This is a genomic window from Streptomyces sp. V2I9 (genome assembly GCF_030817475.1).
Taxonomy (GTDB): domain Bacteria; phylum Actinomycetota; class Actinomycetes; order Streptomycetales; family Streptomycetaceae; genus Streptomyces.
The window spans coordinates 2,944,998-3,055,711 of record NZ_JAUSZJ010000002.1 but is presented as its reverse complement, the minus strand read 5'-3'; the positions used below and the strand labels follow the sequence as shown (position 1 = coordinate 3,055,711).

Below are 110,714 nucleotides of genomic sequence, written 5' to 3'. Positions count from 1 at the left end.
TCGAATCCGTGTGCCGCCGTGTCCGGCCGGGGTGACGTCCGGGATTTCCGCGTCACCCCGTACCCGCGTCACCCCGTACCGGGGCATCCGGGGCTGAGATCAGGTGCGGAGCAGGCGGGCGATGGCCTTCGTGGCCTCCTCGACCTTCGCGTCGATCTCGTCGCCGCCCTTGACGGCCGCGTCCGCGACGCAGTGGCGCAGGTGCTCCTCCAGCAGTTGCAGGGCGAAGGACTGGAGCGCCTTCGTGGAGGCCGACACCTGGGTGAGTATGTCGATGCAGTAGACGTCCTCGTCGACCATGCGCTGGAGGCCGCGGATCTGGCCCTCGATGCGGCGGAGCCGTTTGAGGTGTTCGTCCTTCTGGTGGTGGTAGCCGTGGATGCCGCGGTCGTGGTCGGTGACGATGTCCACCGATGCCGTCGCCCCCGCGTCCGGGGCTGTCGCGCCCGCCGCTTCCGCCCCCGTGGTCCCGGTCGTGGTCATCTGCGTCCTCCCGTTGTCCTCATACGCCCTCTTATACCCCTGGCGGGTATATCGTAACGAATCCCGTGGAAACGTGACGGGGGCCCGTGCTGATCGCGGTGGTCGATGGGCGACACTGAACAACGCCGGTTAGCCGTGGCCGGATGATGCGCCTAGCATCAGCCTGACCGAATCCAAAGCACCCCGAGGACCCCACGTGCGCTTTCGTCTGACCCCCAGGGAGACGAGCTTCTACGACATGTTCTCCGCATCAGCGGACAACATTGTCACGGGCTCGAAGCTCCTGATGGAACTGCTCGGGGCGGATTCTGCCTCCCGAGTCGAGATCGCGGAGCGTATGCGGGCAGCGGAGCACGCGGGGGACGATGCCACCCACGCGATCTTCCACCAGCTGAACTCCTCCTTCATCACGCCGTTCGACCGCGAGGACATCTACAACCTGGCGTCCTCGCTCGACGACATCATGGACTTCATGGAGGAGGCCGTCGACCTGGTCGTCCTCTACCAGGTCCAGGAGCTCCCCAAGGGCGTCGAGCAGCAGATCGAGGTGCTGGCGCGGGCGGCGGAGCTGACCGCCGAGGCCATGCCCGGGCTGCGGACCATGGACAACCTCACGGAGTACTGGATCGAGGTCAACCGTCTGGAGAACCAGGCCGACCAGATCCACCGCAAGCTGCTGGCCCACCTCTTCAACGGCAAGTACGACGCCATGGAGGTGCTCAAGCTGAAGCAGATCGTGGATGTGCTGGAAGAGGCGGCCGACGCGTTCGAGCACGTCGCCAACACCGTGGAGACCATCGCGGTCAAGGAGTCCTGAACCTCGTGGACACCTTTGCGCTGATCGTGACCATCGGTGTCGCGCTCGGCTTCACGTATACGAACGGCTTCCACGACTCGGCGAACGCCATCGCCACCTCGGTCTCCACCCGGGCGCTGACCCCGCGTGCGGCTCTGGCGATGGCGGCGGTGATGAACCTCGCCGGCGCCTTCCTGGGCCAGGGGGTCGCCAAGACCGTCAGCGAGGGCCTCATCGCCACGCCCGTCGGGCAGAAGGGGATGGGCATCCTGTTCGCGGCGCTGGTCGGCGCGATCATCTGGAACCTCGTCACCTGGTACTACGGCCTCCCCTCCTCGTCCTCGCACGCCCTGTTCGGCGGCATGGTCGGGGCGGCGCTGGCCGGCGGGACGGACGTCATCTGGTCCGGTGTGGTCGAGAAGATCGTCATCCCGATGTTCCTCTCCCCGATCATCGGCCTGGTCGTCGGCTATCTGGTGATGGTCGGCATCATGTGGATGTTCCGGAAGGCCAACCCGCACAAGGCCAAGCGCGGCTTCCGGATCGCGCAGACGGTCTCGGCGGCGGGCATGGCGCTCGGCCACGGCCTCCAGGACGCGCAGAAGACGATGGGCATCGTCGTGATGGCCCTGGTCATCGCCGACGTCGAGGGCCCGAACGACGAGATCCCGGTCTGGGTCAAGATCGCCTGCGCCGTGATGCTCTCCCTGGGCACGTACGCGGGCGGCTGGCGGATCATGCGGACCCTCGGCCGCAAGATCATCGAGCTGGACCCGCCGCAGGGCTTCGCGGCCGAGACGACCGGCGCGTCGATCATGTTCGGTTCGGCGTTCCTGTTCCACGCCCCGATCTCCACGACGCACGTCATCACCTCCGCGATCATGGGCGTCGGCGCGACCAAGCGGGTGAACGCCGTGCGCTGGGGCGTCGCCAAGAACATCATCCTGGGCTGGTTCATCACCATGCCCGCCGCGGCCCTGGTCGCCGCGCTGAGCTACGGGGCGGTCCTGCTGCTCTTCGGCTGAGCGGTGGCGTCCGGCTGCTGACACGTGTGGGTCCGCCCCCGTTCTCGTACGAGAACGGGGGCGGACCCTTTCGCCTTGTGGTGGCACCGCCATGCAGCACCGCAAGGCCGTATCGGGGGCGGGGAGCCGGGGCCCGGCCAGGTGGCCGGGCCGGGGCGGCTCAGCCGAAGCGGCCGGAGATGTAGTCCTCCGTGGCCTGGACCGAGGGGTTGGAGAAGATCCGCTCGGTCTCGTCTATCTCGATGAGCCGGCCGGGCTTGCCGACCGCCGCGAGGTTGAAGAACGCGGTGCGGTCCGAGACGCGGGCCGCCTGCTGCATGTTGTGCGTCACGATGACGATCGTGAAGCGCTCCTTCAGCTCGCCGATCAGGTCCTCGATGGCGAGGGTCGAGATCGGGTCGAGCGCGGAGCACGGCTCGTCCATCAGCAGGACGTCCGGCTCGACCGCGATGGCGCGGGCGATGCACAGGCGCTGCTGCTGGCCGCCGGAGAGGCCGGAGCCGGGCTTGTTGAGGCGGTCCTTGACCTCGTTCCAGAGGTTCGCGCCGCGCAGGGACTTCTCGACGACGTCGGTCAGCTCGCTCTTGCGGTAGCTGCCGTTCAGCCGCAGGCCCGCCGCCACGTTGTCGAAGATCGACATGGTGGGGAAGGGGTTCGGGCGCTGGAAGACCATGCCGACCGTGCGGCGCACGGTGACCGGGTCGACGTTGGAGGCGTAGAGGTTCTCGTCGTCCAGCAGCACCTTGCCCTCGACGCGGCCGCCGGGGGTGACCTCGTGCATCCGGTTCAGGGTGCGCAGGAAGGTGGACTTGCCGCAGCCGGACGGGCCGATGAAGGCGGTCACGGAGCGGGGCTCCACGGTCATCGAGATGTCCTCGATCGCCTTGTGGCTGCCGTAGTAGGCGGTGAGGCCGCTGATGTCGATGCGCTTGGCCATGGGAATCACTGCTTCTTTCGGGAGGTCGCTGTGGCCGCGTCAGCGACCGGTCTTCGGGGCCTTCCAGCGGGCGATGCCGCGGGCCACCAGATTCAGGATCATGACGAAGGCGATCAGCACCAGGGCGGCTGCCCAGGCGCGGTCGTAGGACGCGGCCTCGCCGATCTTGTACTGCTCGTAGATGTAGAACGGCAGCGAGGACTGGGCGCCTTCGAAGGGGTTCGTGTTGATCAGCTGGCTGCCGAAGACCAGGAGGATGATCGGCGCGGTCTCACCGGCGATGCGGGCGATGGCGAGCATGACGCCCGTGGTGATGCCGCCGATCGCGGTGGGCAGGACCACCTTCAGGATGGTGCGCCACTTCGGGATGCCGAGGGCGAGGGACGCCTCGCGCAGCTCGTTCGGGACGAGCTTGAGCATCTCCTCGGTGGAGCGGACCACGACGGGGATCATCAGGATGGTCAGGGCGAGGGCGCCCATCAGGCCGGACGGCTCCAGGTCGGCGATCAGCATGATCGACAGGATGAAGAGACCGGCGACGATGGACGGGATGCCCGTCATCACGTCGACGAAGAAGGTGACGGCCTTGGCCAGCGAGCCCTTGCCGTACTCGACGAGGTAGACGGCGGTCAGCAGGCCGAGCGGGGCGGAGATCACCGTGGCGATGCCGACCTGCTCCAGGGTGCCGATCAGCGCGTGGTAGACGCCGCCGCTGGCCTCGGAGCCGAGCACACCGGCCATCGAGTGGGTGAGGAAGTAGCCGTCCAGGCGCTCGGCGCCGCGGACGATCGTCGTCCAGAGCAGCGAGGCGAGCGGGACGACGGCGGCCAGGAAGCAGACCCACATCACGCTGGTGGCGAGACGGTCCTTGGCCTGGCGCTGGTTCTCGACGACCGTCGTGGCGACGTAGGAGATGACCAGGAAGAACAGGGCCGAGATCAGGCCCCACTGGATGCGGCTCTCCCAGCCGGCGGCCAGCGAGAGGCCGACGCCGAGCGCGACCGAGACGACGGCGAAGCCGAGCGGCGCGAGGCGGGGGAGCGAGCGGCTGCCGAGGCTGCTCTTCTTCGGGGAGGGCGGTGCGGGCTGCGGGCGTTCCATGACGCCGGTGGGTGCGTGGCTCATGCGTTGGCCCCCGAGTACTCCTTGCGGCGGGCGATGATGAGCCGGGCCGCGCCGTTGACCAGCAGGGTGAGGACGAAGAGGACGAGACCGGAGGCGATCAGGGCGTCCCGCCCGAACGCGTCGGCCTCGCCGAACTTCGCCGCGATGTTCTGGGCGAACGTTCCGCCGCCCGGGTTGAGCACGTGCAGCGAGATGAGGAAGCTCGGGGAGAGCACCGTGGCGACGGCCATCGTCTCGCCGAGCGCGCGGCCGAGGCCCAGCATCGAGGCGGAGATGATGCCGGAGCGGCCGAACGGCAGCACGGAGAGGCGGATGACCTCCCAGCGGGTGGCGCCGAGCGCGAGCGCGGCCTCCTCGTTCATCTTCGGGACCTGGAGGAAGACCTCGCGGCTGACGCTGGTCACGATCGGCAGGATCATGATCGCCAGCAGGATGCCGACGGTGAAGAGGGAGCGGGCGACGCCGACCTCGGTCTTGTCGAAGACGTACGTCCAGCCCATGTACTGGTCGAGCCAGAGGTTCAGGCCCTCCAGGTACGGCACCAGGACCAGGGCGCCCCAGATGCCGTAGACGATGCTCGGCACGGCGGCCAGCAGGTCGACCACGTACGCGATGGGGGCGGCCAGCTTGCGCGGCGCGTAGTGCGAGATGAACAGGGCGATGCCGACAGCGATCGGAACCGCGATGAGCATCGCGATGATCGAGCTGACGACCGTGCCGAAGAGCAGGACCGCGATGCCGAAGACCGGCGGGTCGCCGGCCGGGTTCCAGTCGAAGGTGGTGAGGAAGTTGCCCTCGTTCTTCGAGATGGCGATGACGGAGCGGTACGTGAGGAACACGGCGATCGACGCCATGATCACGAGCAGCAGGATGCCCGAGCCGCGGGAGAGGCCCAGGAAGACTTTGTCGCCCATGCGCCCGGTGGTCCGGGGGCTGGGGCGGTCGACCGGCGGCGCCGGTGGCGTGTCTATCGGTGTGGTGGAAGCCATGGTCTTTCCGGTCTGTGTGGGGGAGCCGGGGCTCCCCTGGCGGCGGTGCACCGGATGGAGAGTGGGGCGGGTGGGTCGGGGTGGCGGGCCGGTCCGGAGGGGTGCGCCGGGCCGGCCTGCCGGTGACGGTCCGCGCCGGCGGTGACGGGGTGCGTCGGTGGCGGCGGTTCGCGTCGGTGGTCCGCGTCGGTGACGCGGGGCCGGGGGCGGCCGGACCGGGGAGCCCGGTCCGGCCGCCCCGCGGTGCTACGAGAGGGAGCCGATGGTCTCGCGGACCTTGGCGTTGATCTCGGCCGGGATCGGCGCGTAGCCGGCGTCGGTCAGGATCTTCTGGCCGTCGTCGGAGGCGGTGTAGGAGAGGAAGGACTTGACCGTGTCGAGCGTCTCGGGCTTGTTGCCGCTGTCGCAGACGACCTCGTACGTCACCAGGACGAGCGGGTAGGCGCCCTCGGCCTTGGTGGTGTAGTCGAGGTCGAGCGCCAGGTCCTTGCCGGTGCCCTTGATCTTGGCGGCGGCGATGGCCTTGGAGGCGTTCTCCGAGGTGGCCTGGACCGGGGCGGCGCCACCGGTGTTGATGTCCACGGTCGGGATGGACTGGGACTTGGCGTAGGAGAGCTCGAAGTAGCCGATCGCGCCGTCGACCTGCTTCACCTGGGCGGCGACGCCGGAGGAGCCGGACGCGGCCTGGCCACCGGGGGCCGGCCACTTCTTCTCGGCCTCGTACTTCCAGTCCTTCGGGGCGGCGGCACCCAGGTACTTGCCGAGGTTCTGCGTGGTGCCGGAGTCCTCGGAGCGGTGGAAGGCCTGGATGGCCTTGTCCGGGAGGTCGACGCCCTTGTTCAGCGCGGCGATCGCCGGGTCGTTCCACTTCTTGATCTTCGTGTCGAAGATCTTGGCGAGGGTCGGGGCGTCCAGCGTGAGCTTGTCGACGCCCTCCAGCTTGAAGCCGATCGCGATCGGGCCGCCGACCATCGGGAGGTTGATGCCCTGGCCGGTCTTGCACATCTTCTTGGAGTCGGCGACCTCTTCGGGCTTCAGCGCCGAGTCGGAGCCGGCGAAGCCGACGGTGCCCTGGTTGAAGGCGACGATGCCCTCGCCGGAGGAGGAGGAGTTGTAGTTGATCTCCACACCGGAACAGGCGGCCATGTAGTTCTTGACCCAGAGGTCCATGGCGTTCTTCTGAGCGCTGGAGCCGGAGGCGCGCAGCTGGCCCTTGGCCTTGCCGCAGTCCACGTTCGACGCGGCGGTCGTCTTCTCGCCGGTGCCGGCCGCGCCGCCGTTGCTGTTGTCGTCCGAACCGCACGCCGTGAGGACCAGGGCGCCGGAGACGGCGAGGGCACCGAGCGCGGTGGCACGAAGCCGGTTCTTGCGCTGAAGCTTCACTTTCGGGTGTTCCTTCCAGGAGCCGCCGTGGTCGTCTCGTTCTACGACGGCGTGCGATGAGGAGGGGTGCCGTGGCTTGTCGCCGCGCACCGTGTACGTCCGAAATTAGGCAGAACAGGTGAAGCCGCCGACGGGGGAGAGTGAACGGCAGGTGAACCGTGTCGGGCAGGCGGGTGCGGGGCCGACCCGATGCCGGAGATCAGGACCCGGACAGGACGTCCAGGAGCGCGGTGAGCTGCTGGACGTCGCGGGGCTGGGTGAGCCGTACGCGGGCGGCCTCGGGGGTCAGCCACAGGACGCGGTCCACCTCGTCGTTGGCGGTGAACGAGCCGCCCGTCGCCTCGGCCGCCCAGTAGGCGACCTCCTTGGGCCGTCCCTCCACCGGGTAGCGGGAGGTCGGCAGCGGTGCGCCCGGCGTGCAGTGGTGGCCGGTCTCCTCCAGCACTTCCCGTACGGCGGCGTCCCGCGCGTTCTCGCCGCGTTTCAGCTTGCCCTTCGGGAAGGACCAGTCGTCGTACCGGGGGCGGTGGACCAGGCAGACCTCCACCCCGTCCCCGTCCGGTGCGTGCCGCCACAGGACGCAGCCCGCCGCCAGCACGGTGCCGGTCTTCGCGGTGCGCGCCCCCGGGGCGTGGCGCGCCCGGTCGCCGCTCATGGGGCCGTCAGGGCCGTGGCGTACGGCCAGGTCTGCCGGAACGCCGCGCGCGCGGACTCCACCTCGTGGCGCTGGTCGGCGTGGAGCACGCCCAGCGCGTACGCCGTGGCCGGGGCGATCCTGGGGGTGCGGGCGGCCGCGGCCGCCGCCGCGGCCGCTTCCACGGCGTCCCGGTGCAGGTCGAGGGCGTGGCCGGGTGCGGTCAGGTCCGGGTCGGCCGCGCCGAGGACCACCTCGTGGGCGTACCGGTGCAGCCGCAGCAGCAGGCGGGCCTGGTGCCAGGCGGCGTCCTGCGCCTCGTTGTACGGCTCCGTGTCGTCGGGCGGGAGGGCGGCCACGGCGGTGAGCAGGCGTTGCTCGGCGTGTTCGGCGGGCTCCAGGAGGGACGCGGCGGGGGCCCGGCCCGTGGGACCGGGGGCGGGCGGGACCTCGGAGGCCAGGAGTGCGACGGCGTCGGCGATGGCGTGGAAGCGGGAGGAGCCGAGCGCCTGGAGGGCCGCGGAGTGGGACCGGGTCCGGGCGAGGGTGAGGCGGCGCTCCAGCAGGGCCGCGGCCCGTGCGGTCCCGACCCCGAGGGCGGCGCGGCCCTGGGCGTCGGCGGTGGCGCCCTCCCCGGCGGCGCGGACGCTCCGGGCGGCGGGGAGGGTCGGGCCCGAGAGCCGGTGCAGGGCGTCGACGAGCCGGGTCAGCCGGTTCGCGTAGGCGTGTTCGCGGGCCAGGACGCCGGTGAGCCAGGCCAGCTCGGCGCGGAGGTGGTCGGCCCAGTGCGGGTCGAGCGCGGCCCGGAAGGTGTGCAGGGTGCCGCCGATCCGGCGGGCCGCGCGGCGCAGTGCGCGGGCGGCTTCGGCGGCGTCGTGGCCGCCGGCGTCCGCCGGGGCGCTGTGCTCGTGGTGCAGGCGCAGGCTGCGCAGGAAGTCGGCGGCCTGCCCCCGGAGGTAGGGCGCGAGGGCCCCTTCCGCGGTCGGCTCCCCGGCGGGGCGGGCCCCGACGAGACCGGAGGCGGCGGGTCCGGTTCCGGAAGGTCCCGGCCCGGTGGGGGCGGTCGGGCCCCCGGCCCCCGTGGCGTCGGGCAGGCGCTCCGGCCCCGTGGCCTCGGCGGGCGGCGAGGCCGGGCCGGGGCCGGGGGCCGCGTCCGGCGCGGGCCGGGTCGTCGTCTGCTGGTCAGGGCGTCGCACGCCTGCGCCTCCGGGCGTCGATGAGCATTTCCTGGACGTGCCGCAGCGGCTGCCCGTCCGCGTCCGTGGCGTGGCGGGTCCACTCCCCGTCGGGGCCCAGGTGCCAGGAGGCGGTGGTGTCGGCCATACCGGTCTCCAGGAGTCGGCTGAGCGCGGCGCGGTGGGCGGGGTCGGTGACCCGGACCAGGGCTTCGATCCGGCGGTCGAGGTTGCGGTGCATCATGTCGGCGCTGCCGAACCACACCTCGGGCTCGCCGCCGTTGCCGAAGGAGAAGATGCGGGAGTGTTCGAGGAAGCGGCCGAGTATGGAGCGGACCCGGATGTTCTCGGAGAGCCCGGTGACACCGGGGCGGATCGCGCAGATCCCGCGCACCCAGATGTCGACGGGGACGCCCGCCCGGGCCGCTCGGTAGCAGGCGTCGATGATCGCTTCGTCCACCATCGAGTTGACCTTGAACCGCACGTAGGCGGGGCGGCCGGCGCGGTGGTGGGCTATCTCCTTGTTGATCCGGGCGATCAGCCCGTCGCGCAGCGACTTCGGGGCGACCAGGAGACGGCGGTAGGTCTCGCGCCGGGAGTAGCCGGAGAGCCGGTTGAACAGGTCGGAGAGGTCCGCCCCGACCTGCGGGTCCGCGGTGAGCAGGCCGAGGTCCTCGTACAGCCGGGCCGTCTTGGGGTGGTAGTTGCCCGTGCCGACGTGGGAGTAGCGGCGCAGTGTGTCGCCCTCCTGGCGGACGACCAGGGAGAGCTTGCAGTGCGTCTTCAGTCCGACGAGGCCGTAGACGACGTGGCAGCCCGCCTCCTCCAGCTTGCGGGCCCACTTGATGTTGGCCTGCTCGTCGAAGCGCGCCTTGATCTCGACGAGGACGAGCACCTGTTTGCCGGACTCGGCGGCGTCGATCAGGGCGTCCACTATCGGGGAGTCGCCGGAGGTGCGGTACAGGGTCTGCTTGATGGCCAGCACGTCCGGGTCGCCCGCCGCCTGTTCCAGGAACGCCTGGACGGAGGTGGAGAACGAGTCGTACGGGTGGTGGAGCAGGACGTCCCGTTCGCGCAGGGCGGCGAAGATGTCGGGTGCGGAGGCGGACTCCACCTCGGCCAGGTCGCGGTGGGTGCCCGCGATGAACTTCGGGTACTTCAGTTCCGGCCGGTCCAGCGCGGCGATGGCGAACAGCCCGGTCAGGTCGAGCGGGCCGGGCAGCGGGTAGACCTCCGCGTCGGACACCTTCAGCTCGCGGACCAGCAGGTCGAGGACGTACGGGTCGATGGACTCCTCGACCTCCAGCCGGACCGGCGGGCCGAACCGGCGGCGCATGAGCTCCTTCTCCAGCGCCTGGAGCAGGTTCTCCGCGTCGTCCTCCTCGACCTCCAGGTCCTCGTTCCTGGTGACCCGGAACATGTGGTGCGCCAGCACCTCCATCCCCGGGAACAGCTCCTCCAGGTGGGCCGCGATGACGTCCTCGATGGGGACGTACCGCTGCGGCGAGGCCTCCAGGAAGCGGGTCAGCAGCGGCGGGACCTTGACCCGCGCGAAGTGGCGGTGGCCGCTGACCGGGTTGCGGACGACGACGGCGAGGTTGAGCGAGAGCCCGGAGATGTACGGGAAGGGGTGCGCGGGGTCCACGGCCAGCGGGGTCAGGACCGGGAAGACGCGCTGCCGGAAGAAGGTGAACAGGCGGGCCTGCTCCTTCTCGGTCAGGTCGGGCCAGCGGATCAGCTGGATGCCCTCGTCGGACAGGTCCGGGGCGATGTCCTGCTGGTAGCAGGCGGCGTGCCGGGCCATGAGCTCGCGCGAGCGGGTCCAGATGAGGTCCAGGACCTCGCGGGGCTGGAGGCCGGAGGCGGAGCGGGTGGCGACGCCGGTGGCGATGCGGCGCTTGAGGCCGGCCACCCGGACCATGAAGAACTCGTCCAGATTGGAGGCGAAGATGGCGAGGAAGTTGGCCCGCTCCAGGATGGGCGTGGCCGGGTCCTCGGCCAGCTCCAGGACCCGTTCGTTGAAGGCGAGCCAGCTGCGTTCGCGGTCCAGGAAGCGGCCCTGGGGCAGCTCGTCGCCGTCCCGGTCGGGCTCGTACGCGTCGGCGCCGGCGTCCAGATCGGGATCGAGGTCGGCGGCGGTGGAGAAGCCGACCCCGTGGGAGGCGGGGGTGACGTGCGGCCGGTGCGCGGCGAGCGAGCCGACGGACGGCTGGGCGGCGGGCTGGACCGGGACCTCGGAGCTGGGCTGCTGGCTCATGGACCTATTCTTCCGCGCGGAGGGCTCCTCAGGCGCGTCGGAGCCCGGAAAGATCGCGGAAGGCCCGGAAAACCCCGGGTCACGGCCGGGGGAACCGGAAGAGGCGTGACCCCTGGCTTTCCCGTTGCGGCGGGGGGCGGGCACAGCTGGCTGCATCCCGTGAGGGTCGCAAGGGCGTCTGAATGGCCGGTAACGGCGACATGACGTCCAGGAAGCGGTGTGCCTGCGGGTGGGCCTCGCGGTCACGCTGCGTGTTCGCCCTGGTGGGGGCGGATCGGGGCCCCGTGTACGCGTTCATCGTCCGGGCCCATCCCTCGGGGGCCCGGACGACGGTTCGTGACGGGGCCGTCCGCTCAGCCGTGCAGGCGGCGCAGGACCCGGAAGGCGGCGAACACGGCGAGGGCGGCGAGGGCGAGCAGGATGCCGGTCTCGGCGAGCTGGAGGGGCCAGTAGTGGGAGGCGGGGTGGACCTCGGCGAAGTGGTCGACGGCGCCACGGTCGCGCATGCAGGTTCCGATGTCCCGCAGCGGGTCGGCGGCGTAGCAGTCCTCCCAGTACAGTTTCCGGCCCGATTCCGTCAGCCGGCCCATGTCGATGGCCCAGTCGCCGGGGTTGAACTTCACATGGCCGGGGCTCTGCCGGAAGACGGTCGGCCACAGTTCGTAACGCCTCTTGCCCAGGCCGAGCGCCACCGTCCCGAGGACGAAGGCGGTGAGTGCCATGGACAGCACGGTGCGGCGGACGAGGAGCCCGGACAGCGCGCCCACCGCCACGGCCAGGAGCGCGAAGCCGAGGACGGCGGGCCCGGTGCCGGGGAAGATGCCGGGGCCGTACCACCCGGTGAGGTGCGAATAGGGGTATCCGCGGAGCGCCCACAGCCCCCAGCGGTAGGCGATGACCAGGACCATCAGGCCGGTGACCGTCAGGGCGGCGGGCACGGCCAGCCGGGTGGCGAGCCAGCGGGCGGGGGAGACCGACTGCGTCCAGGCCAGGCGGAAGGTTCCGCTCTCCAGTTCGCGGGCGATCAGCGGGCCCGCGACGAAGACGCCGACGAGCCCGGCCAGGAGGAGCAGCACGGTGCCGCCGTCGGACAGGAAGACCTCGGTGGACGTACGGGCGTAGGTGGGCTGGTAGACGGGGCCGCCGCACGGGGTCGTGTCGCCGTCGGGGCACAGCTCCTTCGCGGAGGCCATCCAGGCGCGGAGCGCGACGACGATGCCGATGCCGAGGACGAGCAGGGCGGCCCCCGCCCGGAGGGCCTTGCTGTGGATCCGCAGCAGGACGCGGGCGGACCCGCGCAGGGAGGCCGGGGCGGGGGTGGCGCCGGGCTTCGAAGGTGTCAGCGTGCTCATGCGGACGCCACCTCCTCGCGGACCCCGCCGGCCTCGGCGCACGCGCTCGGGGTGAGCAGGGGCGGGGCCTGCGGGGAGCGGAGGTGGGCGAGCAGCAGCTCCTCCAGGGACGGCTGGGTGACGGTCCACGCGGTGGTGTCCACGGGGCCCTCCTTCCGGACGAGCGCGGTGAGCTGACGGCCCGTCGTGCGGGATTCGACGACGGTGTGCGGGGAAAGGTCCTGGGCCCGGCCGGTGAGCAGGGCGTGGGCGGAGACGATGTCCTCGGCCTCGCCGCCGAGCCGGATGTGTCCGCCGTCGACGAACAGCAGGTAGTCGCAGGCGCCCTCCAGCTCCGTGAGGATGTGCGAGGACATCACGATGGTGGTGCCGTGCTCGGCGGTCTCCGCCATCAGGACGCCCATCAGCTCGTGCCGGGCGAGCGGGTCGAGGTCGGCCATCGGCTCGTCCAGAAGCATCAGTTCGGGCCGCTTACCGAGTGCGAGGGCCAGCGCGAGCCGGGTGCGCTGCCCGCCGGAGAGGGTGCGGACGCGGGCCTTCGGCGACAGCGGTGCGGCGATCCGGTCGGCGGTGGCGCGGTCCCAGCGGCCGGGGTTCAACTCGGCCCCGGCCCACAGCGTGTCCGCGACGGTGAGCTGCGGGTACAGGGGCTTGGCCTGGGCGACGTACGCGATCCGGTCGCGGACGTCGCCGGGGGCGGTGGAGCCGAGGACGGTGAGCGTCCCGCCGGTGGGGCGGTCCAGGCCGGCCGCCAGGTTCAGCAGGGTGGACTTGCCCGCCCCGTTGGGCCCGACGAGGGCGCAGACCCGTCCTGCGGGCAGCCGGAACGAGCAGTCGTGCAGGGCACGGTGGCCGCCGCCTCCGCGCCCGTAGGTCCGTGCGAGGCCGTGTGCCTCGATCGCGGTGCCGGTCATCGTTCCTGGTCCCCCTTGTACGTGCTGTCCAGTACGGCCGTGAAGAGCGCGCTGACGTCGTCCTTCTCCAGCCCGGCCGCCCGTGCCCGGTGGGCCCAGTCGGCGAGTTCGGTGCGCAGCGGCGCGTCGGCGGCGGATGCCTCGGCCGCACCGCCCAGCGTCCGGCGGACGAAGGTGCCGAGCCCGCGCCGGGCCTCGACGAGGCCCTCGCGTTCCAGCTCCCGGTAGGCCTTGAGGACCGTGTTCGGGTTGATCGCGGTGGCTTCCACGACCTCGCGGGCGGTCGGCAGCCGGTCGCCCGGCTCCAGCACGCCCAGGCGCAGGGCCTGCTTCGTCTGCTGGACGATCTGGAGGTAGGTGGCGACCCCGCTGCGCCGGTCGATGCGGAACTCGACAGCTGCGGACTCGGCTGTCATGCGCTGCACCACCCTTTCACTAATTGAGTAGTGAAAGGGTGGTGTAAAAGAGGGGCGGCGTCAAGTGACGCCGCCCCGGAGGGGGTTCGGAGAGCGGGCGGCCGCGCCGACGGGGCGGCCGTCCGGGTGGGGGGTTACGCGGTCGGTGCGGCCGGGGTGCGGCCCGCGCGCAACTCCTCGTTGATGCGCTGTGCCTCTTCCAGCTGGTCCTCGAGGATGACGATGCGGCAGGCGTCCTCGATCTTCGTGCCCTGGTCGACCAGTTCGCGGGCGCGGGCGGCGATGCGCAGCTGGTAGCGGGAGTAACGGCGGTGGCCTCCGTCGGAGCGCAGCGGGGTGATCAGGCGGTTCTCGCCGAGCGCGCGGAGGAAGGCGGGGGAGGCGCCGAGCATCTCGGCGGCCCGGCCCATGGTGTAGGCGGGATAGTCGTCATCGTCGAACTTGTCGGTGGGGCGGGTACTGCGAGGGGGCATAACACCTCTTCTTCCGGGGACACGTCGGGGGGCCCGAGCGCCGTGCGGCGCTCGGGCCCCGAGCTTTCAACACCATCTGCCGGCCGGCCTGGCCGGCCTTCTTGTTCCGCCGACCCGCCCGGAGGGGCGGGGAAGCGGGGATCGCGGATGCGTGACCGGGGACCACCTTCCGTTCCGGGGTCTGCGGTACCCGAGCGGACGACTTCCTCGCTCAGGCGATCCTGATGGCGTCTGCTCCTTATCTCTCTCGTGCTGCGGTTCTTGCTGTCACTGCGGTACTGCTCTCCTGCGGTACTGCGTGCGGCCCCTGGGGCCGCCCGGCCCGGCAGCCAGGGGGAGAACCCATCGGTTCCGGCTCTCCCGCTCCACTGCCGTTCCGCTCCTGCTCTGACCTGCGTGCGCGGCAGTTCGTGTCTGCCGCGCCTTCTTTCCTTCGGCTACGAGGAAAACCCTAGACCCACCGAGTAGGGAATGTCTACTCCCGCCACGACAGTTTTTCTTCGTCGCCGGTTCTTCCTCTTCTGTGGTGGCGAAGCGACGGAAGCTGTCCCGTCCCTGATGGGCTCAGGACTCCGTGCGGTACATCAGGTCCACCTCGTGCGTGGTGAAGCCCATCCGCTCGTACACCGTCACGGCCGCCGTGTTGTCCGCGTCGACGTAGAGCATCGCGGTGGGCAGCCCCTCGGACGCCAGGTGGTGCAGTCCGATCGAGGTCAGCGCCTTGCCGAGGCCGCCGCCCTGGGCGTCGGGCGCCACCCCGACCACGTACACCTCGCCGAGCCCCTCCGGTGCGTGCACCTTCGTCCAGTGGAAGCCGACGAGCGCCCCGTCCCGTTCGGCCAGGAAGAAGCCCTTCGGGTCGAACCAGGGCTCCGCCTTCCGGTCGTCCAGGTCCTGCTGCGTGAGGGAGCCCTGTTCGGGGTGGTGGGCGAAGGCGGCGCGGTTCACGGCGAGCCAGGCGGCGTCGTCCCGGCCCGGCTCGAAGGTCCGCACGGTGACGCCCTCGGGCAGCACCGGATCGGGCAGGCCGAGCGGGACCAGGGTGCGGCGGAGCTGGCGCAGTTCACGGAAGAGGGAGAGGCCGAGGACCTGGGCCAGGTGGCGGGCGCCCGAGCTGCCGCCGTGCGCCCAGACCCGCAGCCGCTTGCCGGTCGCGGAGAGGAGCGCCGCGCCGAGTGCCCGGCCGTGCCCGCTGCCGCGCCGGTCGGGATGGACGACCAGCTCGGCGGCCGGGGCCTCCACGGGGTCGGTGTCCTCCAGTTGGGCGTACCCGGCGAGCGCCCCCTCGACGGTGAGGAGGAAGTGCCGTACGCCCTCGCGGCGTCCGCCCCGGATGCGGAGTCTGCCCTGCTCGGAGACCGCCTGCCGGCCGTCGTACCGGGCGGCGCCGGCGAGCAGGGCGAGGACGGCGTCGGCCTGCGCGGAGTCCAGTGCGTCGAGGGTCCGGATCTCCCGTCCGGGAGCGGGAAGGGATGCGTCAGTCGTCATGCGTCCGAGCGTACGGCGAGGGGGGCCGGGGCCGGGGCCCGGCCGAGCGGGCCCCACGCACCGGGATCGCGGGCCGGGCCCACGCGCCCCCCCGGCCGGGCCCACGCGTCCCGCACCGGGGGCGCGTACCGGGCCCCCTCGCCCCCCGGCCGGGCCCACGCGCCGGACCCCGGGGCCGGGCGCGCCGACGAGATGGCCGGTTCGATGCGTCCGTTTGGCCGGATGGCAACCAGGTCGTAACCCCGAACACCTGTTGCGCTACGCGCGTTGACTCTAGGCTGCGGCACGCAGGATTCCCGAAGTGCGCCGCCATACGTGATAACTGGTGACATAAGCGGCATCGACGGCACCTGTGACACCTCGACCACTGACACACAAGGGGACCGATGCCAGCGACTCCGCAGAAGAACCGCGTGACACGGCGGGCGCTCGCCGCCGCGGCCGGGCTGGCCACCATGGGCGCGCTCGTCGCCGCCATGCCGGCCGACGCCCGGGACCGCGGCCACGGCCATGGACACGGGCACCAGCCCCGTACCGTCGATGTGCAGTTGCTGTCGTTCAACGACCTCCACGGCAACCTGGAGCCGCCGGCCGGTTCGGCGGGCAACGTCTCCGAGAAGCAGCCCGACGGCACGGTGAAGGCGATCCCGGCCGGTGGCGTCGAGTACCTGGCGACCTCGCTGCGCACCGCGCGCAAGGGCAACCCGTACTCCGTCACGGCGGCCGGCGGCGACATGGTCGGCGCGAGCCCGCTGCTGTCGGGCCTCTTCCACGACGAGCCGACGATCGAGGCGCTGAACGGCCTCGACCTGGACGTCTCGGCCGTCGGCAACCACGAGTTCGACGAGGGCGCGACCGAGCTGGCCCGCCTCCAGAACGGCGGCTGCCACCCGGTCGAGGGCTGCTACGAGAAGGGCGAGGAGTTCGACGGCGCGGACTTCCCCTACCTCGCGGCCAACGTGACCGAGGAGAAGACCGGCAAGCCGCTGCTGAAGCCGTACACGGTCTGGAAGAAGAACGGCGTCAAGATCGGCTTCATCGGTGTGACGCTGGAGGGCACCCCGGACATCGTCACCGCCAACGGCGTCAAGGGCCTGAAGTTCCACGACGAGGTCGAGACGATCAACAAGTACGCCCGCGAACTGGACCGCAAGGGCGTCAAGTCCATCGTCGCGCTGATCCACGAAGGCGGGGCCCCGGCCTCCACCTCGTACAACTACGACTGCGACAGCCCCGGCGCGGGCGACGGCATCTCCGGCCCGATCGTCGACATCGCCAAGGGCATCACGCCGAAGGTGGACGCCCTGGTCACGGGTCACACCCACCAGGCGTACGTCTGCACCGTCCCGGACCCCTCCGGCCAGCCGCGCATGGTCACCTCGGCCTCGTCGTTCGGCAAGCTGTACACGGACACCACGCTGACCTACGACCGCCGCACCAAGGACATCGTCCGTACGTCGGTGAAGTCCGCGAACCACATCGTGACCCGCGACCAGCCCAAGGCCGCCGACATGACGCGCCTGATCGACCGCTGGAACAAGCTCGCCGCCCCGATCGCGAACAAGCCGCAGGGCTGGATCAGTGCCGACATCAACGGCCGCGGTTCCACCGCCCTGGAGAAGCCGCTCGGCAACGTCATCGCGGACGCCCAGCTCGAAGGGCTCGCCCCGGCCGACAAGGGCGGCGCGGAAGTCGCGTTCATGAACCCGGGCGGGATCCGCGCGGACCTGGTGCACAAGGCGTCCGGCAGTGAGGGCGACGGGGTCGTCACCTACGGCGAGGCGTTCACCGTGCAGCCGTTCACCAACATGATGAACGTCGTCGACCTGACCGGCGCCCAGCTGGTCGCCGCCCTCCAGCAGCAGGTCAGCGGCTCCAACGAGGCCAGCCCGAAGATCCTCCAGATCTCCGAGGGCCTCACCTACACCCTCGACCTGACGAAGACCGGAGCGGCCCGCGTCGTCACCGACACCATCAAGCTGAACGGCGAGGCGATCGACCCGGCGCGCAGCTACCGCGTCGCCATGAACGAGTTCCTCGCGGGCGGCGGCGACGGCTTCCCGGCCCTCGGCCAGGGCACGAACAAGCTGGTCGGCGCGTCCGACCTGGACCTGTTCAACGCCTACCTGGCGGCCCACTCCACGGCCACCGCCCCGCTGGCCCCGCCGGCGACGGACCGGATCACGATCGTCAAGTAACTCATCGGCGGTACAGGGGCGGTGGGCCTGCGGGCCTGCCGCCCCTTTGCGCTGTGTGGGGGGCGAGCCCGTCCCGGAGCGCCTGCTGCGGCGTTCCCGGCCGGGCGGGTTCCGGGCGTGGCCGGGTTCACCGTGCCCGGCGCGTGCGCCTGCGGTTTCTCCCGCACTGGCGGCAACCGTCCCGTTCCCACGCCGGGACGGTACGCGGAACTCGGCCCTCGGTACGTCGCCGGGTGCGGTGGAGGGAGCAGGCGCGGGTTCTGACGCGCCACCGGCGGCGCGGGGGAACGTAGGCGGGGCAGAGGCAGCGGCTGGGGCTGTCCTCGTCCTTGCCTGAGCATCTTCCGGTACGGTCCCGGTGAAGTTCCGGGCGGTGGCGGCATTCGCGGTTGCGGCAGTAGTCGGCAGGTCCGCCGACGAAGGCCAGCAGGAGGATGAACAGCGCGGCCGGGACAGCCGCCCACCTCGTCATCAGGACGACAGCCTCCGGAACGTTCCCCTGCACGTGCGTGCCTCCTGTTCCCCCCGCACCCTCGGGAGGGCACCTCGCCAACGGTCTGCCCGTCGGCAGGAGTGCCCAACCCACGATGCCGCCGGGGCGGCCCCGTGCCCTCCGCCGCCGATGCGGACCGCACCTCCGACTCGGGTCACCGGACGGCGTTCCGGCGGATCAGGCGGCGGCGGTCTGCGCGAACTCCATGGCGTGGGCGTGGTGTTCGCGGCAGTCGCGGCAGTGGCCGGGGGTGGGTGAGCGGAAGGCGCGGTCGCAGCCGTCGCAGGTCTGGAAGGGGGTGACGGTGACGCGCGGCCGGGTGGGGGCGGTGAGGTCGTGGGCGTGGGGGAGTGGCGGGGGCAGATGGGCGGTGAGGCGGTGTCCGAGGAGTTTGGCGGGGTGGCGGAGCGGCTGCGGCAGGTCGGTGGTGAGGGTGCGGCGAATCGTGTCGGGGTGGGCGTCGCGTTCCAGCCAGGCGGCGACGCCGGGGGCCAGGTGACGGATGGCGTCCTCGGAGAGCGTCAGATCCGGTGCGTCGCGCCGTAGGTCGCTGAGGAGTGCGGTGGCGGCGCGGTCGAGCTCCGGGGTGTGATCGCGGGGCTGGGGGAGCGGAGGGGGCGGGGGCTTGCGCGCGGTGGGGTGGGGGACCAGCGGCACGAAGGGGGCCGGTACGGCCGGTACGAAGGGGGCCGAGGCGCGTGGGGGTGGCGCGATCGGCGCGGGGGCGAGCGGTGCGGGGGCGACCGGCGGGGGCGGTACCCGAGGGGGCGGTACGGCAAGGGCTGGGCGTAATGCCGGTGCGGGCGGTCCGGGCGCGGGGGACGGGGCCTGTGCGACTACCGGTGCGGGTGCGGTTACGGGGGCGATGGCTGGCGGCGGTGCCGGGGCCGGGGCCGCGTCCTGAGGGATCGGGGCCGGGGCCGACGGCGGCACCGGTGCGGATGCCGGGGCCGCGGGGTGCTGGACGGGGGCTGCGGGGCGGGGAGGGAGCGTCAGCGCTGTCGGCTGGTTGCAGAAGACCGTGCGGGTGATGATCCGGCCGTCGGGCAACCGGTCGCGGACGCGTCGCAGGTAGCCGACGGCTTCCAGCTCGCGCAGCGCGGCCGCGATGCGCTTCTCGCCTTCGCGGCAGTGGGCGGCGAGGGCCTTGATGCTGACTTCCGTCCCCTGGGGCAGGGACTGGATGCGGACGGCGATCCCGATGGCGGTGAGGCTGAGTTCGGGGTGCTGGGCGAGGTGGTTGCCGACGACGGTGAAGCGGGCGGTGTGCGGGATGACGATGTGGAGGACGCCGGAGGCGGGGAGAGGGCCCGGAATCTCTGCGAGGGCGCGCCTGAGCGCAGTATTCTGCTGGGTATCCATCGGGAAGCTCCTGACTTCCTTGGTGGCCAGGCCCTCGGTTGGGATTGCACTCCCGGTCGGGGGCCGACGTATGTGCGGTTGTGGTCTGGCGTGAGCATATGCCGGACAACCGGCCCCAAAGCGAGCTGAGTTAGGAAAACTCACCCATGTGGGTGACCGCGCCCGTGGACGCCCCCGGATGCCCCCGGGGGTGCGTCAGGTGGTCACCGGGAGGGTGGGGTCGGGTGGGGTTTTTTCTCTTGGTTCTTTGAGTAGTTGATGTCGTGCCACACCGGGTCGCGGTGGGGAACGACCCGGTGGCGGCGTGTCGGCGCGCCTCGGAGCCGTACCGGGTCCTCCTCCCGCGCGACCCGGCGTGACCTGCGCGTACGGCAGAAAGGGGGAGGTCTCTCCGCCTGAGGCTGTGGCAGGGTCCGCGCATGTCCGTCAGCGTTGCCTACCCCGTCTTCCGGACACCCGACCTCGATCTGGCACTGCGGGTGGCGCGCCGGATGGTGGCCTTCGGCGTCCGGCCCCGCTCCGGGGCCGACAGCCTGGCTGACGACGGGCAGACCTTCCGTTGACCGTCTCGGTGCTCGACCAGCCTCCAGGGAGCATCGAGGATCACTTCGCCGCGGTGGCAGGCCCCTGTCCCGCTGAGATCGCCGGCCCTCCCTGTCGTAGCCGGGGGCCGGAGCGCGTAGCCCGGTCAGCAGTTCCGCGGCAGGGGGCGGGGCGGCCCGGCTGACAGGGCCACCCCTCGCGGTTGCCTACTCGTTGAACCCCGCGGAGTGAACGCACGAACTGGAGGCGGTGTCCCACGGGTTGGTCGGGTACCTTCCGGCGCAGAAGGTCATGACGTAATGACCGCCGTTGCCGATGTCGTGCACCGCGCTGCCGCAGCCGCTGTCACCGCCGTCCGACAGGTTCAAGACCCGCTTGTAACCCCCGGTGGTGACGAACGAGTCGTACCAGAGGGTGCCGTACACGCCGGTCCCCTCCGCCCTGGTGTCGCAGACCCGGAAGGTGTCTCCCTCGTCGATGTGCTTCATGTAGCCGTAGCCGTTCGAGATGGTCCTGTCCGCCGCGGAAGCGGGCGTGGCCATCACCCCGACCAGGGCCACGGCGCTCACGCCGGCCACGGCTACGCGGCTCAGTACAGACATAGATCCTCCTCGTCCTCCGGAGGGCCGCTCTTTGCGGCCCGGAGCGGTACCGGAGCAACGGGAGTAGACGCTTTCAGGCCAGAACCGGTCCGGCCAGCACATTGGCCCGTCTGTGAGCGGCGTCACTCCCGTGGGTGGCGCACGCAGGGAGGAGGGCGGCTCGCGTGGTGATTTCCGTGAGCTCTGGGGAGCGAAGCGGAGCAGGGCCAGGCCCGGATTCCGGGCCTGGCCCTGCCTCAGGGACCTCTCGTGTGGGACGCGTTGGGGACCGGGGCGGAGGCCGCGATCGGCTGAGGGGGCGGGGCCGCGACCGGCCCCGCCCCCTCACCGTTCACCGCATCACCGTCAGGCGTCCGGACCGGACTTCCGGCGGCGGACGACGAACACCGCCGCCGCGCCGAGCAGCACGGCCGCGCCGCCCGCGAGCGCGATGGAGGTGGTGGCGGAGGCCGAGCCCGTGGCGGCGAGGGTGCCGGTCGCCGCCGGGGTGCCCGATGTCGAACCCTGGGGCTTGGTACCGGTGTTGCCGGTACCGGGCTTCGTGGTGCTCGACGGCTTGGCGTCCTCCGTCTTGCCGGGCTTGCTGCCGGCGGCCTTGACGTCGAACTCGTACATGTCCACGCCGGGCGTGCCGCCGCAGGAGCCGTCCTCGTTGTAGAAGTCGGCGGCGATGAACGCGACGCCGTTCCCCGCCGGGGTGGCCTTGTCGAGGGTGAGGCGCAGCTTCACATCGGCGTGCGTGCCCGGCTTCAACGCCCCGAGGCCGTCGATGTAGTTGTCCTCGTCCGCGTTCTTCCACGTCGGGGAGGACTTCGTGGACCACTGGAGGCGGAAGAACCTACCGGTCTCCTTGACGCCGCCCTTGTCGGTCGCGTGGACCCCGGCGTACGCGATGACCTCGTCCATGTGCTGGTCGGAGCCGTTCTTCACACGGAGGGAGAAGTCCGTGGTCGTTCCGGCGACGAGCTTGGTCGGCAGGCCGGTCACCTCGGCGGTGAGCTCGTCCACGAGCTCGCACGCCTCGCCGTCCTCCTCCGCCTCCTTGATGGCCGCTGCCAGCGCGGCTTCGGCCGCGATCTTCGCGGCGAGCGCGTCGTCCGCCGCCTTGTCGATCACGCTGTAGGCGCGGACCGCCGCGACCCGTGCGTCGTCGACCGCCGTCACGGCCTCCGCCGCCTCGGTGTCGGCGGCGGCCTTGGCGGTGGCGGCCGTGGCCGCGTTCGCCTCGGCCTGGGTGACGGCGGTCTCGGCGGCGGCCCTCTGCTCCTCGGTGGCATCCTCGGGCAGGGCTGCGAGGGCGGCCTTCGCGTCGGTCACGGCCTGGTCGGCGGCGGTCTTCGCGGCGGCGGCGTCCTTGGCGGCCTGCTTGGCGGCAGCCTCGGCCACGGCGAGGGGGTGGGTGCTGCCGAGCTCGTCGAGCGTCTTCCTCAGCTGGATGATGGCGTCGGCCTTCGCCAGGGCGGCCTTCTCGTACGCCTTCTTCGCCTCGGCGGCGTCCGCCTCCAGCTCCTTGATGGTCGGTTTGTTCTTCTTCTCCTGCGTCTGCGCCGCCGGCTTGGCGTCGGCGTACGCGGGGGAGACGGAGAGCAGCACGGCAGGGGTGGTCACGGCGAGCGCGACGGCGGTGGCGAGTGCGCGGCGGATCTTCACATGGTTCCTTGGGTCGGCTCCGAAGGAGGCGGAGCGGAGGTGCGTCGTCCCGGCGGTGCGGCCTCCGGGCGGTACGTCGTGGTCCGCGGTCCGTACGGTGCGGTGGCCGGTCCGGTACGCGGGTACGGAGCGGGCGGCTGCCACGGCGGAACGGATCACGCGGGCTGCCTGTGCTGATCGTATGGTGACCTGGTGACGGTGCCGGGTGAATATTCCGGACCCGGAGCCGCGGCGGCGTCGCGCGGCGCGGACAGACGACGCCAAAGCGCGCAGTTGCCCTCGTTTTCCGTGTTTTCGCTGTGACGAAGACCATGTGGGGCGCTTCCCGCCGTGGTCCGTCCGGCGTGCCGACCGGATGGCGGAGGTGCGTCGATGGCCGTCGCAGTCACGGCGTCGCGCCGGGCCGCCCCAGCGTGAACCAGACGAGCGTGCGCCCCGGGTGTTGCGGACCGCCGCCGTCCGTCCCCCAGGCCAGCGCCAGATTCTCGACGAGAGCGAGCCCCCGCCCGTGTTCCTCCTCCGGGCTCGCCCGCCGGGGGCCGAGCGCGCCGGTGAGCGTGCCCGTGAGTGGACCGCCTTCATCCGTGACGGTGAAAGTGACCTGTCCCCGATTGACGGCCGCTTCGACCCGGATCAGGGGCGTACGGGTGTGGCGGTGCGCGTTGGTGACCAGCTCGGTCACGCAGATCCGGGCGTCGTCGACCAGCCCGGTGTGTCGGCAGACCATCAGGAGCGAGGCGACGAAGTCCCGTGCGAGGCGCGGTGCCCCGGCGGTGTTCGGCAGGATGAGCCGGTAGACCTCTACGCCGATCGGGTGGTGAGGTACGGGAGTTGGGCTTGCAGCGGTCATGGCGGTCTCCCCAGGTGGTCCGGTTCGGTGAACGGATGCGCTGCGCCCGGCCCGTGGCGATGGCTGCTTCACCGCCTGCGTCAACGCATGGCGGCACGACCGCACTTCGGGGTTCCAGGGTGGAGCGCTGTGCTGTGGGGATGACCCTAGCCAGGAGTCTCACTTGTGTGACGCATTCGGAAAATTAAGAGACCGAATGGATTACCGTGGCCGTGCCAGCCAGACTGTGAGCCGACCAGAGGAGATCGTCGATGCCACCGAGGAAGGCGCCCACGGCACGGCAGTGCCGGGTGGGTGCCGAGCTGCGCAAGATGCGGCAGAGCGCGGGGCTCGCCCTCGCCGAGGCCGCCGCCCTGCTCAGTACGGACCGCACGGCCATCAGCAATACGGAATCCGGACGCTTCGGGGTGAGCGGGGAGCGGGTGCGCGCATGGGCGGGCGGCTACGCGTGCCCCGACGAGGCGTACGTGGAGGCGCTCGCGGCGATGGCCGAGGAGCGGGGGCGTGGCTGGTGGGAGGACTACCGCAACGACCTGACCAGTGGCGCGCTGGATCTGGCTGAACTGGAGCATCACGCGGTGGCCATCAGGGCCGTGCAGATCATGCATATGCCGGGACTTCTCCAGACCGAGGACTACGCGCGCGCGGTACTCGCGGAGACCGTTCCGCCTCCGGCGCCGGCCCGGCAGAGGCGCCATCTGTCCCTCCGGCTCAAGCGTCGGGACGTCCTCGACCGGCAGAACCCGCCCACCTGCACGTTCCTCGTCCACGAGGCGGCGCTGCGGATGACGTACGGCGACTCCGCCATCGCGCGTGGCCAGTTGGAGCACGTGCTGCGCGAGTCGGAACGCGACAACGTCACCGTTCGGGTGGTGCCCTTCGCCGCCGGCGGCTTTCCGGACGCCGGAAGCTCGACGCAGTATGTCTACGGACCCGTTCCGCAGTTGGATACCGTTCTGACGGACACGGCCACCGGGTCTGCGTTCCTGGACGCCGAGACGCGTCTGGCGAACTATCGAGCCGCGATGGATCGGATCGAGGGGCTGTCTCTTGATCCGCGAGAGTCAAGAGACTTCATTCGTGAAGTCGTACAACAAGTGTGAGGCGTGAAGTACGTGGAAATTCAGTGGCGCAAGTCGTCCAAGTCGTCGAACGCCGAGGGTAGCGCCTGTCTGGAGCTGGCCGAGCACGGTGGCGAGATCCTGCTGCGTGAGAGCGACAACCCCGACGTGGTCGTCCACACGACGCGGGCCAAGCTCCGGGCGTTCCTGGGCGGGGCGAAGGAGGGCGAGTTCGACGACTTCGCCTGAGTCTTCGTGACCCAGGAGCAAGTGGCCCCCATCGGCGCAGATGGGGGCCGCACTGTTTGTATCACTTGTTTATCCGGCCAGATTCACTCGTTAGACGTCAAACACTTGATACCTGCTCGCATCACGCGCTAGCTTCCTGGCATGCCGCCGCACCTGCGCGCGGCCAACTCCCCTTTCGACTGCGCCCGTTGGGGGAGTCGCGAGCCAGGAACGCCCCTGCCCGCAGCTCGTCACGCCAGCGGCGGGCAGGGGTGTTCCTGGTGCCACGTCAGGAGGCTGCGCCATGTGCGACCCCGATCCCGACCCGACGCGCCCCGAAGGTTCCGCCCTGTACGCGTACTGGTGCGAGCGGTCCACGTACCCCTTGTTACGCAGCGGGGCCCCCGACACCTTCGAGCGGCATTCCGTGGCCACCGCGACCCAGGCCGTCCGGTGGTTCCAGACCGATGCGCGTGCCGTCGCGGGGGCCATGGCTCCCGACGCGCGCCGCGAGGCTCTGGAAAGGATCGACGGGGGCGGTCGGGTCCGGTCGATCGCCGCCCTGCACCGGGGGCGCATCTGCGGGTTCTCGCTCGGGCACGGGGGCCGGTGGACGGAGTGGACGATGCGTCCCTACCTCGCGTTCGCCGTACCGGCCCGGCATCTGCTTCCCGTTCTGCCTCCGGGGTGCTGCTTCTGCGAGGCCCCGCGCCGGTGACCCGGCGTACACCACATGTCGCGGCCCGCAGCGTGGTGTGCGCACACCACGCTGCGGGCCGCTTCCGTTCCGTGCGGCTACATCACCGCTTCGCGGCCAGGGAGCCGCAGTTGGTGCCGTTCTTGCCGGCCACCTCGCCGGAGATCTCCCCGCGCCACGTCACGCACAGGCCGCGCGCGTCGAGGTAGACCGGGCCCGCGTACGTGGTGAAGTACCCCGTGTCCGTGACCGTCGTGGTGGGTGAGGCGAAGCCGAGCGAGGCCGTCATGTGCACGGCCTTGCCGGGCGTGGTGCGGACGGTCACCACACAGTTCTTGCCGGTGGCGGAGTTGTAGGTGAGGAATACGGTGCCCTTGGTGCCGATCTGGGCGGAGTTCACCACGGAGTAGCCGCTGCCGCAGGCTCCGTTGTACTGCGCGGCGGCGGCCTTGCTCGCCGTACCGGCCCGGTGGGCGGTCGGCTCCGCCGCGACGGCGGCCGGTGCGAGGGCGACCGCGGCGCAGGCGGTGGCGGTGACGGCGGCTCCGATGGCCGATGCACGTCGGATGTCGGTCATGTCGTTCCCCGGTTTCTCGTTTCGGTCACGGCGCGACGCCTGGTCGGGCGCGCGGCTCCCCACCCACCGGAGTGGTGTGAGTCACACCTTGTCGGACAGGTCGGGACGCGGAGGAGTTGTACCGTCCGCGCCCTGTTACACATTCATGACACAGACGGACAAGATCGACTTTTACGGGCCCTCGCGCGGAAGCCGGACACTCCGCCGCTCTCCGCGAGGTGGGGCAGGGGCGCGGGGCATCGCCCGAACGCCGTTCACGCACGGGCTCGTTAATGTAGGCGTATGGCTGATCATCAGAGCGGTACGGCCGAGTCGGTCACCGAGGTCTGGCTTGCCCTGACCGACTGGCTCGCCGTGCATGCCCCCGTTTCCCACGCCTCCCTCCTGCCGCCTGCCGCGGAGGAGGAGCTGGCCACCGTCGACGCCCAGCTGAAGCGGCGGCTCGGCTACGGACTGCCCGCCGAGGCGGCCGCACTGTGGCGGCTGTGCGGCGGTGTGCGGCACCAGGTCGTCGAGGCGGACGAGGAGGGAGAAGTCGGGTCCGGGGCGTTCCTGCCCGGCGGGGTGCTCTTCTCCCCCTCCGAGGCGCTGGGCCTGCGCCTCCCCGCGGACGGCGGGCACGACGGCTGGGGCGGCGCGCGGGTGGTCCCGTGGCTGACGCGGGACGAAGCGGGGCCCTTGCAGGGCCACTATGCCGGTGACGACGGCGTCGGACGATGGAACCTCGTGGACGAGCCGGTGTCGGAGCCCGCGTACGCGTCGGTCACCGCCTATCTCGAAGCCGTCCACCGCACCCTGACCGAGGGCCCGGCCGACCTGATGGGTTCCGATGTGCCCGGCGTCGTATGGGGCTGCCTGGTCTGGGACGACCCCGAGAATCCGGGTATGGACGAGGCGTTCGAGCACTGGACGCCGGTGCGCTGAGCAAGAGGCCCCCCGCCCCGCGGGTGCGGGGCGGGGGGCCTGGGTGTCACATGCCGGTCAGGGCTTCGTCATCGCGCAGACGAGCGTCGCCTTCGTCGGGTCGCACGCCTTGAACCAGCTGTTGCCGGGGTCCACGGTGTAGCGGTCCTGATCGAGGATCCGGAACTTCTTCAGGAAGCCCTCGTAGAAGAGTTCCGCCTTCATCGAACCGGAGTTGACCTTCAGGGACATCGAGGAACGCCCGCACTTCTCGTCAAACGTCGGGGCGTCGTAGCGGGTGTCGTCGAGCAGGTGCTCACTGCCGTCGTCCACCTTGGCCGCCACGGTCTGGATGCACTCGGCACCGCCGTTCTTGCCCGCCGTGTTCACTCCGCCGTTCGCCACGGGGACACCGGGCGACTGGTAGGTGGCGGAGAACGGGAACTCGTCGCACGAGATGGTCTCCGGTGCGCCGTCGAGCTCCGGGTGCAGGAACGTCCACGAGTGCTTGGCGAACCGCTTCTGCGGAACCCAGCCGTCCGACCGGGCGCCGGAGTACTTCGGGCACATCACCTTGTCGCGGTTGTTGTCCCGCTCGTAGCCCGACTCGTTGCGCGGCTTGGCCGGCAGGTACTGCAACGGGTCGGCGAGCGACCTGCCGGTCCCCTGGGACTTGGACTTGTTCTGGATCAGCCACACGTGCGCGGCGGCGGAGGGGTACTTCGCCGTGTTGAAGGTGTACTTGGGGTAGTACTGCGGCATCACGCAACCGCTGTTGGCGCCGTTCGCCGACACCTTGTCACAGCGGACGGTGACGGTGGGGGACCACGCGGGACCGCCGTCCACCCATTCGCCGCGCTTGCCGTTCAGCCCCAGGGGAGGCGTGACCTCGGTCTCCGGGTTGAACACGAAGCCCACGGGCATCGACTTCGACAGGTCGACATCGCGCGTGCCGGAGGCGTTCTGGACCGTGCCGTTCCACGTGTGGGAGGCGGTGCCGGTCGCCATGTGGCCGTCGCGGGGCTGGTTGCCGTCCATGCCCCCGTCCCAGGACAGGTCGTTGTAGAAGTCGAAGTTCTGCTGCCGGCCGTCGTCGTCACCGCAGCCGTCGCTGTCACACAGCGAATCGATCATGCCGACGGGGTTGCCGTCACCGAAGAGCACCGCCCGGTCCTCGGCGGGGAAGTCGTTCGAGATCGGGTTCAGCTCGATCCACGTCTTGATGCCGCTGCCCTGGGCGTCGACCTTGACCTGGTACGCGACCTCGAAGTGCGCGTTGTACCGCACCGGCAGCGTGCCGTCGGTGAACTTGGCCTCGGCCCGGTAGAACAGGTCGAAGAAGAGGCAGGCCTCGGTGCGGCTCATCAGCGACTTCTGGGCGTCGCCGAACAGGGACGGCTGGCACCAGGGGTCCGTGATGATCGGGTCCGGGTAGGAGCCGGCGCGCGTCATCCGGGCGCGCGCGGACTTGCGGGTGCCCTCCAGGGACTGCTCCTTCTTCGGAGTCAGCGTCACATCGGCGCCGCCGCTCTTGAAGGTGCGGGTGCCGGACAGCGGCTTGAAGCCGGGGATGCCGGCCTCCTGCGGGCTGTTGGGCTGGTTCGGGTCGGGCGCGTCCTTGTCGAGCGGCGGGATCGCGATGTCGATCTTCTGCGCGCGGTTGTAGTCGCGCGTCCCGGACGTGAACCCGTAGTCCTTGATCGGACCGGCATTGCCGGCCCGGTCGACGGTCTGCGTCTGCACGGCGTGGTTGCCGTCGGCGGTCGGCGTCACCGTGTACGTGGCGTCGGGAGCGAGCGCCCTGAACGCGCCGGTGGTGGTACGGACCGTCTGCCAGCCGAAGTCCGCGGCGTCGTCCTCGTACGGGTCGACCCGGAACCGCACTTCGGCGGCGTCAGGGGCGCCCGTGATGACATCGAAACCGCCCGCGACACCCGAGGGGCCGCCCCAGTTCTCCGGGTAGGTCGACGACACGATGGACTGCGGTTCGCCCGGCGCGGTGGTGTCCACGACGAACTGGGTCCACGGCGACCAGTTCAGGTTGTAGTGGGTGCCGTCGTAGGCGTTGGTGCGGAACTTGTACGTCCTGCCGTCCTTCAGCTGCCCGGCCGGGACGGTGACGGAGGCCGGCTTCCCGGAGTCCACGAAGTCGGAGACGATCAGGCCCTCACCGGCCGGGGTCGTGATCGGGGTGTTGGTGGCGGCGTCGTAGACCTGGAAGGAGCCGTTGACCTTGTCGCCGTCCGCGTCGGTGAAGGTGTCCCGCAGGATCGGGGTGGTGGTGTTGACCGCCCACACCCCGGCGTACGACCTGAACGGGGCGCCGGCCTGCCGGTTCGTCCCGTCCGAGGGCCGGTAGTTGTAGGTGACGGACAGCTTGGGCTGGTTGGCCGCGTTGTTGGCGGAGTTGACCCGCTTCCACGCCATGGTGTCGTCGGTCGCGGCGCGCAGGCCCATGTGGCCGCGGGTGACCTTCGCGGACGCCCAGGACTGGACGAGGGTGTCGACGTCGGCGTTGATCCAGCCGTCGGGCTGGGTCGCGGCGCAGTCCGTGTTGCCCCGCGTCTGGGTGGAGGAGTGGTACTCCTGCTTCCAGGTGGGCTGGGAGGACCAGCGCGACGCGGTGGAGGGGGCCGAGGTGTCCCAGACCGTCCACTTCTGCGCGCTGCAATCGGTGTTGCCCGAGTGGAAGTTCCACAGCGCCAGGTTGGTGTCGAGGATCAGCGCGTCCTGGATCGGCGTGGTGTTCCAGGTGATGAAGGAGCGAGCGGTACGGGGGGTGCCGTCGGCGTTCTTCGTGCCCGGATTGCCGAAGTCGAGCTCGGTGTCGGTGGACCAGTCGACGGTCTCGCCCTGCTGCACGTACGTGTCGAAGGTGTTCGACAGCGCCGAGGTGGACGGATCGACGGTGACCGGGTACTTCGTGTCCGGGTCGGCGAGGAAGCCGGCGTCCGGGGTGACGACCAGGTCGATCTCGCCCGGACCCTTCTCGACGACCTTCATGCCGACGCGGGCGCGGTTGGTGTGCTCACCGGACACCTTGTCGACGGCCGCGTCCCACATGACCGGGGCCGGCATGGTGGCCTTCTCGGCACCGGTCCTGGCATCGGTGAAGGTGACCGACCCGTCCTTGTTCGCCTCTGCCTTCAGCCCCTTGGCCTTCACCGGGAGGGTGTAGGTGTAGGAGCCGGCGGCCGGCCTCTCCCCGATCTCGACGAACTGCTCGAAGCCGCTGCGGGTGGCTTCGACGATGACGTCGGCACCGGGGACGGCGTCCGGGTAGCGGGCGCGGGTGCCGTCCAGCACGGGGGCGGGCAGGCCGCCCTTCCACTGGAGCGTCACCTGGTCGTCGCCGGTGCTGAGGGTGACGAGGTCGCGGGCGGAGTCGTCCTGCGCGGCACGCAGCGACTTCGCCGGTGTGCCGCCCTTGCCGCCCAGGCGCAGCCCGTTCGGGTGTGCCTTCGGGGCCACGGTGCCGTCGGCGCTCCGCGTGAGGGTGACATCGACCTTCTGCCACGCCCCGTTCTTCCAGACCCGCTCGGGGCCGGAGGTCAGGTCGGTGGTGAGGGTGCCGTCCGGGTTGGCGACGGTGTGGGTGGTGGGGGTCGTCTCGTCGGTGGCGACGACCTTCTTCCCGGTCTTCTTCGCCTGCGCGATCGCCCAGGCGATCGAGCCCTTGGCGTGCTGCGCCGCCCAGGCCAGGTCCGACGCCCGGACATCCTTCTCGGAGGGGGGCTCGGCGGATACCTTCGCGGTGGGGGCGGCCGGTTCGTCCGGTGCGGCGGTGGCCGTCTGGCCGGATATCAAGGCGGCTTCGACCGCCAGAACCAGCATTGACGCCAGGGCGATGCGCCCTCTTCGGCGTGGGGCGCGTGGGCGCCCGGTGGTGTGCTCGGACACGGGGGTGTCCTCCCTTCCGACCTTGCCGTTCGACAAGATCACCAGGGGAACCTAGAGGGGATCTGTGGGGGACCTGTGTGAGGAATCGAAGATTCCGCATGATCATGAACACGGTTGCGTGAGGGCGGGTGGAGTTCCTGTGAACGTTAGTTGCCCGAGGTGACCATCGCGTGAGGGTTCGTCACCGACGTTCATGGACGGCCGCGAACCGGGTATCACCGGCGCGCGTGCCGGGTGCCGGCCGCCCCCTTTCCTGACTGACGTGCACGCGACAGAATCGGGGCGCTCGGCCCGATGGGGCCAGGCTTCCCCACGGTCCTTGGAGGCACCCGCATGCCCACCCCCGCGCGCACCCCCGAGCCTCTGCCGCACGCCCCCGAGCCCCTGACCCGTACCCCCGGGTCCCTGTCCCGGCCTTCCCGCAGGGGATTCCTGGCCGGTGCCCTCGCCGTGTCCGCCACCGCGATCGTCGGCGCGGCGCCCGCCGTCGCCGCCACGCGGGACGGGCGTCGGGTGGTGCGGGGGACACAGGACTGGATGGCCGGTCTGCCCGACGGGACCACGCTCCAGCGGCTGACGATTCCGGGGACGCACGACTCGGGGGCCCGGTTCGGCGGACCCTGGTCGGAGTGTCAGAACACGACCGTCGCCCAGCAGTTGACGAGCGGCATCCGCTTCCTCGACGTACGGTGCCGGCTCATCGACAGCTCGTTCGCGATCCACCACGGGGCGGCGTTCCAGAACCTGATGTTCGGCGATGTCCTCGTCGCCTGCCGGGACTTCCTCGCCACGCACCCGACCGAGACCGTGCTGATGCGGGTCAAGCAGGAGTACTCCTCCGAGAGTGACGCCGCGTTCCGGGCGGTCTTCGACGACTACCTGGACCGGCGGGGCTGGCGGTCGCTGTTCCGCCTCGACCCCACGCTCCCCGAACTCGGCGGAGCGCGCGGCAAGGTGGTGCTGCTGGCCGACAACGGCGGACTGCCCGGTGTGCGTTACGGGGACTCGGCCCTCTTCGACATCCAGGACGACTACATGGCGGAGCCGTTCGCCAAGTACCCGAAGATCGAAGCCCAGTTCCGCAAGGCGGCCACCCAGCCGGGGAAGTTCTTCATGAACTACGTCTCCACCGCCGCCCTGATGCCGCCCCGCTGGAACGCCGACCGGCTCAACCCGCAGGTGCATTCCTTCCTGGAGCGCGCCGAGACCGCCGGATGGACGGGGCTGGGCATCGTCCCGATGGACTACCCGAACCAGCGGGCCGGTCTGGTGGAGTCGCTGATCCGCCACAACCCGACGGGGTGAGCACCGCTCCCCGCCGCCCCCGAAGATTCCGCCGCCGCCTCTGAGGGCCTCCCGGCCCGCCGCCTCACATCCCCGGCGGCGGGGCAGGGGAAGAAGCCGTCCGTACCGGACGCCGTCCTGATGCGACAGCTTGCGTTTCTTTCGAATTCTGCGATGCTGGGTTCACTCTCAAAGGAGACAGAGCTATGCACAGCACTGCGGAAGACCGCACGCTCCTGCCCGAGCACCGTGCGGAGATCGCTGAACTCCGGTCCTTCCTCGACCGGACGCCGGCCGCTGTCGAGCCCGCTCTGCTCCGGGGGCCCGACGGCGACACCCACAGCCTGCCCCCGGAGGTCTACGAAGCGCTCATGGTGGTGGTCCGGGCCCTGGCGGAGGGCAAGGCCGTGACCGTCGCGCCGGTGAACACGACGTTGACCACCCAGGAAGCCGCTGATCTTCTGGGTGTCAGCAGACCGACCTTCGTGAAGATCCTCGACGACGGCGGTCTGCCGTTCACCAGGCCGGGGAGGCACCGCCGGGTGCTCCTGGCCGACGTTCTCGCGTACAAGGAGCGCCGGCGCTCACAGCGTCGTCAGGGCCTCGACGCCTTGACCCGGCTGACCGAGGACTCCGGTCTCTACGGTGACTGACTCCCCGATTCCGCCGAGCTGACTGGAGCGATGTGCAGCGCGTCGTCCTGGACACCTGCGTCCTGTTTCCGAACTACCTCAGGGACACCCTGCTGCGACTGGCGGAGGTCGAGTTGTACGAGCCGCTCTGGTCGGTCGACATCCTGGACGAACTGACCAGGAACGTCGCCGAGCGGATCGGGGACCTCAAGGCCAAGAGGCTCGTCGGTGTCATGGCCGACGCGTTCCCGGAAAGCCTGGTGTCGGGGGATGCCCCGCTCATCCCCGCCATGACGAACGATCCCAAGGACCGGCATGTTCTGGCAGCGGCCATCGGGGGAAGCGCGCATGCCGTCGTCACCCTGAACCTGAAGGACTTTCCCCCGGCGGCGGCCGAGCCGTACGGGATCGAGGTGCTGCACCCCGACGAGTTCCTGCTCGACATGCTCGACCTCGTACCGGTGGAAGTGGGCGCGGTCCTCCGTACACAGGTGGGCGGGTACCGGAACGAACCCCGCGATCTGCACGGACTGCTCGACCGGATCAGCGCGGGCGGCGCGCCGCAGTTCGCCGCCGAGTTCCGCCGCCGCCTCTGAGGGCCTCCCGGCCCGCCGCCTCACATCCCCGGCGGCGGGGCAGGGGCCCCCGGCAGCTTGATCGTCGCCGTCGTGCCGGGGCCGTCGTCCGGGGCCGGGCGCAGGGCGATCGTGCCGCCCGCCTGGTGCACCGTACGGGCCACGATGGACAGGCCCAGGCCCGAGCCGGGGAGCTGGCGGGCGGAGGGGGAGCGCCAGAAGCGTTCGAAGACGTGGGGGAGTTCCTCGGCGGGGATGCCGGGGCCCCGGTCCCGTACCGTCAGCTCGCCCCGGTGCAGCCGCACGTCGATCGTGGCGCGCGGCGGGCTGAACTTCACCGCGTTGTCCAGGACGTTGACGATCGCCCGCTCCAGGGCCGCCGGCTCCGCCCGTACGTACCAGGGGGCCAGCTCCTCCGTGATCGTCAGCTCCGGGCCGCGCAGCCGGGCGCGGCGCACGGCCGTGCGGGTGATCTCGTGCAGGGCCACCACCTGGAGGGGGCCCGGCTCCGCCGCGTCCGGGCGGGCCAGTTCCTGGAGGTCCCCGATCAGCGCGGCCAGCTCCGTCATCTGGGCCTTCACCGAGGCCATCAGCGCCTTGCGGTCCTCCGCCGGGATCTGCCGGCCCGTGTCGTCGCTGCGCGCCAGCAGCTCCACGTTCGTCCGCAGCGAGGTCAGCGGGGTGCGCAGCTCGTGGCCCGCGTCCGCGATCAGCTGGGCCTGCCGGTCGCGGGAGGAGGCGAGCCGGGCCGCCATCGAGTTGAAGGAGTTCGAGAGGCGGGCGATCTCGTCCTCCCCGTCCACCGGGATGCGCACGGTCAGGTCCTCGGTACGCGCCACGTGCTCGACCGCCTCGGTGAGTTCGTCCACCGGCCGCAGTCCGGCGCGCGCCACCCACAGCCCGGCCGCGCCCGCGCCGACGACGCCGATGCCGCCGACGAGGACCAGCACCCAGGCGAGCGTGGACAGCGGTGCGTCGATCTCGCCGAGCGGGCGGGCCACCGAGACCGCGAGCTCGTTGTTGGCCTGGCCGGAGCCGACCACCGGCGGCAGTTTGCGGGTGTAGACCCGCATGTCCTTCCCGGCGTCGTTCTCCGTCGTGTGCAGGGCGTCGGTCCGCCGGCCCGCGGCCACCGCGACGTCGCTGGGCCGGGCGGGGACGGGCGTGGTGTTCGGGGCCGTGCAGTAGTCGCCGCTTCGCCGCGACGATCTGCACGGTGTACTGGCCGGGGAACTCCTGGGCCGGCAGCTGCCCGCCGCTCAGGCACGACGTCAGCAGATCGCGCATCGGCGCGTTGTCCATCTTCGCGTTGCGCAGCGAGTCGTCGAGCTGGTCCTCCAACTGCTCGCGGGTCACGAACCAGCAGGCCGCCGCCACCGCCGCCACCGCCGCCGCGACCGCCGTGGCCACGAGCAACGCCAGCCGGGAGCGCAGCGGCAGTGCCCGGAAGCGGCGGACGAACCGGTTAGCGCCGGACCCGGCCTCGCCCGCGGGGGGCCGCGCGGTGCTCACGCCTCGCCGCTCCCGCTCGTGCGCAGCGCGTAGCCCACCCCGCGCACGGTGTGGACGAGGCGCGGCTCGCCGGCCGCCTCCGTCTTGCGGCGCAGGTACATCACGTACACGTCCAGGGAGTTGGAGCTCGGCTCGAAGTCGAAGCCCCAGACGGCCTTGAGGATCTGCTCACGGGTCAGCACCTGGCGCGGGTGCGACAGGAACATCTCCAGCAGCGTGAACTCGGTGCGGGTCAGCTCCACCCGCCGTCCTCCGCGGGTGACCTCGCGGGTCGCGAGGTCCATCCGCAGATCCGCGAACGAGAGCACGTCGTCGTCCGGGGCGTCCGCGCCCGCCGCCGACGCCGCGTACGAGCTGCGGCGCAGCAGGGCCCGGATGCGGGCGAACAGTTCGTCCAGCTCGAACGGCTTGACCAGGTAGTCGTCCGCCCCCGCGTCGAGTCCGGTGACCCGGTCCCCGACGGTGTCGCGGGCCGTGAGCATCAGGATCGGGGTGGTCGAGCCGGTGGCCCGGATGCGGCGGGCGGCGGTGAGTCCGTCCATCCGGGGCATCTGGATGTCCAGGACGATGAGGTCGGGGGCGTACGTCTCGGCCATCGCCAGGGCGTCGTACCCGTCGACCGCGACCTGCGTCCCGTATCCCTCGAAGGCGAGGCTGCGGCGCAGCGCCTCGCGCACGGCCGGTTCGTCGTCGACGATCAGGACGCGCTGGGGATCGTCATCGGCGGGGCTCATCGCTCGCTGTCCTCTTCTCGTGTCGGCCCGGTCTGCGGGAGCCGTCCCGGCTTCTCGTGTCGGCCCGGTCTGCGGGAGCCGTCCCAGCCTTGCACGGCCGGGGCCCCGTGCGGGATCAGGTGCCGTCGCCCGCGCGCAGGGCGTCCAGGTCGGCCTTGAGGGTGTTCACCGGGATCGCGAAGCCGAGCCCCACGCTGCCCGCTGCGGAGCCGCTGCCGGCCGCCGACGAACTGGGCGCATACATCGCGGAGTTGATCCCGATGATCTCACCGTCCATGTTGATCAGGGCCCCGCCGGAGTTGCCGGGGTTGAGCGAGGCGTCCGTCTGGAGCGCCTTGTACGTGGTGGTCTCCTCGCCCGTGTCGCCGTTGAACTGCTGCCCGCCGAACTCGAACGGCCACTGACCGCCGCCGCCCTGCCCGCCCCGGCCCTGGTCCTGGCCGGAGCTGCCGGAGTCGTCCTTGGCGACCGTGACGTCCCGGTCGAGCGCGGAGACGATGCCGCTGGTGACGGTGCCGGTCAGCCCCTCGGGCGAGCCGATCGCCACGACCTGGTCTCCGACCTTGACCTGCGAGGAGTCGCCGAGCGCGGCCGTCTTCAGCCCGCTCGCCCCGCGCAGCTTGATGAGCGCGAGGTCCTTGTCGGGGTCGGTGCCGACCACGTCGGCCGTGTAGGTCTTCCCGGTCGGGAGGGTGACCTGGATCTGCTGCGCGCCCGAGATGACGTGGTTGTTGGTGACGATCTCCCCGTCCTCGGTGATCACCACGCCCGAACCGGTGGACCTGCCGGCCGACGAGGCCGCGCCGATCTCCACGATCGCGGGCGAGACCGCTTCCGCGACGCCCGCGACGGTGCCCTTGCTGCTCTGCGAGACGGTGGTGCCGTTGGCCACGCCGCCGGAGCCGGTCGCGGCGGCGTTCCGGCCGCCCTGGTGGCCGACGAGGGTCGCGGTGCCGCCGCCGATCACGCCCGCCGCGATCGCCACCGCCGCCAGCAACGCCACCGGCCGTCCGGCCTTGCGCCGGACGGTGGGTGCGTACGGGGGCGGAGGCGGGTAGCCACCGGCGTACGCGCCGCCGGTGTGCGTCGTACCGGTGGGCGCGGTGCCGTCGTACGGGTACGGGGAGGCGTACGGGGGCGGGTCCTGGTCCGTCGAGTGCGCGCCGCTCGGGCGAAGGTTCTCCGTCATGTCCACCAGGCTGGGCGGTGAAGATGAGAGGGGCCTGAGTACGTCCTGAGAAGCCCGGAAGAAGTGCGTATGCCCGCTGTGAGGACCGGGGTGCGCCGACGGGGGGAGGAACGCGGTGCGCCGCGAGGCGAGGCGTGCTCGCTGTACGAGCCGAAGGGTGGCGGCGGTGAGGACCGGAGCCCGGAGCGCCGAGGAGCGGGCGGTCAGCCCGCCGGGGTCGGTTCCCCGCAGCCGCAGGAGCGCCGGACCACCAGCGCGGAGGGGAACTGCTTCAGCCGCTCCCGCCGCGATCCGGAGATCCGGAGCGCGTCGTCCAGCACCAGGTCCACCGCGGCCCGCGCCATCGCCGGGCGGTCGGAGTGGACGGTGGTCAGCGGCGGATCGGTGAGGCCCGCCTCCTTCACGTCGTCGAAGCCCGCGACCGCCAGCTCGCCCGGCACGTCGATGCGCAGCTCGCGGGCGGCCCGCAGGACGCCGAACGCCTGGTCGTCCGTGGCGCAGAAGATCGCCGGCGGCCGGTCCGGGCCGGACAGCAGGCCGAGCGCCACCTGGTAGGCGTCGTAGCGGTTGTACGGGGCCTGGAAGAGCCGGCCCTCCGTGGAGCGGCCCGACTCGTGCATCGCCCGCCGCCAGCCCTCGACGTGGTCGGCGACCGGGTCGCCGACCACCGGGGTCTCCTCCGTACCGCCGAGGCAGGCCACGTACGGATGGCCGTGCTCCAGCAGGTGCCGGGTGGCGAGCTGGGCGCCGCCCACGTCGTCGGTGACGACGGCGACGTCGTCGATCGCCTCGGGGCGCTCGTGCAGCAGGACGACCCGTGCGTCCCACGCCTCGATCTCGGCTGCGGCGCGCTCGCTGGGGCCCTGGCTGACCAGGATCAGTCCGGAGACCCGCATCCCGAGGAAGGCCCGCAGATAGTGGACCTCGCGCTCGTCGCGGTAGTCGGAGTTGCCGACGAGGACCATCTTCCCGCGCTCGGCGGCGGCCTGTTCGACCGCGTGCGCCATCTCCGCGAAGAACGGCTGCCGGGCGTCCGGCACGATCATGCCTATGAGGTCCGTGCGGCGCGAGGCCATGGCCTGGGCGACGCGGTCGGGCCGGTACCCCAGCTGCTTGATCGCGGCGAGCACCCGCTCACGCGTGGCCGGGGCGACCGGCCGGGGTCCGTTGTTGATGACGTAGCTGACGACCGCTGTCGACGTCCCCGCCAGTCTCGCCACATCGTCCCGCGTCACCTTGGCCACGCGCCGCAGTCTACGCGGATGGACCTACCTCTTGGCAGCCTCCACCGGGGCTTCTTCCGTCGCCGCGGCCGGAGAGGGCTGCTCCGAACGGGTGGCGGGGTCGGCCGGTTCCCGCCGGGTCGCGGCCCGCTCCTTCGCCTTCTCGGCCGCGCGCTCGGACTTCTCCGGCTTCTCCGGCGTGACGAAGCGGTAGCCGACGTTGCGCACGGTGCCGATCAGCGACTCGTGCTCGGGGCCGAGCTTGGCGCGCAGCCGCCGTACATGGACGTCCACCGTCCGCGTACCGCCGAAGTAGTCGTAGCCCCAGACCTCCTGGAGGAGCTGGGCGCGGGTGAATACCCGGCCCGGATGCTGGGCCAGGTATTTCAGCAGTTCGAATTCCTTGAAGGTCAGGTCCAGGACCCTGCCCTTGAGTTTCGCGCTGTACGTCGCCTCGTCGACGGAAAGATCACCGTTGCGGATCTCCATCGGGGAGTCGTCGGACGTGACCTGGCGGCGGCCCGTCGCCAGCCGCAGCCGCGCCTCGACCTCCGCCGGGCCCGCCGTGTCCAGCAGGACGTCGTCGACGCCCCAGTCGGCGGTGACGGCCGCGAGGCCGCCCTCGGTGACCACGAGGATCAGCGGACAGCCGGGGCCCGTGGACCGCAGCAGCTGACAGAGCGAGCGGACCTGCGGAAGGTCGCGCCGCCCGTCGATGAGGATCACGTCGGCGCCCGGAGTGTTCACGAGGGCCGGGCCCTCGGCGGGGGCGACCCGCACGCTGTGGAGCAGCAGCCCGAGGGCGGGGAGCACCTCCGTCGACGGCTGGAGTGCGTTCGTCAGAAGCAGCAGTGAACTCATCGCCGCCCACCTGCCCGGTTCGGTCGATCGTCTGGCACGGTTCGCTCGCCCATTACGTCGGTCCTCCTCGTTCCCTGCGAGAGGGGCACTCCCGAGGTCGGACCTCGGGGGAGTGTGCGGCACTGCTTCGTACGTCCTGCGTGGTGCGTCCTGCGTGGTGCGTCAAGCTTCGGACATCCTGCGTCGATCGTCCTGCGTCGTCGTGATGAGCTTCCGCGCCCCGGAATCGCTGAGCTTGTGGAAACGTCGCCGTAACAACGCCGGTAAAGCACAAAAGGATCCGGGGGCTGCCTTGCCCGGATCCTCTTCGCAGCAGAATAGCCCACATGAGATCCGTGTCCGAGGGCCGATTCCCGAGTTCTTCTGTTCTCTTGCTCACGCCACCCCCACAATCCGTGACGTTGCTGACGGATGACGGCGTACCGGTCGAGGCGGTGTACCAGCCGTGTACGGCGCGTTGCGGGACGCGGGACGGGGGCGCGGCCACGCCCCCCGCACCGGCCCCGGCGACCACCACCGCGATCGTCGTCGCGCACGGCTTCACCGGGTCCGTCGACCGACCCGCCGTACGCCGTGCCGCGCGGGTGTTCGCCCAGCGTGCGGCCGTGATCACGTTCTCCTTCCGGGGTCACGGGCGGTCCGGCGGACGGTCCACGGTGGGCGACCGCGAGGTGCTGGACCTCGCGGCGGCGGTGGCCTGGGCGCGGGAGCTCGGGCACACGCGGGTGGTGACGGTCGGGTTCTCCATGGGCGGCTCGGTGGTGCTCCGGCACGGTGCCCTGTACCGCTCGGACGGGCGGGAGGGCACGCGGGGCCCGGAGGTCCGGCACCGCTCGGATCGGCGGGACGGCTCGTATACGGCTGTTCGGGTGCCGGGGCACGAGGGGCACGAGGGGCGCGCGCAGGGCGTGGGGGCGTCGGGGGGCGCGGTGCGCACGGGTGCGGGCGCGCATGCGGACGCGGTGGTCTCCGTCAGCGCGCCGGCGCGCTGGTACTACCGGGGTACGGCCCCGATGCGCCGGCTGCACTGGGTGGTCACCCGACCCTCGGGCCGGCTCGTCGGGCGGTACGGATTCCGGACCCGGATCGCCACCGAGGACTGGGACCCCGTCCCGCTCTCCCCGGTCGCCGCGGTCCCGCGCATCGCCCCGGCCCCGCTGCTCCTCGTCCACGGCGACCGGGACCCGTACTTCCCGCTGGACCACCCGAGGATGCTGGCGGAGGCGGCCGGTCCGGGCGGCGCCGAACTGTGGCTCGAACGGGGGATGGGCCACGCGGAGAACGCGGCGGACGACGCCCTGCTGGCCCGCGTCGCCGCGTGGGCGACGGCCGTGCCGGCCGCGTGACCCATCATGGAGAGCTGACGCACGGGGCGGCCGAGGCCCCGACGAACCGACGAACCGACCGAAGGAGTGGCGCCATGGCAGCGGGGACGATCCGCTACTGGGCTGCGGCCAAGGCAGCCGCGGGCACCGCGGAGGAACCGTACGCGGCGGCGACCCTCGCCGAGGCGCTCGCCGCGGTGCGCGAACGGCACCCCGGAGAGCTGAGCCAGGTGCTCCGGCGGTGCTCGTTCCTCGTCGACGGGAATCCCGTGGGGTCCCGCGGACATGAGACCGTACGCCTTGCCGAGGGCGGCACGGTCGAGGTGCTCCCGCCGTTCGCAGGAGGGTGAACCGCAGGCCATGAGCAGCAGCAACGATCAGCAGTATCCGTATCCGTACGACCCCGAGCGGTCGCCGTACGGTGCCGAGCCGCAGGCGTACGACGCCGAACGCCGGCCGTACGACGCGGAGCGGCCGCCGCCGGTGCCGCAGTGGCCCGACGGGACGGCTGGGCAGTCCGTGGGCCACGGGGAGCCGGGCGCCTTCGACCAGGGCGCGGCGCAGACGTGGCAGGCCCCGACCTGGGACACGCAGTACCAGCCGACGATCCGCCGGGACGGGGACCCGCACGGTGGGCAGGGACTGGGCGGACCGCAGGGGCCGGACGGCCACGGGACGCAGCAGCCCGGCTCGTACGGGACGTCCCGGCCGCAAGCGCAGCCGTACGGGCAGCAGCCGCACGCACAGGTGTACGGGCAGCAGTCGCCCGCCGGACGGTACGAGACGCCGCAGGAGCCCCCCCAGCACCAGCAGCCGTACCAGGAGCCGCAGAAGCCGCAGGACCCCCATGGGTACCAGCCTCAGCAGCCGTACGAGGGGCAGCAACCCCAGCCGTACCAGGAGCCTCAGCCGTATCAGGAGCCGCAGGTACGGCCCCAGCAGCCGTACCCGGCCCCCGCCCCCGCCCCTGCGGCGGCCGACACCGCGTATCTCCCGGCGCAGGGGGCCTCGGCCTCGCTGCCGCTGCCGCCCGAGGTCCCGGCCGCGCCGGTCGCCCCCGCCGCCCCGGTACCGCCCGTCGTGCCGGCCGCGCCGGTCGCTTCCGTGTCCGCGTCCGGGGGCACCGCCGCGCGGGCCGGGTCCGGCGACGCGGACTACAGCGCGCCCACCACGCTGGGTAACGCCCGCATCACCGACGCCCAGCGGGCCCGCGCCGAGGGGCGCTCGCCGATCATCGCGCCGGGGATGCAGCCCGCCGCGCTCACCGCCGTGCTGGGCCTGCTGCTCGCGGGGGGCGCGGCGATCGGGACGTACGCCCTGCTCGTCCCCGTGGTGCTGCTCCAGGCGGTGACGGCCGCCGGCTGGTTCCGGCTCAACGGCATGTGGCCCGCCCGCCAGGGCATCGCGCTCGCCTTCGCCGGGGGCCTGGTCGCCGACGTCGTCCTCCTCGCGGCGGGCCGGGAGCACGGTGCCGCCGCGCTGCTGGGCACCCTGGGCGTCTGGGTGCTGCTCACCGTGGTCCTCCAGCTCCGCAGCCACGCGGGGGCCGACGAGCGCATGTACGGCCTGATGGCCACGGTCGTCTCCGCGTCCCTCGCGGTCCTCGCGGGCGGACACCTCATGGCGGCCCCGGACGCGGTGGTGGCCGGCGGGGTGGCCGTCGCGGCGGCCACCCTCGTCCGCGCGCTCCCCCTGCCCGGCCCGGTCTCCGTCGGGGCGGCCCTCCTCGTGGGCGCGGGCGCGGGCCTCGCGGTCGGTGGACTGACCGACGTCGGCGCGAAGGGCGCGCTGCTCGGCCTCGCGGCGGGCGGGTGCGCGGTCATCGGGCTGCGGGTGGCGAGCTACGACTACCCGTCCCGGTTCGTCCACATGACCGCAGGCGTGGCGCTGCCGCTGACCCTGGCGGCCCCGGCCGTCCACCTGCTCGGCCGCACGCTCCTCTGACCGACCGACCGACCGACCGCACGGGACGGCACGGGACGGCACACGGCACCGCACCGCACGGCTGACGGCTCCTCGGGAACCACCGGGGGGCCGTCGCTCGTCGGTCACCAGGGGCGTCCACTCCAGCCGCAGTAGGCTTCACGGTCGCCAGGGACCGACGGCTCAGGGTGGGAGAACGACACACATGCGCGCACTGCGAATACTGCTGGTCCTGGTGGTGGTGCTCGGCGGTCTCTTCCTCGCGGTGGACCGCGCGGCGGTCTACTTCGCCGAGTCCGAGGCCGAGGACCGGGTCACGATCGACGCGGACGGCACGGCGTCGACCGATATCTCGATCAAGGGCTTCCCCTTCCTCACCCAGCTCGCCGCGTCGCGGCTCGACCGGGTCGACCTCCACCTCACCGGGATGAGGACCAGCGCCGGGGGCCGCGCGGTGCGGGTCGGCGAGGTCCGGGCCCAGCTCCACGACGTGAAGCTCGGCTCCGGCTACCGCAGCGCCACGGCCGCCCGCGCCACCGGCACCGCGCTCGTCTCCTACAAGGACCTGACGGCGGCGGCCAGCGACGGCGTCGTCGTGGAGTACGGCGGCAAGGGCAAGGCCAAGGTCACCGGCACGGCCGAGGTGTTCGGCCGCCCGATCTCGCGCAGCGTGCTGTCCACCGTGACCCGTGCCGACGGCAACACGATCACGGTGCGCGCGGACAAGGTGCCGGGCGAGGGCATCCCCGGCATCGAGGAGCTGGTCCGCAAGAAGACCGACTTCGAGGGTGACATCGACGGGCTGCCCGAGGGGCTGGAGCTCCGCGAGGTCAAGGTGACCGAGAAGGGCCTGGAGATCTCGGTGACCGGCTCGAACGTCTCGTTGGCCGGTTGATCTCCGAGCCGCCCGGCGGCCACCCGGAGTCCGGCCGATCCGGATAGTGAGACACCCGCGTCCGGTCCTCAGATGAGAGGAGGGCTCCACGGGTTCCGGCACCGGGCGGAGGGGTCTCCGGCTCGGCTTCTGTCTCGCATCACGGATGATCGTGTCTCACGATTCGACACGACGGTGACATCCCCGTCCGTACCTCCCTACGATCGGACGCATGAAGCGACAGGCGGATCTCACGAAGCGGCGGGCAGTAGACCTGTGCCGCGTCGCCGCCATGCTCTGTCGCGCGCTCTGAGCGGGGCGCTCGCACCGCCGCAGCCACCCCGTTTCCCCGGCCCCTCCGACCGTCGTCCCGACCGTCACCCGGGGTCGGCCCCGTGCCCGTACGTGCCGCGTTCCGTGCCTCCGCGCGTACATCCGCACCCGCAACTCCGCATCTCGCACCACCCCGCCGCAGACTGCCCCGGAGGAGAACAGCATGAGCCGCAGCGACGTCCTGGTAGACGCCGACTGGGTCGAGGCCCACATCGACGACCCGCAGATCGCGATCGTCGAGGTGGACGAGGACACCTCGGCCTACGAGAAGAACCACATCAAGAACGCGATCCGGATCGACTGGACGAAGGACCTCCAGGACCCGGTCCGCCGTGACTTCGTCGACCAGGCCGGTTTCGAGAAGCTGCTCAGTGAGAAGGGCATCGGCAACGACACGCTGGTCGTCCTCTACGGCGGCAACAACAACTGGTTCGCCTCGTACGCCTACTGGTACTTCAAGCTGTACGGCCACGAGAACGTGAAGCTCCTCGACGGCGGCCGCAAGAAGTGGGAGCTGGACTCCCGCGATCTGACCGACGTCGTCCCCACGCGCCCGGCGACCCAGTACACGGCCAAGCCGCAGGACGAGTCGATCCGCGCCTACCGCGACGACGTCGTCAAGGCCATCGGCAACCAGAACCTGGTCGACGTGCGCTCGCCCGACGAGTTCAGCGGCAAGCTGCTCGCCCCGGCCCACCTCCCGCAGGAGCAGTCGCAGCGCCCCGGCCACGTGCCGAGCGCCCGCAACATCCCGTGGTCGAAGAACGCCAACGACGACGGCACCTTCAAGTCGGACGACGAGCTGAAGGCCCTCTACGAGGCCGAGCAGGTGGACCTGTCGAAGGACACCATCGCCTACTGCCGCATCGGTGAGCGTTCCGCGCTCACCTGGTTCGTGCTCCACGAGCTGCTGGACCAGGAGAACGTCAAGAACTACGACGGCTCCTGGACCGAGTACGGCTCCCTCGTCGGCGTGCCGATCGAGCTCGGCCCCGCCAAGTAACCCGCCCGACCAGCACCGCTTCGACCCGAAGGACAGAACACCATGTGTGGAGCACAGGCCGGCGGCCCCGACGCCTCGACGATCAAGCCCGGTGAGACCACCATCCAGGGCAGCGTGACCCGCGACGGCGAGCCCGTCACCGGCTACGTGCGCCTCCTGGACTCGACCGGCGAGTTCACCGCGGAGGTCCCGACCTCGGCGACCGGTCAGTTCCGCTTCTACGCCGCCGAGGGCACCTGGACGCTCCGCGCCCTGGTTCCGGGCGGCAGCGCCGACCGCACGGTCGTCGCGGAGACCGGCGGACTCTCCGAGGTCGCCATCGCCGTCTGATCCACGGCACGCCGTCCGGCGCGGCAGCCGCCGTCCCGTACGGAACACAGATCGGCCGAAGGGCCGCACCCCAGGGGGTTGGACGCCACCTGACGCGGGGTGCGGCCCTTCGTGCCGTCCGGGACCGGGAGTTCTACGCTGGAGACATGTACGCCCGACGCAGGCGGAACTACTTCCTGATGATGGGCGGATGCGTCGTTCTCTTCGTGTCCGCGTGGGCCGTCGTGCGCCTGTGGTCCCTGCCCGTCGCCGTCGGCATGTGCGTGGTCGCCATGGTCATCCCGCCGGTCGCGGCGGTGATCGCCGACCGGCGCGGCCCGGACGACCGTTGGTGGGACGACCCGTCGGGGGACCCGCAGTCCGACGCGTGGTGGGACGAGCTGGACGGCAGAAGACGCCGCTGACGTACGGGCACGCGTGCCGGGGCCCGCGCCGGCCGGTCCGGTCCGGCCGGTCCGGCGGATCAGTAGACGAGCGCGCGGGCGTCGTCCGCCATGGCCTCCTGCACGAAGACCTGCGCGCCCGCGATGCGTACGCCCTCCAGTACGTCCTTCTCCGTGATGTCGCGCCGGGCCGCGCACTGGGTGCACAGGGTGACCCGGCCGCCCGCCAGGAGCGAGTCCAGCAGGTCCGGCAGCGGGGCGGCGTGCGGGAGGTCGAACTCGGCGGCCCGGCCCGGCAGGGCGAACCACGAGGACTCCCCGGTCAGCCAGAGCGAGACCTCGACCCCGCTGGCGACGCCCACGGCCGCCACGGTGAACGCCTGCGAGCAGCGCTCGGCGGCCTCGGGTCCGGCAGTCACCTTGATCACAAGCTTCTTCGCCATGTGCCGAACTGTAATCGTCCGGGAGGCAACCTCATCCGGGGCCGACGGCGCCGGGGCCCGCAGGTCCGGGCCCCGTCCGAGCCGCCACCTGAACGAGAAGGCCGGGCCCTCACCTATTAGGCTGGGGGCCCGGCCCTGTCACCGCCGCAACCCGCTCGTCACGAGGAGCCCCCTGTGCTTGAGGCATTCTTCACCGCCCTGCTGGTCCTGGTCTGCGTGGGCGTCACCGCCTTCGCCGCGCTCACCGTGAAGAAGCTGTACCAGGGTCAGCGCTGACCTTCGCCGCCCCCGGTTCTCCACCCCCCCGTACCCTCACAGATCGCCTGAGCCGCTCATGATCGAGATTCCGTCAGACCTTCACCCTGACCTCGTCCCGCTGGCCTTCCTCCTCGGTAACTGGGCGGGCGCGGGCGTGTCCGACTTCCCCGGTGCCGAGAAGTGCAACTTCGGCCAGGAAGTGACCTTCAGCCACGACGGCCGGGACTTCCTGGAGTACGTCTCCCACACCTGGGTCCTCGACGACGAGGGCAACCAGGTCCGCCCGCTGGAGACCGAGTCCGGTTACTGGCGCATCGACAAGGACCGCAAGGTCGAGGTCGTCATGGCCCGCGACCAGGGCGTCATCGAGATCTGGTACGGCGAGCTCGCCGACCAGAAGCCGCAGATCGACCTGGTCACCGACGCGGTGGCCCGGACGGCGGCCTCCGGCCCGTACAGCGGTGGCAAGCGGCTCTACGGGTACGTCAACAGCGACCTCATGTGGGTCGGCGAGAAGGCCACCCCCGACGTCGAGCTGCGCCCGTACATGTCGGCGCACCTGAAGAAGGTCGTCACCCCCGAGGAGGTCGCCGAGATGGCGCGGAACCTCGAGGACATGCCCGACGACGGCATCGCCTTCTTCAAGTAGGCCGTCGGGCTTCACGCAGGCCGTCGGGCGGGTCCCCCTCCTTCACGCAGGCCGTCCAGCGGGTCCACGTCTTCACGCGGGCCCCGCCCGGCAGGCCCGTTCGGTGTTTGACCACACGTCCTAGACTGGGCGTGTGGTGACCACCGACTGGAAGACCGACCTTCGCCGGCGCGGCTACCGGCTGACGCCCCAGCGGCAGCTCGTCCTGGAGGCGGTCGACGCCCTGGAGCACGCGACGCCGGACGACATCCTCTGCGAGGTGCGCAGGACCGCCTCCGGGGTGAACATCTCCACGGTGTACCGGACCTTGGAGCTCCTGGAGGAGCTGGGTCTGGTCAGCCACGCCCACCTCGGCCACGGCGCTCCCACGTACCACCTGGCCGACCGGCACCACCACATCCACCTGGTCTGCCGGGACTGCAAGGACGTCATCGAGGCGGACCTCTCCGTCGTCACCGACTTCACGGAGAAGCTGCGCGCGGACTTCGGCTTCGAGACCGACATGAAGCACTTCGCGATCTTCGGCCGCTGCGCGGAGTGCACGGCCGTGCGGGCGAGCGGGAAGACGGCCGGGAGGACGGTCACGAAGGCGGCCGACCAGACGGCCGCGAAGGACGCCCCCGCCAAGTCGTAGGCTGGGCGCATGAAGAGCCCCCTGCTGTCCCTGCCCGGCGCCGTACCCGCCGAAGGCCGCGACGAAGGTGTCGCCGCGCACTACGGCGACCTGTTCCGCGAGCAACGCGCCCTCGCCGACGGCAACGGCTTCGTCGACCTCTCCCACCGGGGCATCGTCACCGTCACCGGTGAGGACCGGCTGAGCTGGCTGCACCTGCTGCTCACCCAGCACGTCAGCGACCTCGCCCCGCACCGGGCCACCGAGGCCCTGATCCTCTCCGCCAACGGACACATCGAGCACGCGATGTACCTGGTGGACGACGGTGCGACGGTGTGGATGCACGTCGAACCGGACAGCCAGGACGCTCTGATCGCCTACCTGGAGTCGATGAAGTTCTTCTACCGGGTCGAGGTCGCCGACCGCACCGGGGACATCGCCCTCGTGCACCTCCCGGCCGGCTCGATCGCGGAGGCCCCGGACGGAGCGACCGTACGGGAGACCCCGCAGGGCCGGGACCTGTTCCTGCCCCGCGCCGACCTGGAGGCGTTCGCCGCCGCCCACGGGCCCGCCGCCGGAATCCTGGCGTACGAGGCGCTGCGCGTCGAGGGCCACCGGCCGCGCGTCGGCTTCGAGACCGACCACCGCACGATCCCGCACGAGCTGGGCTGGATCGGCACCGCCGTCCACCTCCAGAAGGGCTGCTACCGGGGCCAGGAGACCGTCGCCCGCGTCCACAACCTGGGGAAGCCGCCGCGTCGGCTCGTCTTCCTGCACCTGGACGGCAGCGAGGTGCACCTGCCCGGCCACGGCACCCCGGTACGGCTGGCCGCGGACGGCGGGGAGGGCCGCCAGCTCGGCTTCGTGACCACCTCGGCCCGCCACCACGAGCTTGGCCCGATCGCCCTGGCCCTGGTCAAGAGGAACGTTCCCGTGGACGCGGAACTGCTCGCCGGGGACACGGCCGCCGCCCAGGAGCCGGTCGTCGAGCCGTAGGGGTCCTGTCCAGCCCTGCTCCGGGGCGTACGGCTACACCTCGATGATCACCGTGAACGGGCCGTGGTTCGTGAGCGAGACCCGCATGTCCGCTCCGAACCGGCCCGTCTCCACGTGCGCTCCCAGCGCCCGCAGCCGCGCCACCACCTCGTCCACGAGCGGCTCGGCGACCTCGCCCGGCGCCGCCGCGTTCCACGTGGGACGGCGGCCCTTGCGGGCGTCCCCGTAGAGAGTGAACTGAGAAATCACCAGAAGGGGGGCGTTCACATCCGAACAGGACTTCTCGCCCTCCAGGATGCGCACCGACCAGAGCTTGCGGGCCAGCTGTGCCGCCTTCGCCGGGGTGTCGTCATGGGTCACCCCGACCAGCACACACAGGCCCTCGCCGACGATCTCCCCGATGACTCCGGGCGCCGACGGGTCGTCCGCCGCACCGGCGACGGAGACGCTCGCGCCCTCCACTCTCTGTACCACTGCACGCATACAGACCAACCTATCTTGGGCTGAACGGGTACAAGACGTCAGCGGGGACACGGGGATGGGTGGCACGATGCACGATGTCGGTGTGCCGACGCACCGGTCGAGGGGACGGAACAGCATGAGTACCTATGGAGCCGGACAATCTCCCGGTGCCGTACCGGGGGCCCGTACCAGCGCCAGCACCCTGCGGTCACCCGTACAGCGCAGTCTGCCGGGACAGGTTCCCGTACTGCCGCCCGCCACCGCAACCGCCACCGTGCCCGAGCAGGCCGGCGGCGACCCCGGCTTCGGCGCGCTGCGGCTGCCGGAGCTGCGGACGCTGCGCCGGGACGCCCAGCGGGACGAGGCCGATCTCAGTTACGTACGGCGCCTGGTGCAGGGCCGGATCGACATCCTGCGCGCCGAACTGGCCCGCCGCCGGGACCCGGAGACCCCGGTGGAGGACGTGGCGGTGGTGAGGCGGCTCTCGGAGATCCTCGCCGACACCCCGTCCCGGCACCGCACCTCCGCCCGGCACGTCACGCTGACGACGCCGCGCGGCGACGAGTTCCGGCGGCTCGCCGCCGAGACGCTGGCCGAGGTCGAGCTCTCCGACCTGGACGCCCGGACGGACGAGGAACTGCACACGGCGATGGGCCGCCTCGTCCGCTACGAGCAGCAGGTGTCCCGCCGCCGTCACGAACTCCAGCGCACCGCCGACGATTGCGGCGCGGAGATCGCCCGCAGGTACCGTGACGGGGAAGCACAAGTAGACGACCTGCTCGCCTGAAGCGACCCTTCCGGGCGCGGGTCCCGCACCCCCGTCCCCGGAAGGCCACCATGACGTCGACCGACGCCCCGTCCGCCATATCGACCGACCCGGCTCCCGCCCCGCCCGTCCTGGCCGAGGTCGTGCGCTCCGGGTTCACGGAGGGACGACACCGGGGTTCACTGGTCCTGCTGGCCGCCGACGGCAGCGTGGAGCGGACGATCGGGGACCCGGCGGCGCCGGTCTTCCCCCGCTCCTCCAACAAGCCGATGCAGGCCGCCGCGATCCTGCGGGCCGGACTCGACCTGTCGGGCGAGCGGCTGGCGCTGGCCGCCGCGAGCCACTCCGGGGAGCCCTTCCACCTCGACCTCGCGCGCATGATGCTCGCCGAGCACGGGCTGAGCACCGCCGACCTCCAGACCCCGCCGGACCTGCCGCTGGACCCGGTGGAGGCGGAGACCTACCTCGCGGGCGGGAATGTACGCGAGCGCATCACGATGAACTGCTCCGGCAAGCACGCGGCCATGCTCGCCGTCTGCGTCCGCAACGGCTGGGACACCGTCTCCTACCTCGACCCCGGCCACCCGCTCCAGCGGCTGGTCGGCGAGGTCGTCGCCGAGGCGGCGGGCGAGCCGGTCGCCGCGATCGGCACGGACGGCTGCGGGGCCCCGCTGATGGCGATCGGCCTGACCGGTCTGGCCCGCGCCTTCCGGTCCTTCGTACTGGCGGAGCCGGGGAGCGCCGAACGCCGGGTCGCGGACGCGATGCGGGCCCACCCGGAGTACGTCGCGGGCACCCGGCGCCCGGACACCTGGCTGATGCGCGAGGTGCCGGGGACGCTGTCCAAGATGGGCGCCGAGGCGGTCCAGGCGGTGGCCCTGGCGGACGGCCGGGCCCTCGCCTTCAAGATCGACGACGGTTCGGCCCGCGCGCTCGGCCCGGTGCTCGCCCGTGCCCTGGAGCTGCTGGACGTGGACGCCCCGGTGGTCGCCCGGATCGGACGGTCCCCGCTGCTCGGCGGGGCGGCCGAGGTGGGAGAAATCCGCGCGACATTCTGAGCCGCGCCTGCCTAGCGTGGAGGAATGAGCCTCGATGTCCGCACCGTCACCGCGTCCGAGTTCCCCGACTGGATGAGGGCGGTGAGGGCCGGTTTCCTGACCCCCACCGGGATGCCGGACGAGGAGCTGGTCGCGGAGCGGCTCGCCGACGCCGACCTCTCACGGGTGCAGGGCGTCTTCGACGCCGGGCGCTGCGTGGCGACGTTCCGTTCGTTCGCGCAGCAGCTGACCGTGGTCGGCGGAGCCGCCGTCGAGGCCGACGCGATCAGCGGGGTGACCGTGGCGCCCACGCACCGCCGCCGCGGACTGCTCAGCCGGATGATGGCCACGGACCTGGCGGCGGCCAAGGAGCGCGGCGAGGCGGTCGCCTCGCTGATCGCCGCCGAGTACCCGATCTACGGGCGGTACGGCTTCGGCCCCGCGGCGCGGGCCACCCAGTGGGAGGTCTCCGTCCACCGGGCCGGGCTCGACCCCCGCCGCTCCGGGCAGCCGGCGGACGGCGGCCGGATCGAGATGGTGGACGGCGCGGACGTCCGCGAGATCGGGCCCGAGGTGCACGCGGCGCTGGCGGCCCGGCAGCCCGGCGTGGTCAGCCGCAACGAACGCTGGTGGCGGAAGAGCACCGGCGTCTCGCCCCGCGCACCGCACGAGACGTGGACGGAGCCGTTCTACGTGGTGCACCGCGACGCCGGCGGCGAGATCGACGGCCTGATGACCTACGGCGTGGACGACACGTGGGACGACGCCAAGCAGCCGCGGAACACCGCCTCCGTACGGGACATGATCGCGCTGAACCCGGCGGCGGAGCGGGCCCTGTGGCACTACCTCTGCTCGGTCGACTGGATCGCCGCGGTCCGCTCGGGCTACCGCGCCCCCGACGACCTGCTCCCGCTGCTGCTCCCCGATCCCCGTGCGGCCCGCGTGGTCACCAGCACGGACTGGCTGTGGCTGCGGCTGCTGGACGTGCCGCGCACGCTGGAGGCCCGGACCTACGCCGTCGAGGCGTCGCTCGTCCTGGAGGTCCGGGACGCGGCGGGTCTGGCCGGGGGCCGTTTCCTGCTGGAGGCGTCGGACGGCGGCGCGCGCTGCGCCCCGACCACCCGGAGCGCCGATCTCGCCCTGGGCGTGGCGGAGTTGGCCACGCTGTACCTGGGCGACGAATCGGTGCGGCGGCTGATGGACCTGGGCCGGGCGGAGGAGCTGCGGGCGGGTGCGGCGACGACGGCGGACGCGGTGTTCCGCACGGGGCGGCTGCCGTGGTGCCCGGACGTGTTCTGAGCCGGACCGCCCGGTCGCGTCCGCGGACGTGCGGTGAGCCGGACCGCCCGGCCGTGCGGTCCGCCGTGCGGGTCAGCGCGTCCGGATGCGGAACAGGGGCCCGGACGCGGCGATCGCCACGGCGAGCATCCCCGCGGCCCAGGCGAGCGCGATCCAGGGCGTGCCGCCCATCTCCTCGCCGAGCAGCAGCCCGCGCAGCGACTCGATGGCCGGGGTGATCGGCTGGTGGTCGGCGAATCCGTGCAGCCAGCCCGGCATCGACTCGGTCCGGACGAAGGCGCTGCTCGGGTAGGGCAGGAACGACATGAAGAACGTGAAGCCGCTCGCCGCCTCCGGGGTCCGGGCGAGCAGGCCGATCGCCGCCGAGATCCAGGACAGCGCCACGATGTAGGCGATCAGCACGACGGCCGCCAGGAGCCAGCCCCGCCAGGTGGCGGCGGGGCGGAAGCCGATCAGCAGCGCGACGCCGAAGACCAGGGCGGTAGCACAGAGGTTGCGGACGGTGCTGGCCGCCGCATGCCCGGCGAGCACGGGCGTACCGCCCACGTCCAGGGACCGGAAGCGGTCGATGACGCCGCCTTTCATGTCCTCGCTGACGGCGGTGGCGGTCGTCGCCGCGCCGAAGCCGGCGGACAGGAGCAGGACGCCCGGAACGACGTACATGACGTACGAGTCGTACTCCGTCCCGGTGTCGATCGCCCCGCCGAAGAAGTAGACGAAGATCAGCATCAGCATGATCGGCAGGGCCAGGGACGTGATCAGCGCGTCGACGGTGCGGCTGCTGAGGCGCAGGGCGCGGGCGGTCATGACGGCGGTGTGGGTGAGCGGGCCGGGCCCGTGGGCTCCGGCGGATGTGCCGGCGGGGCGGACCGGGGTGCTCCGGCGCCGGACGGCGGTGTCAGACATGGGTGGATGCCTCCGGAGCGGTGGACGTGTTCCCGCCGGTGGACGCGTTCCGGCCGGTGGGGCAGGCCGTCGTGGCGGCCGTGGGCGGGCCCGTGGGGCCGGTCGAGGTCAGGGCCAGGAAGACGTCGTCGAGGGTCGCGGTGTGCAGGCTGAAGCGCCGGACGGCCCGCCCGTCGGGGTCGATCTCGTCCAGGAGGGCGCGTACCTGTGCCGCCGAGCCGTCGGTGGGGAGGCCGAGGTCAGCGTCTCGGGGGAGTGGTGGACGGCCCGCGTCACGAGCCGCAGGTAGTCCTCGCGGCTGGTGAGCTCCAGGTCGAGGCGGTGGCCGCCGACGCGGGACTTGAGGTCGGCGGCGGTGCCCTCGGCGGCGATCCGGCCCTGGTTCAGCAGGGCGATCCGGTCGGCGAGGCGGTCGGCCTCCTCCAGGTACTGGGTGGTGAGGAGCACGGTCGCGCCGCGCGCCGCCAGCTCGCGGACGACGTCCCACAGCTCCTGGCGGCTGCGCGGGTCGAGGCCGGTGGTCGGCTCGTCCAGGAAGAACACCCCCGGCTCCGGTGAACCGACCAGCCCGGCGGCCAGGTCGAGGCGGCGGCGCATCCCCCCGGAGTACGTCCCCACGCGGCGGCGGGCGGCCCCGGTGAGGGCGAAGCGTTCCAGCAGCTCCACGGCCCTGCGGCGGGCGGCCGGGCGGGACAGGCCGGTGAGCCGGGCCATCATCCGCAGATTCTCCTCGCCCGTCTGGGCCTCGTCGACGGCGGCGAACTGGCCGGTGAGGCTGATCGACCGGCGTACCGCGCTCCGTGCGGCGACGACGTCGTGGCCGGCGACGCGGGCGGTGCCGGAGTCGGCCTCGGTCAGTGTCGTGAGGATGCGGACGGTGGTGGTCTTGCCTGCCCCGTTCGGTCCGAGGAGGGAGAAGACGGTGCCGTGCTCGACCCGGAGGTCGAGACCGTCGAGCACGCGGACGGCGGGCTTTCCGTAGGACTTGGTGAGGCCGTACGCCTCGATGGCGGCGGGGCCGGCGGCGGTCGTCCCGGTGGTGGTGGTGACGGTCGTGGCGGGTGCGTGCCCGCTGGGCCGGATCGGCTCGGTCATCCCCGAACCCCTTTCTGCGTATGGCATACGCGTTACTGCGTAAGCATTACGCATCTCTAGGATGGGGTCAAGGCGTACGGGGCGCGGGGCAAGGAGCCGGCACGGGCCGGGATGCGGGGCGAAGGGATGCGGTGACGTTGCGGTGACGGACAAGAACGGCTCGGGCACCGGTGATCTGCCGGCCAGCCTGGAGGCGGCCTGGGGTCTGCGGAACCGCCCGGCGAAGGGGCCGAAGCCCGGTCTGAGCCTGGAGCGGATCGTGGCGGCGGCGGTGGGCATCGCGGCGGCGGACGGGATCGCCGCCGTGTCCATGGGCAAGGTCGCCCAGCACCTGGGCGTGTCCACGATGTCCCTGTACCGGTACGTCTCCGCCAAGGACGAGCTGTACGTCCTGATGCAGGAGGCGGCCCTCGGCGCACCGGAGCCGCTGGCGGCCCTGGCGAACGGCGCGGGCTGGCGGGCGGCTCTCACCGAGTGGGCGGCCGCCCAGCGCAGCCGCTACCACGCCCACCTCTGGGCGCTCCGCATCCCGATCGGTGGCCCGCCGGCCTCCCCGAACTCGATCGCGTGGTGGGAGCAGGGGCTCCAGGCGCTGGAGGACAGCGGCCTCGGCGAGGGCGACAAGACCTCGGTGATCCTGCTGGTCTCCAACTTCATCCGCAGCGAGGCGGCGATGATGAGCGACCTGGCGGCAGCAGTGCTCGCCCGCGGGGTGTCGTCCGAGGAGCTGATGGCGTCCCACGAACGCACCCTCAAGCGGCTCGTCGACCCCGAGCGGCACCCCGGAATCGCCCGGCAACTGGAATCCGGGGTGATGAGCGAGCCGGACGATCCGGAGTACGAGTTCACCTTCGGCATGGGGGTGCTGCTGGACGGGGTGGCGGCGCTGATCCGGAGGACGGCGGAGGGCGCCGGCGGCCGGGACGGCGAGGTCGGCGAGGTCAAGTCCGCTTGACGCCAAGGGCGTACTCTTCGTGGTCATGAACGGAGAGAACGCCGGAAGCGGGAGCGGGGGCGGAACCGGAACCGGAATCGGGGCCGGGAGCGACGATGGCGCCGCCGTCCGGGCTCCCGGCGCTCGGGCCGCCGGTCGGCATGCATCCGGTCAGCAGGATTCCGGCGGGCACGGTTTCGGTCGTGCGCGGGAGCGGTCCCCCGGACCGCTCGGACTGCGGGAGCGCAAGAAGCGGCTGACGTACCAGGCGGTCTCCGACGCCGCCATCGCGCTGTTCCTGGAACGCGGCTTCGACAAGGTGTCCGTGGCGGAGGTGGCCGCCGCGGCGGACATCTCCAAGCCGACGCTGTTCCGGTACTTCCCCGCCAAGGAGGACCTGGTCCTGCACCGGTTCGCCGACCACGAGGACGAGTCCGCCCGGGTGGTCGCCGCACGGACCGCCGGGGAGAGCCCGCTGGACGCCCTGCACCGCCACTTCCTCGACGGCCTGGACCGCCGCGACCCGGTGACCGGCCTCTGCGATGCCCCCGAAGTGCTGGCGTTTCTCCGGCTGTTGTACGGAACACCCGCTCTGGTCGCCCGGATGTACGCCTACCAGGGGCGCTCCGAGACGGCCCTGGCCGGGGCCCTCGGCGGCGGACTGCCCGAACGGCTCGCGGCCGGGCAGATCGTCGCGGCCCTGCGCATCCTGGCCCTGGAGAACTGGCGGCGGATCGACGCGGGGGAGAGCGCGGACCAGGTCCACGCGGGCGCGGTACGGGCGGCGGACGAGGCGTTCGTCCAACTGCGGACGGGGCTGGAGCCCGCGCCACGACACGGTTGAGCCGCAGGCCGCAGGCCGCAGGCCGAGGGCCGGGGAGTCGGGGCCCGCGGGGCTCAGCCCGCCCGGCCGGTGCGCGGGGGCGCCGCCTCCGCGCACGGGCCCAACGCCCGCCGGAGGTCCGCCGGTTCGCGGTGGAGTACGCCGGTCATGCCCAGGGCGACCGCCGCGTCGACGTTCTCCTGCCGGTCGTCCACGAACAGGCAACGGTCCAGCGGTACGCCCGCCCGGTCGGCCGCGATGCGGTAGATGGCCGGGTCGGGCTTGGCCACCTGCTCCACGGCGCTGCTCACCACCGCGTCGGCCAGATCGTCCAGGCCCAACAGGGCGAGGTCGTCGTCCAGTCGCAGGGTCGCATTGGTGACGAGAACCAGGGGCACATGGGTCCTGGCCCGGCGCAGCAGCGCCACCACCTCCCCGTCCGCCCGGAACGGCGCGTCCGCGAGGGCCCGGCCCAGTTCGCGCGCCCGGTCCTCACCCACCCGGCCCGCGAGCGCCGCGGTGATGGACTCCACCCAGGCGTCCGGGGTGATCCGGCCCAGCAGCAGGGGGAGATCGACCTCGGGCGCGTACGCGATGTCCTCCGTGGTGCCCACCGGCAGTCCGGCGGCCCGCTCCAGGGCGGCCAGCGGGGCGGTGTCGTAGAAGCGGACGACGTTGTCGAGATCGCAGAGCACGGCGTCGAAGGCGCGGCCGGTGCGTCCGGAAGCGGTCCCGGACGCGGTTCCGGAACCGGAGGCGGAACCGGAGGCGGGTGCGGAGACGGGCGCGGCAGTGGCGGCGGGGGTGGCATGCGGGGCGGTGGTGGCCGGGGTGTGGTGGGCGTCGCCGGCGGCGCGGCCCGTACGCGTACTCATGGCTGAACTCCTGCGGTGGCCGGCGCGTGGAGCCGGTGCCGGTGGTGCGGGGGACGTGGTCGACCATAAAGGGCCGCCGGACCGTTCATGGCCGACCACTGCCGCCCTGCCGGGCGGCCCGCGAGGCGTCACGCGTCACCGTGGGCCCCACACCTGTCGGCGGTTCAGCCGGTCAGCGCCCGCCAGGTCACCGGTCCCGCCTCGCCGTCGACCGCCAGGCGGTTGACGCTCTGGTAGGCGCGTACGGCGGTCGTGGTGACGGAGCCGAACCCGCCGTCGACCGCCAGAGCGGCCCCGCGCTTGTTCAGCGCGGCCTGGAGCGCCCGGACGTGGGAGCCGCTGCCGCCCCTGGCGCAGCGTGTACACCAGCTTCGGCCAGGTGGCCGGGCCGACCTGGCCGTCGGCCGTCAGCCCCTTGGAGCGCTGGAACCGCTTCACGGCGTCGACGGAGACGGAACCGTACGCACCGTCGACGGCCAGCCCGTAACCGCGCCGGTTCATCAGGTGCTGGATCACGACCACCGTCGCGCCCTTCGCGCCCGGATCGATCCGCGACCAGCCGCCGGCCAGGTCCACGCCCCGCGCGGCCAGGAAGGAGACCGGGTTGGCCGTGGAGCCGAGGCCCCCGGTGTGGGTCTCGAAGTGGAGGTGGGGGCCGGTGACGTTGCCGGTGGCCCCCATGTCGGCGATGCGCTGACCGGCCCTGACCGTGGCGTTCAGCCCGACGCGGTAGGCGCTGAGGTGCCCGTAGTAGGTGTACTGGCCGCCGCCGTGCGCGATCACGAGGGCGTTGCCGGTCCGGCCGGGAAGCCCGCCTCCCCACGACCGCCGGATGACGGTACCGGCGGCGGCCGCGTAGACCGCGGTGCCGGTGGAGTTGCTGACGTCCTGCCCGGCGTGGGACGCGCCGCCACGGGGTGCGCCGTAGTGACCTCCGGCCGGGAACCGTCCCAGGGCCGGGCAGGCCCATGCCCCGTTCCTGGCCGCCATCACCGCCGCCGCGGCCTCCGCCCCCTCCGTGGTCTGCGTTCCCGCCGCCGCGGAGGTTCCGGCCGACAGGTTCACGGTGAGCGCGGCGAGGCCGAGACCGGTCAGCAGTCCGCGACGGGACAGGCTCGGGAACGGGCGGAGCGGGCCCGCTGCGTCATCGGGCAGGTCGTTCGGGGCGGCGGTGGTCGCACAGGATCGGCACATGGTGACTCCCTCGAAGCGTTCGGGCGCGTGGGCAGGCCGGCGAGTTGGCGAGTTGGCGATGCTGCGATGCGGCGAGTCGGGTACGGAGGGTCTACCCGCATAGACGCTAGGTGTGGCAGGCGGGTCTGTCAGGGGCCCGCAGACCCACGACGGGCCCAGCCGGGGCCCGGGGGAGGGCCCAACGGGGACCGGTGTGCCGCACGACGAGGGCGGTCGCCGGTGCGCCCGGACGGCGGGGCGGTATGGGTGTGCCGTACGACGAGGGCGGTGGCCGGTGTGCCGTAGGACGAGGGCGGTGATCGGTGTGCCGTAGGACGGGGGGCGGTGATCGGGGCGCGGCGGGCGAAATCCGGTGGGGCCGGCCCCGGACCGCCGCCTACGATCGCCGGATGCCGCCCTCGAAGACCTCGTACGTCTGTCTGCCCTGCCGGGCCTCGTACAAGCAGTCCTACGACCGCTCGCGGCGCGAGCGGGTCTGTCCGCGCTGCACGGGGGCGCTGACCCACGTGGGATCGGCGTTCGCCGCGCCGCCGCGTCGTGACCGGGCGGCCTGGCGGACGCTCTCGGTCCTGCTGAACGCGGGCATCCGCTTCCATCAGGGCTGCTGCGGCGGTCAGGGCTACCGCCCCCGCACGCTGTCCGAGGTACGCGAGCGCATGGCGTACGCGGAGCGGGCGGGAGTGCCGTACGCGCGGGCCCTGGTACTCCCCGAAGTGCCGTGACGCTTCGGCGGGTTGAGCGGCCCGTCGTTCAGCCCGGCCCGCCGGTCGCACCTCCGCCCGGCCGCCGCGCAGGTGCGCACCGGGCCGGGCGGGACAGAGGCGCGGCCGTCAGGAGGCTGCAGGGCCCGCGGGGTCCGCGAGGCCGGCCAGTAGTTCCGCGGCGGGCTTCGGGTGGACGAGCCAGCGCAGGTGGCTGCCGTCGAGGGTGTGCACGTCGAAGGGGTTGTCGGGCGTGAGCGCGTCGGCTTCCCGGATCATGCGGTCCTGCACGGCGGGCGGCAGGCTGGCGTCGGCGGCGAGGCGCACATAGGTCCGGGGCACCGTGCCCCAGGTCGCGGCCTGCGCCCGGTCGGTGGACGTACCGGCGTCGAGGTTCTCGTCGGGCTGGAAGGTGTTGAGGAAGGCGCGGAACTCGTCGTCGGTGAGGTCGGCGGCGAACGCCTGCCGGAAGGCGGCGAGCGCCGTCGCGCCGGCGGTACGGAAGTTGACCCGCAGGAGACCGAGTTCGCCGGGGTTCCCGAGGAGCGCGGTGGCGAAGGCGCCCGCGTCGACGTCCGCCATCTCCGGCTCGGCGTAGTAGCCGGCCACGTCCAGCTCGACGGGACACCAGGCGGAGACGTACACGATCCGGTCGATCAGGTCGGGCCGCGCGTTGGCGACGGCGGTGGCGGTGACACCGCCCCGGCTGTGGGCGACCAGGACGGTGGGCCCGTGCCGCTTCGCCCTCTCCAGGGTCTCGATCACTCGGGCGACGTTGTCCGCGAGCGTGACCCCCTTGATGCCCCCCGGTTCCGCGGCGAGGGCGGCGAGGTCCTGAGGGGTCTGGTACGCGACGGGGAAGGTGGCCGCGAAGCCGTGGCCGGGAAGGTCGACCGCGGCCGATCGATGCCCGAGCAGGGCGAGTTCGGCCTGTAGTGGCGCGAACGAGAAGGAGTTCGCGAAGGCTCCGTGGACAAGGACGAAAGTCGGCGGTTTCTGCATGCCTCACCCTCCAACAGAACGATCATCGGAACAAGGGGCCGGGGTCCGGGAGGGTTCGACCGCGCGCCCTCGTCCGCGACGTGCGGAGTCGATCACGGTGCACCTCACCCCCGCCGCGCGACGTGGTGCGCAACACTTTTGCAAGCGCCTGCTTGCAATTGTTAGCAAGAGTGGTGCACCATCGGGTCATGGCATCACTCAACGTCGGCAATCTCGGGGAGTACCTGCGGGAGCAGCGTCGCGCGGCGCAGCTCTCGTTGCGGCAGCTCGCCGATGCCACCGGGGTGTCGAACCCGTATCTCAGCCAGATCGAGCGCGGTCTGCGCAAGCCCAGCGCGGACGTGCTCCAGCAGGTCGCCAAGGCGCTGCGGATCTCGGCCGAGACCCTGTACGTACGTGCGGGGATTCTGGACGAGCGGGAGCGGGAGGAGCTGGAGACGCGGGCGGTCATCCTGGCCGATCCGTCGATCAACGAGCGGCAGAAGAGCGTTCTGCTGCAGATCTACGACTCCTTCCGCCGCGAGAACGGGTACGCCCCGGGGCCCGACGAGCAGGCCGGCCCCGACGGGGACGCCGGGCCCGACACGGGCGCCACGCCCGGTGCGGACGCCAAGGAAGACCACGACCCTCACAGCTGACAGCAGCTGGTTCGATGATCCGGGAGGACCACAGTCATGGCCATCACCGATGACCTGCGCAAGACCCTCACCGACCCCACCCCCCTCTACTTCGCCGCCGGTACGGCCGACCTGGCCGTGCAGCAGGCGCTCAAGATCCCGGCGCTGATCGAGCAGCTGCGGGCCGAGGCGCCCGAGCGGATCGACGCCGTGCGCAACACCGACCCCAAGGTCGTGCAGGAGAAGGTGGCCACCCAGGCCAAGGAGGCCCAGGCCACCGTGCAGGCGAAGGTCACCGAGGTGTTCGGCTCGTTCGACGCCGCCGACCTGAAGAAGCTGGGCGAGAGCGCCCAGGACCTGGCGCTGCGCAGCGTGGGCGTGGCCGCCGAGTACGCGATCAAGGCCCGCGAGACGTACGAGAAGGTCGCCGAGCACGGCGAGCAGACCGTGCGCACCTGGCGCGGTGAGACGGCCGACGAGATCGTCGAGATCGCCGCCGTCATCGAGGCCGACCCGAAGAGCGAGCCGAAGACGTCCCCGAAGGCGGCCCCCGGGGGTGCGGCCGGGACCGCTCCCACGGCCGGCGGCTCCACCAGGCCCGCGACCGCGAAGCCCGCTGCGGCGAAGGCCGCTCCCGCCGCCCCGGCGAAGGCCGCCGAAGCCAAGGCCGCACCCGCGAAGAAGGCCCCCGCGCCGCGCAAGCCCGCGGCCAGGAAGACCACGCCGCCCGCCGGCGCGTGACCCCTACGGGGTCCATCAGGGTTCTGCGCGGGGCGCGGTACGCGTGACCGGGACGCGGGGCGGGCACCATGTCGGGTGGCCGGTTCGTTGTCCCGGTACCTTGGCCCTCTCGGCCGCAGGGCGCTCCTCGACTCACTAGGCGGTACACACCATGTTGCTCTCAGCGTTCGGCTCGCTCCTCCAGCTGCTCTATCTGGCGATGCTGGTGCTGGCCGTGGTCGCGTTCGTCTTCGCGGCGACCGCGCGTGAGGACGCCTACCGGGCCGCCGACAAGAAGCAGAAGTCCTTCTGGCTGGTGATCCTGGGCGTCGCCGTCGCCGTGAACCTGCTCATCCCGATGCTCTTCCTCCAGCTCGCGGGCGTGGTCGCGTCGATCGTGTTCATGGTCGACGTGCGTCCCGCGCTCAAGGCGGTCTCGGGCGGCGGCGGCCGCAGGGGCGGCTCCAGCAGCGACGGCCCGTACGGGCCCTACAACGGCGGGCGCTGAGCCCCCGCCGCCCTCGCGGGCGGCGACGACGGCGGCCGGTCGACGGACGCGGGGTGGGAGCGCGGTGCGCTGCCACCCCATTGTCGTATCCGCTCCGGATCGCGGCCCAGCAGCAGGACGGCCACGTCGTCGGTCAGCTCGCCGCCGTTCAGCTCCCGCACCTCGGCGACCGCCGCCTCCAGCAGCTCCTCGCCCGCCAGCCCCTGTTCCAGCCGGCTGTTGACCATCGCGGCCATGCCGTCCTGGCCCAGCCGTTCGCTGCCGCCGGTCCCCACCCGCCCCTCGATGAGCCCGTCCGTGTACAGCATCAGGCTCCAGGCGCCGCCCAGCTCGACCTGGCGGCGCGGCCAGCGGGCCCGCGGCAGGAGCCCCAGGGCCGGGCCGCCGTCCTCGTACGGGAGCAGCCGTGCGGGCTGTCCGTGGCGGGCCAGCAGCGGCGCCGGGTGCCCGGCGAGGTAGAGCCCCGCCCGCCGCCCGTCCGCCGCGATGTCCACCGTGCAGAGCGTCGCGAAGATCTCCTCGCTCTGCCGCTCGTGCTCCAGCACCTGCTGGAGCGTGGCGAGCAGATCGTCCCCGCACAGCCCCGCCAGGGTCAGCGCACGCCAGGCGATCCGCAGCTCGACCCCGAGCGCGGCCTCGTCCGGGCCGTGGCCGCAGACGTCGCCGATCATCGCGTGCACCGTGCCGTCGGGGGTGCGGACGACGTCGTAGAAGTCGCCGCCGAGGAGGGCACGGCTGCGGCCGGGACGGTAGCGGGCGGCGAAGCTCAGGCCGGAGCCGTCCAGCAGCGGGGTGGGGAGCAGGCCGCGCTCCAGGCGGGCGTTCTCCTGGGCGCGCAGCCGGGACTCGGTGAGCTGGTGCTGGGCGGTGTCGGCCCGCTTGCGCTCCACGGCGTACCGGATGGCGCGGCTCAGGACGCGCGCGTCCAGCTCGCTCCGGAAGAGGTAGTCCTGCGCCCCGACGCGTACGGCCTCGGCCGCCAGTTCCGTGTCGTCCTGCGCGGTCAGCGCGAGGACCGCGTGCAGCGGGGCGAGGCGGAGCACATGGGTGAGAGCCGCCAGCTCGTCGGCCCGCGCGGAGGCGTGCTCCTCCTCCGGACCGGTCCCGGTGCCGGTGACCGGCAGGGCGAGGTCCAGCAGGATGCAGTCGACGTCGTCGGTGAGCAGCCGCGCGGCCTCGGTGAGGTTGCGTGCGGTTCGGACCCGGACGCGGGTCCCGGCCGCCGCCGAGAGCTCGGGGACGGTGATGGTGGTGCCCGCCGGGTCGTCCTCGATCACCAGCAGGGTGAGGTCGCCGTGCGAGGTCGCCGCAGCGGGAACGGATCGCTGCTGCGATACGGGTACGGGCATCGGTTCGGGTTTCCTTCCCTCCCCCCGAGGGCGCGACGGGTCGCCGATCGACGGTCCGCCAGTCGGGGACGATAGCGGTCCGTGGCGGGGGAACGGAATGGCGCAGGAGAACCGGCCCCTGTCATATGCGCCGTCATAAGCCGCGTCCCGGCACGGATCCGGCGCGCTGGGCCGCCGTCGTGGCGAGGAAGGGCGCATGACAAACATCACGCGTCCGGGACCGGCCGCGTGGCCCCGCTCACAGGAAGCGCACCCCACGCTCGCACGGGCCCGTTCACGCAGAGCGAGCGCCCCCCGCCCGCAGGGCACCCCCGCCCGCAGGACACCCCGCCCGCATCGCAGAGATGGCCGAGCTTCCCGCAGGGCTCCCTCGCCCGATCACCCGCGGGCGCGAGCTTCCCGCAGGGCTCCGCAGCCCGATCACCCGGGCGCGCGAGCTGCCCGCAGGGCTCCCTCGCCCGCCACCCCGCTGCCGGGCGGGCTACTTGTCCGGGCGGACCACGCCGAGGATCTTCATCGAGCCCGCGCCCGCCAGGGTCACATCGCGGCCGGGGCGAGGGGCGTGGACGATCGTGCCGTCGCCCACGTACATCCCGACATGGCTGGCGTCGGCGTGGTAGATGATCAGGTCGCCGGGGCGCATGTCCTGGATGTCGATGCGGGGCAGCAGCCGCCACTGCTCCTGCGAGGTGCGCGGGATCGGGCGCTTCGCCGCCAGCCACGCCTGCGAGGTCAGCCCGGAGCAGTCGTACGAACCGGGGCCCTCGGCCCCCCAGACGTACGGCTTGCCGATCTGCGCCGTGGCGAAGGCCACCGCCACCGCCCCGGCCGCGCTCGCCTCGCCGCTGACGTCCCTGATCGCACCGGAGGAGAGCCACGCCGTCTGCGCCTCCGCGGCGGCGGCCGCCTCCAGCCGGCGGAGCCGTTCGCGCTCCTCCTTCTCCAGCCGCGACTCGAGCTTCTCCGCCGCCTTGATCCGGGCGTTGATCTTCTTCTTGGCCTTGGCCTGCTTGACCCGGTCGGTCTCCAGCTTCTCCCAGTGGGCGCTGGCGTCCTGGGTGTACGTCTCCAGGTCCTGCTGCGTCTGCTTCAGTTCGGCCAGCAGCGACTTGGACGCCTGCTGGCTCTGGCGGACCTGGTTGATCCCGTCCAGGAAGAGCTTCGGGTCGTTGCTGAGCGCCAGCTGGGCACCGGGCGGCAGACCGCCGTTGCGGTACTGCTCGCGGGCCTGGGCGCCGGCCCGGTCCTTGAGCGCGGCGATCCGCGCCTGACCGTCGGCGATCGCCCTGGCCAGCTTCACGATCTCGCCGGACTGCTTCTTCGCCTGTTCCTCGGCGAGGTTGTACGCGTCCGTCGCCGCGCCCGCCTTCCGGTACAGCGTCTCGATCTGCTCGCGGACCGTCTCCAGCTCCGCGTTGGTGTAGCGGGGCGGCGGCCCGGCGGGGGAGGAAGCGGTGGGCGCGGGGTCCGGAACCGGGGCGGCCGCGGCCTGGCCGGTGGACGTCAGCAGGGCCAGTGCACAGACCAGCGTGATGGCGGCAGTGGCGCAGTGGCGTCGGTTCACGAACTCCCCCTCCGGGTGGTCACTCCGGGCCCGCCTCGGGACGAAGGCGGCACAGACGATGTACGCCAGGTAAGCGACATCAATGAGGTAAGCGATGGATGCGGCGAATACGGGGCGTATGCGAGAAAAGCAATAGACGGCGGGTAAGGTATTTCTGACTTACCGTCAGTAACTTTCTCGCAACGTCGAGATCGTGCCATGTCGTCCGCCAAAGCAACAGGGCCCGACGGCACCTGGCGCATCACATACCGCCCCCATGCGGCCACTTCGCCATGATTCCCCCCGACGCGCGGCGCTCCGTTCCGCGCCGCCCCCGCTCGTCCCCGCCGGTCGCACGACCGTCCCGTCCCCGTTCCCACCCACAGGGACGAACGATGCCCCCGAGGCGTTCCCGGAGTGAAGAGGTTCCGTCCTTCCGGGCGACCGTCCGGAAGGACGGCCGCCGGGCCGCGGGGGTCATGGGCCGCCCGGCTGCGGGGGCAGGGGTCACCCGGCCGCGGTCGGCAGGGGCGGTTGGGGGCGTGGGGGTCAGGGGTGGAGGGGGTCGCCGCGGGGGTCAGGGGTGGCGGGGGCGCAGGGCGTCCCACTCCACCGTGACCTCTCCCTGCCGCCACCGCCGCACCCCGTCCGTCACCGGCCAGTCGGCCGCCACCGCGCGTACCGCGGTGATCCAGCGCTGCCGCGCGCCGAGCGAGGCGTACGGGGAGGCCGCCGCCCAGGCCCGGTCGAAGTCCCGCAGGAACGCGTGGACCGGCTCGCCCGGCACATTGCGGTGGATCAGCGCCTTCGGCAGCCGTTCCGCCAGGTCGGACGGGCGCTCCAGCGAACCGAGCCGGGCCGCGAAGGTGACCGTGCGTGGCCCCCGGGGCCCCAGCGCCACCCAGACGTGCCGCCGCCCGATCTCGTCACAGGTCCCCTCCACCAGCAGCCCGTCCGGGGCGAGGCGGGCGCACAGCCGCGCCCAGACCTCGGCGACCTGGTCCTCGTCGTACTGGCGCAGCACGTTGGCCGCCCGGATCAGCAGCGGACGGACGTCCAGCGGGATCTCGAAACCGCCGTGGACGAAGGTGAGCCCTTCGCGCTCGTACGGCCGCGCGGCGGCGACCCGCTCCGGGTCGATCTCGATCCCCGCCACTCGGGCGCGCGGCTCGGCGGCACGCAGCCGGTCCAACAGCTCCACGGCGGTCCAGGGGGCCGCCCCGTACCCGAGATCGACGGCCACCGGCGTCCCGGCGCGGCGCAGGGCGGGGCCGTGGGCGTCGGCGATCCAGCGGTCCATGCGGCGCAGCCGGTTCGGGTTGGTGGTCCCGCGGGTGGCGGTGCCGATGGGGCGCTGGCGCATGGGTCGAGCGTATGCGACCTGGCCGGACCCGGCGGGCGGCGGCCCTGGCGGGTGCCTGTCGAGCGCCACCCCCACCGCGCGCCGCGCCGCACGGCGCGTAATGATTTGGCAAAACGGAAATGAAAGGCGTCGTTCCGCTGTTCCCGCCCTCGGAGGACGCCCGCGCCCTCTTCCGCAGCCTGCCCAGCCCGCCCCGATCGAGGAGGACCGACGAGGTGAGCCAGTACGTCTCCCGGCTCGGCTCCACCCGGACGGCCGCGCGTCTGAGGTTCCCCGGAGGATTCTCCGGGGCGTCCCGCAAGCCGCGCCGCATCGCGATGCTCTCCGTGCACACGTCCCCCCTCCACCAGCCCGGTACGGGCGACGCGGGCGGAATGAACGTCTACATCGTCGAGCTGGCCAGACGCCTCGCCGCGATCGACATCGAGGTCGAGATATTCACCCGCGCCACCACCGGCTCGCTGGCCCCGGCGGTGGACCTGGCCCCCGGCGTCCTGGTCCGGCACGTGGACGCGGGGCCGTACGAAGGTCTCGCCAAGGAGGACCTGCCCGCCCAGCTCTGCGCCTTCACGCACGGCGTGATGCAGGCATGGGCCGGTCAGCGCCCCGGCTACTACGACCTCGTCCACTCCCACTACTGGCTCTCCGGCCAGGTCGGCTGGCTCGCCGCCCAGCGCTGGGGCGTCCCGCTCGTCCACGCCATGCACACCATGGCCAAGGTCAAGAACGCCGCCCTGGCCGAGGGGGACACCCCCGAACCGGCCGCCCGCGTCATCGGTGAGACCCAGATCGTGAACGCCTCCGACCGGCTGATCGCCAACACCGCCGAGGAGGCCGACGAACTCGTCCGCTTCTACGACGCGGACCCCGCCGCCGTCGCCGTCGTCCACCCCGGCGTCAACCTGGACCGCTTCCGCCCGGCGGACGGCCGCGCCGCCGCACGGGCCCGGCTGGGGCTGCCGCAGGACGCCCTGATCCCGCTCTTCGCCGGCCGCATCCAGCCGCTGAAGGCTCCTGACGTGCTGCTGCGCGCGGTGGCCGTGCTGCTGGACCGGGACCCGGCCCTGCGCTCCCGCATCGTCGTGCCGGTGGTCGGCGGCCCGAGCGGCAGCGGGCTCGCGAAGCCCGAGGGCCTGCAGAAGCTGGCCGCCCGCCTCGGCATCGCCGACGTCGTACGGTTCCACCCGCCGGTGGGGCAGGACCAACTGGCCGACTGGTTCCGGGCGGCGTCGGTGCTGGTCATGCCGTCGTACAGCGAGTCCTTCGGGCTGGTCGCCATAGAGGCCCAGGCGGCCGGGACCCCGGTCGTCGCCGCCGCCGTGGGCGGGCTTCCGGTGGCTGTGCGCGACGGGGCCAGCGGCTTCCTGGTGCGGGGGCACGACCCGGAGGCGTACGCCCGCGCGCTCGGGCGGTTCGCGGAAGCGCCGGAGCTGGTCGGGAGAATGGGGGCGGCCGCGGCCGCCCACGCCCGGTCGTTCGGCTGGGACACCGCCGCCTCCGCCACCGCCGACGTGTACACGGCCGCGCTCTGCGACCACCGCCGCCGGGCCCGTACCCACCACGGCTGAGGCCGCTCCTGCCGCCCACGGCCGGGGCCGAGGCCGCTCCTGCCGCCCGCCCCGCGCTGTCGTAGGCTCGCGGCATGGCTGACGCACCGGACGAAACCACAGCGGCCCAGGTCATCGAGGCGACGCTGAACGACGCCGGGCTCACATGGGAGAGCCCGAAGCGCGGGAACTACGTCGTGACGCTGCCCGGCACCCGCAAGCTGTCGACGACCTGCTCGCTGATCGTCGGCAAGCACTCCCTCTCCCTCAACGCGTTCGTCGTGCGGCACCCCGACGAGAACGACGCCGAGGTGCACCGCTGGCTCCTGGAACGCAACCTCCGCCTGTTCGGAGTGAGTTACGCGATCGACTCGCTCGGCGACGTCTATCTGGTCGGCAAGCTCCCGCTGTCGGTGGTCACCCCCGAGGAGTTGGACCGGCTGCTCGGCGTGGTGCTCGAAGCGGCGGACGGGGCGTTCAACACCCTGCTGGAGCTGGGGTTCGCCGGCTCGATCCGCAAGGAGTACGCCTGGCGGGTGGCGCGTGGCGAGTCCACCCGGAACCTGGACGCGTTCCGGCACCTGACCGAGCGCCCGGCCGAGGGCTGACCCCGCCGACCGTATGCGGTCCGGCCCATGGGGTCGGAGGGCTGTTCCGCACCGTGCGTTCACAGGATGATCACATCAGAATCACGATGTCCGGGGGGCCCTGCGGGGCCGGTTATCGCTCACGGGTTCGATCGTAGAGTGTGGACCACTGCGACGGCCCGTCCAGACGGCGTCGAAGTGCCGCACGGTGGAAGGGCGGTTGCCCTCGAAACCGGAGAGATGAACCATGCGCGCCACCGCCGTACGCCGTACCGCCCTCGCCGCCTCCGCGGCCGCCCTCACCCTGCTGGCCACGGCCTGCAGCGGGTCGTCGGACACCGACGGCAAGGCCGGAAAGAACGACAGGGCCGGTGCGGCCGGGTCCTCCTCGGCCCCGAAGGCCCCGGCCGAGGCGCTCAGCGCCGATGAGTTGGAGAAGGCCGCCCTCGCCCAGGGGGACGTGAAGGGCACCAAGATCACCAAGGCCGGTGCGGCCGACGAGGTCCCGGCGGACGGTGTCACCGTCGACAAGAAGGAATGCCTGCCGGTCGCCCACGCCATGTACGGCGTGGCGCAGGAAGGTTCGGCCGCGAGCGCGAAGCGCAAGGTGATCGACGAGCCGAAGGCCGACGGCAAGAAGAAGTCGCTGGAGGAACTGGCGGAGGGCGGCGCCGAGGACGCGTTCAAGGACGCGTTCGACCTGACGTCCACGTTCGTCGCGCTGCACTCCTACGAGGGGACTGCGGGCGCCGACGCGTTCGGCGCGCTGAAGAAGGCGGCGGCGGACTGCGCGGGCGGCTTCACCGCCACGGTCGCCGGTACACCGACGGAGGTCGTCTCGGTCGCCGAGGAGAAGGTCACCGGCGGCGACGAGTCCGCGGCGTGGACCGTCACGTCCGAGGACGACGGCGAGAAGGCCCCGTTCAAGCTGGTGGCGCTGCGCAAGGGGAACACGGTCGCCACGTTCTTCGCCTTCAACCTGGCGGCGGCCGGCGGCGACGTGACGTTCGAGGTGCCGGCGGAGGTCGTGGCGGCGCAGGACAAGAAGCTCGCCTGACCCGGCACAGGGACGCGTGCCCCCGGCCGGAACGGTTTCCGGGCCGGGGGACACACGTGCGGGCCGGGGGGTCGAGGGGCGCGGGCTCCGGTGGCGGGTCGGTCAGGGCAGGGGCACGAGCCGGACCACGGTGACGGTCAGGACGGACCGGGAGACGTAGTAGAGGACGATGGCCCCGGCGACGGTCGCCTCGCGCCGGTCCTGCTCGCGCTTGACGGCGGAGGAGGCGTGGCCGTACGGCTCCTCGCCGAGCGTGCGGGCCATCGCGTCCCGGAACGTCTCGCCGTCGCGCATCTTGGCCAGGGTGTCGTCGGCGGGCGGTGCGTAGGAGATACGGAAACTCAAGCGACGCTCCGCCTCTCGGCCTCGTCCCGCGCCAGCCGGTCGAGGATCTTCTCGGCCTCGGGGTCGGGGACGGCCTCCAGCATCCAGTGCCGCATCACGGCCTGGATCTCGTGCACACCGGCCTCGTTGATGGCGAGGTCGAACTCCTCGCGTCTCTCGTCGGGCAGCGCGGCCCGGATGTCCGGGATGCTGTTGGGCACCTCGACCTCGGTACCGCCGACGAAGGTCTTCAGAGACTCACCCATGGTCGTTCTCCCCGCTCTCCTCGCCCTGGAAGATGGTGCGTCGGCCGCGCGCGCCCCGCGGCACCGACGGGACCGCCACGCGTGCGGTGGCGGTATGACGGCATGGGCTCACCGTAGTGCGTACGAGGGAGACTTCGGCCGGTTCGACCGGGCACGGATCGGCCACGGATCAGCTACGACACGCCCGGCCCCACCCCGAGCTTCTCCGTGACACGGTCGCGCAGCAGCTCGTACTCCGCCCGCAGCCGCTTCCACTCGGCGGCGGGCGGCCGGACGATGACGTCACCGCCGACGACGGTCTCCTCGGGCCCGAACTGCTCGCGGGTCAGGTCGATCTCCACGCCCCTGCCCAGGCGGTTCCACCAGTGGAAATCGGTGCGCACCCCGTCGACGTGGACCTCGCCCCGGATCAACTCCCCGCCGAGCAGGTCGTTGAGCACCATGGCGGTCACCCCGCACTGGTCCCGCGCCGGATGGTCCGGACTCCAGCGGTCCCGGTACTCCGGGGTGCAGGTCTCGGCGCTCCAACTGCTGCGTACGGCCTGCTCGATGTCGGTGAGGAGATGGATCGTCATGGCGTCATCGTGGCAGGGGGCACCGACATTGATGCTGATACTCGGGTTCCGGCGGTCGTGACTCGGGCACTGACTGACGCCCTGCTGGGCTGTCTTCGCGCTGTTCTGTCCGGCTGCCGGAGCTCGTTCTCATGGCTCCGGCCGGGCGGAACATGACCTGATAGGAGCTTGGTCAGAAGCCCCTTCAATGTCCTGTCTGCGCCACCCGGCCGGCGCCCACCTTCGGCTGGGAAGGCAGTATCAGCATGGCATCAGAGGTTGCGGCGGACACCGTGGACCAGGATGTGTTCGGTGGGGTCGATTCCCACGCTGACACCGTCCACGTCGCTGTGATCAGCGAAAACGGCGGTCATCTCGCGGATGCGGAGTTCTCCACCACCGCCGCTGGATACGCGGCAGCCCTGGCCTTCCTGGCCGCGCACGGGCGTGTGGTCTCGATCGGGGTGGAAGGCACCTCGTCCTACGGGGCCGGTTTCACGCGGACCGCCCGCTCCCACGGGCACCAGGTTGTCGAGGTCAACCGCCCCGACAAGGCCGAACGGCGCCGCACCGGCAAGTCCGACCCGATCGACGCCTACGCCGCCGCCCGCGCCGCCCTGTCCGGCAGAGCCTCCAGTTCCCCCAAGGACGACACGGTCGCCGGGATACGTGCCCTGCACAACGCAGCCCGCTCCGCCGTCAAGGCCCGCACCGCCGCGCTCAATCAGATCGGCAACGTCCTCATCACTGCCCCGGAAGCCATCCGCGCGAAGTACGGGCAGCTCAAGGGCACCGATCGCACCGAGGCCCTGGCCCGGCTGCGGCCGGCCGGTGACGCCCTCCACATCGCCGTGCTGACCGCGTTGAAGAGCCTCGCCCGCCGGGTCAAGGAGCTCACCGCCGAGCACGAAACACTGACGCGGGCCCTGGATGCCGAGGTCACCACCCACAACCCGGGCCTGCGGGCCGCCTACGGTGTCGGCCCCGACACCGCCGCACGACTGCTGATCACCGCGGGCGGCAACCCCGAACGGATGCGGACCGAGGCGTCCTTCGCAGCGCTGTGCGGGGCTGCCCCGGTCCCTGCTTCCAGCGGCAGAACCAACCGGCACCGACTCTCCCGGGGCGGCGACCGAGCGGCCAACGCAGCCCTCTACCGCATCGCCCTGGTCCGCATGTCCGGCGACGCCCGGACCCGCGCCTACGTTGCGCGACAGACCGCTGCCGGAAGGACGAAGAAGGAAATCATCCGGATGCTGAAACGGGCCATCGCCCGGGAGATGTTCCGCTGCCTCACCAGCACGGTCACCATCCCGGGCATAGCCGATCTGCGGCCCATGCGGCAGGCCAGGAACGTCACCCTCACCGCCGTCGCCCAGCACTTCGGAGTCTGGCCAACCACTATCTCCAGACTTGAACGAGGACTCAGCAGGGACGACGACCTCGCCCACTCCTACCGCGACTGGCTTCAAGCCGCTTGACAGCAATAGGAGCATCAGTGCGGTGCCGGTGGCGGGTCTCCGCATCAGTTGTCGACCGCTGAGGCGGCCGAACCCGGTGGCCCACCGGCGGCGGTACGTCGGTCGCGCCGCCGCCTGGCCAGGACGAGGGCGAGGTTCACGGCAGTGCCGACCGCGCAGATGCCCGCCCACACCCGTGCGTGGCGCGCGTTTCCCGTACTCGCCGCCGCCCAGAACGCCACGACCGTCAGGAATGCCAGGTACGCGGGTGTGTCGAGGTACGACCGTTTCTCGGCCACCGCCCACCCCCCTCCCCGCCCCGCCTCGCTCGTCCCGCTGTCCGAGCCGATGGTCGCATGTGCCCCGCGATCGACGGCGACGGTCACGTACGGCAGGGGAGCGCGGGGCCCCGAACGCCCTCCCCGTAATCGCGTCGACAGAGCCCCGGCCACGCGGCAGAGTGGTCGCCCGTGACGAGCAGCGAACTGTGGACCCGAGAGACCGCCGACCGCTACGACGCCGAGGAGGCCGATAACTCCTCACCCGCCGTCCTCGACCCCACCCTCGACTTCCTCGCCCGGCTCGCCGGGGACGGCCGGGCCCTGGAGTTCGCCGTCGGAACCGGCCGCGTGGGCGTGCCGCTCCGGGAGCGCGGCGTACCGGTGACGGGCATCGAACTGTCCGAGCCGATGGCGGACGTGCTCCGCACCAAGGCCGACGAGGAGACCCTCCCGGTGGTGATCGGAGACATGGCCACCACGGCCGTCCCCGGTGACTTCACCCTCGTCTACCTCGTCTACAACACCATCTCCAACCTGCTCACCCAGGATGAACAGGTCGCCTGCTTCGAGAACGCGGCCCGCCACCTGGCCCCCGGCGGCCGTTTCGTCATCGAACTCACCGTGCCCCCGCTGAGGTTCCTGCCGCCCGGCCAGGTCGCGGTCCCGTTCGACGTCTCCGACCGGCACCTGGGCTTCGACACCTTCGAGCTGGTCCGACAGCACCTGGTATCGCACCACTTCACCCGCGACGAGGACGGCCGCTACCGCCGTGGCACATCGCGCCACCGCTACGCCTGGCCGGCGGAGCTGGACCTGATGGCCCGTATCGCCGGCCTCGACCTGGAGGAGCGTGTGGGGGACTGGGACGGCTCGCCGTTCACGGACGACTCGGCCAAGCACATCTCGGTCTGGCGCAAGCCGGTGGTGTGAGGGCGACAGCCCGGTCTCCGTCGGCCCGCGGCGGCCTACGCGCTGATGGGCACCTCCCGCGCCCGGCCGCGCGCCTGGGCCCGCAACTCCTTCAGGCGGCTCTGGAACGCGGTGTGGCGGTTCTGGTCGAGGTCGAGCGGGAGGCCGAGCCGGGAGAGGGGCTGCGACTCCAGGTCCCACGGTTCGGGCCCGCTCGATCCAGCACACCCGTGTGCGGTTCCGCGGTGATCAACCGCAGCCGCACGAAGTCCCGGTGGCGGGAGCCTCGTTCGCCGGGACCTCCGCGGCACAGCAGCCGTCGCCGCCGTCGCCGCTTCCGGCCAGGGCGCTCTTGCCGAGGGTGTCGGCGTCGGCCTTGACCACGTACACCTCCCAGGGCTCCCGGCCGGGGCCGTGGACCCAGACCTTGTCCTGGAGGGCGTAACAACAGGACGTGTCGTTCTCCTCGAACGTCGCCAGTCCGGCGTCCTTGAGGCGGCCGGTGGCCGCCGTCACCTGGTCGGTGGACTCCACCTCGACGCCGAGGTGGTCGAGCCGGGTCTCCTGCCCCGGCTCGCCCTCGATGAGGACCAGCTTGAGCGGGGGCTCCGTGAGGGCGAAGTTGGCGTACCCCTCGCGCCGCTTGGCCGGTTCGGTGCCGAACAGCTTCGAGTAGAAGGTGATCGACGCCTCCAGGTCGCTGACACGCAGGGCGAGCTGAGCGCGAGACATGGTGGTACTCCCCTTCGCTTGTATTGATGTCCGTCGATGCCATACTGCGCGCTGAATCGACGAATGTCAACATAGAGGGATGTCGAAACAAGGGCTTGCGGCGCTGGGGCGACCCGGCGAGGCCGACGCGTGCTGCCCGCGGCTGCTGACCACCCCGTTGGACGATGGACAGGCCGTCGAACTGGCGAAGGTCTTCAAGGCGCTCGGGGATCCGGTGCGCCTGCGGCTGCTGTCCATGATCGCCTCGCGCGCGGGCGGCGAGGTCTGCGTATGCGACCTGACCCCGGCGTTCGACCTGTCGCAGCCGACGATCTCGCACCACCTCGAGCTGCTGCGGCAGGCCGGTCTGATCGACGGCGAGCGGCGCGGCACGTGGGTCCATTACCGGCTGCTGCCGGAGGCGACCGATCGCCTGGCGGACATCCTGACCCGCCCCGGCGACACCGCGCCGGCCGCTTCCCCGGCGGCGCCGGACGACGCCTCGTGAGCGCCGGCGCACCGGAACGGGGCGTGGCCGGGCGGCCGGCGTTCCCGGGCCGCTACCCGGTCGTGTGGACTCTCGCCGTGATGGCCGCGGGCCTCGGGCGGCCCGTCGGGGGGCTCCCGCCGGACGGGCTCGCCCCGGGTCCGGCGGGCCTCACCCCTCCGCACCCCCGCGTACGACGTCGAGCCCCGTCACGAGAACCCGGACCCCGTGCTCGAAGCGGCGGTCGAAGTCACCCAGGAGGACCGTTCCGGCCTTCCGGGTGAGCGGGTGGCTCTCGGGGTCGATCCGTTCCGCCCGGGTCTCGGGGGCGTATCGCGGGTCCCGGTCGCCGGAGGCCGGGTGTACGGCCTGCTCCTCGATCGTGAAGCCGACGACGTAGGCGTAGAGGATCCCCCAGGCCCGAGCGGCCTCGTCGGTGGCGAACCCGGCGTCGGCCAGGGTGCGCAGCGGGACCTCCAGCATGGTCAGGGCGGAGTCGTCGGTCAGGTGTCTGCCGCTGAGGACCCGGGCCCCGTCGCGGTAGCGCAGCAGCGTCCCGCGCAGCGCGCCCGCCACTGCGGTCAGCCACTCCCGCCAGTCGCCGGCCGGAGTGGCCGGCCACGCGAACTCGCGGACCATCGCGGTGGCCATCTCGTCGAGAAGCGCCTGCTTGCTGCTGACGTGCCAGTACAGCGTCGGCGTACGCACGCCCAGCTCGTCGGCGATCCGTTTCAGGGTCAGCCCCTCCAGACCCGTCTCATCGAGGAGGGAGAGCGCGACCTGGACTACTTGTTTCCGGTTGACGGCCATGACCTCAGCACTCTAACTTCATTAGAGGGCCTCTAACGAGGTTAGAGAGCCTCTGGCGGACGCTTCTCCCCAGCGGGGGCAACCCCTAGGATCCCCCGTCCCCGCGCTGAGGGCCGCCCTGCCCGTAGCCACGAGGATCCGCGTCCTCGTCCCGCCCGAACCGGCCCGGATGAACTCGGCAGCGCAGCCGTCCACTCAAGGGAGCCCAGATGAAGCGACGAAGTCTCGTGAAAGCCGCCACCTCCCTCGCAGCCGTCACCGCGAGCGGCGGCTGCGGCGTCGGCCGGAGCCCGGCGGTGCCGGCCGCACCCCGCCCCGGACGGCACACCGGGACCCTGAAGAACGGTGCCACCTGGGTCGCCGACGTGCCGCGGAGGTGGAACGGCACCCTCGTCGTCTACAGCCACGGATACCGGCCGCCGGCCTTCTTCGACACCAACGAGGCGCAGAACGCGCCGAGCCCCGAAGTGCTCAAGGCGCTGCTGGACCGCGGCTACGCGCTCGCCGGGTCCTCGTACTCCCGCCTCGGCTGGGTCATGGACACTGCTGTGCGCGACCAACTCGCCATGATGGCCGCCGTCGAGGAGCTCATCGGCCCCCCACGGGTCCGCATCGCGTTCGGCACCTCGATGGGCGGGATCGTCACCTCCCGCCTGGTCGCGCGCGGCGGATTCGACGGCGCGCTCACCGCGTGCGGCGCGCTGGCCGGCGGCGTCGGCATCGTCGACAACCAACTCCACGGCGACAGCGCCCTGCGCGAACTGCTGATCGAGGGCGAGGACCGGCCCCGGATCGTCGGGTTCACGGAACTCGAGGAGGCGAAAGCCGCGGCCGAGACGTACACGGAGGCGGCCGTGTCCGCGCTGGACAACCCCACCGGCCTCGCTCGCTTCGCCCTCGCCGCCGCGCTCTACCACCTGCCGACCTGGACCGACCGCCCCGACCCGAAGCCCGATCACCTCGCGCAGACCCACAGGCAGGCGAAGTACGTGCGCGAGGGCCTGCTGACGCAGTTCTTCGCCTCCCGCGTGGACATGGAGGAGCAGGCCGGCGGGATCGTCGCCCGCAATGCCGGTACCGACTACGCCCGGCTCCTCGCGGGCCTGGACGGACGGCACCGGGTACGCGCGCTGTACCGGTCCGCAGGGCTCGACCTGGACTCCGACCTCGGCCGTCTGAGTGCCGCCGCCACCGTGTCCGGTGACGCCTCCGCCCGGAGCCGGCTGCAACGGACCTCCGACGTCATCGCCGAACTCCCGGTTCCTCACCTGAGTGTGCATGTTGTCGCGGACGAGGCGATCCCGGCCGAGCACGAGCACGCCTACGCCACCCGCATACGCGCCGCCGGGCGGGGAAAACTGCTGCGGCAGGCGTACGTGGGCCGGGCCGGGCACACCGAGTTCACGCCGGCCGAACTCGTCGCCGCCGTACTGGCGCTCGCCCGGCGCATCGACCGGGGGAAGTGGGCCGGACTGGCCACTGTCCGGGCCCTCCAGCGGTCGGCGTCCGCACTCGGCCTCGGCAGCGCGAACTTCACCGAGTACCGGCCGGGCCGGTTCGGCTACCCGGTGGGGTGACAGGGTTGGGTCGAGTTCCCTGCGGGTCGGGGGTGTTGATCACGAACCCCCGCGCCTGCGCCGCTACCGGCCCCGATCGCCGACCACCCACACATCCACGGAACGTGACGGAGCCCCCCCCGGACGGCCGGTGAAGGCGTACGCCCACCTCATGCCGAGCGGCCGGGACCGGACCCGGAAGGCGCTCGGGCAGCCACTCCGGCCGCCGCAGGATTCGCCGCGTGGAGGTCCCGCAGTGGGCCCAGATGGTGAAAATGCCCCCGCCCCGCGCCGTATGCGCAGGTCGGGGGCATGATCAGGGAACCTACTTCTTCTTGCCCTGGTTCTTCACGGCCTCGATGGCGGCCTTCGCCGCGTCCGGGTCGAGGTACGTGCCGCCCGGCTTCAGCGGCTTGAAGTCGGCGTCCAGCTCGTAGGAGAGCGGGATGCCGGTGGGGATGTTGAGGCCCGCGATGTCCTCGTCCGAGATGCCGTCCAGGTGCTTCACCAGGGCGCGGAGGCTGTTGCCGTGGGCGGCGACCAGGACCGTGCGGCCGGTGAGGAGGTCCGGGACGATGTTGTCGAACCAGTACGGGAGCATGCGGACGACGACGTCCTTCAGGCACTCCGTGTCCGGGCGCAGCTCCGGCGGGAGGGTCGCGTAGCGCGGGTCGTCGAACTGGCTGTACTCGGCGTCGCGGGCCAGCGGCGGCGGCGGGGTGTCGTACGAGCGGCGCCACAGCATGAACTGCTCCTCGCCGAACTCGGCGAGCGTCTGCGCCTTGTCCTTGCCCTGGAGCGCGCCGTAGTGGCGCTCGTTCAGGCGCCAGGAGCGGCGGACCGGAATCCAGAGGCGGTCGGCGGACTCCAGGGCGAGCTGCGCGGTGCGGACCGCGCGGCGCTGGAGGGAGGTGTGCAGGACGTCGGGGAGCAGACCGGCGTCCTTGAGCAGCTCACCGCCCCGGACCGCTTCCTTCTCGCCCTTCTCGGTGAGGTTGACGTCCACCCAACCGGTGAACAGGTTCTTCGCGTTCCATTCGCTCTCGCCGTGGCGGAGGAGGATCAGCTTGTACGGTGTGTCGGCCATGAGTCCGAGCGTAATCGAACCCGTGCGACCTCCGCGCGCCCGCCCGGAACGCGGACGGGGGCGGGGATACGCCCCGGTCAGGAGTGTCCGGCGGGCGAGTCCGGGGCGGCGCGGCGGTGCTCCGGGGAGGGCTCGGGCTGCGGTCGATTGACGGTACGCGTCAATCCGGTGGCGATCGAGGAGCTGGGCTTCGTAATGTCTCTTACTGCGCCAGGGGTGTTACCCGAGACCCGTCCGTCCCCGCAGTCCCGTAGCCGCGGTCCCGTATCCGCAGTCACGTCACCGCAGTCCCGCATCCGTCCGTACGTCCCGTGGGGGGAATCCTTATGTCCGTCGCCGGTCTGAGAAGAGCCGCCCGCGAGACCGTCTCCGGGATGCCCCGCGAGTTCTGGTGGCTGTGGACCAGCACCCTGATCAACCGCCTGGGAGCGTTCGTCGCTACCTTCATGGCCCTCTACCTGACCCTGGACCGCGGCTACTCCGCCTCGTATGCCGGGCTCGTCGCCGCGCTCCACGGCCTCGGCGGGGTCATCTCCTCGCTCGGCGCGGGCGTCATGACCGACCGGCTCGGGCGGCGGCCCACCATGCTGATCGCGCAGACGTCGACGGCCGTGTCGGTGGCGGTGCTCGGGTTCATGCAGCACCCGTTCGCCATCGCCGCCGTCGCGTTCTTCGTCGGGATGGCGAGCAACGCCTCGCGCCCCGCCGTCCAGGCGATGATGGCGGACATCGTGCCCCCGAAGGACCGCGTCCGGGCCTTCTCGCTCAACTACTGGGCCATCAACCTCGGGTTCGCGATCTCCTCCGCCGGAGCCGGGTTCATCGCCGAGTACAGCTACCTCGCCGGCTTCCTGGGCGAGGCCCTGATGACGCTCGTCTGCGCCGTCCTCGTCTTCGTGAAGGTGCCGGAGTCGCGGCCCGAGGAAGCGGTCGTGAAGTCCGTCGGAGGCAAGCGCCCCCAGGACGAGGTGCGGCTGACGACCGTCCTGCGCGACGGACGCTTCATGGGCGTGGTGGGGCTCTCGTTCCTGGTGTCGCTGATCTTCCAGCAGGGGTACGTGGCGCTGCCGGTGGCCATGGGCGCGGACGGGCTCTCCAGCTCGGACTTCGGTACCGCCATCGCCGTCAACGGTGTGCTGATCGTGGTCCTCCAGATCCCCGTCACCCGCTTCATCCAGGACCGCGACCCGCGCAGGCTGCTGATCGTCTCCTCGCTGCTCGCCGGGTACGGCTTCGGGCTGACCGCCTTCGCCGGTTCGGTCGCCGTGTACGCCCTCACCGTGTGTGTCTGGACCCTGGCCGAGATCGTGAACGCGCCGACCCAGACCGGGCTGGTCGTGCAGCTGTCGCCCGCGCGGGGCCGGGGGCGCTACCAGGGCATGTACACGATGTCCTGGTCGGTGGCCGCGCTCGTCGCACCGCTGATGTCCGGCTTCGTCATCGACCACTACGGCGCCGCCTGGCTCTGGGGCGCCTGCGCCGTGATCGGCACCGTCGCCGGCCTCGGCTACTGGCTGCTGATGCGCAACCTGCCGCGCGAGGAGCAGGCCGCGGTGGACGCCCTGCCGGAGCCCGCGCCGGTACCGGCCGAGGCGCGCCCCGACCAGGCCGAGCCGCAGGCCGCTCCCGCGGCGTCGGTGGAACGGGCCGGCTGAGCCCGACCGCCCGACCGCCCGACCGGCACCCCTGGCCTGCCCGACGCCCCCGACCGCTCAGCACCCCCAGCCCCGCGCTCCCCGCCCCCGCGTACGGCGACGGCGCCCGTCCGGATCTCTCCGGGCGGGCGCCGTCCGTTGCCTACGCGGTGCGGGTCAGCCGCAGCAGCCGCCGCACTGGCACGGGGCACCGGACTGGCAGCCGCACCCGCAGCCCGAGCCGCAGCCGCAGGCGCCGAGCACGGTCAGGTGCACCACTTCGGTCGGGGTCTCCTGCTGGGGTTCGGTCATGGGGGAATCGGCCATGGTCCCTCCTCGGGGGCGTACGGCTGGGGCGGCCGTCGGCATGGAGCGCCGCCCCCGCCCCATTGCATGCCCATCCCGGCGGGCGCATCAACGGCGCACACGCGCAGGAACGTATGTGCGACGCGCGTACGCCGGTGATGCGCCGGGGGTACGGGGTGGGGTGGGCGGTGCGACCAGCGGTACGCGGTACGGCGTCGGAGGCCCGGCTCCCGGCCGTACGCCCCGTCGTTCTCCCGGTGACCCCCGTACCGGCCCCTGCGCCCCGACGCCCTCCCGGCGTCCGACGCCCCGCGAACCGCCCTACGCCCCCTCGACCGGCGCCGTCGCCTGGAGCTCGTCCGCGTGCTCGCCCGTCACCAGGTAGACCACGCGCTTGGCCACCGACACCGCGTGGTCCGCGAAGCGCTCGTAGTAGCGGCCCAGCAGCGTCACGTCGACCGCCGTCTCGATGCCGTGCTTCCAGCGGTCGTCCATCAGGTGCTGGAACAGCGTGCGGTGCAGCTGGTCCATCTCGTCGTCGTCCTGCTCCAGCTGGAGGGCCAGATCGACGTCCTTGGTGATGATGACCTCGGCCGCCTTCGCCATCAGGCGCTGGGCGAGCTGGCCCATCTCCAGGATGGTGGCGTGCAGGTCGTGCGGGACCGCCGACTGCGGGAAGCGCAGCCGGGCCAGCTTCGCCACGTGCTGGGCCAGGTCGCCCGAGCGCTCCAGGTCGGCGCTCATCCGCAGCGAGGTCACCACGATGCGCAGGTCGGTCGCCACCGGCTGCTGGCGGGCCAGGAGCGCGATGGCGCGGGCCTCCAGGTCGTGCTGGAGGTCATCGACCTTCTGGTCGCCGGCGATCACGTTCTCCGCCAGCGTCAGGTCGGCGTCGAGCATGGACGTGGTCGCCCGGCCGATCGCCGAGCCGACCAGCCGGGCCATCTCGACCAGGCCCTCTCCGATCGAATCGAGTTCCTCGTGGTAAGCGTCGCGCATGGGAAGTCCCTCTCCAGTTCCAACTGAGGCCGGGGTCTCGGACCGACCCCCACGGTGCCACGGTGAGGGCGCAACGCGTCCGGATCCGGCCTCCTAAGTGAACCGGCCCCCACCCCTCGGTGAACTCTGGGCGACGAGTGTTCGAGATGGCACTCGGACGGCTGGGAGGGATGCGTCGCACGCGCATAACCTGGAAGCATGGACGTGAACGCGGCGGTCGCCGCAGCAGCAGCGATCGCCGGGCTGTGTACCGGTGTGATCGCCATGCTGGCGTTCCGCTGGAGCGAGCGCGACCTGAAACGGCCCACGCGTACGTCGCTGCGGCCGGACGGCAACGCGGCCCTTCCTCCCGGAGTGGACACCGTCCTCTCCGTCCTCAGCTCCTCCGCCGTCGTCCTCGACGAGAGCGACGGCGTGGTGAAGGCCAGCTCGGCGGCGTACGCCCTGGGACTGGTCCGGGGCGGCCGGCTGGCGGTGGAGCCCATGCTCAACATGGCCAGGGACACCCGGCGCGACGGCGAGATACGGCAGGTGGAGCTGGATCTGCCCCGGCGCGGCACGGGCCGGGGGGACACCCTCGCCGTATCGGCCCGCGTGGCCCCCCTCGGCTCGCGCCTGGTGCTGCTGCTGGTGGAGGACCTCACGGAGGCCCGCCGGATAGAAGCGGTGCGACGCGACTTCGTCGCCAACGTCAGCCATGAGCTGAAGACCCCGACCGGGGCGCTCTCGCTGCTGTCCGAGGCCGTCATGGACGCCTCGGACGACCCGGAGGCGGTGGAGCGGTTCGCCGGGCGGATGCAGATCGAGGCGACCCGGCTGACCAACCTCGTACAGGAGCTGATCGACCTCTCGCGGGTGCAGAACGACGACCCGCTGGAGGACGCCGAGCCGGTCAAGGTGGAGACGCTGGTCGCGGAGGCGATCGACCGCTGCCGCCAGCAGGCCGGTTCCAAGCAGATCACCATGGCCTCCGCGGGGGCCGAGGGCCTCACGGTCTGGGGCAACCGCGGCCAGCTCGTCGGCGCCCTCGGCAACCTCGTCGAGAACGCCGTCAACTACAGTCCCGCCCACACCCGCGTCGGCATCGCCGCGCGCCGCCTCGCCTCGCAGGGCGGGGACCTCATCGAGATCGCCGTCACCGACCAGGGGATCGGCATCTCCGAGAAGGACCGCGAACGGGTCTTCGAACGGTTCTACCGCGTCGACCCGGCCCGCTCACGGGCCACCGGTGGCACCGGTCTCGGCCTCGCCATCGTCAAGCACGTGGCCGCCTCGCACGGCGGGGAGGTCACCGTCTGGAGCTCCGAGGGCCAGGGCTCCACCTTCACCCTCCGGCTCCCCGAAACGGGTGCCACGAGGGAGCGCACCACCGGCGGACCGCTTATCGTCAACGGCGACGACGAGGGGCCGTACGAGACCGACACCTTTGACCCGATCCCCGCCCCGGAGGCTCTTCCGTGACCCGAGTGCTTGTCGTCGAGGATGAGGAATCCTTCAGCGACGCCCTGTCCTACATGCTGCGCAAGGAAGGGTTCGAGGTCGCCATCGCGGCGACCGGCCCCGACGGGCTCGACGAGTTCGAGCGCAACGGCGCCGATCTGGTCCTCCTCGACCTGATGCTGCCCGGCCTGCCCGGCACCGAGGTGTGCCGCCAGCTCCGCAGCCGCTCCAACGTCCCGGTGATCATGGTGACCGCCAAGGACAGCGAGATCGACAAGGTCGTCGGGCTGGAAATAGGAGCCGACGACTACGTCACCAAGCCCTTCTCCTCCCGTGAGCTGGTCGCCCGCATCCGGGCCGTCCTGCGCCGCCGCGGTGAGCCGGAGGAGGTCACCCCGGCCGCCCTGGAGGCGGGCCCGGTCCGGATGGACGTCGACCGGCACGTGGTCACCGTCTCGGGCGGCAAGGTCGATCTCCCGCTCAAGGAGTTCGACCTGCTGGAGATGCTCCTGCGCAACGCGGGCCGCGTGCTGACCCGGATGCAGCTCATCGACCGGGTCTGGGGCGCGGACTACGTCGGCGACACCAAGACCCTCGACGTCCACGTGAAGCGCCTGCGCGCCAAGATCGAGCCCGACCCCGGCGCGCCGCGCTACCTCGTCACCGTGCGGGGCCTGGGGTACAAGTTCGAGCCGTAGACCGAAGCACAGCACACGCCGAAGGGGCGCTTCCCGGCCGGGAAGCGCCCCTTCGGCGTACGGAGACCGTCTGCGCGGCTACGGGGCCGGAGCCCGCCGCGTCAGTGCGCCGCGGGCGCCGAGGCGGCGGCGCCGGCGCCCTGCGTGGCCGCGTCGCCCTGCGTGCCGGTCTCGCCCTGGGCGCCCTCGGCGGGGGCCCCCGTCTCGCCGGCGGTGTCACCGGAGCCGGAGGGGGAGGCGGAGCCCGACGGCTTCGCGCTGGGCGTCGTGGCGGGCGCCTCCGCCTTCGGGCTGGGACCGAAGTCCTTGAAGAAGCCCTCGGCGGGGAAGACGCTCGCACCGAGGCCGACGTCACCGGTGCGGCTGAGCTTGAAGACGACCTGCTGGACGTCGCCGTTACGGGCGGCCTCGCCACCGTTCTCGATCACGGCGGCGGCGTTGCCCTTGCCGCCGATGGTGACCTGGCCGCCGGCCGGGACCACGATCGGACCCTTGCCCTTGGCGGCCTGGAGCTTCACCTCGACGCTGCTGCCGGGCAGCGTGATGGCCTCCAGCACCTCGCGCTCGGTGCCCTCGTTGAAGAGCGTCGCGGCGACGACGGCCGGGCCGTTCCCGCCGCCCTCGGGCTGCGTGATGACGTTGACGTTCTGGACCTTGATGCTGCCCACCGAGGTGGCCGCGTTGTCCGGCCTGATCTTGAGCGTCTCGGCGTTGTTGCCCGCGGCGCAGGCGGACAGGGAGACGATCGAGAACGCGGTGGCGGTGGCGGCGAGAGCGCCGTGTCGAAGGCTGCGGCTCACGGCGGCGGCAACTCCTTGAACGATCGGACTGCGGGCTTCGGACGTCGGGCTCGGGCGGTGGTGTAAAGCCGCCCTAAGGGTGTGTCAGCGGCATTAGGCTACCGAGCCGCCTCGCCCGCCCCGCACCCGACCCGCCCCTACGTCCCCGCCACTTCCCCGACGGACCCCTGGCGGGTCCCCGAAGGACCCCCGGCGGGTCCCCGTCCGGGGGAGCGGGGAGGTCCGCCGGGCGGCCACACGAAGGCGTCCGGACGGCGTCCCCGGCACGTACGAGCCCTCTGCGACGGAGGTACGGGCCTGCCCTGACGCGTACGCCTTCCCCCGGCGCGTACGAGGGCGCGTACGAGCCTCCCGCGGCGGCTTCCCGGCACGTACGGACCTTCCGCGGCGGGTACGCGTCTTCGGCCGAGGGCACGCGGTGTTCTACCGGCGAGTACGCCATGTGCTGTTCATCTATTCCGCGTGATCAATTCTTCCGGCCGCGCCCATCTGCGACGCGGTGTCCGCCCGTGCCGCGGCTTCTTCCCTTTCCCGGCTTCCCACAGGAAAGGAGGTCGGCGGCATGTGGCTTGATCAATTCATAGCGGCCGGACACTTTCGTCCGTACGGGTGAGCGATCACCGAACGGAGTACGGAAAGATCACCGCCGCGAACCCGACAAAACGGGACGTTCGTCGTCTTCTGTAGGGCTTCCGGGCCGTGTGGCGCAGACGTTTCGCCTCGGCCGCACAACGGCTCCGACCTGCGAATACCGCTCTCCGGAAGCCTTCCGCAGCACGTCCGTGTTGCTGTTGTCAAGCCCCGAGATATGCCCTGACCTGCGAAAACGCCATTCAGGAGAGGCGATTCTCGTGTTACTCTGGATAGCCACGGAAGGGGTACCTGTCACATGACGTTCAAGGTTGGCGACACCGTGGTCTATCCCCATCACGGGGCCGCGCTGATCGAGGCTATCGAAACTCGCCAGATCAAAGGCGTGGACAAGACCTACTTGGTGCTCAAGGTCGCCCAGGGCGACTTGACGGTTCGTGTGCCGGCGGACAATGCGGAGTTCGTGGGCGTGCGCGACGTGGTCGGGCAGGACGGGCTGGACCGGGTCTTCGAGGTGCTGCGCGCGCCGTACGCCGAAGAGCCGACGAACTGGTCCCGGCGTTACAAGGCAAATCTCGAGAAGCTCGCCTCCGGCGATGTCATCAAGGTCGCGGAAGTCGTGCGTGACCTGTGGCGTCGGGAGCGCGAGCGCGGTCTCTCCGCCGGAGAGAAGCGCATGCTCGCCAAGGCCCGCCAGATCCTGGTGAGCGAGCTCGCCCTCGCGGAGAACACGAACGAGGACAAGGCCGAGGCTCTGCTCGACGAGGTCCTCGCGTCCTGAAACCGGATCGCACCGGTCATATGAATGTGCTGCGGTGCCCGCTGACCAGTCGTTTTCACGCTGCGTCGTCGGGCGCTGCGGCATGTTCGGACCCTGATGCGCTTCGGTACGCCATGCCGGTGCGCGCCACGCGCCCACGGGCGTGCCGGAGACGGCGCACCGCCACGGAGGCGGTGACGTGTACGACCCCGGACGCCGTGACGCCGGACACGCGGATGCGCGTCGTCCGGAGCCGTGTACGGCGCCCGGACGCCGGTGGTCCTCGTGCCCGTGGTGCGATCCGCGTTGCGGGGACCGCCGATGCGGAGCGGCTCCCGGTGCTCTGCGAGCCCTGCGCGCGACCCGTCCTCGACCGGGTGTCACGGAAGGGGCCCGGTGCGAGGCGGGGCGTCCCGCCCGGCTCGCTTGGCCCCCTACCCATGTCGGTCGTGGAAACAAACCTGCCGAACCCCCGGACCTTTACCGACCTCTCGGACCCCTCGGAGTGCACCCGATGTCATCGACGCCACCCCCGACCGACCGGCCGCGCCCTCCCCGTACCGCCGCGGTGATCCCCGCGGCCGGACGGGGCGTACGGCTGGGGCCGGGCACGCCCAAGGCCCTGCGCGCGCTCGGCGGGACGCCCATGCTGATCCACGCCGTCCGCGCCATGGCCGCCTCGCGGGCCGTCTCCCTCGTCGTGGTCGTCGCCCCGCCGGACGGAGCGGCCGAGGTGAAGCACCTCCTCGACGCGCACGCGCTGCCCGAGCGCACCGACTATCTGGTGGTGCCGGGCGGTGAGACCCGCCAGGAGTCCGTACGCCTGGGCGTCGAGGCGCTGCCCGAGGACGTCGCGGTCGTCCTGGTCCACGACGCCGCCCGCCCGCTGGTACCGGTCGACACGGTGGACGCGGTGGCCGGGGCCGTACGGGACGGGGCGCCCGCCGTCGTTCCCGCGCTGCCCCTCGCGGACACCGTGAAGGAGGTCGAGCCCGCCGGGTCGCCCGGTGCGCCGGAGCCGGTGCTCGCCACCCCCGTACGGGCCAGGCTGCGCGCGGTGCAGACGCCGCAGGGGTTCGACCGGGCCACGCTGGAGCGGGCGCACGCCGAGGTCGCGGTCGAGGGAGAGGGCGCCACGGACGACGCGGGCATGGTGGAGCGGCTCGGCGCGCCCGTGGTGGTCGTCCCCGGCCACGAGGAGGCGTTCAAGGTGACCCGGCCGCTCGATCTGGTGCTGGCCGAGGCGGTACTCGCCCGCAGGAGGGCCCACGATGGTTTCTGAGGCCCCCGGCGCGGGAAGCGCCGCCCCCGTCATCCCGCTCGTCGGGATCGGCACCGACATCCACGCCTTCGAGGAGGGCCGCGAGCTGTGGTGCGCGGGCCTGAAGTGGGAGGGCGAGGGCCCCGGCCTGGCCGGCCATTCGGACGCCGACGTCGTCGCGCACGCCGCCTGCAACGCGCTCTTCTCCGCCGCCGGCCTCGGCGACCTCGGGCAGCACTTCGGTACCGGCCGGCCCGAGTGGTCCGGGGCGGCGGGCGTCACCCTGCTCACCGAGGCGGCCCGGATCGTGCGCGCCGAGGGCTTCGAGATCGGGAATGTCGCCGTCCAGGTCGTCGGCCTCCGCCCGAAGATCGGCAAGCGGCGCGACGAGGCCCAGAAGGTGCTCTCCGCCGCGGTGGGCGCCCCCGTCTCGCTCTCCGCCGCCACCTCCGACGGCCTCGGCTTCACCGGCCGCGGCGAGGGCATCGCCGGGATCGCGACCGCCCTGGTCTACCGCACCGGCTGACCCCGCGCACGGGTCCGGCGGGCCGGCCGGACCCGGCATACGGGAGCCACGGACCAGGGACCCGGCCCGCCTGTTGCACATCGCTTGCACATACGCTGAAGGTGCAAGCGATGTGCGGCATGGGGCGGGAGTGGTACCGGTGGCCAGCGCGACCACGGTGACGACGGGGGCGGTGGCCGACCGGACCGGCACGGGCCTCGGGCGCGCCGGAGCCGGCACACGGGCCGGGGAGCCCGGCTACGTCCTGCGCACCGCGACCGCCGACGACCTCGGCGGGGCGCGCGCCGTGATGCTCGACACCGTCTACCGCGACCTGAGGTCCGGTTACGTACCCCGCTGGCACGCCGACATCATCGATCCCGAGGCCGCCTACCTGCGCCCGGAGCGCTGCACCCTGCTCGTCGTCGAGCACCGCGGTGAGATCGTCGCCACCGGGGCCGTCCGCGACCGGGGCCCGCAGGCGCCGCCCAACCCGCGGTGGGTCGCCGACCGTTTCCCCTCCGGGACCACCGCGCAGCTCTGCCGGATCTACGTGCGGCCCGAGCACCGCCGCCACGGGCTGGCCCGGCGGATGGTGCGCGCGCTGGGCGGGTTCGCCGTACGGGCCGGGGGGTACGAGGCGCTGTACCTGCACACCGACCCCGCCGTGCCGGGCGCCGAGCCCTTCTGGCGTTCGCTGGCCCACGAGGTGTGCGACGAACGGACGCTGCCCGGCGGCGGGCAGGGGATCATCCACTTCGAGCTGCCGATGCCGGTCCTCGATGCGGCCTCCGACCCCACCGTTTAAATGATAATCGTTTTCATATAAGGTCGCTCCCATGTCCACGCCCCGCCGCCTCCGCCGCACCGCGCTGCCCCTGGCCACCGCCGTGCTCGTCGTGTCCACCGCCACCGCCTGCACCTCGTCCGCAGACTCCGGCTCCGGCGACACGGGCGGGGACCGGCGGCTGAAGGTGGCCCTGGCCTTCCCGCCCGCCCGGGCCATGTCCCCGTACGGCGACGACGCCGTCATCCTGAGCCGGCTCGCCGTCGTCGAAGGGCTCACCCGGCTCGACCGGAACGGGGCGGTGCAGCCCGCGCTCGCCGCCTCCTGGAAACGCGACGGCGACCGCGCCTGGGTGTTCACCGTCCGCCGGGGCACGGTCTTCCAGGACGGGACGAAGCTCGATGCCACCGCCGCGGCCCGCTCGCTGACCGCCGCCCGGAAGGCGTCCCCGAAGCCACGGGTGCTCTCCGACATCACCCTCACCGCGACCGCCGAGGGCGCGGACACCGTACGGATCACGACGAAGGACCCCGACCCGCTGCTGCCGCAGCGGCTCGCCAACCCCTCGCTGAGCATCCTCGCCGCCGCCGCGTACCGGGACGGCGGCACGGTGGACCCGGCCGGACACGCCACCGGCCCCTTCACCCTCACCGACGTCAACGGCGCGGTCAGCGCCACCCTGGAGCGCAACGACGCCTACTGGGGCGCCGAGGCCGAGGCCCCCGGCCTCGACGTGAGGTTCGTCGCCGACGGCACCGCCCGCGCCAACGCGCTGCGGACCAAGGACGTGGACATCGCCGAATACGTCCCCATCTCCCAGGCGTCGCTGCTCGGGGACGGCCTGGTCCACGCGTTCCCCTCCGCCCGCACCAACGGCCTCTCCCTCAACACCCGGCGCGGCGTCTTCGCGGACCCGGCGATGCGCGCCGCCGCCCGCGAGTCCATCGACGCGGGGGCCCTGGCCGACGGCGTCTACGAGGGCCGCGCCGACACCGCCCGGGGGCTGCTCGGCCCCGGTGTCCCGTGGGCCGCGAAGCTGCGCACCGCCCCCGCCGGACGGGCGAAGGCCGCCGCCCCCGCCGAGGTGAGGAAGACGCCGCAGATCGTGCTCGCCACCTACACCAACCGGCCCGAGCTGCCCGAGGCCGCCACCGTCGTCCAGCAGCAGCTGGAGAAGCGCGGCTTCACCGTCAAGCAGGTCGTCCGCGACTACGCGCAGCTGGAGGCCGACGCGCTCGCCGGGAAGTACGACGCGTTCATCCAGGCCCGCAACACCCTCCTGGACACCGCCGACCCCGTCTCCTACCTGGCCTCCGACTTCACCTGCGACGGCAGCTTCAACATCTCCCAGCTCTGCGCGAAGCCCGTCGACGCCGCCGTCGACCGGGCCGCCTCCCTCGCCGGCACCGACGCCCGCCACCGGGCCGAGATGGCCGCCGAGGCCGCGATCCTCGGCACCGACGCCCTCGTCCCCCTCGTCCACGAACGCTTCGTGCAGGGTTACGACGAGACCCGCGTCGAGGGCGTCGCGCTCGACCCGATGGAACGCACCCTCATCACCGCCGACACCCGCGTCGGGTGACCGCGTGAAGCACCTCGCCGGACGGCTCGGCACCCTGCTCGCCGTCGTCGCGGTGATCGGGCTGCTGCCCTGGCTGACCCGGACCGACCCCGCCCGCACGATCCTCCACGCCCGGTACGCCGACCGGGCCCCGACCCCCGAGACCCTCGCCGCGATCCGCGCCGAGACCGGACTCGACGGCGGACCGCTCCCCGTGCTGGGCGACTGGCTCGGCGGACTGCTCCGGGGCGGCCTCGGCACCTCCTGGGTCTCCGGGCAGCCCGTCGGACCGGACATCGCGGCCGCCCTCGGCAACTCCCTCACCCTGATGGGCGTCTCCCTCGCCGTCGCCGTGCTGCTCGCCCTCGCGCTGAGCGCGGCCACCCTCCGGCGCGGGGCCGCGCGCCGGATCGTCCGCGTACGCGCCGGAGTGGGCGCGGCGGTTCTCGCAGCCCTCCCGGAGTTCCTGCTCGCCGCCGTCCTGGCCACCGTGTTCGCCGTGCACCTCGGGTGGCTCCCGGCGCTCGGCTGGGGCGCCCCCGACCAGATGGTGCTGCCCGCGCTCGCCATGGGCGTCCCGGCCGGAGCCCTGCTCGGCCGGCTGCTCGACGACGCCCTGCCCGGCGCGTTCGCCGAACCCTGGGCGCGGGCCGCCGCCGCGAGCGGGATACCGGGGCGGATCGTCGCCCGGCACGCCCTGCGCCGGACGCTGCCGGGACTGCTGCCCCAACTCGGCCTGGTCGTGGTCGGACTGACCGGCGGCGCGGTCGCCGTCGAGACCCTGTACGCGATCCCCGGCCTCGGCGGTACGGCCCTGGCCGCCGCCCTCGCCCAGGACCTGCCCGTCCTCCAGGCGGCCGTGCTCGTGCTGCTCCTCCTCGGGGTCGCGGCGGGCCTCCTCTCCCGCACCGCCGCCCGCGTCCTGCTCGGCCCCGCGCTCACCGAACGCGCCCTGCCCGCCCTCGTCGCGCCCCGGTTGCCCGGCCGCCGCGCCCTCGCCGTCACCGCGCTCGTCCTCGGCGGCCTGCTGATCGCCGTCACCGTCGCGGGCCTCCTGCGCGACCCCCTCCACGTCGACACCGCCGCCCGTCTCGCCGGGCCCTCCGCCGCCCACCCCTTCGGCGCCGACCACCTCGGCCGCGACGTCCTCGCCCGCCTCGGCCACGGAACCGCCCGCACCGCGCTGGCCGCCGTCGCGGTCGGGGCCGCCACCCTGGTCCTCGGGCTGCTCCTCGGAGCGTTGCGCGCCGGGGCGCTCACCGAGACCGCGAACGCGCTCCCCGCCGTCCTCGCCGGACTCGTCGTCGCCGGTATCGCCGGACCGGGCCCCCGGGGCGCGGCCGCCGCCGTCGCCGCCGTCGCCTGGGCCCCGCTCGCCGCCCACACCGCCGCCCTGTACGCCCAGGAGAAGGCGGCCCCGCACCTCGCCGCCGCCGTCGCCCTCGGCGCGGACCGGGCCCACCTGCTGCGCCGCCACGTGCTGCCCGCGGTCCTCCCGCCCGTCGCCCGGCACGCCCTCCTCCGCGTCCCGGCCGTCGCCCTCGCCCTGGCCTCCCTCGGCTTCCTCGGCCTCGGCACGCAGCCGCCCGCGCCGGAGTGGGGCCGGATGCTGTCGGAGAACATGCCGTACGCCGAACGCGCCCCGTGGGCCGTCCTCGCCCCCGCCGCCGCGCTCGCCGCCCTCGGCGCCCTGGCCGTCCTCACCTCGGCGGCCGTACGCGGGCGCACCCCGGCGGGACCGAAGGGCGCACGATGACCGCGCGGCCTGACGGGCGCCCGGCGAACGCGCCCGCGCGCACCCCGGCCACGGAGGTCCGCCGCCGCCCCCGGCTCGCGAGCGCCCCCACCCCCTACCTGCGGCTCCTCACCGCCACCCAGTTCGCCTTCAACACCGGCTTCTACGCCGTCCTGCCCTACCTGGCCACCCATCTGGGCAGCGCCCTCGGCATGGCGGGCTGGCTCGTCGGACTCGTCCTCGGACTGCGCACCTTCAGCCAGCAGGGCCTCTTCGTGGTCGGCGGCGCGCTCACCGACCGGTACGGACCCCGCCCCGTCGTGCTGGCGGGCTGCGCGCTGCGGATCGCCGGGTTCGGCTGGCTCGCCTTCGCCGGCTCGACGGCCACCGTCATCGCCGCCGTCCTCCTCATCGGCCTCGCCGCCGCGCTGTTCTCCCCGGCCGTGGAGTCCGAGGCCGCCCGCGAGGCCGTCCGGCACGAACGCGCCACCGGCACCCCGCGCGCCCACGTCCTCGCCCTGTTCTCCGCCGCCGGACAGGCCGGGGCGTTCCTCGGGCCGCTGCTCGGCTCCCTGCTCCTGCTCCTCGGCGGCGGCTTCCGGTCCGCCTGCCTCGCCGGGGCCCTCGTGTTCACCGGCGTCCTGGCCGGCCACGCCCGCCTGATGCCGCACCCCGACCGCGTACGGGAGGCGGAGGCCGACGCCACCACCCGTACGGCCCGACCGGGGCGACCGACCCGGCGGGCGGTGTTCACCGACCGGGCCTTCCTGCTGCTCTGCCTCGCCTACAGCAGCTATCTCGTCGCGTACAACCAGCTCTACCTCTCGCTGCCCGTCGAGGTGGTGCGGGCCACCGGCTCGGAGGCCGTGCTCGGCTGGCTCTTCGCGCTGTCCTCGCTGCTCGTCGTCACCGTCCAGGTGCCGCTGACCCGCTTCTCCGCCCGCCGGATCGCCCCGCGCACCGCCCTGGTCACCGGACTCGCGGTGGTCGCCGCCGGATTCGCCGCCGTACCGCTCACCCCTGCGGGACCCGGCGGACTGCTGCCCGCCGCCGCGTTCGTCGTCCTGCTGACCCTGGGCCAGATGCTGCTGGTCCCCGCCGCCCGGGGGCTGGTGCCGGACCTGGTCGAGGATCGGCACCTCGGGCTTGCCACCGGGGCGCTGTCCTCCGTGTCCGGGATCGCCGTCCTCGGGGGCAGCGCGGCGACCGGCGCCCTGCTCGACGCGCCCGCGCCCGTGCGGTGGGCGGCGCTCGCGGCGGTCCCGCTCGCCGGGGCGGCGCTCGCGTTCACCCTTCCGGCGGGACGCGGGGGGAAGGAACCGGGAGCGCGCGCGGTTGCCGGGTAGGAGCAGCACGGGACGACGGGACCGGTCCGCCGGGCCCCGACCCCGTACCGACCGAACCGCAGCACACAGGAGGACGCCCCGCATGACCGCCGCACTCTCCACCGAGCTCAGGAACCTGCTCGACACCCCCGTCTTCGTCAACATCGCCACCATCCAGCCCGACGGCAGCCCCCAGGTCTCGCCGGTCTGGGTCAAGCGCGACGGCGACGACGTGCTGATCTCCACCACCCTCGGCCGCCGCAAGGAGAAGAACCTCCGCCGCGACCCGCGCGTCACCGTGCTCCTCCAGCCCTTCGACGCCCCCTACAGCTACGCCGAGATCCGGGGCGAGGCCACCCTGACGACCGAGGGCGGACAGGAACTGATCGACGAGCTGTCGGTGAAGTACACCGGCAAGCCGTACGCGGAGTTCAACCCGGACTCCGCCCAGGACGCCCCCCGCGTCGTCGTCCGGATCTCCCCGCGCAAGGTGGTCGGCAGCATCTGAGGCCCGCCGGGAGGGGCGGGGAGAACGGAGGAGGAGGGGAGCGGGCCGGAGCGACCGAAGCGGCAGGAAGCGGCCGAACCAGGACCGCCGGAGCCCCGGAGAGCGCTCCCCGGAGCCCATCCGGCCGTCCCGGTACCAGAAAGTTGTCCCCGCGATCCCCCAAGGGTCGCGGGGCACTGGTGTCGGCCTACTACCCTTGAGGGGTGACTATTCGCCTGCACGACACCAACGCCCGGCAGATCCGTGACTTCGTCCCGCTCACCGCGGGCTGCGTCTCGATCTACCTCTGTGGCGCCACGGTCCAGGCGGCTCCGCACATCGGCCACATCCGCTCGGGCCTGAACTTCGACATCATGCGCCGCTGGTTCGCGTACCGCGGCTACGACGTCACGTTCATCCGGAACGTCACCGACATCGACGACAAGATCATCACGAAGTCCGCCGAGCAGGGGCGTCCGTGGTGGTCGATCGGCTACGAGAACGAGCGCGCGTTCAACGACGGCTACGACGTGCTCGGCTGCCTGCCGCCCACCTACGAGCCCCGTGCCACCGGCCACATCCCCGAGATGATCGAGATGATGCGCGGCCTGATCGAGCGCGGCCACGCCTACGAGGCCGACGGCAACGTCTACTTCGACGTGCGCTCGCTCCCCAGCTACCTGGAGCTCTCCAACCAGGAGCTGGACGATCTGCGCCAGCCCTCCGGCGAGGGTGAGACCGGCAAGCGCGACCCGCGCGACTTCGCCATGTGGAAGGCGGCCAAGCCGGGCGAGCCCAGCTGGGAGACCCCGTGGGGCCGCGGCCGTCCCGGCTGGCACCTGGAGTGCTCCGCGATGGCCCACAAGTACCTGGGCTCCGCGTTCGACATCCACGGCGGCGGCATCGACCTGATCTTCCCGCACCACGAGAACGAGATCGCCCAGGCCACCGCGTACGGCGACACCTTCGCCAATTACTGGGTGCACAACGCCTGGGTCACCATGTCCGGCGAGAAGATGTCGAAGTCGCTGGGCAACTCGGTCCTCGTCAGCGAGATGGTCAAGCACTGGCGCCCGATCGTCCTGCGCTACTACCTGGGCACCCCGCACTACCGGTCGATGATCGAGTACAGCGAGGAGGCCCTGCGCGAGGCCGAGTCCGCGTTCGCCCGCATCGAGGGCTTCGTCCAGCGCGTCACCGAGAAGGTGGGGGAGACCGTCGCCCCCGCCCCCGAGGTGCCGCCCGCCTTCGCCGAGGCGATGGACGAGGACCTGGGCGTCCCGCAGGCGCTGGCGATCATCCACACCACCGTCCGCCAGGGCAACAGCGCACTGGCCGCCGACGACAAGGAAGCCGCCGCCGCCCGCCTCGCCGAGGTCCGGGCCATGCTCGGCGTCCTCGGCCTGGACCCGCTCGACCCGCACTGGGCGGGCGAGAACGACCGGGGCGAGGACCTGCACGGCGTCGTCGACACCCTCGTGCGCCTCGTCCTCGACCAGCGGCAGTCGGCCCGCGACCGCAAGGACTGGGCCTCCGCCGACGCCATCCGCGACCAGCTCAACCAGTCCGGCCTCGTCATCGAGGACAGCCCCAGCGGCCCCCGCTGGACGCTCGGACCGCGCTGAGCACCGTCGCCCAGCAGCGCAGATGTGCCGCCCGGCGATCCGGGCGGCACACTTTCCCTATACGTACGCACGTCTGAAAGCAACGAAACAGGTAGATCATGGCCGGGAACAGCCAGCGCAGGAACCGCCGCACGTCCAACAAGAAGGGCATGCAGGTCGGCAGCGGTGGCCAGCGACGCCGTGGCCTGGAGGGCAAGGGCCCGACCCCGCCCGCGTCCGCCCGCAAGGGACACAAGAAGAACCGCGTCGCCAACGCCCAGGCCAAGCAGGCCGCCGCCCGCCGCCCCGCGCCCCGGCGCGGCGGCGTGAAGGGCACCTCGGAGATGGTCGTCGGCCGCAACCCGGTCTACGAGGCCCTGCGCGACGGCGTGCCCGCCGTGACCCTGTACGTCCAGCAGTACATCGACAACGACGAGCGCGTCCGCGACGTGCTCAAGCTCGCGGGCGACCGCGGCACCATCAACCTGATGGAGGCCCCGCGCCCCGAGCTGGACCGGATGACGAACGGCCTGAACCACCAGGGCCTCGTCCTCCAGGTCCCGCCGTACGAGTACGCCCACCCGGACGACCTGCTCGCCGCCGCCGACGAGAACCACGAGGACCCGCTGATCGTCGCCCTCGACGGGGTGACCGACCCGCGCAACCTCGGCGCGATCGTCCGCTCGGTCTCCGCCTTCGGCGGCCACGGCGTCGTCGTGCCCGAGCGCCGGGCGGCCGGCATGACCGCCGGCGCGTGGAAGTCCTCGGCCGGAACGGCGGCCCGCACCCCCGTCTCGCGCGTCACCAACCTCACCCGCGCGCTGGAGGGCTACCAGAAGGCGGGCCTCACCGTCGTCGGCCTGGCCGCCGACGGCGAGCACACGGTGGAGGACCTGGAGGAGCTGGACGGCCCGGTCGTCATCGTCATCGGCAGCGAGGGCAAGGGACTCGGCCGGCTCGTCGGCGAGACCTGCGACTACCGGGTGCGGATCTCGATGCCGGGCGGCGCGGAGTCGCTCAACGCCGGTGTCGCGGCGGGCATCGTGCTGTACGAGGTGGCGCGCCGCCGCGCGTAGCCCGTACCCACGGGCCGCCGAGCGCAGCCCGTACGCCTCACGTCTCCTCACGGGGCCGTCACGTGGAGCCGTACGTTCCCTCCGGGGCCGTCACGCGGGTTCGCGGGGCGGCCCCGGAGGCGTCTCGGGCATGCCGTCCGCCAGCGTTGACGCGCGAGAGCCGAACACCCATCCAGGATGCCCGAGTTTGGCCTGATCTTGACGGGTCTCGGACAGATTCCGTGCGGTCGAGGCAGTGTCCTAAACACACATCACTCGGTTAGATGAGTGTGGACACCAGAACGCCTCGGTTCGACGAGCAACCCGCCCTGAGCATGACCAAGGTGGACAGCGACCCCGCGCAGGTCATCGTCAACCACGCCAGCTTCCGGGTGCAGCTCGCCCCGGGCCAGCGCCCACGGCTGCGCGGTGCCCCCGCGGAGACGGCCCGCATCCCCGCCATGAGCGGCGCCGGCGGCGGCCGCAGGCGGGCACCGGTCGTCTGGAGCGGGAAGTCCGCTCCCGGCGACCCCGGCGCGACCGGCCTCCTCCAAGCCGTACGCAACTCCACCGCCGGACACCTCGACGCCGGGCTCGGCGGGTCGTCCGGAGGCGGGCACGGAGCGGGCGCGACCCAGGTCATCCCGCTCCTGGAGGAGACGCAGCCGAACCCCGTACTGACCGCTCCCCACCCCCCGGAGCGCACCGGCCCGCTGCTGCCGCCCATGCGGCAGGCGGTCGGCGCCTACGACGACCCGGCCGACGCTTCCACCGGCCCCGGCGGCTACGACGAGGACGCCGACGCCCCGGACTCCGCCGAGGCGGCCGAGGCCCGGCGCGGGACGGGCGACCCCGTCCGGCACGCCTACTACCCCGGCCGCCGGATGAACCTGGGCGTCGTCCTGCTCCCCATGCGGGTCCTCCTCGGCTTCATCTCCATCTACGACGGCATGGGCAAGCTGTGCGACCCCGTCTACTTCGACGGCGGCGAGCGCGGCTCGATGGTCAGGTTGCTGACCTCCCTGCACCCGTGGGCGGTGGCCGAGCCCCTGCGCGACTTCGCCCTCTCCCACCCGGTCGGCGCCGGACTGACCGTCGCCTTCCTCCAGGTCGTGGTCGGCGTGCTCACCGTCCTCGGCCTCTGGCAGCGGGTCGCCGCCGCGTTCGGCGCGCTGGTCTCCGCCGCGCTGCTGCTCACCGTCAGCTGGCGCTCGGTCCCGGTGTACGACGCCCCCGACATCATCCTGCTGGCCGCCTGGTCCCCACTGATCATCGCGGGAGCCCCGGTCTACTCCCTGGACGGCCGGCTGGCCGGGGAGGCCTGGCGCACGCTCGGCCCGCGCTCGGCGCTCTGGGACCTGCGCCGCCGGGTCCTGCGGCGGGGCACCGTCATCGCCACGGTCGTCGTCGGCCTCACGCTGCTCATCGGCTCCATCCTCGGCGGCGCGGTCCGCTCCACCGAGGTCGTCACCGTTCCCGACCGCTACGACAACCCCACCAACCGCCTCCCCGGCATGCCGCTGCCCGAGGAATCCACGGGCGAGCGCGAGCCGTCCCGGGCGCCGGAGCGGCGGGAGGAGCCGCAGCCCACCCCCTCCGGCACCGCGACCACGCCCACCGCCGGACAGACCGGCCCCGGAGCGACCCGCGACACCGGCGGTCAGAGCACCGGTTCGGACAGCGCCCAGCCCAGCCAGACCCAGGGCACGGGCCAGGCGCCGCCGCAGCAGACCGCCCCGCAGGAACCCCCGCCCGCCACCACCGCCGGCCCCACCTCCGCGGGCTCCACCGGCGGTGACGGCTCCTCCGGCGGCTCCACCGGTGGCGGCGAACCGGAGCCCACCGGCGGCACGACCTCCTCCGGGGGCGAGGGCTCGACCTCGGGCGGCGGCCGGAACCCCATCGGGGGCCTCCTCGGCTGACCCGTACGACACCCGTAGGGCACGGGCGGCCGGCCCATACGACCGCGACCGTACGAAGGGGCGGCCCCCGTCCGGACGGAAGATCCGGGTGGGGGCCGCCCCTTGTGCGCGGCACGGGCGGAGCCATGGGGTTCAGGGCCCGCAGGCGCGGCTCAGGGCCCGGCGATGTGGGCGGGGGCGAGCGGAGACGCGGGCGGAGGTGCGCGGACCGGGGCGGGTGGGCCGGGATCCGCGGAGAGGCGCGTCAGTCGCGGTGGGAGCCGAGCTCGCGGGCCGCCTCGGTGAGGTCCTTCGCGGTGTCGATGGCCCGCCAGTACGCGCCGTTCGGCAGCGGATAGCCGGCCAGGCGGCGTTCGCGGGCCAGCCGGGGGAACGTGGTCCGCTCGTGGTCGCCCCGGTCCGGCAGCAGCTTCGTGAATTCGGGCGAGAAGACGTACACCCCGGCGTTGATCAGATACGGGGAGGGCGGCGACTCGATGAAGTCCGTGATGTGCCCGAACGCGTCCGTCTCCACCGCGCCCCAGGGAATCCGGGGCCGGGCGAGGGCGAGGGTGGCGGTGGCGTCGCGCTCCGCGTGGAAGGCGGCCATCTCCCGCAGGGAGAAGCGGGTCCAGATGTCGCCGTTGGTGGCGTACCAGGGCTGCTCCGGATCGGGCAGCCGGCCTGCCGCGTACTTCAACCCGCCGCCGCGCCCCAGGGGTTCGGTCTCCACGACGGTGGTGACCTTCAGCGGCAGCTCGGCCGACTCCAGCCACTCCTGGAGCACCTCGGCGAGGTGTCCGCAGGAGACCACGGCGTCGGTCACGCCTTCGGCGGCCAGCCAGGACAGCTGATGGCCGATGATCGGCGTCCCGGTTCCGGGGATCTCGACCATCGGCTTGGGGCGGTCGTCGGTGTACGGCCGCAGCCGCGACCCCTGGCCACCGGCAAGGATCACGGCCTGCGTCGGATACGTATGCATGCCAGGCACGATATGCGGTGCCCGGCGGTGGAGGGCGGCGCTCCGTACGGCCGCCCGGAGGCCTCAGCTGAACTGCGCGACGCCGGAGGCGAAGGAGGTGTCGCAGACGGGACGGGAGAAGCGGTGCGCACGGGTCGGGCCGTACTGCTCGACGGCCGCCTTGCCGAGCGCCCGCGCGATCGACATGCAGTGGCGGGCGAGCGAGGGGCGCTGCTCCACGGCGCGCTGGAGGCCCGTGAGCGCGGTGCCCGGGTCCTTCTCCTGGAGCTCCACGAGCAGCTTCTCGCGCAGGACGTCCTGCGGGGCGTGCGGCTTCGCGGGCTTGGACACGGTCTCCGAGGAGGCGGCAAGCAGCTGGGAGTCGTGGTCCGTCGCGGCCCACGGAACGGTGGTGACCGCGAGGGTCCCGGACAGAACCATGACGACGGGCAGGACGAGAGCGAGGGATCGGCCGATGCGGCGCGCGGTGTGGGTCACGCAGCGAGCGTAGCGGCCGGTGATGGCGTGACGACAATTCGTCACTCTCGTGGGGGATGGTTCGACGCGTCCTTTCGAATACGAGGTTGACGAACCGAGGTGAAATGCACCGTGTGCCGGGGTATTTCGCCCCGACCGCTGCCGAAACCTCCCCTCACCGGGACCACGCAAACGGCCCCGCGCCCCCGGAGTGTCGCCGGGGAGGCGGGGCCGTGCGTACGGCGGAAGCGCGTCAGTTGGTGAGGCGCTCACCGGTGGAGGTCGCGAAGACGTGCAGCTCGTCCGGGCGCGGGACGACGTGCAGCTCCGTGCCCTTCTCCGGGACGGCGCGGCCGCCGACGCGGACGACCAGGTCCTTGTGCTCGCCGCCGACCCGCGTGGAGCCGTAGACGAAGCCGTCGGCGCCGAGCTCCTCGACGACGTTGACGGAGACGGCGAGACCCGCCGGCTCGTCCGAGGAGCCCTTGGTCAGGGTCTTCGCGGCGGCGCCGCCGTGCTCGACGATGTCGAAGTGCTCGGGGCGGATGCCGACGGTGACGGTGGTGTCACCGCGGTCCGCGGCGGCGGTGAGGGCCTCGCGGGAGACCGGGACGACGCTGTTGCCGAACTTCACGCCGCCGTCGGTGATCGGGACCTCGACGAGGTTCATCGCGGGGGAGCCGATGAAGCCGGCGACGAAGAGGTTGGCAGGGCGGTCGTACATGTTGCGCGGCGAGTCGACCTGCTGGAGCAGCCCGTCCTTCAGCACCGCCACCCGGTCGCCCATGGTGAGGGCCTCGACCTGGTCGTGGGTGACGTAGACGGTGGTGATGCCCAGGCGGCGCTGGAGCGAGGCGATCTGCGTACGGGTGGAGACACGCAGCTTGGCGTCGAGGTTCGACAGCGGCTCGTCCATGAGGAAGACCTGCGGCTCACGCACGATCGCGCGGCCCATCGCCACACGCTGGCGCTGACCACCGGAGAGCGCCTTCGGCTTGCGGTCCAGGTACTCGGTGAGGTCGAGCATCTTGGCGGCCTCTTCGACCTTCGCCCGGATCGCGGTCTTGTTCACACCGGCGATCTTGAGCGCGAAGCCCATGTTGTCCGCGACGGTCATGTGCGGGTAGAGCGCGTAGTTCTGGAACACCATGGCGATGTCCCGGTCCTTCGGCGGCAGGTGCGTGACGTCGCGGTCGCCGATGCGGATCGCACCGCCGTTGACGTCCTCGAGACCCGCGAGCATGCGCAGGGAGGTCGACTTGCCGCAACCGGAGGGACCGACGAGGACGAGGAACTCGCCGTCCGCGATGTCGATCTCGAGCTGGTCCACGGCCGGCTTGGTGGAGCCGGGGTAGACGCGGGACGCCTTGTCGAACGTGACGCTGGCCATGGTGAATCTTCTCCTCAACCGGCAGGAACGTGCCGGACGATCCGAGTAGGGAGTGGTCTGGTCCACTGGAGCGAACCTGCCGTGACGCTACCTGGCGTTTCCCGATCTGTCAGTAGCCCCGAGCACACGGAAACCGCGGACGCCGGGGCCCGCGGGTTGGTTAGACTGCTCCGGCACGCCTCCTTAGCTCAGCTGGCCAGAGCAACGCACTTGTAATGCGTAGGTCGTCGGTTCGAATCCGACAGGGGGCTCAGAGGGAAGCCCAGGTCAGATGTTCTCTGACCTGGGCTTCTGTCGTCAGCGGACGCGGCAGCGACGGCGGGAGCCGGTCGTGCCGGGGCCCGGTGCGGTCTCAGTACCGCAGCAGCGCTGCCACGCCGCCGGAGTCGGGGAGCGTGCCGTCCGGAACGAACAGCACCTCCGACTCCGCCGCCACCGCGCCGTCCACCAGCCGTTCCACGATGTCGGTGGCGACACCGGGCGAGGGCGGCCGGACGTCGGGGACCGGGTTCGGCAGGGTCACGGGCTCGGGGAACGGGGTGGTCTCCAGTTCGCGGCCCTCGCCGACGATCCGGCCGGCCAGCACCAGCGACTCCTCCAGCACCAGCCGCCGCACCCGGCGGTCCGCGACCGCGGTCCACACCTGTTCCGGGCCGTCCGCGACCTTGTCCTGCCCGCGCGCCTCCCCGAGCTCCGACACCGCTTCGGCGGTCTGCCGGGCGTGGAAGTCGTCGAGGGCCGGTCGCAGCCGTTCGGCCAGGTTCTGTGCGGAGTCGTTGTCCATGCCGGCCAGCGCGAGCGTCCCGGCGACCGACCTGCCGTGTGCGGTGACGCCCTCGAACGAGGAGAGGATCTTCGTGCCCCCGATGACGAACAGCGGCAGCGGGCCGTGCGCGTCGAGATATCCGCCGAGGTGCCCGTCGACCGCCTTCAGGTACTGCTCCACCCGCTCCTCGTGCCCCCGGTACGGGGCGGTGTTCGGGATCGGCCCCGGTACGGCGTCCTCGGGTGACGGGATCTGCGGCGCGGCGGGGAAGCCGTGCTCCGTCACCTCGGTCAGCCTCCGCACCGAGCCGCGGTAGAGCCGGGACATCTCCTGGTCCAGCACGAGCACCAGGTACGGCCGGGAACGCTGTTCGGCGTCCACCAGGTACCGCGTGAGGAACTCGTCGGCGAACTCCACCCGCGGCCGGACGTCCTGCGGCGACGTCACGCGCCAGACCTGCACCGGCTCGTCCGCCGCCACGTACACGACCATGGCGTCACCGTCCGATGCCGGATCGGCCGCCCGCTCGATCACCTCGGGATCCAGCAGCCGGTCCCTCAGTTGCAGCCGCGCTTCCCGCTCCACGCCCGGATCGTCGGCCAAGCGGCGCTTGGCCTCCGTCACCAGGTCCCGCAGCAGAATGCGGTCCTTCTCGTTGAACCGGTAGTCCGGGGGTCGGTCGGCATGACCAGCGTGATCGCCGGGTACGACCGCGGCTTTCCCAGTTCTGTACGGATGTGGGAGGTAAGTTCAGAGATATGCACTTTGCGAGCATCACACCGATCCGTCCGCTCCGCACCGCGAGCGTCCGCCGGTCGCCGCGCCACCGCCCCCGCAGTACCGTGAGAGGGACGTCGACTTCTGAACGCCATGGCCTGGACGCGCTGCACGCGAGGAGGCTCGCTCATGGGGAAGAAGCAACCGGCGAAGGGGCACCACGGACTGGGGGCTCGGGGTCAGGGAAAGCTCGTGTACTTCCACGGGCAGGTGCCCGAAGCCGCGAAACAGCCCAAGGAACAGCAGATCGGCAAGAGCGGGACGCCCCACGACCACCGTAGGGAAGGCGGCCGCTGGGTCGAGTGAAGCGCCCCAGCCGCCCCGGCGCGGGTGGCCCCTCTCCCGGACCGGGCGGACCTCCGCCCGGTCCGGGAGTCGCGCCGGTCCGGGTGCCGCGCAGGGCGGTCGCGGCCGCGTCGGGGCGGACGGTACCCGAAGGAACCCGTCCACCGGGGTGCGCTCTGAGCCCGGGGGTGGGTTACTTCGGGTTTCCCGTTCGGTTCGCCCGGCCGGGATCGGTCGCCGCCGTGGACGCGCGGAGGGCGTACGGGGTGGGGCTGCCGCTATCCGGTGGTGCCGGGTGGCGGGAGTGGGGGCAGCGGGGACTTGGCGCCGATGGTCAGTTCCACCTCGTGCCGGCGCGGCGTGAACTCCTTGACCGTCCAGGCGCTTTCGGCGAGGGACGTACCGGCTGCCGTGGTGTGGGCGGCGACGGTGAGGGTCGCGGCGGTGCCGGGGCCGGTGCGGAGATCGGCGGGGGCGGCCGTTCCGTCGGAGAAGCGCAGGTGGATGTCGATGGACTCCGGGGCGGAGGTGAACGCCTCCGGGTGGGGCAGGCCCTGGAGACGGCAGCGGGCCCCCGGAAACAGGTGGGTGTGGGAGCAGAGGGCCAGGTAGGAGGGCGGTGGGTCTTCGGGGTCCTGCGGGTTCCGTGGGTTCGGTGACGGGGGTGCGGGGGGCATGGGGGCTCCGGACGGTGGGGGATGCGGGGGGCGTGGGTGCGGGAGTGGGTGTGGGGCGCGAGGGGCGGGGCGTGGGGTCCGGGAGGGTGTGGTCCAGGTGCGGCGGGGCTCGTTCTCAGTCTGTACGCCGTGCGTGCGGCGGCGGTGGGTGCGCCACGCGGGTGCCGGGGGGCGGGGCCGAGGCCGGTGCCGGGAGCGGGATGGCGCGGGCGGCGGCACCGGGGAGGGGCTGGGGTGGCGCCGTGTGGCACACGCCGATGCCGAGTGGTGCCAGATGGCGCTCTTTTGGTGCCATCGTGGGGCAACGGGAGGGGTTTCGTGCTGCCGCGGCAGGGGTGACGGGTGTCTTTTCGCAGGTCAGAGGCACATTTCAGAAACCTGCGCCAATGTGGCTCGACGTGATGCCATTCATGTGCCATAGTTGAGCCATGGACCTCACCCCCTACGTCGACAACCTCCGGCGGGAACTTGCCGCCGCCGCGGACGCCAGCGGAGACGAAGCCCGTGCCCTGGCCGAACGGCTCAGCGTTCCCCTGGAATCCGCCGCCCGGCTGACCCTGCTCAACGTGCTCTCCGCCGCCATGGGGGACGTCACACGTGAACTGGCCCCCGGTTCGGTGGACGTGCGGCTGCGCGGACTCGACCCCGAGTTCGTGGTGACGCCACCGCCCGCACCGGAGCCGGTGGCCGAGGTGCGGGAGCCGGCCGCGGCCCCCGTCGCTGCGGCGGCCCCGGCCGGGGACGCCGACGACGGGACCATGGTCCGGATCAACCTCCGCCTCCCGGCCCACCTCAAGGGCCGGGCCGAGGGGGCGGCGGCGGCCGAGGGCCTGTCGGTCAACGCCTGGCTCGTACGGGCCGTCTCCCTCGCCCTCGACGGCGGCGGGCGGCCGAGCGCGCCGGGCCGGGCCAAGGGTTCCGGCGGCTTCACCGGCTGGGTCCGCTAACACCCGGAGGGCCTGGCCCTCTCCGTACCACCTTCACCGGCGGATCGCCCGATCCCGCCGACGTAACCGAGCACTCACCGACACCACGAGTCACGAGGACGGGACGACCATGCCTTCTTTCGACACCCCTGAGCCCATCTCCGCCGTCGTCGAGCTGGACGCCGGTACCGCCCGCATCACCGCCGGAAAGCGCCTCGACACGGTCGTGGAGGTGCTGCCGGCCGACGGGTCCGACAAGGACGACGTACGCGCCGTGCAGCAGACCGAGGTCTCCTGCTCCGGTGGACGCCTCACCGTCAGAACCCCGAAGAAACGGTCCCTGTTCGGCAGGCCGGGCTCCGTCGTGGTGAACATCGAACTGCCCGCCGGGTCCGACGTGCGGGGCACCTCCGCCCTGGGCGGCTTCATCTGCGAAGGACCGCTCGGGGACGTGCGGTTCAAGACCTCGCTGGGCGACCTCCGGGTGGACGAGGCGGCCCGCGCCGAACTCGCCACCGACCACGGCGACATCCGGCTGGACCGCTCCACCGGGGACGCCGAGATCACCGGCTCCGGCCGGGTCGAGATCGGCGCGGTCGCCGGGACGGCCGTCGTCAGGAACGGCAACGGCTCGACCGGGATCGACGAGGTCGGCGGAGAGCTGAGGGTCAACGCGGCCAACGGCGACATCTCCGTGGGCGTCGCCCGCGGCAGCGCCGTCGCCAAGGCCGCCAACGGCCGGATCGAGATCGGCACCGCCCACGCCGGGGTGGAGGCGACCACCTCCAACGGGCGCATCCGCGTCGGGGACGTGGTCCGCGGCCGGGTCGCCCTTCGCACCTCCGTCGGTGACATCGAGGTCGGCATCCACGCGGGCACGGCGGCCTGGCTCGACCTGGAGCCGAAGTACGGCACCGTACGCAGCGGCCTCGGCGCCGCCGCCGGTCCCGAGGACTCCGACGAAACCGCCGAGGTGCACGCCCGGACCGGGGCCGGGGACATCGTCATCCGCCGCGCCTGACCCCGCCGCACCCGATCGCCCCGAGCTCCTTCCCGACCCGCGCCCCTTCTCCCGTACCGCCTGTCTCCGGGCCGGCCCGGCCCCGTGCACGCCCTCGGGCCGGCCCGTCCCCACCCATGCCTTCGGGCCGTCCGTGCCCACCGCCGGGAACGCGCCCACCGCTGTGAAAGGGAATCAGCATGACCATCACCCCGACCCCCGCACCGGGCGCCGCCCGGCTCGCCACTCCGGCGATCAGCGCCACCGGACTGCGCAAGTCCTACGGCGACAAGGTCGTGCTCGACGGCATCGACCTGTCGGTCCCGCAGGGCACCGTCTTCTCCCTGCTCGGCCCCAACGGCGCGGGCAAGACCACCGCCGTCAAGATCCTCTCCACCCTCGTCGCCGCCGATGCGGGGGACCTGCGCGTCGGCGGCCATGACCTGGCCACCGACCCGCAGGCGGTGCGTGCCGCGATCGGCGTCACCGGGCAGTTCTCCGCCGTGGACGGGCTGATCACCGGTGAGGAGAACATGCTGCTCATGGCCGACCTGCACCACCTGTCCCGGCGCGAGGGGCGGCGGGTCGCCGCCGAACTGCTGGAGCGTTTCGACCTCGTGGAGGCGGCGAAGAAGCCCGCCTCCGGCTACTCCGGCGGCATGAAGCGCCGTCTCGACATCGCCATGACACTGGTCGGCGGGCCGCGGATCATCTTCCTCGACGAACCGACCACCGGCCTGGACCCGCGCTCGCGCCACACCATGTGGGGGATCGTCCGCGAGCTGGTCTCCGACGGCGTCACCGTCTTCCTCACCACCCAGTACCTGGAGGAGGCCGACGAGTTGGCCGACCGCATCGCCGTCCTCCACGGCGGGAGGATCGCGGCCGAGGGGAGCGCCGAGGAGCTGAAGCGGATCGTGCCCGGCGGCCACGTCCGGCTCCGGTTCACCGACCCGGTCGCCTACCGGTCCGCCGCCACCGCCCTGCGCGGGAGCGCCGGGGACGACGAGGCGCTGTCGCTCCAGATCCCCAGCGACGGCAGCCAGCGCGCCCTGCGCTCCGTCCTCGACCGGCTCGACGCGGCCGGCGTCGAGGCCGACGAGCTGACCGTGCACACCCCCGACCTCGACGACGTGTTCTTCGCCCTCACCGGCGCCGCCGTGCCCGCCCCGACCCACCAGCCGAAGGAGACTGTCCGATGAGCGCCCTCGCCCTCGCCGTCCGCGATTCGTCCACGATGCTGCGCCGCAACCTGCTGCACGCCCGGCGCTACCCCTCCCTCACCCTGAACCTGCTCCTCACGCCTGTCATGCTCCTGCTGCTCTTCGTCTACATCTTCGGCGATGTGATGAGCGCGGGCATCGGCGGCGAGGGGGCCGACCGCTCCACGTACATCGCCTACATCGTCCCCGGCCTGCTGCTGCTCACCATCGGCTCCACCGTGGTCGGGACGGCGGTCTCCGTCTCCAACGACATGACCGAGGGCATCATCGCCCGCTTCCGCACCATGGCGATCCACCGCGGTTCCGTGCTCGTCGGGCACGTCGTCGGCAGTGTGCTCCAGAGCGTGCTGAGCGTGGTCCTGGTCGGCGCGGTCGCCGTGGCCATCGGCTTCCGGTCCGTGGACGCCACCCCCCTGGAGTGGCTGGCCGCGTTCGGACTGCTGGTGCTCTTCTCCGCCGCCCTCACCTGGATCGCCGTGGGCATGGGGCTGATCAGCCCGAACGCCGAGGCGGCCGGCAACAACGCCCTGCCGATGATCCTGCTCCCCATGCTCTCCAGCGCGTTCATCCCGGTGGAGACGATGCCGGGCTGGTTCCGCCCGTTCGCCGAGTACCAGCCCTTCACCCCGGCCATCGAGACGCTGCGCGGGCTGCTGCTCGGCAGCGAGATCGGCCACAACGGCTGGCTGGCCGTGGGCTGGAGCATCGGACTCGTGGTGCTCGGCTACTTCTGGTCGGCCGCGAAGTTCGCCCGGGACCCCCGGTAGGCGGCCCCGTCGAAGCCCCGGTGGTCCCGGCAGCGGCCCGCGCTCCCACGAGCGCGGGCCGCTGCCGCCGTTTCCGGACGGGCCCGCCGGGGACCCGTCCGCTGCCCCGGAACCCGGGGTGCGAGCCCTGGGGCCGGAGGGGCGGAGGGGGTGAACTTCCCTGGTGCGGCAAGGAGATGCGGTGAGCATCCGGGCCGATTCCTCCCAGGGGGTAGGCCGATCCAGGGTCCTTGTTATACCTTGCGTCTAACAAGCGGGTGGGGTCCCGGCCGTCGACTCCGGCGTGGGCGGGTGCCGGTGCGGGTCGCCGCCCCCGGCCCTGTGGTCCCGTGCGGCCCCCGTACACCACGGGCCCGCCGACGTACGCACTCGTCACGATCAAGGATCACCGCACTCGACCCAAGGAGCCGCACCATGGCCGGCAGCACCGTTCCGTCGAAGGTCCAGGAGAGCCCGGAGAGCGACGACGTCGCGCGGCGGCTGCTCGACTCGGCCGCGCAGCTGGCGTACGACCCGGCCACCGAGGTGGACTGGGACACTCCGCTGGACAAGGACTTCCACGGCGCGAGCCCCGAGTGGTGCAGCCTCTACGGGACCGCGTACTGGGGCGAGTTGACCGAGGCGCAGCGCAAGGAGCTGACCCGGCAGGAGGCGGCCTCGGTCGCCAGCACGGGCATCTGGTTCGAGATGATCCTCCAGCAGATGGTGCTGCGGGACATCTACATGAAGGACCCGGCGGGCGCGGAGTTCCAGTGGGCGCTCACCGAGATAGCCGAGGAGTGCCGCCACTCCATCATGTTCGCGCGCGGTGCGCGGAAGCTCGGCGCCCCCCACTACCGCCCCCGGCGCGCGGTGATGGAGCTGGGCAGGGCGTTCAAGACGCTGGCGTTCGGCGAGGCGGCGTACGCGGCGATCCTGGTCGCCGAGGAAGTGCTCGACGTGATGCAGCGGGACTGGATGCGCGACGAGCGGGTCGTGCCGTTCGTCCGCACCATCAACAACATCCACGTGGTGGAGGAGTCCCGGCACATGAAGTTCGCGCGGGACGAGACCCTCAAGCGGCTGGAGGGCGCGGGGTGGGCGCGGCGGCAGATCAACGCGTTCGTCGTCGCGGTCGCCTCGTACTTCATCGTGACCAGCATGGTGAACCCGAAGGTCTACCGGCGGGCCGGTCTCGACCGGAAGCGCGCGCTGGCCGCCGCGAAGACCAACGAGCACCACAAGTCCATGATGCGGTCGAGCTGTTCGGGGCTGATGGACTTCCTGGCCTCCGCCCGTCTGCTCACCAAGCCCGCCCTCGCGTTCTACAAGCGCGCGAACCTGATCTGAGCCGGGGCCATGACCTACGCCATCACCCAGACCTGCTGCAACGACGCCACCTGCGTGGCCGTGTGCCCGGTCAACTGCATCCACCCGACGCCGGAGGAACGCGCCTTCGGCTCCACGGAGATGCTGCACATCGACCCCCGCGCCTGCATCGACTGCGGGGCCTGCGCGGACGCCTGCCCGGTGGACGCCATCTTCCCGGTGGACTCGCTGACCGGCGGACAGCGGGAGTACGCGGAGATCAACGCCGCCTACTACGCCGGTGACGCCGGGCCGCCCGCCGGGGCCGAGGTCGAGGGGCCGAACTTCCACGTCTGGGGCGAACCGGTCTTCGAGCGGAGTCTGCCGTCCGACTTCGGGCCGCTGCGGGTGGCGGTCGTCGGCACCGGGCCGGCCGGGATGTACGCGGCGCAGGACCTGCTGCTGCATACCGCCGCCGAGGTGACCCTGATCGACCGGCTGCCGGTGGCGGGCGGTCTGGTGCGGTACGGGGTGGCCCCCGACCACCCCGCGACGAAGAAGGTCGGCGACACCTTCTCCCGCTTCCACTCCCACCCCCGTGTCCGGATGCACCTGGGCATCGAGGTGGGCCGGGACGTCACCGCCGAGGAACTGTCCGCCCACCACGACGCGGTGGTCTACGCGGTCGGGGCCTCCACGGACAAGCGGCTCGGGGTGCCGGGGGAGGAGACGCCCGGCTGCCTGTCGGCCACGGCGTTCGTCGCCTGGTACAACGCCCACCCGGAGGCCGTCGCCCGGGGCGTCGATCTCTCCGCCGAGCGGATCGTCGTCGTGGGCAACGGCAATGTCGCCCTCGACGTCGCCCGCATCCTGGTCGCCGACCCGGAGGCGCTGGCGGCCACCGACATCGCCGCCCACGCGCTGGACGCGCTGCGGGCGAGCCGGGTGCGGGAGGTCGTGGTGCTGGGGCGGCGGGGCCCCGAGGACGCCGCGTACACCCGCTCCGAACTCCTCGCGCTGAAGCACCTGCCGGGGGTGGAGCTGGTGGTGGACGACCACGACCCCCGGACGGCGGCGGCGATCGACGCGGCCGGTCCGGGGGACCGGGCCGGGGACCTGCGGGGCCTCGTCCGGGTCCGGACGGGCACCGAGCCCTGCGGGGACTCCGCGCGGCGCATCGTGCTGCGCTTCCACTCCGAGGCGGTGGAGATCCTGGGCGGCGAGGACGGCGTGCGCTCCGTACGCGTCACGGACGGCGGCGGGGACGGCACGGCTGACCTGCGGGCCGGGCTGCTGCTGCGGGCCATCGGCTACCGGGGGCTCCCGGTCCCCGGCCTGCCGTTCGACGAGGCGAAGGGGACCGTCCCGCACGAGGGCGGCCGGATCGCCGGGATGCCCGGCAGCTATGTGGTCGGCTGGATCAAGCGGGGGCCGTCCGGCGGGATCGGCGCCAACCGCACCTGCGCGGCCGAGACGGTCGGCACGCTGCTGGCCGACGCGGTCGCCGGGACGCTGCCCGCCCCGACGGGCGACGCCAAGGCGTTCCGCCGGCTGGCCCGGCAGCGCAACCGCCGTGTCGTGGACGCGCGGGGCCTGGCGGCGATCGACCGGGCGGAGCGGGAGCGCGGACGGGCCGCGGGCCGGCCGCGGGTGAAGCTCGCCACGGTCGAGGAGCTGGTCGCCACGGCGCGGTCGCGGCGGCTGCTGCGGTTGGCACGCTGAGGCGGGACCGTACAGGCGGCCTGCGAAGTCCGGCCCGGAGCCCGGCGGTTCGCGCCGCGGGGCTCCGGGCCGGAGTGCGTCCGGAACACATCCGGCCGCCCCCGCCCGGTGGTACGGGCGCGGCCCGGTGGCTCAGCGGCCCGCGATGCGGTCCGCTGCCTTGGCGAGGGGGTCCGTGCCGGGGCGCGGCGAGGTGGTCTCCCGGCGGTCGGCGGCGCGGTAGGCCGCGTACATGCCGTGGACGCCGAGCCAGCGCAGCGGTTCCGGCTCCCAGCGGCGGACCTTGTGGTTCACCCAGGGCAGCGTGGTGAGGTCCGTCGGGCCCGCCTGGCCGGAGTCCTGCTGGATCAGGTCGCGCAGGGTGCGGGCGGCGAGGTTGGCGGTGGCGACGCCGGAGCCGACGTAACCGCCCGCCCAGCCCAGGCCCGTGGAGCGGTCGAGCGTGACCGTGGCGCACCAGTCGCGCGGCACGCCGAGGACGCCGGACCAGGCGTGGTCGACGCGGACGCCCGCCGTGGTGGGGAAGAGCCGGACCATCAGGTCGCGCAGGGCGGTGACGGTGGCCGGGTGGGTGCGGCCGTCGTCGTCGGTGGCCGAGCCGAAGCGGTACGGGCGGCCGCGCCCGCCGAGCGCGATGCGGTCGTCGGCGGTGCGCTGGGCGTAGAAGTAGGCGTGCGCCATGTCGCCCAGGGTCTCGCGGCCCTCCCAGCCGATCGTGTCCCAGATCCGGGCGGGCAGCGGCTCGGTGACGATCATGGACGAGTTCATCGGGAGCCAGGTGCGCTTCTGGCCCTTGAGGCTCGCGGTGAACCCCTCGGTGCACCGCAGGACGTACGGGGCGCGGACCGTGCCGTACGGCGTCACCGCGTGCTTGGGCTTGATCTCGGTGACCGGCGTCGACTCGTGGATGGTCACGCCGAGCGCCTCCACCGCGTCCGCGAGCCCCTTGACCAGCTTGGCCGGGTGCAGCCGGGCGCCGTGCGGGGTCCAGGTGGAGCCGGCCGCCCCGGTCACCCGGACGCGCTCGGCCGTCTCGCGGGCGCCGCGCAGGACGCGGTCGGTCTCCCCGAAGGCGATCTCGACGCTGTGGAAGTCCTTGAGGCGGGCGAGCTGGGCCGGGGTGTGCGCCACCTCCAGGACGCCGCCCCGGTGGATGTCCGCGTCGATGCCCTCCTCGGCGGCGGCCCGGACGACCTCGCCCACGGTCTCGTTCATCGCCTTCTGGAGCCGTACGGCGGCGTCGTGGCCGTGCAGCTTCGCGTACCGGTCGCGGCCCGCGATGCCGTTGTACAGCCAGCCCCCGTTGCGGCCGGAGGCCCCGTAACCGCAGAACTTGGCCTCCAGGACCGTGATGTTGAGGAAGGGGGCCGCCTTCTTCAGGTAGTACGCCGTCCAGAGCCCGGTGTAACCGCCGCCGACGATGCAGACGTCGACGTTCGTGTCGCCGGGGAGGGGTTCGCGCGGGGCGGGGGTGCCCTCCTGCGCGTACCAGAACGATATGCCGCCGACGACGGTACTGACGGTGCTCATGATGCCCCTGGTGTCCCTGTGCGGTGAGATGCCGAGCGTATGTCTGGCGGGACGTTACTGCGCGCGGGGCCGATCCGTCTCCCGGGGCGTATCGCCCGGCCCGGATCGTTTCGCCTCCCGCTGCCGCGCCGCTCCCTAGGATCGGGGACGTGATCGACGTCCCCGCGGAGCTGGCCGCCACGCAGTCCCGGTACAACGGAGCGGCCGGCCGGGCCTTCGTCGCCGCCCTGCCGGACCTCGCCGCCCGGTGCCTGGAGCGGTGGGGGCTGCGGGTGGACGGTCCGTCGATGCACGGGATGTGCGCGCTGGTGCTGCCGGTGGTGCGGGAGGCGGACGGGCGGCCCGCCGCGCTGAAACTCCAGGCCGTGGACGAGGAGACGGCGGGCGAACCCGTCGCCCTGCGGGCCTGGGCGGCGGCGGGGGCCGGGGCGGTGGAGCTGCTCGGCCACGACCCGGAGACCGGTGCGCTGCTGCTGGAACGGCTCGACGAGCGGCGGCCGTTGTCCGGCGAGGCCGACGTACGGGGAGCGGTGGCCGCCCTCGGTGCGGTGCTGGCCCGGCTGGCGGCGGTGCCCGCGCCCAAGGGCCTGCGCACGCTGGGCGCGGTGGTGGAGCGGATGCTCGCTCAGGCCCCGGAGCAGACGGCCCTGCTGGCCGACGCGGCGGACCGGCGGTTGCTCGCCGACTGTGCGGCGGCGGTACGCGAGGTCGCGGGGGAGCCGGGGGACCGGCTGCTCCACTGGGACCTGCACTACGACAACGTCCTGGCCGGCCGCGCGGAGACGGGACGGGCGGGCGAGTGGATCGCCCTCGACCCGAAACCGCTTGCCGGGGACCCGGCCTTCGAGCTGTTCCCGGCACTGGACAACCTCTTCGACGCGGAGGAGGTGGTGTGGCGGTTCGACGCGTTGACGGAGGCGCTGGGCCTGGAGCGGGACAGGGAGCGGGCGCGGGCCTGGACGCTGGGCCGGGTGCTCCAGAACGGGCTGTGGGGGG

General features: G+C 72.4%; 107 protein-coding genes, 1 tRNA gene and 3 pseudogenes (1 of these 111 only partly in view). 61 read left to right on the top strand and 50 right to left on the bottom strand.

The features are described 5' to 3' along the window. Positions 1–99 precede the first annotated feature (99 nt). A complete protein-coding gene (locus tag QFZ71_RS13375; protein WP_307668461.1) occupies positions 100–483 on the bottom strand; it encodes a metal-sensitive transcriptional regulator in 384 nt (127 codons plus the stop codon). 196 nt (positions 484–679) lie between these two features. Between QFZ71_RS13375 and QFZ71_RS13370 the strand changes: the two genes are divergently transcribed. Then, positions 680–1,300 carry a DUF47 domain-containing protein gene (locus tag QFZ71_RS13370; protein ID WP_003968094.1) on the top strand — a complete coding sequence of 207 codons (621 nt, stop codon included), beginning with the start codon at positions 680–682 and terminating at the stop codon, positions 1,298–1,300. 5 nt (positions 1,301–1,305) lie between these two features. Further along, positions 1,306–2,304 (top strand): inorganic phosphate transporter, encoded by a 999-nt coding sequence (locus QFZ71_RS13365; RefSeq protein WP_073771025.1) that lies wholly within the window; start codon positions 1,306–1,308, stop codon positions 2,302–2,304. Between the two features lie 160 nt (positions 2,305–2,464). Here the strand turns inward: QFZ71_RS13365 and pstB are convergent, their stop codons facing one another. The 12 genes from pstB to mshD form a co-directional block, all read right to left on the bottom strand. Further along, positions 2,465–3,241: a phosphate ABC transporter ATP-binding protein PstB gene (gene pstB / locus QFZ71_RS13360; RefSeq protein ID WP_307668460.1), complete on the bottom strand. Its 777-nt coding sequence runs from the start codon at positions 3,239–3,241 to the stop codon at positions 2,465–2,467. Between the two features lie 39 nt (positions 3,242–3,280). After that, a complete protein-coding gene (gene pstA, locus QFZ71_RS13355; protein ID WP_307668459.1) occupies positions 3,281–4,366 on the bottom strand; it encodes a phosphate ABC transporter permease PstA in 1,086 nt (361 codons plus the stop codon). After that, positions 4,363–5,355 (bottom strand): phosphate ABC transporter permease subunit PstC, encoded by a 993-nt coding sequence (gene pstC, locus QFZ71_RS13350; protein ID WP_307668458.1) that lies wholly within the window; start codon positions 5,353–5,355, stop codon positions 4,363–4,365. The genes pstA and pstC overlap by 4 nt, the downstream gene beginning before the upstream one ends. 246 nt (positions 5,356–5,601) lie before the next feature. Beyond that, the gene (gene pstS / locus QFZ71_RS13345; protein WP_307668457.1) at positions 5,602–6,738 is read right to left on the bottom strand and encodes a phosphate ABC transporter substrate-binding protein PstS; all 1,137 of its coding nucleotides are present in this window, start codon (positions 6,736–6,738) and stop codon (positions 5,602–5,604) included. A gap of 199 nt (positions 6,739–6,937) precedes the next feature. Continuing rightward, positions 6,938–7,393 carry an NUDIX hydrolase gene (locus QFZ71_RS13340; RefSeq protein ID WP_307668456.1) on the bottom strand — a complete coding sequence of 152 codons (456 nt, stop codon included), beginning with the start codon at positions 7,391–7,393 and terminating at the stop codon, positions 6,938–6,940. Next, positions 7,390–8,568, bottom strand: a complete 1,179-nt coding sequence (locus QFZ71_RS13335; RefSeq protein ID WP_307668455.1) for a CHAD domain-containing protein — start codon at positions 8,566–8,568, stop codon at positions 7,390–7,392. The genes QFZ71_RS13340 and QFZ71_RS13335 overlap by 4 nt, the downstream gene beginning before the upstream one ends. Then, the gene (locus QFZ71_RS13330) at positions 8,555–10,804 is read right to left on the bottom strand and encodes an RNA degradosome polyphosphate kinase (protein ID WP_307668454.1); all 2,250 of its coding nucleotides are present in this window, start codon (positions 10,802–10,804) and stop codon (positions 8,555–8,557) included. Before QFZ71_RS13330 ends, QFZ71_RS13335 begins: the two co-directional genes overlap by 14 nt. A 353-nt stretch (positions 10,805–11,157) precedes the next feature. Beyond that, positions 11,158–12,156, bottom strand: coding sequence for an ABC transporter permease (locus QFZ71_RS13325; protein ID WP_307668453.1), 999 nt, complete (start codon positions 12,154–12,156; stop codon positions 11,158–11,160). Continuing rightward, a complete protein-coding gene (locus QFZ71_RS13320) occupies positions 12,153–13,070 on the bottom strand; it encodes an ABC transporter ATP-binding protein (RefSeq protein ID WP_307668452.1) in 918 nt (305 codons plus the stop codon). Before QFZ71_RS13320 ends, QFZ71_RS13325 begins: the two co-directional genes overlap by 4 nt. After that, on the bottom strand, positions 13,067–13,486 hold the full coding sequence (locus QFZ71_RS13315; RefSeq protein ID WP_307668451.1) for a GntR family transcriptional regulator: 420 nt from the start codon (positions 13,484–13,486) through the stop codon (positions 13,067–13,069). Before QFZ71_RS13315 ends, QFZ71_RS13320 begins: the two co-directional genes overlap by 4 nt. A gap of 134 nt (positions 13,487–13,620) precedes the next feature. Further along, positions 13,621–13,959, bottom strand: coding sequence for a MerR family transcriptional regulator (locus QFZ71_RS13310; RefSeq protein ID WP_307668450.1), 339 nt, complete (start codon positions 13,957–13,959; stop codon positions 13,621–13,623). 564 nt (positions 13,960–14,523) lie between these two features. Then, positions 14,524–15,447 (bottom strand): mycothiol synthase, encoded by a 924-nt coding sequence (mshD, locus tag QFZ71_RS13305; protein ID WP_307668449.1) that lies wholly within the window; start codon positions 15,445–15,447, stop codon positions 14,524–14,526. A 386-nt stretch (positions 15,448–15,833) separates the two neighbouring features. Here mshD and QFZ71_RS13300 point away from each other — a divergent pair, with 386 nt between their 5' ends. Beyond that, a complete protein-coding gene (locus QFZ71_RS13300) occupies positions 15,834–17,645 on the top strand; it encodes a bifunctional UDP-sugar hydrolase/5'-nucleotidase (protein WP_307668448.1) in 1,812 nt (603 codons plus the stop codon). A gap of 670 nt (positions 17,646–18,315) precedes the next feature. On the opposite strand, the gene QFZ71_RS13295 is transcribed toward QFZ71_RS13300, so the two are convergent. Next, positions 18,316–19,500, bottom strand: a complete 1,185-nt coding sequence (locus QFZ71_RS13295) for a hypothetical protein (protein WP_307668447.1) — start codon at positions 19,498–19,500, stop codon at positions 18,316–18,318. A 419-nt stretch (positions 19,501–19,919) separates the two neighbouring features. Here QFZ71_RS13295 and QFZ71_RS13290 point away from each other — a divergent pair, with 419 nt between their 5' ends. Beyond that, the gene (locus tag QFZ71_RS13290; RefSeq protein WP_307668446.1) at positions 19,920–20,063 is read left to right on the top strand and encodes a hypothetical protein; all 144 of its coding nucleotides are present in this window, start codon (positions 19,920–19,922) and stop codon (positions 20,061–20,063) included. Positions 20,064–20,249: 186 nt separating this feature from the next. Here the strand turns inward: QFZ71_RS13290 and QFZ71_RS13285 are convergent, their stop codons facing one another. From QFZ71_RS13285 to QFZ71_RS13275, 3 genes are all read right to left on the bottom strand, one after another. Further along, on the bottom strand, positions 20,250–20,645 hold the full coding sequence (locus QFZ71_RS13285; RefSeq protein ID WP_307668445.1) for a hypothetical protein: 396 nt from the start codon (positions 20,643–20,645) through the stop codon (positions 20,250–20,252). 345 nt (positions 20,646–20,990) lie between these two features. Continuing rightward, positions 20,991–22,295 (bottom strand): LPXTG cell wall anchor domain-containing protein, encoded by a 1,305-nt coding sequence (locus tag QFZ71_RS13280; protein ID WP_307671445.1) that lies wholly within the window; start codon positions 22,293–22,295, stop codon positions 20,991–20,993. Positions 22,296–22,680: 385 nt separating this feature from the next. Beyond that, complete coding sequence (locus QFZ71_RS13275) at positions 22,681–23,145, bottom strand: ATP-binding protein (protein ID WP_307668444.1); 465 nt, start codon at positions 23,143–23,145, stop codon at positions 22,681–22,683. Positions 23,146–23,396: 251 nt separating this feature from the next. Between QFZ71_RS13275 and QFZ71_RS13270 the strand changes: the two genes are divergently transcribed. The 3 genes from QFZ71_RS13270 to QFZ71_RS13260 all read left to right on the top strand — a co-directional run bounded on the left by QFZ71_RS13270 (position 23,397) and on the right by QFZ71_RS13260 (position 25,152). Then, the gene (locus QFZ71_RS13270; RefSeq protein WP_307668443.1) at positions 23,397–24,248 is read left to right on the top strand and encodes a DUF5753 domain-containing protein; all 852 of its coding nucleotides are present in this window, start codon (positions 23,397–23,399) and stop codon (positions 24,246–24,248) included. 12 nt (positions 24,249–24,260) lie between these two features. Continuing rightward, positions 24,261–24,455, top strand: a complete 195-nt coding sequence (locus QFZ71_RS13265) for a DUF397 domain-containing protein (protein WP_307668442.1) — start codon at positions 24,261–24,263, stop codon at positions 24,453–24,455. Positions 24,456–24,738: 283 nt separating this feature from the next. After that, positions 24,739–25,152 (top strand): hypothetical protein, encoded by a 414-nt coding sequence (locus QFZ71_RS13260; RefSeq protein ID WP_307668441.1) that lies wholly within the window; start codon positions 24,739–24,741, stop codon positions 25,150–25,152. 82 nt (positions 25,153–25,234) lie between these two features. Here the strand turns inward: QFZ71_RS13260 and QFZ71_RS13255 are convergent, their stop codons facing one another. After that, positions 25,235–25,708 carry a spore-associated protein A gene (locus tag QFZ71_RS13255; RefSeq protein WP_307668440.1) on the bottom strand — a complete coding sequence of 158 codons (474 nt, stop codon included), beginning with the start codon at positions 25,706–25,708 and terminating at the stop codon, positions 25,235–25,237. Positions 25,709–25,990: 282 nt separating this feature from the next. Between QFZ71_RS13255 and QFZ71_RS13250 the strand changes: the two genes are divergently transcribed. Beyond that, the gene (locus QFZ71_RS13250; protein WP_307668439.1) at positions 25,991–26,632 is read left to right on the top strand and encodes a hypothetical protein; all 642 of its coding nucleotides are present in this window, start codon (positions 25,991–25,993) and stop codon (positions 26,630–26,632) included. A gap of 57 nt (positions 26,633–26,689) precedes the next feature. On the opposite strand, the gene QFZ71_RS13245 is transcribed toward QFZ71_RS13250, so the two are convergent. Next, positions 26,690–30,445: a DNRLRE domain-containing protein gene (locus tag QFZ71_RS13245; protein WP_307668438.1), complete on the bottom strand. Its 3,756-nt coding sequence runs from the start codon at positions 30,443–30,445 to the stop codon at positions 26,690–26,692. A 399-nt stretch (positions 30,446–30,844) separates the two neighbouring features. Here QFZ71_RS13245 and QFZ71_RS13240 point away from each other — a divergent pair, with 399 nt between their 5' ends. From QFZ71_RS13240 to QFZ71_RS13230, 3 genes are all read left to right on the top strand, one after another. After that, on the top strand, positions 30,845–31,816 hold the full coding sequence (locus QFZ71_RS13240) for a phosphatidylinositol-specific phospholipase C (protein WP_307668437.1): 972 nt from the start codon (positions 30,845–30,847) through the stop codon (positions 31,814–31,816). Positions 31,817–32,001: 185 nt separating this feature from the next. Further along, a complete protein-coding gene (locus tag QFZ71_RS13235) occupies positions 32,002–32,448 on the top strand; it encodes a helix-turn-helix domain-containing protein (RefSeq protein WP_307668436.1) in 447 nt (148 codons plus the stop codon). Between the two features lie 32 nt (positions 32,449–32,480). Then, a complete protein-coding gene (locus QFZ71_RS13230; protein WP_307668435.1) occupies positions 32,481–33,023 on the top strand; it encodes a putative toxin-antitoxin system toxin component, PIN family in 543 nt (180 codons plus the stop codon). A gap of 20 nt (positions 33,024–33,043) precedes the next feature. On the opposite strand, the pseudogene QFZ71_RS13225 reads toward QFZ71_RS13230, so the two are convergent. From QFZ71_RS13225 to QFZ71_RS13205, 5 genes and pseudogenes are all read right to left on the bottom strand, one after another. Continuing rightward, positions 33,044–34,514, bottom strand: a pseudogene (locus tag QFZ71_RS13225) (ATP-binding protein). Beyond that, a complete protein-coding gene (locus tag QFZ71_RS13220) occupies positions 34,511–35,248 on the bottom strand; it encodes a response regulator transcription factor (protein WP_307668434.1) in 738 nt (245 codons plus the stop codon). The pseudogene QFZ71_RS13225 and the gene QFZ71_RS13220 overlap by 4 nt, the downstream one beginning before the upstream one ends. Positions 35,249–35,363: 115 nt before the next feature. Further along, positions 35,364–36,437 carry a S1C family serine protease gene (locus tag QFZ71_RS13215; protein ID WP_307668433.1) on the bottom strand — a complete coding sequence of 358 codons (1,074 nt, stop codon included), beginning with the start codon at positions 36,435–36,437 and terminating at the stop codon, positions 35,364–35,366. A 203-nt stretch (positions 36,438–36,640) separates the two neighbouring features. Further along, positions 36,641–37,681: a LacI family DNA-binding transcriptional regulator gene (locus tag QFZ71_RS13210; RefSeq protein ID WP_307668432.1), complete on the bottom strand. Its 1,041-nt coding sequence runs from the start codon at positions 37,679–37,681 to the stop codon at positions 36,641–36,643. Between the two features lie 24 nt (positions 37,682–37,705). Continuing rightward, positions 37,706–38,521 carry a response regulator transcription factor gene (locus tag QFZ71_RS13205; RefSeq protein ID WP_307668431.1) on the bottom strand — a complete coding sequence of 272 codons (816 nt, stop codon included), beginning with the start codon at positions 38,519–38,521 and terminating at the stop codon, positions 37,706–37,708. Between the two features lie 401 nt (positions 38,522–38,922). On the opposite strand from QFZ71_RS13205, the gene QFZ71_RS13200 reads away from it, so the two are divergent. The 8 genes from QFZ71_RS13200 to QFZ71_RS13170 all read left to right on the top strand — a co-directional run bounded on the left by QFZ71_RS13200 (position 38,923) and on the right by QFZ71_RS13170 (position 44,713). Next, entirely contained in the window at positions 38,923–39,867 is a 945-nt protein-coding gene (locus QFZ71_RS13200; RefSeq protein ID WP_307668430.1) for an alpha/beta hydrolase, read from the top strand. Positions 39,868–39,941: 74 nt separating this feature from the next. Further along, a complete protein-coding gene (locus QFZ71_RS13195) occupies positions 39,942–40,196 on the top strand; it encodes a MoaD/ThiS family protein (RefSeq protein WP_307668429.1) in 255 nt (84 codons plus the stop codon). A gap of 10 nt (positions 40,197–40,206) precedes the next feature. Next, entirely contained in the window at positions 40,207–41,790 is a 1,584-nt protein-coding gene (locus QFZ71_RS13190; RefSeq protein WP_307668428.1) for a hypothetical protein, read from the top strand. A 184-nt stretch (positions 41,791–41,974) separates the two neighbouring features. Continuing rightward, positions 41,975–42,664, top strand: a complete 690-nt coding sequence (locus tag QFZ71_RS13185; protein ID WP_307668427.1) for a DUF2993 domain-containing protein — start codon at positions 41,975–41,977, stop codon at positions 42,662–42,664. A 211-nt stretch (positions 42,665–42,875) separates the two neighbouring features. Then, complete coding sequence (locus QFZ71_RS30455; RefSeq protein ID WP_350797220.1) at positions 42,876–42,956, top strand: putative leader peptide; 81 nt, start codon at positions 42,876–42,878, stop codon at positions 42,954–42,956. Positions 42,957–43,139: 183 nt separating this feature from the next. Continuing rightward, entirely contained in the window at positions 43,140–43,979 is an 840-nt protein-coding gene (locus QFZ71_RS13180) for a sulfurtransferase (RefSeq protein WP_307668426.1), read from the top strand. Positions 43,980–44,021: 42 nt separating this feature from the next. Then, positions 44,022–44,309, top strand: coding sequence for a DUF1416 domain-containing protein (locus tag QFZ71_RS13175; RefSeq protein ID WP_307668425.1), 288 nt, complete (start codon positions 44,022–44,024; stop codon positions 44,307–44,309). A 146-nt stretch (positions 44,310–44,455) separates the two neighbouring features. Beyond that, positions 44,456–44,713 carry a DUF3099 domain-containing protein gene (locus QFZ71_RS13170; RefSeq protein WP_307668424.1) on the top strand — a complete coding sequence of 86 codons (258 nt, stop codon included), beginning with the start codon at positions 44,456–44,458 and terminating at the stop codon, positions 44,711–44,713. A gap of 59 nt (positions 44,714–44,772) precedes the next feature. Here the strand turns inward: QFZ71_RS13170 and QFZ71_RS13165 are convergent, their stop codons facing one another. Then, entirely contained in the window at positions 44,773–45,135 is a 363-nt protein-coding gene (locus tag QFZ71_RS13165) for a DsrE family protein (RefSeq protein WP_307668423.1), read from the bottom strand. A gap of 334 nt (positions 45,136–45,469) precedes the next feature. Here QFZ71_RS13165 and QFZ71_RS13160 point away from each other — a divergent pair, with 334 nt between their 5' ends. The 3 genes from QFZ71_RS13160 (at position 45,470) to QFZ71_RS13150 (ending at position 47,651) form a co-directional block, all read left to right on the top strand. Continuing rightward, positions 45,470–46,042 (top strand): FABP family protein, encoded by a 573-nt coding sequence (locus tag QFZ71_RS13160; RefSeq protein WP_307668422.1) that lies wholly within the window; start codon positions 45,470–45,472, stop codon positions 46,040–46,042. 133 nt (positions 46,043–46,175) lie between these two features. Continuing rightward, complete coding sequence (locus tag QFZ71_RS13155) at positions 46,176–46,676, top strand: Fur family transcriptional regulator (protein ID WP_307668421.1); 501 nt, start codon at positions 46,176–46,178, stop codon at positions 46,674–46,676. A gap of 9 nt (positions 46,677–46,685) precedes the next feature. Further along, the gene (locus tag QFZ71_RS13150; protein ID WP_307668420.1) at positions 46,686–47,651 is read left to right on the top strand and encodes a folate-binding protein YgfZ; all 966 of its coding nucleotides are present in this window, start codon (positions 46,686–46,688) and stop codon (positions 47,649–47,651) included. Positions 47,652–47,684: 33 nt separating this feature from the next. Here QFZ71_RS13150 and dtd read toward each other — a convergent pair whose 3' ends face one another. Then, complete coding sequence (gene dtd, locus QFZ71_RS13145; protein WP_307668419.1) at positions 47,685–48,134, bottom strand: D-aminoacyl-tRNA deacylase; 450 nt, start codon at positions 48,132–48,134, stop codon at positions 47,685–47,687. 115 nt (positions 48,135–48,249) lie between these two features. Here dtd and QFZ71_RS13140 point away from each other — a divergent pair, with 115 nt between their 5' ends. The 3 genes from QFZ71_RS13140 to QFZ71_RS13130 are packed head-to-tail and all read left to right on the top strand — an operon-like array spanning position 48,250 to position 51,215. Continuing rightward, the gene (locus QFZ71_RS13140) at positions 48,250–48,900 is read left to right on the top strand and encodes an ABC transporter substrate-binding protein (protein WP_307668418.1); all 651 of its coding nucleotides are present in this window, start codon (positions 48,250–48,252) and stop codon (positions 48,898–48,900) included. Positions 48,901–48,950: 50 nt separating this feature from the next. Further along, positions 48,951–49,937, top strand: coding sequence for an asparaginase (locus QFZ71_RS13135; protein ID WP_307668417.1), 987 nt, complete (start codon positions 48,951–48,953; stop codon positions 49,935–49,937). Positions 49,938–49,961: 24 nt separating this feature from the next. After that, positions 49,962–51,215 carry a GNAT family N-acetyltransferase gene (locus QFZ71_RS13130; RefSeq protein ID WP_307668416.1) on the top strand — a complete coding sequence of 418 codons (1,254 nt, stop codon included), beginning with the start codon at positions 49,962–49,964 and terminating at the stop codon, positions 51,213–51,215. 72 nt (positions 51,216–51,287) lie between these two features. Here the strand turns inward: QFZ71_RS13130 and QFZ71_RS13125 are convergent, their stop codons facing one another. Continuing rightward, a complete protein-coding gene (locus QFZ71_RS13125) occupies positions 51,288–52,121 on the bottom strand; it encodes an ABC transporter permease (RefSeq protein ID WP_307668415.1) in 834 nt (277 codons plus the stop codon). Further along, positions 52,114–53,216, bottom strand: a pseudogene (locus tag QFZ71_RS13120) (ATP-binding cassette domain-containing protein). Before QFZ71_RS13120 ends, QFZ71_RS13125 begins: the two are co-directional and overlap by 8 nt. A 142-nt stretch (positions 53,217–53,358) precedes the next feature. Here QFZ71_RS13120 and QFZ71_RS13115 point away from each other — a divergent pair. Then, the gene (locus QFZ71_RS13115; RefSeq protein WP_307668414.1) at positions 53,359–54,171 is read left to right on the top strand and encodes a TetR/AcrR family transcriptional regulator; all 813 of its coding nucleotides are present in this window, start codon (positions 53,359–53,361) and stop codon (positions 54,169–54,171) included. Positions 54,172–54,190: 19 nt separating this feature from the next. Beyond that, the gene (locus tag QFZ71_RS13110; protein WP_373465113.1) at positions 54,191–54,994 is read left to right on the top strand and encodes a TetR family transcriptional regulator; all 804 of its coding nucleotides are present in this window, start codon (positions 54,191–54,193) and stop codon (positions 54,992–54,994) included. A gap of 53 nt (positions 54,995–55,047) precedes the next feature. Here the strand turns inward: QFZ71_RS13110 and QFZ71_RS13105 are convergent, their stop codons facing one another. Beyond that, positions 55,048–55,848 (bottom strand): HAD-IA family hydrolase, encoded by an 801-nt coding sequence (locus QFZ71_RS13105; protein WP_373465112.1) that lies wholly within the window; start codon positions 55,846–55,848, stop codon positions 55,048–55,050. Between the two features lie 164 nt (positions 55,849–56,012). Continuing rightward, positions 56,013–57,042: pseudogene (locus tag QFZ71_RS13100) on the bottom strand (peptidoglycan-binding protein). A 389-nt stretch (positions 57,043–57,431) separates the two neighbouring features. On the opposite strand from QFZ71_RS13100, the gene QFZ71_RS13095 reads away from it, so the two are divergent. Next, positions 57,432–57,764 (top strand): deoxyxylulose-5-phosphate synthase, encoded by a 333-nt coding sequence (locus QFZ71_RS13095; RefSeq protein ID WP_307668412.1) that lies wholly within the window; start codon positions 57,432–57,434, stop codon positions 57,762–57,764. 108 nt (positions 57,765–57,872) lie between these two features. On the opposite strand, the gene QFZ71_RS13090 is transcribed toward QFZ71_RS13095, so the two are convergent. Continuing rightward, the gene (locus QFZ71_RS13090) at positions 57,873–58,745 is read right to left on the bottom strand and encodes an alpha/beta fold hydrolase (RefSeq protein ID WP_307668411.1); all 873 of its coding nucleotides are present in this window, start codon (positions 58,743–58,745) and stop codon (positions 57,873–57,875) included. Between the two features lie 188 nt (positions 58,746–58,933). Between QFZ71_RS13090 and QFZ71_RS13085 the strand changes: the two genes are divergently transcribed. The 3 genes from QFZ71_RS13085 (at position 58,934) to QFZ71_RS13075 (ending at position 60,590) form a co-directional block, all read left to right on the top strand. Then, a complete protein-coding gene (locus QFZ71_RS13085; protein ID WP_307668410.1) occupies positions 58,934–59,383 on the top strand; it encodes a helix-turn-helix domain-containing protein in 450 nt (149 codons plus the stop codon). A gap of 36 nt (positions 59,384–59,419) precedes the next feature. Then, positions 59,420–60,103 carry a hypothetical protein gene (locus tag QFZ71_RS13080; RefSeq protein WP_307668409.1) on the top strand — a complete coding sequence of 228 codons (684 nt, stop codon included), beginning with the start codon at positions 59,420–59,422 and terminating at the stop codon, positions 60,101–60,103. Positions 60,104–60,254: 151 nt separating this feature from the next. Further along, positions 60,255–60,590, top strand: coding sequence for a DUF2516 family protein (locus QFZ71_RS13075; RefSeq protein ID WP_073771075.1), 336 nt, complete (start codon positions 60,255–60,257; stop codon positions 60,588–60,590). Here QFZ71_RS13075 and QFZ71_RS13070 read toward each other — a convergent pair. The 3 genes from QFZ71_RS13070 to QFZ71_RS13060 all read right to left on the bottom strand — a co-directional run bounded on the left by QFZ71_RS13070 (position 60,572) and on the right by QFZ71_RS13060 (position 64,845). Continuing rightward, positions 60,572–61,939 carry a PP2C family protein-serine/threonine phosphatase gene (locus tag QFZ71_RS13070; protein WP_307668408.1) on the bottom strand — a complete coding sequence of 456 codons (1,368 nt, stop codon included), beginning with the start codon at positions 61,937–61,939 and terminating at the stop codon, positions 60,572–60,574. The genes QFZ71_RS13075 and QFZ71_RS13070 overlap by 19 nt on opposite strands. A gap of 481 nt (positions 61,940–62,420) precedes the next feature. Beyond that, complete coding sequence (locus QFZ71_RS13065; protein ID WP_307668407.1) at positions 62,421–63,503, bottom strand: C40 family peptidase; 1,083 nt, start codon at positions 63,501–63,503, stop codon at positions 62,421–62,423. 556 nt (positions 63,504–64,059) lie between these two features. Next, positions 64,060–64,845 carry a class I SAM-dependent methyltransferase gene (locus QFZ71_RS13060; protein WP_307668406.1) on the bottom strand — a complete coding sequence of 262 codons (786 nt, stop codon included), beginning with the start codon at positions 64,843–64,845 and terminating at the stop codon, positions 64,060–64,062. Positions 64,846–65,060: 215 nt separating this feature from the next. Here QFZ71_RS13060 and mshA point away from each other — a divergent pair, with 215 nt between their 5' ends. The 3 genes from mshA (at position 65,061) to QFZ71_RS13045 (ending at position 68,036) form a co-directional block, all read left to right on the top strand. After that, entirely contained in the window at positions 65,061–66,413 is a 1,353-nt protein-coding gene (gene mshA, locus QFZ71_RS13055) for a D-inositol-3-phosphate glycosyltransferase (RefSeq protein WP_307671443.1), read from the top strand. A 74-nt stretch (positions 66,414–66,487) separates the two neighbouring features. Further along, positions 66,488–67,000, top strand: a complete 513-nt coding sequence (locus QFZ71_RS13050) for a YbjN domain-containing protein (RefSeq protein ID WP_307668405.1) — start codon at positions 66,488–66,490, stop codon at positions 66,998–67,000. Between the two features lie 226 nt (positions 67,001–67,226). Continuing rightward, positions 67,227–68,036 (top strand): hypothetical protein, encoded by an 810-nt coding sequence (locus QFZ71_RS13045; RefSeq protein ID WP_307668404.1) that lies wholly within the window; start codon positions 67,227–67,229, stop codon positions 68,034–68,036. A 102-nt stretch (positions 68,037–68,138) separates the two neighbouring features. On the opposite strand, the gene QFZ71_RS13040 is transcribed toward QFZ71_RS13045, so the two are convergent. From QFZ71_RS13040 to QFZ71_RS13030, 3 genes are all read right to left on the bottom strand, one after another. After that, positions 68,139–68,381 (bottom strand): hypothetical protein, encoded by a 243-nt coding sequence (locus tag QFZ71_RS13040; RefSeq protein WP_307668403.1) that lies wholly within the window; start codon positions 68,379–68,381, stop codon positions 68,139–68,141. Further along, on the bottom strand, positions 68,378–68,626 hold the full coding sequence (locus tag QFZ71_RS13035; RefSeq protein WP_307668402.1) for a hypothetical protein: 249 nt from the start codon (positions 68,624–68,626) through the stop codon (positions 68,378–68,380). Before QFZ71_RS13035 ends, QFZ71_RS13040 begins: the two co-directional genes overlap by 4 nt. A 173-nt stretch (positions 68,627–68,799) precedes the next feature. Beyond that, complete coding sequence (locus tag QFZ71_RS13030) at positions 68,800–69,201, bottom strand: hypothetical protein (RefSeq protein ID WP_307668401.1); 402 nt, start codon at positions 69,199–69,201, stop codon at positions 68,800–68,802. 245 nt (positions 69,202–69,446) lie between these two features. On the opposite strand from QFZ71_RS13030, the gene QFZ71_RS13025 reads away from it, so the two are divergent. Beyond that, positions 69,447–70,661, top strand: coding sequence for an IS110 family transposase (locus tag QFZ71_RS13025; RefSeq protein WP_307668400.1), 1,215 nt, complete (start codon positions 69,447–69,449; stop codon positions 70,659–70,661). A 44-nt stretch (positions 70,662–70,705) separates the two neighbouring features. Here the strand turns inward: QFZ71_RS13025 and QFZ71_RS13020 are convergent, their stop codons facing one another. Further along, positions 70,706–70,939, bottom strand: coding sequence for a hypothetical protein (locus tag QFZ71_RS13020; protein WP_307668399.1), 234 nt, complete (start codon positions 70,937–70,939; stop codon positions 70,706–70,708). Positions 70,940–71,110: 171 nt separating this feature from the next. On the opposite strand from QFZ71_RS13020, the gene QFZ71_RS13015 reads away from it, so the two are divergent. Then, on the top strand, positions 71,111–71,851 hold the full coding sequence (locus QFZ71_RS13015) for a class I SAM-dependent methyltransferase (RefSeq protein WP_307668398.1): 741 nt from the start codon (positions 71,111–71,113) through the stop codon (positions 71,849–71,851). 228 nt (positions 71,852–72,079) lie between these two features. Here QFZ71_RS13015 and QFZ71_RS13010 read toward each other — a convergent pair whose 3' ends face one another. Further along, the gene (locus tag QFZ71_RS13010; RefSeq protein ID WP_307668397.1) at positions 72,080–72,562 is read right to left on the bottom strand and encodes an ArsI/CadI family heavy metal resistance metalloenzyme; all 483 of its coding nucleotides are present in this window, start codon (positions 72,560–72,562) and stop codon (positions 72,080–72,082) included. A 79-nt stretch (positions 72,563–72,641) separates the two neighbouring features. Between QFZ71_RS13010 and QFZ71_RS13005 the strand changes: the two genes are divergently transcribed. Then, entirely contained in the window at positions 72,642–73,049 is a 408-nt protein-coding gene (locus tag QFZ71_RS13005; protein WP_307668396.1) for a helix-turn-helix transcriptional regulator, read from the top strand. A 150-nt stretch (positions 73,050–73,199) separates the two neighbouring features. Here the strand turns inward: QFZ71_RS13005 and QFZ71_RS13000 are convergent, their stop codons facing one another. Then, positions 73,200–73,838 carry a TetR/AcrR family transcriptional regulator C-terminal domain-containing protein gene (locus tag QFZ71_RS13000; protein ID WP_307668395.1) on the bottom strand — a complete coding sequence of 213 codons (639 nt, stop codon included), beginning with the start codon at positions 73,836–73,838 and terminating at the stop codon, positions 73,200–73,202. 209 nt (positions 73,839–74,047) lie between these two features. Between QFZ71_RS13000 and QFZ71_RS12995 the strand changes: the two genes are divergently transcribed. After that, entirely contained in the window at positions 74,048–75,415 is a 1,368-nt protein-coding gene (locus tag QFZ71_RS12995) for an alpha/beta hydrolase (protein WP_307668394.1), read from the top strand. A gap of 304 nt (positions 75,416–75,719) precedes the next feature. Here QFZ71_RS12995 and QFZ71_RS12990 read toward each other — a convergent pair whose 3' ends face one another. Continuing rightward, positions 75,720–76,481, bottom strand: a complete 762-nt coding sequence (locus tag QFZ71_RS12990; protein ID WP_307668393.1) for a phosphoglyceromutase — start codon at positions 76,479–76,481, stop codon at positions 75,720–75,722. 326 nt (positions 76,482–76,807) lie between these two features. On the opposite strand from QFZ71_RS12990, the gene QFZ71_RS12985 reads away from it, so the two are divergent. After that, on the top strand, positions 76,808–78,136 hold the full coding sequence (locus QFZ71_RS12985; RefSeq protein ID WP_307668392.1) for an MFS transporter: 1,329 nt from the start codon (positions 76,808–76,810) through the stop codon (positions 78,134–78,136). Positions 78,137–78,292: 156 nt separating this feature from the next. On the opposite strand, the gene QFZ71_RS12980 is transcribed toward QFZ71_RS12985, so the two are convergent. After that, a complete protein-coding gene (locus QFZ71_RS12980) occupies positions 78,293–78,442 on the bottom strand; it encodes a hypothetical protein (protein WP_167405183.1) in 150 nt (49 codons plus the stop codon). Positions 78,443–78,742: 300 nt separating this feature from the next. Then, complete coding sequence (gene phoU, locus QFZ71_RS12975; protein ID WP_307668391.1) at positions 78,743–79,420, bottom strand: phosphate signaling complex protein PhoU; 678 nt, start codon at positions 79,418–79,420, stop codon at positions 78,743–78,745. Between the two features lie 198 nt (positions 79,421–79,618). On the opposite strand from phoU, the gene QFZ71_RS12970 reads away from it, so the two are divergent. Both QFZ71_RS12970 and QFZ71_RS12965 read left to right on the top strand, forming a co-directional pair. Next, on the top strand, positions 79,619–80,881 hold the full coding sequence (locus tag QFZ71_RS12970) for a cell wall metabolism sensor histidine kinase WalK (protein WP_307668390.1): 1,263 nt from the start codon (positions 79,619–79,621) through the stop codon (positions 80,879–80,881). Beyond that, the gene (locus tag QFZ71_RS12965) at positions 80,878–81,558 is read left to right on the top strand and encodes a response regulator transcription factor (RefSeq protein WP_003968183.1); all 681 of its coding nucleotides are present in this window, start codon (positions 80,878–80,880) and stop codon (positions 81,556–81,558) included. The genes QFZ71_RS12970 and QFZ71_RS12965 overlap by 4 nt, the downstream gene beginning before the upstream one ends. Positions 81,559–81,659: 101 nt before the next feature. Here QFZ71_RS12965 and QFZ71_RS12960 read toward each other — a convergent pair whose 3' ends face one another. Then, on the bottom strand, positions 81,660–82,358 hold the full coding sequence (locus QFZ71_RS12960; protein ID WP_307668389.1) for a DUF461 domain-containing protein: 699 nt from the start codon (positions 82,356–82,358) through the stop codon (positions 81,660–81,662). An 889-nt stretch (positions 82,359–83,247) separates the two neighbouring features. Between QFZ71_RS12960 and QFZ71_RS12955 the strand changes: the two genes are divergently transcribed. The 11 genes from QFZ71_RS12955 to QFZ71_RS12905 all read left to right on the top strand — a co-directional run bounded on the left by QFZ71_RS12955 (position 83,248) and on the right by QFZ71_RS12905 (position 95,951). Beyond that, on the top strand, positions 83,248–83,730 hold the full coding sequence (locus QFZ71_RS12955; protein WP_003953493.1) for a CarD family transcriptional regulator: 483 nt from the start codon (positions 83,248–83,250) through the stop codon (positions 83,728–83,730). A 493-nt stretch (positions 83,731–84,223) separates the two neighbouring features. Further along, positions 84,224–84,991 carry a 2-C-methyl-D-erythritol 4-phosphate cytidylyltransferase gene (gene ispD, locus QFZ71_RS12950; protein WP_307668388.1) on the top strand — a complete coding sequence of 256 codons (768 nt, stop codon included), beginning with the start codon at positions 84,224–84,226 and terminating at the stop codon, positions 84,989–84,991. Further along, positions 84,981–85,496, top strand: a complete 516-nt coding sequence (gene ispF / locus QFZ71_RS12945; RefSeq protein ID WP_307668387.1) for a 2-C-methyl-D-erythritol 2,4-cyclodiphosphate synthase — start codon at positions 84,981–84,983, stop codon at positions 85,494–85,496. Before ispD ends, ispF begins: the two co-directional genes overlap by 11 nt. A gap of 172 nt (positions 85,497–85,668) precedes the next feature. Continuing rightward, positions 85,669–86,283 carry a GNAT family N-acetyltransferase gene (locus QFZ71_RS12940; RefSeq protein WP_373465194.1) on the top strand — a complete coding sequence of 205 codons (615 nt, stop codon included), beginning with the start codon at positions 85,669–85,671 and terminating at the stop codon, positions 86,281–86,283. 31 nt (positions 86,284–86,314) lie between these two features. Next, positions 86,315–87,844, top strand: coding sequence for an ABC transporter substrate-binding protein (locus QFZ71_RS12935; protein WP_307668386.1), 1,530 nt, complete (start codon positions 86,315–86,317; stop codon positions 87,842–87,844). A gap of 4 nt (positions 87,845–87,848) precedes the next feature. Continuing rightward, complete coding sequence (locus QFZ71_RS12930) at positions 87,849–89,579, top strand: ABC transporter permease subunit (protein WP_307668385.1); 1,731 nt, start codon at positions 87,849–87,851, stop codon at positions 89,577–89,579. After that, positions 89,576–90,904 carry an MFS transporter gene (locus QFZ71_RS12925; RefSeq protein WP_307668384.1) on the top strand — a complete coding sequence of 443 codons (1,329 nt, stop codon included), beginning with the start codon at positions 89,576–89,578 and terminating at the stop codon, positions 90,902–90,904. Before QFZ71_RS12930 ends, QFZ71_RS12925 begins: the two co-directional genes overlap by 4 nt. A gap of 82 nt (positions 90,905–90,986) precedes the next feature. Next, positions 90,987–91,391: a PPOX class F420-dependent oxidoreductase gene (locus QFZ71_RS12920; protein WP_307668383.1), complete on the top strand. Its 405-nt coding sequence runs from the start codon at positions 90,987–90,989 to the stop codon at positions 91,389–91,391. A 203-nt stretch (positions 91,392–91,594) separates the two neighbouring features. After that, positions 91,595–92,995, top strand: a complete 1,401-nt coding sequence (cysS, locus tag QFZ71_RS12915) for a cysteine--tRNA ligase (protein ID WP_307668382.1) — start codon at positions 91,595–91,597, stop codon at positions 92,993–92,995. A gap of 98 nt (positions 92,996–93,093) precedes the next feature. Continuing rightward, positions 93,094–94,050 (top strand): 23S rRNA (guanosine(2251)-2'-O)-methyltransferase RlmB, encoded by a 957-nt coding sequence (rlmB, locus tag QFZ71_RS12910; RefSeq protein WP_307668381.1) that lies wholly within the window; start codon positions 93,094–93,096, stop codon positions 94,048–94,050. A 263-nt stretch (positions 94,051–94,313) separates the two neighbouring features. Next, the gene (locus QFZ71_RS12905) at positions 94,314–95,951 is read left to right on the top strand and encodes a DoxX family membrane protein (RefSeq protein WP_307668380.1); all 1,638 of its coding nucleotides are present in this window, start codon (positions 94,314–94,316) and stop codon (positions 95,949–95,951) included. A gap of 244 nt (positions 95,952–96,195) precedes the next feature. On the opposite strand, the gene QFZ71_RS12900 is transcribed toward QFZ71_RS12905, so the two are convergent. From QFZ71_RS12900 to QFZ71_RS12890, 3 genes are all read right to left on the bottom strand, one after another. Beyond that, positions 96,196–96,912 carry a nucleotidyltransferase family protein gene (locus tag QFZ71_RS12900; RefSeq protein WP_307668379.1) on the bottom strand — a complete coding sequence of 239 codons (717 nt, stop codon included), beginning with the start codon at positions 96,910–96,912 and terminating at the stop codon, positions 96,196–96,198. Between the two features lie 63 nt (positions 96,913–96,975). Then, the gene (locus QFZ71_RS12895; RefSeq protein ID WP_307668378.1) at positions 96,976–97,389 is read right to left on the bottom strand and encodes a hypothetical protein; all 414 of its coding nucleotides are present in this window, start codon (positions 97,387–97,389) and stop codon (positions 96,976–96,978) included. A gap of 232 nt (positions 97,390–97,621) precedes the next feature. After that, positions 97,622–98,758 (bottom strand): ABC transporter ATP-binding protein, encoded by a 1,137-nt coding sequence (locus QFZ71_RS12890; protein ID WP_307668377.1) that lies wholly within the window; start codon positions 98,756–98,758, stop codon positions 97,622–97,624. Between the two features lie 177 nt (positions 98,759–98,935). Here QFZ71_RS12890 and QFZ71_RS12885 point away from each other — a divergent pair. Further along, positions 98,936–99,009 (top strand) — tRNA-Thr (locus tag QFZ71_RS12885). Between the two features lie 101 nt (positions 99,010–99,110). Here the strand turns inward: QFZ71_RS12885 and QFZ71_RS12880 are convergent. After that, on the bottom strand, positions 99,111–100,148 hold the full coding sequence (locus QFZ71_RS12880) for a hypothetical protein (RefSeq protein WP_307668376.1): 1,038 nt from the start codon (positions 100,146–100,148) through the stop codon (positions 99,111–99,113). Positions 100,149–100,430: 282 nt separating this feature from the next. Between QFZ71_RS12880 and QFZ71_RS12875 the strand changes: the two genes are divergently transcribed. Further along, positions 100,431–100,607, top strand: a complete 177-nt coding sequence (locus QFZ71_RS12875; protein ID WP_307668375.1) for a hypothetical protein — start codon at positions 100,431–100,433, stop codon at positions 100,605–100,607. 257 nt (positions 100,608–100,864) lie between these two features. Here QFZ71_RS12875 and QFZ71_RS12870 read toward each other — a convergent pair whose 3' ends face one another. Then, positions 100,865–101,263 carry a hypothetical protein gene (locus QFZ71_RS12870; protein ID WP_307668374.1) on the bottom strand — a complete coding sequence of 133 codons (399 nt, stop codon included), beginning with the start codon at positions 101,261–101,263 and terminating at the stop codon, positions 100,865–100,867. A 428-nt stretch (positions 101,264–101,691) separates the two neighbouring features. On the opposite strand from QFZ71_RS12870, the gene QFZ71_RS12865 reads away from it, so the two are divergent. The 6 genes from QFZ71_RS12865 to QFZ71_RS12840 all read left to right on the top strand — a co-directional run bounded on the left by QFZ71_RS12865 (position 101,692) and on the right by QFZ71_RS12840 (position 108,188). Continuing rightward, positions 101,692–102,210 carry a hypothetical protein gene (locus QFZ71_RS12865; RefSeq protein ID WP_307668373.1) on the top strand — a complete coding sequence of 173 codons (519 nt, stop codon included), beginning with the start codon at positions 101,692–101,694 and terminating at the stop codon, positions 102,208–102,210. Between the two features lie 109 nt (positions 102,211–102,319). Next, the gene (locus QFZ71_RS12860; protein WP_307668372.1) at positions 102,320–103,210 is read left to right on the top strand and encodes a DUF4097 family beta strand repeat-containing protein; all 891 of its coding nucleotides are present in this window, start codon (positions 102,320–102,322) and stop codon (positions 103,208–103,210) included. A gap of 179 nt (positions 103,211–103,389) precedes the next feature. Further along, positions 103,390–104,391 carry an ATP-binding cassette domain-containing protein gene (locus tag QFZ71_RS12855; RefSeq protein WP_307668371.1) on the top strand — a complete coding sequence of 334 codons (1,002 nt, stop codon included), beginning with the start codon at positions 103,390–103,392 and terminating at the stop codon, positions 104,389–104,391. Continuing rightward, positions 104,388–105,179, top strand: a complete 792-nt coding sequence (locus QFZ71_RS12850) for an ABC transporter permease (RefSeq protein WP_307668370.1) — start codon at positions 104,388–104,390, stop codon at positions 105,177–105,179. Before QFZ71_RS12855 ends, QFZ71_RS12850 begins: the two co-directional genes overlap by 4 nt. A gap of 414 nt (positions 105,180–105,593) precedes the next feature. Further along, positions 105,594–106,508, top strand: coding sequence for a diiron oxygenase (locus QFZ71_RS12845; RefSeq protein ID WP_307668369.1), 915 nt, complete (start codon positions 105,594–105,596; stop codon positions 106,506–106,508). 9 nt (positions 106,509–106,517) lie between these two features. Beyond that, positions 106,518–108,188 carry an FAD-dependent oxidoreductase gene (locus tag QFZ71_RS12840; protein WP_307668368.1) on the top strand — a complete coding sequence of 557 codons (1,671 nt, stop codon included), beginning with the start codon at positions 106,518–106,520 and terminating at the stop codon, positions 108,186–108,188. Between the two features lie 132 nt (positions 108,189–108,320). Here QFZ71_RS12840 and QFZ71_RS12835 read toward each other — a convergent pair whose 3' ends face one another. Further along, positions 108,321–109,718 carry an FAD-binding oxidoreductase gene (locus QFZ71_RS12835; protein ID WP_307668367.1) on the bottom strand — a complete coding sequence of 466 codons (1,398 nt, stop codon included), beginning with the start codon at positions 109,716–109,718 and terminating at the stop codon, positions 108,321–108,323. A gap of 140 nt (positions 109,719–109,858) precedes the next feature. Here QFZ71_RS12835 and QFZ71_RS12830 point away from each other — a divergent pair, with 140 nt between their 5' ends. Further along, positions 109,859–110,714: the 5' portion of an aminoglycoside phosphotransferase family protein gene (locus QFZ71_RS12830; RefSeq protein WP_373465193.1), read on the top strand. Its footprint extends 68 nt past the window's final position; 856 of the gene's 924 nt are visible here — the first part of the coding sequence; the start codon lies at positions 109,859–109,861; its stop codon lies beyond the right edge, outside the window.

Bases quoted from the DNA above. Each gene is read 5' to 3' on its own strand.
- QFZ71_RS12855 (WP_307668371.1), top strand. From the start codon at position 103,390: ATGACCATCACCCCGACCCCCGCACCGGGCGCCGCCCGGCTCGCCACT.
- QFZ71_RS12935 (WP_307668386.1), top strand. From the start codon at position 86,315: ATGTCCACGCCCCGCCGCCTCCGCCGCACCGCGCTGCCCCTGGCCACC.
- QFZ71_RS13105 (WP_373465112.1), bottom strand. From the start codon at position 55,848: ATGAGTACGCGTACGGGCCGCGCCGCCGGCGACGCCCACCACACCCCG.
- QFZ71_RS13235 (WP_307668436.1), top strand. From the start codon at position 32,002: ATGCACAGCACTGCGGAAGACCGCACGCTCCTGCCCGAGCACCGTGCG.
- QFZ71_RS13220 (WP_307668434.1), bottom strand. From the start codon at position 35,248: ATGAGCCCCGCCGATGACGATCCCCAGCGCGTCCTGATCGTCGACGAC.
- QFZ71_RS13290 (WP_307668446.1), top strand. From the start codon at position 19,920: ATGTCCGTCAGCGTTGCCTACCCCGTCTTCCGGACACCCGACCTCGAT.
- QFZ71_RS13050 (WP_307668405.1), top strand. From the start codon at position 66,488: ATGGCTGACGCACCGGACGAAACCACAGCGGCCCAGGTCATCGAGGCG.
- ispF (WP_307668387.1), top strand. From the start codon at position 84,981: ATGGTTTCTGAGGCCCCCGGCGCGGGAAGCGCCGCCCCCGTCATCCCG.
- QFZ71_RS13165 (WP_307668423.1), bottom strand. From the start codon at position 45,135: ATGGCGAAGAAGCTTGTGATCAAGGTGACTGCCGGACCCGAGGCCGCC.
- QFZ71_RS13070 (WP_307668408.1), bottom strand. From the start codon at position 61,939: ATGCCCGTACCCGTATCGCAGCAGCGATCCGTTCCCGCTGCGGCGACC.
- QFZ71_RS13160 (WP_307668422.1), top strand. From the start codon at position 45,470: ATGATCGAGATTCCGTCAGACCTTCACCCTGACCTCGTCCCGCTGGCC.
- QFZ71_RS13195 (WP_307668429.1), top strand. From the start codon at position 39,942: ATGGCAGCGGGGACGATCCGCTACTGGGCTGCGGCCAAGGCAGCCGCG.
- QFZ71_RS13090 (WP_307668411.1), bottom strand. From the start codon at position 58,745: ATGCAGAAACCGCCGACTTTCGTCCTTGTCCACGGAGCCTTCGCGAAC.
- phoU (WP_307668391.1), bottom strand. From the start codon at position 79,420: ATGCGCGACGCTTACCACGAGGAACTCGATTCGATCGGAGAGGGCCTG.
- QFZ71_RS13170 (WP_307668424.1), top strand. From the start codon at position 44,456: ATGTACGCCCGACGCAGGCGGAACTACTTCCTGATGATGGGCGGATGC.
- QFZ71_RS13215 (WP_307668433.1), bottom strand. From the start codon at position 36,437: ATGACGGAGAACCTTCGCCCGAGCGGCGCGCACTCGACGGACCAGGAC.
- QFZ71_RS12835 (WP_307668367.1), bottom strand. From the start codon at position 109,718: ATGAGCACCGTCAGTACCGTCGTCGGCGGCATATCGTTCTGGTACGCG.
- QFZ71_RS12970 (WP_307668390.1), top strand. From the start codon at position 79,619: ATGGACGTGAACGCGGCGGTCGCCGCAGCAGCAGCGATCGCCGGGCTG.
- QFZ71_RS13300 (WP_307668448.1), top strand. From the start codon at position 15,834: ATGCCAGCGACTCCGCAGAAGAACCGCGTGACACGGCGGGCGCTCGCC.
- QFZ71_RS13060 (WP_307668406.1), bottom strand. From the start codon at position 64,845: ATGCGCCAGCGCCCCATCGGCACCGCCACCCGCGGGACCACCAACCCG.
- QFZ71_RS30455 (WP_350797220.1), top strand. From the start codon at position 42,876: ATGAAGCGACAGGCGGATCTCACGAAGCGGCGGGCAGTAGACCTGTGC.
- QFZ71_RS13175 (WP_307668425.1), top strand. From the start codon at position 44,022: ATGTGTGGAGCACAGGCCGGCGGCCCCGACGCCTCGACGATCAAGCCC.
- QFZ71_RS13340 (WP_307668456.1), bottom strand. From the start codon at position 7,393: ATGAGCGGCGACCGGGCGCGCCACGCCCCGGGGGCGCGCACCGCGAAG.
- QFZ71_RS13190 (WP_307668428.1), top strand. From the start codon at position 40,207: ATGAGCAGCAGCAACGATCAGCAGTATCCGTATCCGTACGACCCCGAG.
- QFZ71_RS13260 (WP_307668441.1), top strand. From the start codon at position 24,739: ATGTGCGACCCCGATCCCGACCCGACGCGCCCCGAAGGTTCCGCCCTG.
- QFZ71_RS13250 (WP_307668439.1), top strand. From the start codon at position 25,991: ATGGCTGATCATCAGAGCGGTACGGCCGAGTCGGTCACCGAGGTCTGG.
- QFZ71_RS13045 (WP_307668404.1), top strand. From the start codon at position 67,227: ATGCGCGCCACCGCCGTACGCCGTACCGCCCTCGCCGCCTCCGCGGCC.
- QFZ71_RS13000 (WP_307668395.1), bottom strand. From the start codon at position 73,838: ATGGCCGTCAACCGGAAACAAGTAGTCCAGGTCGCGCTCTCCCTCCTC.
- rlmB (WP_307668381.1), top strand. From the start codon at position 93,094: ATGGCCGGGAACAGCCAGCGCAGGAACCGCCGCACGTCCAACAAGAAG.
- QFZ71_RS12980 (WP_167405183.1), bottom strand. From the start codon at position 78,442: ATGGCCGATTCCCCCATGACCGAACCCCAGCAGGAGACCCCGACCGAA.
- QFZ71_RS12890 (WP_307668377.1), bottom strand. From the start codon at position 98,758: ATGGCCAGCGTCACGTTCGACAAGGCGTCCCGCGTCTACCCCGGCTCC.
- QFZ71_RS12925 (WP_307668384.1), top strand. From the start codon at position 89,576: ATGACCGCGCGGCCTGACGGGCGCCCGGCGAACGCGCCCGCGCGCACC.
- QFZ71_RS12995 (WP_307668394.1), top strand. From the start codon at position 74,048: ATGAAGCGACGAAGTCTCGTGAAAGCCGCCACCTCCCTCGCAGCCGTC.
- QFZ71_RS12985 (WP_307668392.1), top strand. From the start codon at position 76,808: ATGTCCGTCGCCGGTCTGAGAAGAGCCGCCCGCGAGACCGTCTCCGGG.
- QFZ71_RS12865 (WP_307668373.1), top strand. From the start codon at position 101,692: ATGGACCTCACCCCCTACGTCGACAACCTCCGGCGGGAACTTGCCGCC.
- pstC (WP_307668458.1), bottom strand. From the start codon at position 5,355: ATGGCTTCCACCACACCGATAGACACGCCACCGGCGCCGCCGGTCGAC.
- QFZ71_RS12870 (WP_307668374.1), bottom strand. From the start codon at position 101,263: ATGCCCCCCGCACCCCCGTCACCGAACCCACGGAACCCGCAGGACCCC.
- pstB (WP_307668460.1), bottom strand. From the start codon at position 3,241: ATGGCCAAGCGCATCGACATCAGCGGCCTCACCGCCTACTACGGCAGC.
- QFZ71_RS13085 (WP_307668410.1), top strand. From the start codon at position 58,934: ATGGCATCACTCAACGTCGGCAATCTCGGGGAGTACCTGCGGGAGCAG.
- QFZ71_RS12920 (WP_307668383.1), top strand. From the start codon at position 90,987: ATGACCGCCGCACTCTCCACCGAGCTCAGGAACCTGCTCGACACCCCC.
- QFZ71_RS13140 (WP_307668418.1), top strand. From the start codon at position 48,250: ATGAGTACCTATGGAGCCGGACAATCTCCCGGTGCCGTACCGGGGGCC.
- QFZ71_RS13315 (WP_307668451.1), bottom strand. From the start codon at position 13,486: ATGACAGCCGAGTCCGCAGCTGTCGAGTTCCGCATCGACCGGCGCAGC.
- QFZ71_RS12840 (WP_307668368.1), top strand. From the start codon at position 106,518: ATGACCTACGCCATCACCCAGACCTGCTGCAACGACGCCACCTGCGTG.
- QFZ71_RS12860 (WP_307668372.1), top strand. From the start codon at position 102,320: ATGCCTTCTTTCGACACCCCTGAGCCCATCTCCGCCGTCGTCGAGCTG.
- QFZ71_RS13180 (WP_307668426.1), top strand. From the start codon at position 43,140: ATGAGCCGCAGCGACGTCCTGGTAGACGCCGACTGGGTCGAGGCCCAC.
- dtd (WP_307668419.1), bottom strand. From the start codon at position 48,134: ATGCGTGCAGTGGTACAGAGAGTGGAGGGCGCGAGCGTCTCCGTCGCC.
- QFZ71_RS13125 (WP_307668415.1), bottom strand. From the start codon at position 52,121: ATGTCTGACACCGCCGTCCGGCGCCGGAGCACCCCGGTCCGCCCCGCC.
- QFZ71_RS13270 (WP_307668443.1), top strand. From the start codon at position 23,397: ATGCCACCGAGGAAGGCGCCCACGGCACGGCAGTGCCGGGTGGGTGCC.
- QFZ71_RS12900 (WP_307668379.1), bottom strand. From the start codon at position 96,912: ATGCATACGTATCCGACGCAGGCCGTGATCCTTGCCGGTGGCCAGGGG.
- QFZ71_RS12875 (WP_307668375.1), top strand. From the start codon at position 100,431: ATGGGGAAGAAGCAACCGGCGAAGGGGCACCACGGACTGGGGGCTCGG.
- QFZ71_RS13025 (WP_307668400.1), top strand. From the start codon at position 69,447: ATGGCATCAGAGGTTGCGGCGGACACCGTGGACCAGGATGTGTTCGGT.
- QFZ71_RS13185 (WP_307668427.1), top strand. From the start codon at position 41,975: ATGCGCGCACTGCGAATACTGCTGGTCCTGGTGGTGGTGCTCGGCGGT.
- QFZ71_RS13310 (WP_307668450.1), bottom strand. From the start codon at position 13,959: ATGCCCCCTCGCAGTACCCGCCCCACCGACAAGTTCGACGATGACGAC.
- QFZ71_RS13150 (WP_307668420.1), top strand. From the start codon at position 46,686: ATGAAGAGCCCCCTGCTGTCCCTGCCCGGCGCCGTACCCGCCGAAGGC.
- QFZ71_RS12850 (WP_307668370.1), top strand. From the start codon at position 104,388: ATGAGCGCCCTCGCCCTCGCCGTCCGCGATTCGTCCACGATGCTGCGC.
- QFZ71_RS13240 (WP_307668437.1), top strand. From the start codon at position 30,845: ATGCCCACCCCCGCGCGCACCCCCGAGCCTCTGCCGCACGCCCCCGAG.
- QFZ71_RS13075 (WP_073771075.1), top strand. From the start codon at position 60,255: ATGTTGCTCTCAGCGTTCGGCTCGCTCCTCCAGCTGCTCTATCTGGCG.
- ispD (WP_307668388.1), top strand. From the start codon at position 84,224: ATGTCATCGACGCCACCCCCGACCGACCGGCCGCGCCCTCCCCGTACC.
- QFZ71_RS13005 (WP_307668396.1), top strand. From the start codon at position 72,642: ATGTCGAAACAAGGGCTTGCGGCGCTGGGGCGACCCGGCGAGGCCGAC.
- QFZ71_RS13030 (WP_307668401.1), bottom strand. From the start codon at position 69,201: ATGACGATCCATCTCCTCACCGACATCGAGCAGGCCGTACGCAGCAGT.
- mshD (WP_307668449.1), bottom strand. From the start codon at position 15,447: ATGACGACTGACGCATCCCTTCCCGCTCCCGGACGGGAGATCCGGACC.
- QFZ71_RS13255 (WP_307668440.1), bottom strand. From the start codon at position 25,708: ATGACCGACATCCGACGTGCATCGGCCATCGGAGCCGCCGTCACCGCC.
- QFZ71_RS12845 (WP_307668369.1), top strand. From the start codon at position 105,594: ATGGCCGGCAGCACCGTTCCGTCGAAGGTCCAGGAGAGCCCGGAGAGC.
- QFZ71_RS12990 (WP_307668393.1), bottom strand. From the start codon at position 76,481: ATGGCCGACACACCGTACAAGCTGATCCTCCTCCGCCACGGCGAGAGC.
- QFZ71_RS13325 (WP_307668453.1), bottom strand. From the start codon at position 12,156: ATGAGCACGCTGACACCTTCGAAGCCCGGCGCCACCCCCGCCCCGGCC.
- QFZ71_RS13275 (WP_307668444.1), bottom strand. From the start codon at position 23,145: ATGACCGCTGCAAGCCCAACTCCCGTACCTCACCACCCGATCGGCGTA.
- pstA (WP_307668459.1), bottom strand. From the start codon at position 4,366: ATGAGCCACGCACCCACCGGCGTCATGGAACGCCCGCAGCCCGCACCG.
- QFZ71_RS13130 (WP_307668416.1), top strand. From the start codon at position 49,962: ATGAGCCTCGATGTCCGCACCGTCACCGCGTCCGAGTTCCCCGACTGG.
- QFZ71_RS13035 (WP_307668402.1), bottom strand. From the start codon at position 68,626: ATGGGTGAGTCTCTGAAGACCTTCGTCGGCGGTACCGAGGTCGAGGTG.
- QFZ71_RS13080 (WP_307668409.1), top strand. From the start codon at position 59,420: ATGGCCATCACCGATGACCTGCGCAAGACCCTCACCGACCCCACCCCC.
- QFZ71_RS13205 (WP_307668431.1), bottom strand. From the start codon at position 38,521: ATGAGTTCACTGCTGCTTCTGACGAACGCACTCCAGCCGTCGACGGAG.
- QFZ71_RS13135 (WP_307668417.1), top strand. From the start codon at position 48,951: ATGACGTCGACCGACGCCCCGTCCGCCATATCGACCGACCCGGCTCCC.
- QFZ71_RS13320 (WP_307668452.1), bottom strand. From the start codon at position 13,070: ATGACCGGCACCGCGATCGAGGCACACGGCCTCGCACGGACCTACGGG.
- QFZ71_RS13330 (WP_307668454.1), bottom strand. From the start codon at position 10,804: ATGAGCCAGCAGCCCAGCTCCGAGGTCCCGGTCCAGCCCGCCGCCCAG.
- QFZ71_RS12955 (WP_003953493.1), top strand. From the start codon at position 83,248: ATGACGTTCAAGGTTGGCGACACCGTGGTCTATCCCCATCACGGGGCC.
- QFZ71_RS13010 (WP_307668397.1), bottom strand. From the start codon at position 72,562: ATGTCTCGCGCTCAGCTCGCCCTGCGTGTCAGCGACCTGGAGGCGTCG.
- QFZ71_RS13295 (WP_307668447.1), bottom strand. From the start codon at position 19,500: ATGGATACCCAGCAGAATACTGCGCTCAGGCGCGCCCTCGCAGAGATT.
- QFZ71_RS12905 (WP_307668380.1), top strand. From the start codon at position 94,314: ATGAGTGTGGACACCAGAACGCCTCGGTTCGACGAGCAACCCGCCCTG.
- QFZ71_RS13245 (WP_307668438.1), bottom strand. From the start codon at position 30,445: ATGCTGGTTCTGGCGGTCGAAGCCGCCTTGATATCCGGCCAGACGGCC.
- QFZ71_RS13285 (WP_307668445.1), bottom strand. From the start codon at position 20,645: ATGTCTGTACTGAGCCGCGTAGCCGTGGCCGGCGTGAGCGCCGTGGCC.
- QFZ71_RS13375 (WP_307668461.1), bottom strand. From the start codon at position 483: ATGACCACGACCGGGACCACGGGGGCGGAAGCGGCGGGCGCGACAGCC.
- QFZ71_RS13095 (WP_307668412.1), top strand. From the start codon at position 57,432: ATGCCGCCCTCGAAGACCTCGTACGTCTGTCTGCCCTGCCGGGCCTCG.